Here is a 115,343-nt window from a genome sequence, read left to right on the forward strand (position 1 = left end):
ACGGGGTCATAGGCGCCGGTGCGCCGGTCACTATTGGGTCAGAGATTTCAGTCATTTTCCTTTTTCCTATTTCTGGTGACGAATACGCGGGTTAACCACGCCGTACAGCACGTCCACCAGCAGGTTCACCAGAATAATCAGGATCGCCACCAATAACACACCACCCTGAACTACTGGATAATCCCGTCGTTGCAACGCCTCAATCAACCAGCGCCCCATGCCCGGCCAGGAGAAAATCGTCTCGGTGAGGATGGCGCCAGCCAGCAGGGTGCCGACCTGCAGCCCAATCACCGTTATCACCGGTAGCAGCGCATTGCGCAATGCGTGCACAATAATGACACGCATCCGGCTAAGACCTTTGGCACGGGCGGTACGGATATAATCCTCACTCAGCACTTCGAGCATTGCCGAACGGGTCATACGCACTATCACCGCCAATGGAATGGTACCCAGCACGATGGCCGGCAGAATAATATGCATCACCGCATCTTTGAAATCGCCCGGCTGGCCCCAAATCAGGGTATCGATCAACATAAAGCCAGTCAGCGGCTTGGACATATCAAGGAAGAGGGTATCGCCTACCCGCCCTGCCACCGGCGTAAGGTTGAAGTGCACCGATACCAACATAATGAGCATCATGCCCCACCAGAAAATCGGCATTGAATAGCCCGCCAGGGAGATGCTTACCGCCGCATGATCAAACAACGAACCGCGCTTAACCGCCGCCAGAACCCCGGCGGGGATACCCACCAGCACGGCGAAAATCATGGCGCAAACGCCCAGTTCAAGCGTGGCTTTGAATCGTGGCACAAACTCTTGCCAGACCGGCAGGTGACTGCTAAGCGATACGCCCAGATCACCGTGCAAGATATTGATAACATAGGTAATATATTGCTGGAATAAGGATTTATCCAGACCTAATTGCGCCATCATCTGCGCATGACGTTCAGCAGACATTCCGCGCTCGCCGGCCATGATCAATATCGGGTCACCCGGGATCATATGGACAAACGCAAACGTCAGCAAAGTAATACCAATAAACGTCGGGATAACGAGTCCCAAACGTCGGAGTATGAACTGCCACATATTCCGAACTCTCTGTTTCTGTAAAAAGTTGACCCGGGCGCATAACGCGACCGGGTTATCAAAGCTCACATCTTCAGGAATCCCCCTGCGGCCTCGCTGGCGCGACACCTTCCCCGGTGCGGTACCGGGGAACATTCCTGCTTCCTCTCATGGGTGGAGGAAGCTCCCTAATAGGGTTAATGGGGGGTTACTTGACCATTAGTCTAAAGATACGTTCTCGAAATGATGTTTACCCAACGGATCGACCACATAGCCTTTGACTTCTTTACGCACTGGCTCGAATACCGTGGAATGGGCAATGATCAGCGCTGGCGCCTGGTCATGCATCACCACCTGAGCCTGTTTATACAGCTCGACGCGTTTTGCATGATCGGACGTGCTGCGCGCCGGTTGAATCAGGTCTTCAAACGGTTTATAGCACCATCTTGAGTAGTTGGAACCGTCTTTAGCCGCATCGCAGCTAAACAGCGTGGCGAAGAAGTTATCCGGATCCCCATTGTCCCCGGTCCAGCCCATCATAACCGTTTGGTCTTCACCGGCTTTGGCACGTTTGAGATACTCACCCCATTCGTAACTGACAATCTTAGCCTTCACGCCGATTTTAGCCCAATCGGCCTGAATCATTTCGGCCATACGCCGTGCGTTGGGGTTGTACGGACGCTGTACCGGCATAGCCCATAAATCGATGGAGAAACCATCCGGCATGCCAGCTTCTTTCAGCAATTCCTTGGCCTTGGCGGGATCGTAAGGATAATCCTGTACTGCGTTGTTATAACTCCACATGGTCGGCGGAATCAGGTTCTTAGCCGGTTGACCAGCCCCCTGATACACTGCCGCGATGATGGCAGGTTTATTAACTGCAGTGATTAACGCCTGGCGAACCTTCAGGTTATCCAGAGGTTTTTTCTCTACGTTAAACGCCAGGTAACCCACGTTTAGACCAGGCTGCTCCATCAGATTGATGTCTTTGTCCTGCTTCATGCGCGCGATATCAGCCGGGTTGGGATACGGCATGATCTGGCATTCATTTTTCTGCAGCTTGGCGTAACGTACCGAGGCGTCGGGGGTAATGGAGAACACCAGGCGGTCGATTTTCGGTTTGGCGCCCCAGTAGTTATCAAACGCCTTGTACAGGATGCGGGAGTCTTTCTGATACTGCACCAATTGGAATGGACCGGTGCCGATGGGATTAAGATCGATTTTTTCCGGCGTGCCGGCTTTTTGCATCTGATCAGCGTACTGCGCGGACATGATAGAGGCAAAATCCATGGCCAAATCGGCCAGGAACGGCGACTCTTCCCGGGTCAAATGAAAACGTACGGTATAATCGTCGACTTTTTCAACACTGCTGATCAAATCGCCCATACCCATGCCATCAAAGTATTCGTAGTTGCCACCGGATACCTTATGGTAAGGATTATTAACGTCTTTCTGCCGCATAATGGAGAAGATCACATCGTCGGCGTTAAAATTGCGAGTCGGTTTAAAATCTTTATTTTCCTGCCACTTCACTTCTTTGCGCAGATGGAAAGTATAGGTTTTACCGTCAGCGCTAATTTCCCATTTGTCCGCCAGGCTCGGAATCACTTCCGTGGTGCCCAGTTTAAAATCGACCAAACGGTTATAGATCGGCACAGAACTTGCGTCAAAAGTGGTACCCGAGGTAAACAACTGAGGATTAAATCCTTCAGGCGAGCCCTCAGAACAATATACCAGAGTTTTTGCCTGAACGCTGGCCGCCACGGCTAAGGCCGCCAGGCTAAGGCCGACCTTCAGTATCCCTGATTTGGTCAAGGAAATTGTCATCGTTATGCTCCATTGTATGATGTGATGTTGTGTGTTGTACGGCCAGACGCTGTTTTTTTAATTGCTGCGGCCTGTGCAGTCTGCCTTGCGGCATCGGTATTAACGAAGGGAAAATCTGCCGGAGCGCATAGTGAAAAGCGTCAACCGACGAGTTGAATGAGCAGACCCATTCAAACAATCCTTTGCCCCTCTGACTCCCGAGGCTCCCAATTTGGCAACAGTTTGCCAATACGTCAATATAACCTGTGAGGATTTACAAATTTTGTGAGGCAAGGCAAATGCGCACGATCAACAGGTGTTAAGGGATAAAAGTAGCACAACACATGGTCGTTTGGCTAAAAGAATGAAGTATTTCACTCAATAAAAAAAATTTAATAGTCATACATTCTATTTAAAAACAAAAAATATTTATTTCTGAATGGTGAATATATGACCTGTTGTTTCGTAATTGTTCCAGAATCGCAGCGGAAAATGCTGCTATTTATTTGAGTCGCTGCCCATATCGACAGCTTACCACCTCGATTTGCCAAACTATATGCGTAATATAAATAAACGTTATGACCACCCATAAGAAAATCATGGGATCCCCTGCTGAGAAGCGAGGAAGAAACAATATATTTCTCTGATTCAACAAATTATTTTTACCACGCCGCCGCCGTCGGGTTGAAGCAAAATACCGAGATTATCTAAGAATATATATCTCTGCCCCTTAGTCGCTTTTGCGTTGCCGGAACATTGTGTTATTAGATTTACTCACCACATCGCCTAATACATCAAATAAAATCCAAATCCTATGAATACGCTTTATTATTCTTCATCAGATCAATGGCAGTGATGACACCGCGGCCAGCACAACGTAAACCTGGCTTCGGATCGTCTGATTTGGCTCAGCTAATGCCGCAAATCCGGCTTGATAGCCTCAGCGCGCTGGCCGACTTAGTCCCTAAATGTACGTTGATAAAAACAATAGTTACTGCAGATAGTTATTAAGGTGTAGTCCAACAACCGCCAAGCATTGATCAGCATCAAACGAGACTTATTCATGAGTATGGTATTGCTATGCTCTCTTAGCAACACCATAAGGCATCACTATGCTCTATCTTTCCGAAACCGATATAGATTCGTTACTGCTTGATGATATTCGTGGCGGCGATCTGACCACCCGTGCGCTGGGTATCGGCGCGAGTGCCGGCATGATGACCTTTAGTCTGCGGCGACCAGGCATCATCAGCGGTCTGGACGCCGCCGCCCGAGTGCTACAACGTCTCGACCTGCAGGTGCTTAAAACCGGGACCGACGGGGTGTCAGCCTCCGGGCAAGAGGTGATATTAACCGCCCATGGAACAGCCGAAAGACTGCATCAAGGCTGGAAAGTGGCCCAAAATCTATTGGAGTGGTGCAGCGGAGTGGCCCAGGCGACTCATGCATTGGTCACACTAGCACAAGCCATAAATCCACAGATACAAATTGCCTGCACCCGTAAAAATATTCCCGGGACCAAGGACCTGGCGTTAAGCGCAGTGATCGACGGCGGCGGCACCGTGCATCGCTGTGGCACGGCGGAAACGGTATTGCTCTTCGCTAACCATCGTCATTTCTGTACCGATCCCGGTGACTGGCGTGCGCATGTGCTGACCCTGCGGCACGCAGCGCCAGAGCGGTTTATCATGGTGGAGGCGGACAACGAACTTGAGGCGATGGACGCGATGCGTGCTGGCTCGGATGGGGTTCAATTAGATAAATTCAGTCCTGACGCCGTGCGCCGAATGATGGCATTTGCCCTATCCGACGCACCGCATTGTCGACTGGCCGCGGCTGGTGGCATCAATATCGACAATATCGAGCACTACGCCCGCACCGGTATTGAGCTGGTCGTGACCTCATCGCCTTATTATTGCCAGCCGGCTGATATCCAGGTGCGTTTAACCCCGGCGTAGCCGTCCCACATAGGGGTTTATAGCGCACGGTAGCGCTTGGCGGCAAGTTCCTCGCCCACGGGCCGCTAACACCCACGACACAGAGGCCTAACCACGGGTTGCCAGCACCCACGACACAGAGTCCTAGCCGCGGGTTGCCAGCACCCACGACACAGAGTCCTAGCCGCGGGTTGCCAGCACGATGCTCGATGCCTTGACCAGGGCGGTCACGGCGTTACCGACCTGCAGGCCCAGACCAGTAACGCTTTCTTTGGTAATGACCGAGACCAGGGTCAGCGCCGGGTCGATTTCTACCGTGACTTCGCTGTTTATCGCTCCGGTGACAATCGTTTTGATCGTACCGTTAAACTGATTGCGCGCCGAAAAACGCAATCCGCTATCGGCCGCCGTGAGGATCACCCAAGGGGCTTTAATAAAGGCAATAGCTTCACCGCCCTGGTGCAAATTCAGGTTTTCCACACTGCTGTGGGTTACGGTGGCGATCAGTGCATGGCCGTTGGACAGGGTCATCTCGATTTCATCGTTAACTGCGCCGGTTTTAATGGCGCTAACGGTACCGGTAAGCTGGTTTCTGGCTGAGGTGAGCATAATATTCTCCGTTGGGTTTACAAAATCAGTCACCGGTGCCATTAGGCAGGCGGCGCCGAGGTGATGTCCGGTCAATCATCACTAACGTGGTGTTAAATCGAACGATTTACCTCACCTAGTTGAAAAACAAACGACAAATTAATGCAATTCCCATACCAATGGCCAATCAGCCGACAACCTATTAAACGATTGGGCAGGATCTTGCATCCGTATCCAGCAGGTGAAATTCACACGGCGGTCACATCAATCGTTAAAAAACCGTACTATTTTACAAGATTGTAACCTGGTTACCGGAGATTATAGGGCCTCAAGCGGGAATACGAATGAACTTCTTTTGTCGATTGAATAAAGGTCATATCCATGAATCATATTGTTTACGTTATCGACGACGATGATTCCGTGAGACGCTCTATGGTCCGACTCCTTGAGTCCGCCGGTTATGCGGTGGTGGAATTTGCCTCGGCGGAAGCGTTCCTTACCCACTCATTAAGCCAACTGCCCGGTTGCCTGGTGCTGGATATGAACCTGCCGATGGCCGATGGGTTTCACGTCCTCGACGCCTTGGAAAAAAGCGGCCGGCAATTGCCGATTATCTTTATCACGGGTTTTGCGACGATTCCCATGTCGGTAAAAGCGATGAAAGCCGGAGCCCATGAATTTCTGGCCAAGCCGGTGGCGCCGGAAGATTTGCTTAGCGCCGTAAGTGAGGGTTTACTCAAGGCGAAAAAAAATCAGCTTTTTGCCAACGAGCAATCGGATCTGACGCTACGCCACCAACGTCTGACGCCACGGGAACGTGAGGTGCTGGGGCTGGCGATCGGCGGCCTGCTTAACAAACAAATCGCCAGGGCCTTGGGCGTCAGTGAAATAACAGCTAAAGTGCATAAGCGGCGGGTTATGGAGAAAATGCAAACCCGTTCGTTGGCGGATCTGGTCAGGGCGGCGGAGCGGCTGCATATCGTTAAATCACAAAGCCGCTAATCGCCTATTCCCGGGTCCTTCCGGTAAACAAATTCCATCGCCAAGGAAATCAAGCATGACAGCCATCGAACGACCCGATGACGGGCAACGCGCAAGTCTTAAAGCCGTTTCAGCCTCCTTGCGTAAACTGCATAAATCCCTGATCGATCTGGAAACTCAACGTTTTGGTCCGGTAGGTAACCCGTTTGAACACTTGCAATTGGTCGCCACCCATGGGCAATTTGCCTGGATCCGGCTACTGTCGGAGCTCCTGGTGGAGCTGGATGAACGGTTGGATGAGGACGACGACATGGGCCACGACACGCTCCCCGCCTACCGCAAGGTCATCGAAAATTTGCTGGCACCGGGCCAGGAAAATCAAACCGATTTTTCCAACAAATATCGGGCCGCACTGCAAGAGTCAACCGAGGTGGCCATCGCCCATGGGGCGCTGCGTCATCTGCTCTCCTCACTGCCCGGCACCCCCATTACCAAAGGTTAGCCAGCCTGGGCGACGGCAGACTTCACAGGCTTTGTGATTTTTCAGTGGCGTACTGCCGTTGCCAATTGCCGGGGGGTACGCCGGTTAACGCCTTGAACACCTTGGAGAAATGACTTTGATCGGTAAAACCGCATTCCAGAGCGATTTGCGTCAGTGTGTGTTGTTGTCGCACCAGCAGTTCCCGAGCGTGGTTGATACGCATATTTTGCAGCCAGGTATAGGCAGACATGCCGGTGGTATGCTTAAAATAACGGGCAAAATGTGCCCGTGATAACCCGCACTCCTGGGCAATCTGCGCCAGGGAAACCCCTAGGGATAGATTTGCCAGCATAAATTCCTTGGCGCGCTTTTCCTGCCAGGGGGCCAGCCGTCCCGTTTGGCGCGGCAGCGCCCGTGGCCCCTGGCCATAGGTGGCGGTGATATGGGCATACAGACCCAGGGAAATATGCTCCAGGAGAAAACGCGGTGACTCGAGGGGGTGATCCATTAAACCGACCAATGCCTGTGCCAGGTGAAAAATCACCGGGTCGGTAGCGCCGGGCGCGCAATCAAAGTGATCGATGCGTTGTTGCCCGGTGTCATAGGTAAACTCATCCAAGGCCTGGCGGGTCAGTAAAAAACGAACGTTATCAAACGCACTAAGATGCTGGCAGCGCCACTCATAGGCCAAATGCGTGATCGCCACGGCTTGCTTAACGTGACCGCCGGCATGCATCAGACGACCGTCGCGCCAGAGCTTATGGGACGCAAAGTCTCTGAGTTGGACGATAATGGAAAAAACGTCCCCGGAAGGGATGGCGATAACCGGTGCCAATTCCCTGGGGAAACGTTCAAACTGCCGGCTTACCATCAGACGCGCCGCGTCCGTCGTTAGCGTCAGCCGATTGGCGTTTATCGGTTCGATATGAAATCCATCCCCTTGGCTATGAATACCCCGGCTGGCTAGGGCAATCATCATGATTACGATTAGTTATTATAATAATAATCAGTATTAGCATATTCATTAAAAAAAAATTAGGGCGCTTTTTCTGAAAATGTCGGCAATACAAAAGAAAAATGGCTGCCGTAAGGTTCTCGCCGCGCCGCGGCTATTTTGCCCTGATGGCTGTCAATAATGGTATGGCTGATCGCCAGTCCCATGCCCATACCCTGTTGCTTGGTGGTGTAAAACGGCTCAAACAACCGGTCTATCATGGTCTGACAAATACCGATGCCGGTATCCCATACGCCGAACACCACTTTACCCGGCTCGGGATTAGCGGAGGTGAGCGTTAATAGCCGCGGGCGCTGCTCCACCTCGGCCATGGCGTCCATGGCATTGATCACAAGATTCAACAACACCTGTTGGATTTGTATCTTATCGCCATACACCCGTGGTTCGCAGGCCTCAAGATGGCACGCCACAACGATTCGCCGTCGTTCTAATTCACTGCGCGACAACGCGATAATATGGTGGGCGGTATAATGCAAATCAACCTGGCTGAAGGTGGGAGCCTCATTCCTGGTCAAGGCCTGCAGGCTGCGGATGATTTCCCCGGCCCGTCGTCCCTCGGTAACAATATCCTCCAATCCCGAACGCACGTTATCCCATTGTGGCGTATCGCGATTTAACCACCGCAGACTGGCGCCAGCATTGGAAACAATAGACATCAACGGCTGGTTAATTTCATGCGCAATGGAGGCGGTAAGTTGTCCGACGGTTGTCGCCCGCGTGACCCGCGCCAGGTCGGCCTGAGCGGCCCGCACGGCGTCTTCAGCCTCCCTTCTGGCGGTGATATCGGTGACGGTGCCAAAATATTCCATGACCCCCTCTGGGGAGGGTACCGGCTCGCCGATCCCAGCCACATAACGGACGCTAGCATCTGCCCTGACGATCCGATACTCGGCTTGCATGGACCGGCCATAACGCACTGCCGTATCAATAACGGCGAGGATCCTTTGGCGATCATCTGGATGGATAAACAGTATGCAATCATCAAACGTGATAACCCTCGGTGTGGGGTCCAAACCAAAAATTCTGGCATACTCGGCTGATATTTCAATATTTTTATGTTTTAACTTCCACCGCCAGCTACCGGTATGGCTGATTTTCTCGCCCAACATCAGCGAGGCCTGGCTGGCGCGTAGCTCGCTCTCCACCCGGCGGCGTTGCAGGTTTTCTTCTAATAGCTCGGCATACAGAGTGGCGGTTTCGAGGGAGACGGCCGCCTGGGCCACGAGCAGGGCAATCACCCGTGAGTGCTCAGCGGTAAATGCATCCGGCATTAATCGATTTTCCAAGTATAAGACGCCCACCAGTCTGGCTTGTTTAAACATCGGCATACATATCGCCGCCGCGCCGGAGGCAACCAGATAGGCATCTTTACTGAACGGATTAAACTCACCCGGCGTACCAAGGCGGATTTCCTGACCGGTACGTATCACCGCACTCAGTACCGATAACGGCAGATCGGTCTCATTTGGCAAGGCTTTTTGCAACCGAACCGTCACGCCGTTTGGCGTGGTATCGGCACTCGCTTCGATAACCGGCACGTGATCTACCAAACGAATCAATAAACCACGCTGAGCGCCTGCATGTTCGAGTGTCATTGTCATAAGCGTATGGATCAGACGATCAAGGTTGATCTCCTCAGATAACGCCCTGGAAGCCTTAATGACGGTTTCCAACTCCCTAACCTCATTGTGGGTTATGGCGTTAGGCACCACAGGGTGCCGACTGTCGGCAACGGCCTGAATCGATCCTGGCTTCAGGCCCGCGCCGGTCATACCCCGCTGTACCGACAAGAACGCCATGCCTTGCTGGTCCAATGGCGCAAGAACGATCGACGTCACCCGTGGTGAACGCTGTTTAAGCATCGCCAATAGTGGTGTAAAAACACAATTGGACGAAGGTTGTGGATCGCGATAGGCAGCCACCATCAACAAGGGTAATCCGATCGGCTGACTCATCAAGTAGACCAATAACCGCATGCTCGCCGGGTCGATCAAATGCATGTCGTCGATAAGCAGTACCAAGGGACGATCGGGGGTGGCAAACGCCTTAACGAGGCTCAATATCGACTGGTTAAAGCGGGCCTGTGCATCTATGGCAGGGATATCGAAAAAAGGATTTTTTTGCTCCATCAACAATGCCAACTCCGGCACCAGGTTAATGGCCAACCCCGCGTAAGCGCTCAAGGATGACGCGATACGCATCCGCCATTCATTGACCTGTGCTTCAGGCAACCCCAGTACCTGCAAAACTAATGAGCGGAACGCTTGCGATAACGCAGCAAAGGGCAATTCCCGCCGGGAGGAGGTTATTCTACCCACAGCAAAACTGGCCGATTTTGGCCGCAGGGCGCTTAAGACGTTGGCAATCAACATTGATTTACCGCTGTCCGCTGGCCCGCAGATAGTGACCAGAACGGGCATGCTACCGGCGTTAACCTCGTCAAACGCGGCAACGACGCGTCGAACGTCAACGGCGCCGGTTGACATCGCGCGGGAAAACGCCAAATTGGGCGGCGTATCATGCAGTCCTGGCACAAAATCCATGATGTTGTGATGTTTACCCCACGACGCCAGGCACCGTTTTAGATCCGCGCCAACGCCCGCGACGGTTTGATAGCGCTCTTGCGGCGATTTCGCCAATAACTTAAGCAGGATTCGGGACAGCATGGGAGGCGTATCCGATTGGACCTGATGGGGTGGGCAAGGTGCACAGGCAATATGTTGATGTACCCATTCCGGCCACCCGCCGTCGCCGTCTATGGCAAACGGCAGACGTCCAGTCAACAGCTCATAGAAAACCACGCCCAGACTATAGAGATCGCTGCGCGCATCAACATCGCCTTGAGTACGTCCGGTATGTTCTGGGGACATATAGGCCGGTGCGATCCCGCAAACCGAGATATTGACGCCCTGGCGTATCGGGGACGTCTCGCCGGCCAGGCCAAACCCGCCCAATTTGCACCGGCCGTCAGGTTGGATAAACAACGCGGTCGGCTTAAGATTGCCATGACATATCCCTAGGGCATGCAGAGACTTAAGCGTTGCACAGATACTCAGCGCCAGGGTTAAAAATCCCTGAATATCTCCCGGCGACGGCCGGTGCGGCGGCAAAGGGAAAAAAAAGTCAAAATCATCGTAAATCAGCGCCTGCTGCCCCTGGATGCAGGTCAGGGCGATCGGCGTAACCGCCCACGCATCGCCCAGTTGCCCGCGTAGGGAAAATTCATGCTCTAACTGGATATCGGCCTGGACTGCCACGTCCGGGGTGGCGGGCGACGCGACCAACAAAGAGGTTTTATGCGGATGCTGGTAAAGATCCAAGGCAAGAATACCCTCCTCGGCTAACCGTTCAATTCGATAGTCGGACGCACCGGCGGTCAATTGCGCGATAACATCAACGATGTCCCTAGGCATGGCTAGATTCATGACGGCTCCCCACCCTTGGCAACGATGAGACGGATGCATTCCAATAAGGTATCCACGTCGATGGGTTTACGCAAGAACGCCACTGCGCCTTCGTCGATCGCCCGTGCGCGCATCCGTTCGTCACCATGGCCAGAGATTAAGATGACCGGCAGCGGCGGGTGCGCGTTGACCAGCCGTGCAAGCAATTCAAAACCGTTGATCCCCGCAAGTTTGACATCCAGAATAATGGCGTCGGCGCTATAGGCCGCGTTATATTTCAGAAAGTCTTCCGCCGAGGCAAAACGTATGACCTCATAGCCGACGGACCGCAGCAAATTACTCAGTCCGTTTCTCACGGCATCATCGTCGTCAATAATAGCAATCAGCCGTTGCACCGTCATATTGGCTTACTCCCCCATCCATCAAACCCAGGGTACCTAATAGTCGGGCGGTTGCTTAGCCCGGTGGCGTATCCGACGGTGTGGTCGGCGTTTTAGCCGGCGGCGTACCGCTGATTTTGGGAATGCACTCGGTACGGAACCACTTCATGGATAAGGGCTGGCGGTTTAACGCGCGACGGCATACTGGCACCACCTGCTCACCCACCAGCATGCCCAATAGCCCGAGCAATGCCACCATCGGTGGTGCAGGAGATCGTACCTGCAGTAAGCCATAAACGATGCCGGCCAGAATACCGGCAATCAGGGACACGACGAATGCTTTCATCTTACCTCCAAGCGGGCTATCTCGCGGCTAGAACCAGTGGCTGACCACCAGCACCGACAGCTTTTCGCCCAACAACATCCCCAACAACCCCACCAGGGCCACGGCGGGTGGCGCGGGGGAGCGCAGGTTAAATAACGCGTAGAGTAAACCGATTAATACACCCATGCTCATTGAGACGACATACGCATTCATGAAGACTCCACGGGTAAAATGCACCCTGAACGACGCGCGGTGATGATCAACACACGCATTTATTTGGCAGGCACCGGCGGCAGCGTGCGGTGCTCGTTTTGGGTACGCTGCGCGGCTTTATGCACCATGGTATAGGCGTAATCGACGCCCATACCGTATGCGCCGGAATGCTGTTTGACGATGGACATGACGGCATCGTAAGTCTCTTTGCGTGCCCAGTCCCGTTGCCATTCCAGCATAACCTGCTGCCAGGTCACCGGGATAACCCCCGCCTGGATCATGCGCTGCATGGCATAGTCATGTGCTTCTTTGGAAGTGCCGCCCGATGCGTCGGCCACCATATAAATCTCGTATTGACCTTCAGCCATCGCGCACAGGGCAAAACTATTGTTGCACACCTCAGTCCATAGACCCGATACCACCACTTTTTTCCTGCCCGCCGCCGCCAAACCATCACGCACTTTTTGATCATCCCATGAGTTCATGGATGAACGCTCAAGGATGTCATGCGTCGGAAAAACATCTAATAGCTCGGGATACGTGGGACCGGAAAAGCTGGTGGTTTCCACCGTGGTAATCAAGGTAGGGATGCCGAATACCTTCGCGGCTTTCGCCAGCGCCACCACATTGTTTTTTAACACTTGGCGATCTATTGACTGCACGCCAAACGCCATTTGTGGCTGTTGATCAATGAAAATCATTTGACAGTTAGTCGGGGTCAGGACCTCTAGTTTCGAATCAATCATAATAATATCCGTTGCAGGTGAGAACGTTAGGTTGATGACAACCACCACCCGGCACACAACATGTTTAGATTGTGTCTCGCCATTGATCGTGGCGGAACACCGCGTAATGTTGAATGCCGCCCTTCGATTTCTCTTTGCATAGTAGAAGCTCACCTCAGCCTAAACCATTATCTCTTTGTATAACTAGACGCCATTCCGGTCAGCCGCCCATAATCAAAACGTCACCACTGTGTCATCGCCAGCCTAGCGGCAAGGTGTTTCATCCGTTTTCCACAGTTCGGCCCGGCCCCCAATGTTCGCCATGGCGCCGGCACGACAAAATGCGTCCCCATCCGCCAGGAGGTTTTATGGTTTCGCCCGATATGACAGAATTAATGGCAGAATCAACAGCAGATCTCATCCTGATCAACGGTAAATTTCATACTCTGGATCGGCAAAATCCCTTAGTTAACGCGGTCGCTATCGGCAACGGCAGATTTTTAGCCGTTGGCAACGAGGCCGATGTCATGAGACATCGACGGGAACAGACCACCGTCATTGATTTGATGGGGCGTACCGTCATCCCCGGTCTGAACGACTCCCACCTCCATCTGATCAGGGGCGGCCTAAACTACAATCTTGAATTACGCTGGGAAGGTGTGCCATCGTTGGCTGATGCGTTAGCCATGTTGAAACAGCAGGCAGATCGTACACCTCATCCGCAGTGGGTCAGGGTGGTTGGTGGGTGGACCGAGTTTCAATTCGCCGAACGGCGCATGCCGAGTCTCGATGAACTCAATGCAGCGGCGCCCGATACACCGGTGTTTGTACTGCATCTTTACGATCGTGCGCTGCTTAATCGGGCCGCGTTACAGGCCGTGGGTTATGGCAAAGAGACCCCCAACCCTCCCGGTGGGGAGATCCAGCGCGACCAGGCAGGCAACCCCACCGGTATGCTGATTGCCAAACCGAATGCCATGATTCTTTATGCCACCCTAGCCAAGGGCCCGGCGCTGCCGCTGGAGTATCAGGTCAATTCCACTCGGCAATTTATGCGTGAACTCAATCGGTTGGGTGTGACCAGTGCCATTGACGCCGGTGGCGGATTCCAAAATTATCCAGAAGATTATCAGGTGGTCGATCAATTAGCGCGCGAGGGTCAGTTGACGGTGCGGATTGCTTATAATCTGTTTACTCAGCGCAAGGGTGAGGAACTGGAGGATTTTCAACGCTGGACCGCGTTGGTCAAGCCCGGCCAGGGGGATGATTTTTACCATCATAACGGCGCGGGAGAAATGCTGGTGTTTTCTGCTGCCGACTTTGAAGATTTTCTGGAGCCGAGGCCGGATTTGGCGCCAGGGATGGAAGATGAACTTGAAGCGGTGGTTAGGCATTTGTTGAGCCAACGCTGGCCATTTCGTTTGCACGCCACCTATAACGAATCCATTAGCCGCATGCTCGATGTGTTTGAAAAAGTGAACCGGGACATCCCATTTGACGGTTTGCACTGGTTATTTGACCACGCGGAAACCATCACCGAAAAAAATATTGAACGAGTACGTGCGCTAGGTGGGGGCATTGCCATACAACATCGCATGGCATTCCAAGGAGAATATTTTGTTGATCGTTACGGCGCGTTAGCGGCATCCCACACCCCACCGGTAGCGCGCATGTTGGAGATGGGCGTACCGGTGGGTGGCGGTACCGATGCCACCCGCGTGGCCAGTTATAATCCGTGGACCGCACTTTATTGGCTGGTGTCAGGTAAAACGGTTGGCGGTTTGAGGCTTTATGAAGGCGTGGATCGCCTGTCGCGAGAGACAGCCCTTGAGTTATGGACCGCTGGCAGCGCCTGGTTTTCCAATGAACAGGATAAAAAAGGACGCATCAAGGCCGGGCAGTTCGCCGACCTGGTCGTGTTAAGCACCGATTATTTTTCCATTGCCGAAGAGGATATCAAGGCCATTGAATCCATCATGACCGTGGTCGGCGGCAAGGTGGTCTATGCCGACGGTGAATTTTCCTCACACGGCCCAGCATCGATTCCAGTGTTACCAGACTGGTCGCCCGTGATCCTGGTTCCGGGCCACCATCGACAATTGACCGGGGTCAATGCCGGTAAATTACCACATAGCTGTATCGGCCCCTGCGGTGTACATGGACACGCTCATGACCAGGCGCGGGGTTCCTCGGTTCCGGTCTCTCATCACGCCGGTTTTTGGGGAGCGCTGGGCTGCAGCTGCTTTGCGTTCTAACCGATGAAAAGACAACCTTGGTTATATACCGCACCACGCATCGATCTGGGGCTATTATTTTTGCGTTTGGCCGGGAGTTTTATGCTGTTGTATGTTCACGGCATACCGAAAATCCTGCATTACGCCAATCAGCTGGCACAAATTGAAGACCCGTTTGGCCTGGGGCGTTCATTGAGCCTATGGGCCGCCATTTTCGCAGAAGTGCTCTGCCCGATAGCGATTGTGCTGGGCGTGGCTACACGGTTAGCCTGTTTGCCGATCATCGCGGTGTTGCTTATCGCCATGTTGGCGGTACATCCCGACTGGTCGGTGGCGGAAGGGCAGTTTGGCTGGCTGCTGCTGATTATTTTTATTACTATCAGCCTATGCGGCGCGGGCCGGTGGGGCCTGCTTCCCTCGGGAACAAAGGAAACACCATGACCCAAACGCCTAAACCCGGAGCCAACCATCAGTTAGTCGTGGAACCGACCGCCTCGCTAGCCGAGGCGTCGTCGCCGTGGAGTCCTCTGCGCCAGAGCATATTCCGCATGTTGTGGATCGCAACCGTAGCATCCAATATCGGCTCATGGATGAGCGATGTTGGCACCAGTTGGATGATGTTGACCCTAAATTCCGATCCCTTGATGGTGGCGATGGTACAAGCCGCCAGCAGCCTGCCCATGTTCCTGTTCGCCTTGCCGTCCGGCGTCATGGCCGATATTGTGGACCGCCGTAAATACTTGCTGTTTTCCCAAGTCTGGGTATTTGTGGTCGCCGCCGGGCTCGCATTTTTGGCCGTGACAGACCATGTCACGCCGCATGTGCTGCTGGCCGCCGCCTTTTTATTAAGTACCGGTGCCGCCATGAGCTCACCGCCGTTTCAGGCGGTGGTGCCGGACCTGGTAGCAAAATCCGAGCTGGCCCCCGCCATCGCGCTGAACTCTCTGGGCATTAATATCAGTCGCGCCATCGGACCCGCGCTGGGGGGATTGATTTTATCCTTTAGCGGCCCGGCCACCGTGTTTTTACTTAACGCCCTATCGGTGCTGGGGGTGACATGGGTGCTGTTTCGCTGGCAGTCGGCGCCGAATATACAACGCCTGCCACCGGAACACTTCTTTTCCGCCGTGCGCGTTGGACTGCGTTACGTGTATTCCGCGCCGGTTTTAAGGACCGTGTTAATCAGGGCCATGGCGTTTTTTTTGTTCGGCAGCGCCGGTTGGGCGTTGTTGCCGCTGGTGGCGCGACGGGAACTGGGGTTGGGGCCAGGGGGATACGGTGCGCTGTTGGCCTCCATCGGCATCGGTGCAGTGTGCGGGGCAATCCTGCTACCGTCGATGCGCCGCAAGTTCACCGCCGACAGCCTGACGGTGCTGGCTAGCCTGCTGTTTGCCTTGACCTTGTTGGCATTGGCATTTATCCGTCATTTTTGGCTGCTGGCCGGGATAGAATTTTTTACCGGTTTTGCCTGGATTGCCATACTGTCTACGCTTAACGTCGGCGCCCAACGCAGTGCGGCGCGTTGGGTTAAAGCCCGTGCTCTTGCGGTCTATCTGACGGTGTTTTTCGGCTCAATGACCGCCGGCAGCGCAATCTGGGGCCAACTGGCGTCTAAGGTGAATATTCAAACCTCTCTGCTGGTGGCCGCCATCGGGATGATCTTGGCCAGCACGACCGCCCTGCGTTGGAAGTTGAGTCACGATCCGCAACTGAACCTTGATGCCACGGAACATCCACCAGCGCCGCAAACGGGTCTGCCGCACGATCGTGGACCGGTTATGATAAGCGTTGAGTACCACATCGATCCCGTGAACGCACGGCCGTTCGTGGTTGCGCTGCAAGAAATGCGACGCGTTCGCCGGCGCGGCGGCGCACTGACCTGGGCGGTTTACGAAGATGTGCAATCGCCCGGTAAGTTTGTCGAGGTATTTGTGGTGGGTTCATGGCTTGAACATTTAAGACAACATGAGCGCCACACCGTTAACGATCAACTGATCCAAAGCCGGGTAAGGGCATTTCAACTTGGTGAACAACCGCCGCAAGTGCGCCACCTGGTGGCGCCGGATGAATCCAGCTACGCTGGGGATTCATCACAATTCGGGTGATTTTTGCGAAAAAACACCGCGCTAACGTTGTTGATAGCGCGCGTGACCCAGCCATAGCAATCCCTTGAATCTAACGCACCACCATCGAATCCAGCGCCAAACTCGAATTTAACATTAACGTCGTGCGGCGTCCGCCATGTGTGGGCTGATGTCGCAAACGCAGTGTCGCCGAGGGTTTCTCATTGAATAACAATTGATAATCGGTGGCGAACTGGCTTAAATGCCAGAATCCCCAGGACATGGCGGCGTCAGTGACGTTATGGCAGCGAGAAAAAGGACTAATGAGTTCGCGATGCACCGCGTTAAGCCGGATCATTTTCAACCAGGAATTGGGACCGACACCCACGACATCGCAAAAAGCGGTCTGTAAGGTTCGGCGACTGACGTACAGTTCGCGACACAAATCAAGCACCGTCACCGGCTCCGAGGTTCGGTCAAGCACGTATTCTCGCGCACCGTTCACCAACCGCCGATAGCCCATTCGCCTACCTGGCGTTTGGGACGGTAGCGGATGCGCACTTTCCAACAGCGTCAACAGCGCCATCAGCAGGTGGTGATTGAGGGCTTTGCCGGCATTGCCGCGCTGTATTCGTTGTGGATCGGCACACCCATACCAGAGTACCTGGTGGACTAAAGCGCATAATGCCGCTTTTTTGTGTGGTTCCACTATCAATGCCGACTGCTGACTCAATAACCGAAAGATCTGTTCCTGATCCACCAGCATATCGGTATCCTGAAACAACGTGTCATGGGAAATCACCATGCCCAGAATCGCGTATTCGTCAGGCGTATTCAGTTCAAATTCCTCACCGCCGGCACTCACGGCGAGGCAGTTTTCTTCTATGGGTTGCGATCCGATAAATCCTACGGCACCTGGGGTGGCGGGAATCCCTAACCAAAAAGACTCCGGCTTCACCATACAGGACTGTCGTAACGCCAGGCTGGTGTATTCACGACATAATTGAATACCGTCAAAAAGGATCTCGGTCAATTCCCCCTGAAAATGCCCAGGATGAATTTGATCGTAAAGCTGCTGCCAAGCCGTAATCGCGCAGGATTGCGCATAAACATCTTGGGTGAAATAGTGGTGTATATTTTCATCTTCTTCACGCAGCAACATTTTTTTTACCTCCTGGGGGGTAAATCATGATATCAAGACGATGCACGCTGAGGACGTTTTTGTTGGTCATTAAATGACCGCGCAATGACAGTCCTAACGAGATACAACACCAGATTGTGGCCATCCATAGACGATGGGGCGTAATACCGCACTTTATAACATATGCCGCCACGTTGACTTGATCTCGATGATATTCATCATCATCACCACGTCGTGATCGCCTGAACACCCTCAATGATGACGGGTTACGCTGACCGTCCATTGATCACACATCGAGCATGACCAAGGCGGTCAACGTTTGCCCCATTACACGATTCGGAACATACCCACCATGACACAACGACGCAGGCGGACAAATGTGCGCGCAGAGGTTACCCCTTCGCCAGTCGGCGTCGAGATGGTCATTGATGTCCAGCCTTCACCGCCCAACCCAAGCCCCGCGATACAAGGACCATTCTTTACAAAGATGCTGGTATCAACCGCATTTGCCATTTGATTCATATTGTTAATATTGGTGGAGTGCAGCGCGGCAGTATGATGACGGCCACCTTCGAGCTTCACCGCCAGCTCAATGGCCTCAGCCACGTTATTGACCCGCACCACCGCCAATACCGGCATCATCATCTCGGTAACGGCAAACGGATGTGCAGCATCGGTTTCGGCGAGTAGCAAGCGGGTTTGTTCGTCAACCTTCAGACCGATGGTCGCTGCAATTTTCGCCGCATCACGACCAACCCAGTCGCGGCTGACGGTTCCTTTGCCGGTGTCATCAATATCAGACAGCAGCACGGGCAACAATTGCCGGACTTGCTCATCATCGAGTAACACGGCCTGTGCGAGTTGCATTTCCGCCAACAACTCATCGGCAACGCTATCAACCACAATTAGCACTTTTTCATCGGCGCAGATGATGTTGTTATCAAAAGACGCGCCCCGTACGATGGCGCGAGCCGCCGCCCAGATATTTGCCGTTTCATCCACGACGACCGGCGGATTGCCCGACCCTGCCGCGATAAGTCGTTTATCGGTGTGCTTACGCGCCGCTTCCACCACTGCCTCACCGCCGGTGACCACTAACAGACCAATGCCGGGATACTTAAACAGGCGTTGCGCCGTTTCAATGTCGGGGTTCTCTACGGTAACCAGTAGATTATCCGGCCCACCGACCGCCAAAATGGCATTGTTTAACAGGCTGATAGTGTGCTGCGAAACTTTTTTCGCGGACGGATGCGGCGCGAAAACCACGCTATTGCCAGCGGCAATCATACTGATGGCATTATTGATAATAGTCGCCGCCGGATTGGTGGAAGGCGTGACCGAGGCGACTACGCCCCAAGGCGCGTTTTCAATCAGCGTCAGTCCATTGTCACCGGTCAGCACTTCCGCCGACAGGCATTCCATGCCCGGTGTCCCGCGTGCTTGCGACACATTCTTGGCGTATTTGTCGGCGACGCGGCCCATGCCCGTTTCGGCAACCGCCATCTCCGCCAACACCTGCGCATACCGTTCCCCAGCCTGGCGGATAGCCTCGATCACTCGCTGACGCAGCGCGACACTGTTAAGCAGCTTTTGTGCTTGCTTGGCGGCAGCCACCGCCTCGTCGAGCGTGGCGAACACGCCGGCTTGCATCATATTTACTGCCTGTACTGCCTGTTCGGGTATAAGCTGTTTCATCGTCACTGTCCTCATATGGCATGATAAAAACCGGGCAAGGCCAACAACTACCAAAGGCAGGGTTAGCCTGCTGGTTATTTGGAAAGGGGGGAACGGATTTACAACGTTTCGACTAGGCCTACGCATCCTGCTTACCCAGACAAGTTTTAAATAATATGCTTGGTTTCCATTTCATTACCCCCTCGTCTCACAGACCATTCTGACAATGAGCAGTAAAAGGCAATAACAAATTTCGGCAACATGAATAAAAGGGTGAAAGAGATCACTTAAATAATGACGATTGATACTTTATTAATGCAGACAGGGCTTTTACTTTTTCATAACAATTTAATTACCAATATAGCTTCATCAGTAATAGTTTCGGATAAATCACCGTGCCATCAGGTTCAGCCACACTCGCGCTAGGTGATTGTTGTTATTTATGGGGTATTTCACAGAGCGGCCCAATGGGCGCTCTGTGAAATTTGTTAACAAGAATCAGAAATATTTATTTACCATAATAACTTTGCTGATAAAGGTTTTTGATATTTTCTACACTCGTATGACCAGGATTGGTTACCGTACAAGGATCGGCCAACGCGTTTTCACTCATTCGTTCCAGTACCGTATTAAATGTTTTCTCCTCAATAACGACTTCCCGACAGTCCTTTAGGGTCAAGGGAATATCCAACCGCCGGTTAAGGTCTTTGATCGCGTCTATCAGATCTTTGATTCTCAGCGTTCTTTCCAATAAGCGATATTTATCGGTAGATAAGCGATTATATTGAATAATATAAGGCAGCATAATCGCATTGGCTAATCCGTGGGTAATATCGAACTCACCGCCGATTTTATGCGCCATGGAATGTACTAGGCCTAGCGACGCATTGGTGAAGGCAATGCCGGCCAGCGCTGAGGCGTTATGCATATTATAGCGGGCAATAAGATTATCCGGTTGCAAATAGGCGGTTTCAAGATTGTCGAACACCAACCGGATGGCTTCTATGGCATAAGGGTCAGTAAACGACGTCGCTGCGGTGGAAGCATAGGCTTCCAGCGCATGGGTCAACACATCCATACCGGTATTAGCGGTAATACTCGGCGGCATTTTCGCTGGAATACGCGGGTCGAGGATCGCGATATCCGGCACCATATCCGCCGCGACTATGGGGTATTTAATATGGTTCTTGGTATCGGTGATAACCGAAAATGAGGTAATTTCAGAGCCACTGCCGCTGGTAGAGGGAATAGCCACAAAACGGGCCTTAGTGCGCAACGGCGGCATTGAGCCTACGGGGATAATATCTTCGAAACTCAAGTGCGGATGCTCATAAAAACACCACATCACTTTGGCCGCGTCCAGTGCCGATCCGCCGCCGATGGCCACAATCCAGTCAGGTTGGAAGGCCAGCATCGCTTCAGCGCCGTTGCGTACGGTTTCAACCGAGGGATTCGGCTCAACATTATCAATAATAATGCATTCAAAATTTGCTTGTTTTAACAGGTCCTCGGCACGTTTTAAAAATCCCAAACGTTTCATCGAACTTCCGCCGGTCACCAGCGCAGCTCTTTTACCGACTAATTGCGATAAATGATCTAACGCATTTTCCCCATAAACAATATTACGGGGCAAGGAAAAAGTGGAGATTGTCATGATAAATCCTTAAGTATAAAAGTAATCGAAAAAGGTTATCCACATTCTCCCACCGGTCCGTATTCAGCATTAATAATGCTAGAGTCATAAACGCAATCTCCACACTGTCTGCTTGTCAGGGTTTTCTCTCGAACGCGACAAACAAGGCTTGGCCCTTGATATAGGAGTTGCCAATGTACTCAAATCGATAATATACGCCCGGCAGGTTTCTTGGCATAAACAGTCTGTGCCGTCGCAAAAAACTTATGAGGTCTTATTTTCATACCTCGGGACAACACAGAATAAATAACATTTTTATATTCGTTGCGGCTTAAATAATTTGAGCCGCAGAAACATCCATACACCCGTCACGTGAAGTTGCACGAGTATCTTCATTTTGCGCTGCCTGAATAGCCGTCAGGGCAATGGTATAAACAATGTCGTCCACTAAAGCGCCACGCGATAAATCATTCACTGGTCGGCGAATGCCCTGCAGCATCGGCCCAATAGACACTAAATCCGCTGAGCGCTGCACCGCTTTATAGGTTGTATTGCCGGTATTCAAATCCGGAAAGATAAAGACCGTCGCTTTCCCTGCTACCGGTGAATTCGGTGCTTTGGACCGGGCCACATCGGCCATGATGGCGGCATCGTATTGCAGCGGACCGTCGACCAGCAAATCAGTCCGTTTTTCCTGGACCAGACAAGTGGCTTCGCGCACCTTATCCACGTCGCTGCCGATGCCTGAGGTGCCGGTAGAGTAGGATATCATCGCCACCCGGGGTTCAATGCCAAACGCCATTGCTGAATCTGCGGACTGGATAGCGATTTCCGCCAACTGTTCGGCGCTCGGATCCGGATTGATAGCGCAGTCGCCATACACCAAAACCTGGTCCGGCAGCAGCATAAAAAATACCGATGAGACCAGCGAACATCCTGGCGCGGTTTTGATCAGCTGGAGTGCCGGGCGAAGCGTATTGGCAGTAGTATGCACAGCGCCGGAGACCAGGCCGTCAACCGTTTCCTCCGCCAACATTAATGTTGCCAGCATCACATTATCTTGTAACTGCTCCCGCGCCACGACCTCGGTCATGCCTTTGTTTTTACGCAACGCCACCAACGGTGCCACGTACTTTTCACGTTCCAAGACCGGATCGATAATGTCGATACCTTTGCCCAGCGCCACCCCTTGTGCAGCGGCAATACGCTTGATTTCAATTGGATTACCCAACAGCACGCACCGTGCGATGCCGCGTTCAGCACATATGGCCGCCGCTTTCACCGTACGTGGTTCCTCGCCTTCGGGCAGCACGATACGTTTACCGGCCTGCCGGGCCCGTTCAGTCAACTGGTAACGAAACGCCGGCGGCGACAGGCGGCGCGAACGTTCGGAACTGGCGGTCAATGAACCGATCCAACGGGTGTCGATATAATCGGCAATGTAGTTCTGTATTTGTTCCACTCGCTGATGATCGTCCTGCGGGACGGCCAGACTAAAACGTTGCAGGTCAAGAGACGTCTGCCACGTCTGGGTGTCTACCATAAACACCGGCAGCCCGGTTTGTAAGGCGCGCTCGCACAGTGCGGCAACACAGGGCTTGATGTCCTTACCGCCGGTCAGCAAGATGGCGCCGATCTCGACCCCGCTCATTGCCGCAAGGCTGACGGCAATCAGCACATCAGGGCGATCGGACGAGGTGACCAGCAATGAACCGGGGAGAAAGTGTTTTAATAGCTGCGGAAGATTCGCCGCGCAGAAAGTGATTGAGGTGATCCGACGCGTTCGTATCTCACCTTGGTTGATAATGCGAGCGTTCAGGTGCCGGGCCATGTCGATAGCGCGCGTTGCGATCAGTCCAACATTCCAGGGTATGCGCCCCAGTATCGGCAGTGGGCTATCAACCCACTGTGCAATACCACTGATATGGGTTGTGTTGTTTAGGTCTATTCTATCAAACAGTTCTGACAAATCAGGGCGTATGCGACCCTGCTCGTCAACCGGCGCGTTCAGTTTGTTAATGATAACACCGATGATATTGTTGTTCTTGCCGCCGCCAAAACCCGCGCGCGCCAATTCAATACGCTCTTTTAAGTGCACCGGCACGTCGTCGCCCAGCGATAAGACAAAAACGATTTCCGCGTTCAGAGCCTTCGCGATCTGAGCATTCAACGCGTGAGCAAACTGATGATGACGCGTCGAGGCTAACCCTTCCACTAGCACCACTTGCGCGCCTTGGGTCTGGGCATAAAAACCAGCAACAATCTCTTCGAGTAGCCGATCCTGCTGATCGGTGCCAAGTAGTGCCTCGACATGACTGATAGTGAGCGGCGTCGCGCTGAGCAGACCGGTGTCGGCAGGAAGATCGTCGTGCGTCGGGTCTGAGCCTGGCGGTTGAGCAATGGGTTTATAGATGCTCAGGCGCACGCCTTGACGTTCGATGGCGCGAATCACCCCCAGGCTGACACTCGTCAACCCGACGCTTGGGCCGGTAGGGACTAACATTATGGTACGAGACACAATTAAACCCCTTTTCAGATCACTCCAGAGTCAACAGCCATCCTCAACCGACGCCATGACCTTGCCTAACAGATTTAGGCGGGTGGTTGCACGTGCCACCACCCGTCATTCATAAAGCCGGTTTACAGGTACTTGAGGATGGCCTCCACGCTGGCTTTGGCGTCGCCGAACAGCATTTGTGTGTTCTCTTTAAAAAACAGCGGATTTTGTACTCCGGCATAACCGGTACTCATCGAGCGCTTAAAGACAATCACGTTCTGTGCTTTCCATACTTCCAATACCGGCATACCGGCAATCGGGCTGTGCGGATCTTCCTGGGCTGCCGGGTTTACCGTGTCGTTCGCCCCGATAACCAACACCGTGTCGGTATCAGTGAAATCGTCATTGATTTCATCCAATTCCAGCACAATATCGTAGGGGACCTTGGCTTCCGCCAGCAGCACGTTCATGTGCCCGGGCAAGCGTCCGGCCACCGGATGGATTCCGAAGCGGACTTTCACACCGCGTTCCCGTAATCGTTTGGTCATATCCGCTACCGGATATTGGGCCTGCGCCACTGCCATGCCATAGCCGGGGGTGATGATCACCGACGTGGAATTTTTCAGCAGCTCCGCCGTTTCCTCGGCGCTCACTTCGCGATGTTCTCCGGTTTCCTCCGCGGTGCTCGAGGCGCTACCGTCAGAACCGAACCCTCCCGCAATCACGCTGATAAACGAGCGGTTCATGGCTTTACACATGATGTAGGAGAGAATGGCACCGGATGAACCGACCAGCGCGCCGGTCACAATCAACAGATCGTTATTGAGCATAAAACCCGCCGCCGCCGCTGCCCAGCCCGAGTAGGAATTGAGCATGGAGATCACCACCGGCATATCCGCCCCGCCGATGGAGGCCACCAGATGCCAGCCAAACGCCAGCGCAATCAGGGTCATCACCAGCAATGCCAAGAGCTGCGGTCCCATCATCGAGATACCCGCCGGCAGGGTAACCATCTCCGGTTTGATAAAGACGCATAACAACAGCAAAGACAGCAGCAGCGCCAGCACATTCAACTTGTGCCGTTGCCGCAAGATCAGCGGCTTAGACGAAAAAATGCCGCGCAATTTGCCGAAGGCCACGATCGAGCCGGTAAAGGTTATCGCACCGATAAAGATACCGAGAAACACTTCGGTCAGATGAATATTGACCATCACCGCGTCAACATTGGCCTCATGGTAGAGAAAACTGTTATACCCCACCAACACCGCCGCCAAACCGACAAAGCTGTGCAACATGGCCACCAGCTCAGGCATACCGGTCATTTCAACCTTTTTGGCCAAATAGACGCCAATCATGCCGCCGATCGCCATCGCCGCGACGATGCGGGCAATTGTCCCCGTGTCGGCACCCAATCCGGCCACTGTAGCCAGCAAGGCTAGCGCCATGCCGCTAATACCTAAAAAATTTCCTCGCAAAGAGGTCGCGTGTTGCGACAGTCCCGCCAGGCTGAAGATAAACAAGATGGCCGCCACGATATAAGCTGCGGTGACCAATCCCTCCGAAATGTGGACCATGATTTTCCCTTAGCCTTTACGGAACATTTTCAGCATGCGCTGAGTAACGGTGAACCCACCGAAAATATTGATGCTGGCAACCAGCACCGCGATAAACGACAGTGAACCGACCCAACCGCCTTGCCCAATCTGCAACAGCGCACCCACCACGATAATGCCTGAAATGGCATTGGTGACCGACATCAAGGGTGTATGTAGCGCATGACTCACATTCCACACCACATAGTTACCCACCACGCACGCCAGTGCGAACACGGTAAAGTGCGATAGGAACGCTTGCGGCGCCACATTGGCGAGTCGGCCAAATAGCACCACCAATACCAGCAGCAACACATATTTTTTCCAGGGGGCATTCGGCTTGGCTGGCACCTTGGCGATCGGGGCCGGTTGAGCCTGGACCGGCTTCGCCGAGACCTTGATAGCCGGCGCTGGCCAGGTCACCTCGCCGAGTTTCACCACCGTCACACCCCGGATCACCGCATCATCAAAATCGATAATGATCTCGCCGTCTTTCGCTTTACACAGCAGCTTGAGCAAATTAAGCAAATTGGTACCGTAGAGCTGGGAAGACTGCGTTGGTAACCGACTGGGCAAATCGGTATAACCGATGATGCGCACACCGTTAGACGTCACCGTGATCTGGTCTGCTACCGTAAGTTCGCAGTTGCCCCCGTTCTGGGCCGCCAAATCGACAATCACACTGCCCGGCTTCATCGAAGCAACCATCTCTGCAGTGATCAGGCGTGGCGCCGGTTTGCCCGGGATCAACGCCGTGGTCACGATAATGTCCACCTCTTTTGCCTGAGCGGCAAACAGTGCCATCTCGGCCTGGATAAACGCGGGGGACATCACCTTGGCATAACCGTCGCCACTACCGGCCTCTTCGTCAAGATGCAGTTCGAGGAACTCGGCACCCATGCTTTGTACCTGTTCTTTGACTTCCGGACGCGTATCAAAAGCACGGACAATCGCCCCCAGGCTACCGGCGGCGCCAATGGCCGCCAGCCCCGCCACACCGGCACCGATAATCACCACTTTCGCCGGCGGGACTTTACCCGCAGCGGTGATCTGTCCGGTAAAAAAGCGGCCGAATTCATGGGCCGCTTCGATAATGGCGCGATAACCGGCAATATTGGCCATTGAACTCAACGCATCCATTGACTGGGCGCGTGAAATACGCGGCACCGAGTCCATTGCCATGACGTTGATCTGACGCGCGGCCAGTTTTTTTAATAAGTCAGGATGTTGTGCGGGCCAAATAAAACAGATAAGCGTGCTGCCGGCGCGCATCAGCGCTATTTCATCGTCACTTGGCGCATTCACCGCCAGGACCACATCTGCCAACCAGACCTCAAGACCGTCCACCACGGCCGCGCCGGCTGCCCGATAGGCCGCATCATCAAAACTCGCTTTTTGCCCGGCGTCTTGTTCGATGATCACGGAAAAACCAAGCGTCAACAGCTGTTCTACTGTTTTAGGTGTTGCTGCAACGCGTGCCTCATTCGTTAATCGTTCTTTCGGTATCCCAATATTCATATCCATCCTCATCGCCAAATAAAACGCTTTCCCTCAAAAAATAATATGTCTTGTACTGCTAACCGCCCCGCTTAATGTGGATAAAGAACACACGACTGAAACAGACAACACGGAATAAATTGATGGCTCAGAAGCTGATCGGTACCGTCGCGCGAGCCATTTTGGCGACGAGTGGCAAAAGGGAATAACAAATTTCGGCAGGAAGAATAAAAAATTGAAATAGATCACGTAAATAGCAAAAATATTAACGATATTTAGGGGGAATAGAGAGCAGATAACAAAAAAAAGCAGCAGGTCATGATAACCGGCTGCTTTTTTTATACTTCTAAAAGGCCTTGTCTGGACAACGATGAACAAGACTTTTGGGGAATGTGGTCGGTGAGAGAGGATTTGAACCTCCGACCCATACGTCCCGAACGTATTGCGCTACCAGGCTGCGCCACTCACCGAATGCGGGCGCATCTTACTGCGACCCTCTTTTTGCGTCAATCCCTTTTTAAGGAAAAAATCCATGACGGCAAGATAGTGATCATCGTTAGGTCAATATATTACAACGCCAGTGAGGTTACCGGTTTACAACACCCGTTATTCGCCTCAAAAATTATAGCGTTATCAATACTGATCATTGAACGTCGATAAAAAACCGCCATCAGCACGCGGCTAATGGCGGTGTTGTCCAGATTTTTTACCGGCGCCCCTTGAGATGGCACCAGTTTAATGAACCAAATTAACTAATAACATTAAGTTTAACATCAATGTTATTGCGGGTCGCATTAGAATAAGGGCAGACCACATGGGCCTTTTTCACTAACTCTTCCGCTACACCACGATCCATGCCGGCTAAATGGATATCCAGCTGCACTTCAATCGCAAACCCGGTGGGCACCGCGCCGATACCCACGGTACCTTCAATAAAGGCATCAGCCGGTAGCTTGACTTTTTCCTGAGAGGCCACGTGTTTTAGCGCACCCAGGAAACATGCAGAGTAACCGGCAGCAAACAGCTGTTCTGGATTGGTGAACTCCCCACCCGGGCCACCCATCTCTTTCGGTATGCCCAGTTTGACATCCAGTACGCCGTCGGATGAAGTTGCGCGTCCATCACGTCCGCCGGTAGCCTTGGCCTTCGCACGATAAACTACTTTTTCAATAGACATATCTCTTTCCCTCTTACGTTATTGGATGTGATTTACTTTATGGGCAGGTTTATAACCCACGATTAAATCGCCCGCAATCTATAAATACAGACTCAGTTAAGTATAGACCATCAATAGCACCACCTGGTCTTCAGGCAACCAAGGCACCATCGACTATGGCGTCCAGGTTGCCCTGGTCAGTTAGTGCTGTGCCAGTTGGGCGCGCAGTGTTTCTAACTGATGTTTCATATCGTTAAGCCGAGGTGCACCACAACCGGTAGCACACAATATTTCACCGGGGACAGTTTGTGCGGTTTCACGCAGTGCCCATCCACGTTCAGTCAGGCGGATAATCACTTGCCGCTCATCCACCGCAGAACGATACCGCCCCAACAGACCGGCAATTTCCAAACGTTTAAGCAATGGCGTCAAGGTGGCGGAATCGAGAAATAGCTGATCGCCAATCTCGGAAACCATCACTTCGTCCCGTTCCCACAGCACCAGCATCACCAAATACTGCGGGTAGGTCAGGTTCAGCTTGGCCAATACTTTACGATACACTTTGTTCAGCGCCAGATTTGCCGAGTAAAGGGCAAAACAGAATTGCTGATCCAGCATCAAATTCGTATCCATCGGCGGTTGACCATCAAAAGAGTGTCGATGGAGTAATTATAAATAGCGCACTATATAATAGCAAATTATTTTTTTTGGCAGTAAGTTCACTACTGATGCCCTGGCCCTTAGGTCAGATTATTTTGCTACATATTAAAGGAGAAGTTCATGCAACGAAATTTCATCAAAATGATATTATCATCACACTAATGATTAACCCTCTACCTTACTCACACGCAAAAATCCCTATGGAAGCCTGGAAGCTAAATATTGCCTCAGTCTGGTTAGGCTGCTTTTTTACCGGACTGGCCATGAGCCAGATTTTACCTTTTTTGCCACTCTATGTGGAACAATTGGGTGTTCATAGCCATGAAGCACTCAGTATCTGGTCAGGCCTGGTGTTTAGCGCCACCTTCCTGGTATCCGCAGTCGTCGCTCCGTTATGGGGCAGCCTGGCGGATCGCAAAGGACGCAAGCTCATGCTGCTGCGCGCCTCTTTAGGCATGGCGGTGGTGATCGCCTTGCAAGGATTTGCCAGTAATGTCTATCAGCTGTTTCTGCTGCGCGCGTTGATGGGGCTCACGTCAGGTTACATTCCCAATGCCATGGCGTTAGTGGCTTCGCAGGTCCCACGCGACAAAAGCGGCTGGGCCCTGGGTACATTATCCACCGGACAGGTTTCGGGTGTCATTGTCGGCCCCCTGATGGGGGGTTTTATGGCCGATCATCTTGGACTGCGGGTGGTGTTCCTGGTGACCTCAGGGCTGATGTTCACCAGCTTTCTCGTCACCTTATTCCTGATTAAAGAACGGGTGGTCAAAGTTAACAAAGCCGATCAGCTAAAAGGACGGGAGATCTTTCACTCGCTCCCTTACCCTGGGCTGATCTTCAGTTTATTTATCACCACCATGATGATCCAGCTAACCAATAGCTCCATTAGCCCGATCCTGACGCTGTTCATCAAGGATATTTCCAGTGATACCGGCAACCTGGCCTTTATCAGCGGCATCATTGCCGCAGTACCCGGCGTGTCGGCGTTGATTGCCGCCCCTCGACTGGGCAAGCTTGGCGATCGCATCGGTACCTCGCGCATCCTGATGACGGCCATGGTATGCAGTATTGTGCTGTTCTGTTTTATGGCCTGGGTTAAAACACCTTTTCAATTGGGTGTACTGCGTTTTCTGTTAGGTTTTACCGACGGCGCACTTATGCCGGCGGTGCAAACACTGTTAGTGAAATATTCGAGCAATCGGGTTACCGGACGGATCTTCGGTTATAACCAATCATTTATGTATATGGGTAACGTGGTAGGGCCGCTTATAGGCTCCAGCGTATCGGCGGTGCTGGGGTTTCGCTGGGTGTTTATATTCACGGCCGTCATGATATTAATCAATACCCTACAGCTCTGGTTAGGGGTGCGTAAACTGCCGGTCAGAAGCGATTAAATCCACGGAAACCGGCCGCCCATTTGCACCGCAATAATGCCGACACAGATAGCAACGAAACACAAAAACACCAATAAAAGCCGGGTCATTACTCACTCCTTTTCATCATCAGCTAATAAGTCGGGCTGTTTTGTAAACCCATGTGAAAAGACCGGCTGGTCTGCCGGTCCCGTCGGGTTTGCTAAAATAATAATCTACTATTAATAAACTATTTAAAAACGCGGAAACGTTCTTCGTCAGAGATGAAGGTTTTTTCGCCAGCCAGCTGTTCAATCGAGCCAAACGGCATCTGCGCCCGCAGTTTCCAACTGGCAGGTAAATGCCAGCTGTTTTTGACTTCATCGTCGATCAGCGGATTGTAATGCTGCAAGGTCGCGCCAATATTTTCCTGCGCCAGGGCGGTCCAAACGGCGAACTGGGCGATGCCGGTGGAATGTTCCGACCAGACTGGGAAATTATCAGCGTAGGCGGCGAATTGCTTTTGCAATGCATCAATGACCTGGGTGTCTTCAAAAAACAATACCGTCCCTACACCCGCAGCAAACGACGCCAGTTTGGTTTCGGTGGCGCCAAAAGCAGCCTCCGGCACAATTTTCCTCAGCGTCTCTTGGGTGATATTCCACAATTTTTGATGCTGATGCCCAAAAAGCACCACAACCCGAGAGCTTTGAGAATTGAAAGAGGAGGGGCTATATTTCACCGCCTCCTTTACCAGCGCGGCAATCTGGTCTTCCGACTGAGCGACATTTTTGCCGATGGCGTAAATCGACCGGCGACCTTTGACTACATCCAGAAAAGCGTTGCTCATGTGGCGACTCCTGTTGGAATGAATTAACAACACACGAAAAATGTCTTTTTTTTGATTTCGACGGTTAGCTTATGCTCTCTTGGGGGGGTCTGTAAATCACTCTCACCATTGTTAAGATTAACGATGATGAAGCCTGTCCACCAGCTGATCTCTGGTTCAGTTGGGCAGTCAATCCAGGCCTAAGCTAAACCGGGGAAAAGAGGTCGTGGTGCTGGTGCCTGCGGCCAGGGATAGTGGGCGGTTCAATTCAGGCTTTGGTTTTTGGTGGTTGTCATTCATTAAAAACATCAAGAAGCGAAACACTGCCTTTGGTATTCTCTATTTTTTTACAAAAACTAAAAATATCATAACCGGTTGATCTGATATGGTGTCGGAATGGATATTTTAACTTTTTATGATAGGTTTCTTGTTGTGGTGCCCCACGACCAAAGACTATTTCAATATAAGCATGTAAAAAAGGCATTTCTATCATATTCTTATTAAAAAAACCTGATATTTTTCTTTAAAAAAAACCACTAACGCCTCCAACAGAAAAAATTGACCATTGGCCATGAGACCGATAATGTCGACCCGGCATTCTGTGGTATACCCTTGGTGATATTATACTGTTCTTGCTGAACACCCTGTTTTGGGTTCCCCATTGACCTTGTAATGTAATACATTGAATTATCAATGTTCTGTTGAGCATAGTTCACTGGGTTGTTGGATGCCTGTTGAATGTATTTTACTGACTTATTATTTTTTTGGGTGGCTATGGTGTGTTGGTTCAGTCTGTTTATGAACTTCTGATTGTATATAATAATTATCAATTCCTACGGAATTCAAATAGGGATGAGAAGCAGGCACAAAACACTTCCGTGTTTATAATAATTATTTACCATTAATAGGGTATATATAATAAAAACATAAACAATTAATCATTCGTTAGCACGATACTTTATATTACTGTGGTAAACCATTCAAAGAGTTATTTACTCTATTATTGTTGTATAAAGTATGAATGGATTTCATGATGGCATTGGCATCTCTACATAATAACCATGAACTATTGAGTATACCATCATCATGATGATATTTATTTTTTGCCATTGATACATCATTTAATGATCTGCTACGACGAGGTCGGCATCGGTTAAGGCGTTAAGCCACGTGGTACCGAGTCAGTTGTTTAAAATTCAATCAAACAAACACCACCGACTGAGCCATACTTAGTCAGGCCAATGTGGTTGCTCCCAGCAACTTGGGGAGAGACGATTATGGCGGATTTTGCTTAACGAAGGAGACCTTTATGCAAGAGATCGGCGCAAATGGCCAAGTAGATTACGTAGAATTTAACGTCCGCGATATTGATCGGGCAAAAAAATTCTATGGCGACGTGTTTGAGTGGGCATTTACGGATTATGGCCCCACCTATACGGAGTTTTACGACGGGCGCATCACCGGAGGCTTTTCGTCCACCGAGGCGATAACGCCTGCTGGCGGGCCCTTGGTTATCTTCTATAGCAGTGATTTATCCGAACTGCAGAAAAAGCTCGAAGCCGCCGGGGCGGAAATTGTTAAACCTATCTTCGCGTTTCCGGGAGGACAACGGCTGCATTTCAAGGATCTGGACGGTTATGTCCTAGGGGCATGGACCGAAGACTAACCCCCTTACGTCAACATAACGGGTAATGGACTTACCCGCTTTAACCGCCCTGGATGCGGGAAACATCATCGACTTTACACTGGTCCCGAAATCCCTATATGATGTCCTGATATGTCCTGTTAATTAACCTATGCCTTTGTCATGATAGGGTCATTCTTTACTCATGGAGTCCTAAAATGGCACATAGCGCGTTATTAATCATTGATGTCCAACTGTCATTTCTGCACCGTCCTTTTTGGTCGTCATCCGATATGCCGGCATTTGAACAGGCGCTGACTGCATTGATTGAAGGATGCCAGCGCCAGGACGTCGCACTGGTGGATATATTGCATGACAATGGTGATGAGGGGGTGTTTGGGCTTCAATCGGGCTTGGTGAAACGTATGCCGTTTCTGACCCATACTCCGCAGGTGACCTTCATTAAGCATGTGCATAATGCCCTCACTGAGTCCGGACTGCACGAATGGCTCCACGCCAGGGAAATTAACCATCTGATTATCGCCGGCATACGCACCGAACAATGTTGCGAAACCACCGCCAGGGTCGCCAGCGATCTGGGCTACCGGGTGACGTTTGTGACCGCCGCGACACTCACCTTTGCCATGACTCATGCCGGGCGTACGCTCAGCGCAGCCGATCTTAAGCACCATACCGAAACCGTCCTGATCGACAGGTTTGCCGCTATCCGCACCGTCGAGCAGTGTCTTGCCGAGATAACCCACAGCGCCGTGAGCGGTTAAATGCGCATAACGCCAAAGATTGTTTAGCGCCAGCGCCTCGTGATGGATAGCGCAAGATGTCTTGCTTAGCTGGCACCGGGTGAGGTGATATATTTCAGGAGTAAGCGCGATGCGCGACGTCTATTTTTTGGTTTTGCCCTATGTTATGTCGCTTGATCTGACAGGTCCAGCTGAGGTGCTGGCTCTGTCAGGCGCCTTCAGACTTCATTATTGCGGCCCGCAAGAGGAAGTGCCCACCTCAACCGGCATGACCATCAGCCAGATCGGGCCGTTACCCGAAGAACTGCCGCCGGGGAGTATCGTGGTCATCCCGGGTGTCATTGATTCCAGACACCAATTCGACCTGGCACCGGCGCTGGCAGCGCAGGCGTGGTTATCCCGGCATCGTCAGGCCATTCATGACCAGACATGGATGTTGGTGTGCGTGTGTTCTGGCGCGCTACTGGCCGCACGGGCCGGATTGTTGGACGGCTATCGCTGCACCTCACATCACGATGTGCTGGCGCGCTTGCGTGAACAAGCTCCCGCCGCGCAGGTGAAAGAAAACCGGATCTTTGTCGAAGATCGGGGGATCTACACCAGCGCCGGAATTACCGCCGGTATCGATTTGGCGCTGTATTTAGTCGGCCAGTGGGTGGGGGCCCAACAGGCCATGTCGGTTGCCAGGGAAATGGTGGTCTATTTCCGGCGCGGCGGCGACGATGCCCAGCTTTCGCCCTGGTTATGCCATCGTAATCACCTGCACCCGGCGGTACACCGTGCGCAGGATATATTATCCCGAGAACCGGAAGCAGAGTGGCATTTAGCGCAACTGGCCAGCCAGGTGTTTATGAGCAGCCGCCACCTTACCCGCTTGTTCCGTGAGCATTTAGGAATAAGTGTCAGGGAATACCATGAACAACTGCGCTTGGCGGTGGCACAACAACGCCTGCAACAGGGATTGGGCATCGAGAAATCCGCCCTGGCCGCCGGGTTTTCCTCCAGTCGCCAGTTACGCCGAGCGCAACAGCGCAAACAAACCCAGGCGGGATAGCAACACCGCCATGGCTATCAGCTTACCCACCGACGGTGGTCGATTTTGCGCAGTCCCATAGCCAACAGTAGGCTAAGTGCCAGCGTCACCACAAAAATGTACAGAATATCCATGGCCGGATACGCTTTTTCATCTAGATCATGGGTACGAATGAAATGGATGATAAAAGCGTGGAAACCATAAATTGCCAGTGAATAGCGGGAAATCAGACGCAAACAGGGATATGAACGATGGCAACAGGCCTGTTTGAAAAACACAAACAATGCCACTGCACCGACAAAGACCAGCGGCCCACAATAAAGATAATAGGTATCAGCAAAATCACCATTGATTATCAGCTGTTTTTTTGTCCCTATCGCGACTAACGCCACGCTAATAATAAAAACCGCCGCGGCAATGACCGGGATTTTTCGCCCCTGGAAAGTGAGCAGACCAATGGCGCGGCCGAAAGCTGCATAAAGAACATAATAGAAAGTATCACCACCAATAAATAGGTTTATTGGCAATAGCATGACATTTCCCCAATGAAGCGTCACCGTATTGGGATTGGCAAGCACCGCCAGCAGTAAAATGGTAACCGCGATATAACCAGCAGATACGGCCCTGATCTGTATTAAGGGTGACAGGAAATAAATGACTATTACCGCATAAAAAAACCAGAGGTGGTAGAAGACCGGTTTCTGCAATACGCTATCTAATGCGCTCGTTGCACTCATCGGCGTTAATAATGCCATATATAACAACGCCACCAAGCTGTAAAACAGCAGACAAAGCCCCACACGCAGTAAATGTCTTTTACTCGCCGGCCGGTCGCCAAAAAACAAAAAACCCGAAATCATAAAAAACAGCGGCACAGCGACCCTGGAGGCTGAATTCAACACGTTGGCCAACAACCAGTTATATTCGCCCACCGCCAAGCCGTGGGTAACATAAAAGGTAGTGGTGTGAATCATTATCACCATCATGCAGGCCAGGCCGCGCAGGTTATCAATCCAATGTATTCTTATATCCAGATTCTCGTGCGTCATCCCATTCCCCGATGGCAATCCTAGGCTTTCTCCTCTGTATCTTAAAAGTAGGCCATCTAAGCGAAAAGCGGGAGACAAAGAGAGAATGAATTATCGAAATGTGTTAATTAGGATCCTTAGGGTTGCGTAAGGATGGTTGCACATTGACCACGTTGCGTTATGCAATGGGCGATAGGGACCCCGCTGTCCCCATCATGGCGACGCACGCACCCCATGGCGAGAGGTCAGAATTCAATAACACCCTTAATGAGATCGCGATTATTGATAACATCCCGTTCATACACCTGTGCCAGTTGGTCAAAGGTAAACCGGTGGGTCAGCATCATTTTCGCCGCTATTTTCCCCTGAGCCATTAAACGTCCTACCTTGGTAAAATCCTCTGGGGTGGCATTGCGACTCCCCATCAGGGTGGTCTCTTTTTTATGGAATTCAGTATCCGAAAACTGTACATCCCCTTTAAACAAGCCGACAAAAACAATACTGCCACCATGACGGATTAAATTAACCGTATTATTCATCGCCCGCGCGTTGCCGGTCGCATCGATTACCTTGGCGGCCAGCATGCCAGAAAATTGTTTACGTAGTTGCGTCTCAAAATCGTCATCTGACGGGTCTAACGCTACAATGCCCAGTTCCCGCTCAACGTGCGCCCGGCGTTGCGCGCTGGTGTCTGCCATCACCACCCGAGCACCGTCTGCTACCCCAATCGCCGCCGCGCCCAAGCCAATCGGCCCCGCACCGACCACCAGTAGATGATCCTTGGCCTTGATGTCTGCACGGCGCACCGCATGGGCGCTGATGGCAAAGGGTTCGATCAGGGCAGCGGCTACCGGGTCAACATCGTCAACCACCAGCAAGTTGTCCACGGGTACGGATAAATATTGGCAAAAACCGCCGTCTTGATGCACACCAATGACCGAAATTTTTTCGCAGCAATTAGTCCGGCCGCTCCGGCAAGCATTACAACGCTGACAAGCAACATAGGGAATAACCGCCACTCGTTGTCCGGCATGCAAATGAAAAACTTTATTGCCGACGCCTACAATTTCACCACATATTTCGTGCCCTAAAATTCTCGGATAGCTGAAAAAGGGTTGATTACCGGACCAGGCATGGATGTCGGTACCGCAAATCCCAACACATTTGATTTTAATCAGCGCTTCATTAGCCGCCGGAATCGGTTGAATACGCTGCCGATAGACAAGTTTCGTCGGTTCTTCGCAAACCAAGGTCATCATGGTGGTCATAACTTACTCCTTTTGTAATGTAGGGAGCCGTTATTCTCTAAAATCCTTTATCTTGACGGGTTCGCGTATTCTATTTGTGATAAAGGCCCGACAATTCAGATTTAAATTGGGTTTTAATAAATAAAAACCCGGAGGGCCAATGAGCAGAACACAGAATCTTCGTCAGAATGTAATCAATCAAGTGATCGACAGCATTGCCCGTGGACATATAAGCTCACCGTTGCCATCACAGGCAGCGTTGGCGGAAATGTATAACATAAGCCGAACCACCGTGCGTCATACCCTTAATCATTTACATCGGCGCGGGGTATTGGAAAAAGTGGGTGATTATTACAGCGTTGTCCGCACGCCATTGCTTGATGATGGATTTGATTGCATCAGCAGGCCACAGGATGAACAGAACGCCATATTTGAGGCGGCGTTTTATCATATGATAAATCAGCGTCAGCTCAGGGCGGGGGACACTTTCTCCGAACTACAACTGGCCCGATCGGCCAACGTGAGCCCAGTGGTGGTGCGCGAGTTCCTACTGCGGTTTTGTCGCTATAATCTGATTGAAAATATTCGACGTGGCCAGTGGAGGATGAAAAAATTTGACCAGGACTATGCCGAGAAGCTATTTGAATTGCGGGAAATGCTGGAAACACATGCGCTAAATCGCTTTTTAAATCTGCCTCGCGACGACGGGCGTTGGATGAAAATAAAAGAACTGCTCGACCGCCATCGACATTTGCGCGATACCATTGCCGGTAACTACCGTATGTTTTCCCAGCTCGATCGAGACTTTCATGCGCTACTGCTTTCAGCAGCCAACAACCCATTTTTCGATCAGTCACTGGAAGTCATATCAGTGATTTTTCATTTTCATTATCAATGGGATGAAAGCGATCTTAAACATCGTAACCTGGTGGCTATCGAAGAGCATCTGGCTATACTCAGTGCCCTAATTTGCCGTAACGATTTAAATGCCACCCGGGAGCTGCGCCACCATTTGGATACTGCCAAGCAATCCATGATCCGGTCAATAAACCAGTACAGTGAATAAATGGTGGAACCGTAACGGCCCAAATTACATTTTTATCGATAAAAAACCGATATAAAAAACCATTTAAACCCGATTAAGTACAGCAAACCATTGGCTATAGCACGATTCTATGACAAATCTCTGCCGGTTTGGATTGCTCCGTTTTAACCTCGTCGTCAGCCAGTGATTTTACGCATGGCTGGGGCCGGCGCCCAGAATGTATTTCGCCGGCCCCATTATCGTCTGGCTATATCTGATATTCCCGCCGCACTGAACGACTTACATCAAACTGCGAGATAGGTAAGTTTTATCCATGTGACCGGTTATCTAATAACGACGTTATAACGATGCGATACCCAGGAGTAGCAAATGGAAAAAAGTAACATCGCGTTTAACCCCGGAGTGGATCGGGAAAAACCAACCGCCCCTATTATCGCCATACCCGCTGGTGGTATTCCTTTACGTTCGGCAAGAATAAAAAATATTCAGACCACTGCAATGTTTTTATTATTTATGGCCGCGGTAATTAATTTTCTTGATCGTAGTTCATTGTCGGTGGCTAACCTAACCATCCGCCAGGATTTGGGATTAAATGCCACCGAAATAGGCATGCTGCTTTCGGCATTTTCCCTAGCGTATGGCCTGGCTCAATTACCTTGCGGCCCGCTACTCGATCGCAAAGGCCCACGCATCATGTTGGGGCTTGGCATGTTTATCTGGTCAGTGTTTCAGGCTAGCGCCGGTCTGATCCACACGTTTAGCCAATTTATTCTGGTACGCATCGGGCTTGGCATTGGCGAGGCGCCGATGAATCCCTGCGGCGTAAAAGTGATTAACGACTGGTTTAATATCAAAGATCGCGGCTTACCCATGGGTATTTTTAACGCCGCATCAACCATTGGCTTGGCGATCAGCCCACCCATTTTAGCCATGATGATGTTAACCATCGGCTGGCGCGGGATGTTTATCACCATCGGATTAATGGGCATTGTCTTATCCATCGGCTGGTATGTTTTGTATCGCAATAAAACCAGTTTTTCACTGAGCCAAGAGGAGCAGATCTACCTGAGTGCCGGCAGCGTCAGCGCCCGTGCAGAGCCTATGAGCTTTCGCGAATGGCGTGGTTTGTTTAAGAACCGCACCATGTGGGGCATGATGCTAGGATTCAGCGGGATTAACTATACTGCGTGGCTCTACCTCGCTTGGTTGCCCGGCTACCTGCAAAGTACCTATCATCTCAACCTGACGAATACCGGTCTGTTTTCGTCTATCCCCTTTTTGTTTGGCGCAGCAGGCATGCTGTCAAACGGCTTCGTTACCGATTATCTGGTGCGACGTGGTATGGCGCCGCTAAAAAGCCGTAAGCTTTGTATTGTCGCCGGCATGTTGTTATCCGCCGCGTTCACTTCCGTCGTGGCGCGGGCAGATACTACCGGCAGTGCAGTGGTATTGATCGGCATGGCGTTATTCTGCATCCATTTCGCTGGTACCTCCTGCTGGGGCTTAATCCACGTGGGGGTCACTTCCCGCATGACGGCATCGGTGGGCAGCATCCAAAATTTCGCCAGTTTTGTTTTTGCCTCCTTTGCTCCGGTGGTAACCGGTTGGATCGTCGATACCACCCATTCGTTTAATTTGGCACTGACGATTTGCTCTTGTGTCACCTTGTTAGGTGCTCTGTCCTATATCTTTATCGTTCGCGACCCAATTACCGACAGCAGCCGTTAATCACATATCAAAAGAAAGCCGGCTGATTAAACAGCCGGCGCTGATACCCGTTATCTTTCACGTGTCGGGTGTATTGGCCTTAAACGCCCGGTTAAAACAGCCCCAGTGGCTGGTCGGAGTAACTTACCAGCAGACATTTCGTCTGTTGGTAATGTTCCAGCATCATTTTATGGGTTTCGCGGCCGATTCCGGATTGTTTATAACCGCCAAAAGCAGCGTGGGCGGGATAAGCATGGTAACAGTTGGTCCAGACGCGCCCAGCCTGGATGCCCCGACCCATTTTGTAGGCTACATTGCCGTCGCGGCTCCATACGCCGGCACCCAGCCCGTAGTCCGTATCGTTTGCCAAGGCCAACGCGTCGTCCATGTCCTTAAAGGTGGTAACCGACAACACCGGTCCAAAGATTTCCTCCTGGAATACCCGCATATTGTTCTTACCCAACAGAATGGTCGGTTCAAGGTAATAACCTTCAGACAGTTGCCCTTCCAATAGCTTGCGCCGGCCGCCGGTTAAGACCTCTGCCCCCTCTTTTTTACCGATATCGATATAATTAAGGATGGTATCCATTTGGCCCGCGGAAACCTGTGCGCCAAGCTGGGTGCGGGCATCGAGGGGATTACCGCTGCGGATAGCCTCAACCCGCTTAATCGCCCGTTCCATAAACCGTTCATAAATCGATTCCTGCACCAGCGCCCGGCTCGGGCAGGTGCAGACTTCACCTTGGTTAAACGCAAACAGGGCAAAACCTTCCAACGCCTTATCAAAAAAAGCGTCTTCTTTTTCCATTACGTCGGCAAAAAAGATATTGGGTGATTTACCGCCCAGTTCCAACGTGACCGGAATCAGGTTTTGCGTGGCGTATCCCATAATTTGCCTGCCGACTTCCGTCGAGCCGGTAAAGGCCACTTTTGCCACCCGTTTGGACGTCGCCAAATATTCGCCGATTTCACCCCCGGCGCCGTTTACCACGTTAATCACGCCGGGCGGCAGCAGATCTTGTATCAGTTCCATTAACACCAAAATCGACAAAGGCGTGAGTTTGGCAGGTTTCAATACAATACAGTTACCCGCAGCCAGGGCCGGTGCCATTTTCCAGCAGGCCATCAACAGCGGGAAATTCCACGGAATAATCTGTGCCACCACGCCCAACGGCTCATGGAAATGATAAGCCACGGTGTCAGCGTCGATTTCACTGATGCCCCCTTCCTGTGCCCGCATGCAGGAAGCGAAATAGCGGAAATGGTCAATGGCCAAAGGAACATCGGCGCCGCTGGTTTCGCGGATGGGTTTGCCGTTATCCCAGGTTTCCACTGCGGCCAGCAGCTCAAGATTTTGCTCCATGCGATCGGCAACACGCAGCAGCAACGTCGAACGGGTTTGTACCGACATGGCTGCCCACTGCGCCTTTGCTTTATGGGCGGCATCCAGCGCCAGATCGACATCTCCACTACTGGAGCTGGCGATTTCGCACATCGGTTGGCCGGTTACCGGCGTAAGGTTAACGAAATATTCGCCTTTTACCGGCGCGACCCATTCCCCGCCGATAAAATTGTTATAACGCGGTTTAAGTTCGAGTGGGTAACCATACTCACCGGGTATCAGCCGGTTTTGGGACGGATTGTGGATCATGGTTTCTCCTTGACGCTTGTACTGTTACCGGTGCTGTGCCGTTGCATAGTGATCCTGCCAGCGAAAACAGCGAGCTGCATAGAACGACAGGGAACAAAACCGAGCGACAGCACAGTTACAACGAGCCAAGGCCTCATACAGCCGTTGTCCGGTTTGGTCACATGCCATTAACATTAGCCCCAGCGGCAGGCCCAGAACAGGCCTGCGGGAAAGGAATTTGAACTATTAGATAAGCTTCACACTTTATTGCCAGTAACGTTCAAGTTACATCTCATCGCCATACAATACCGCCGAGACCGGTGGTGTGGTGCGGGCAAAACTCTCACGAGCAAATAGGCGTTCTACCAGTGCGACCAATACCGGTCGATCCACGCACCAATTGGGCATGATGCGCCGATAATTAATGACGCCCACCGCGCAGGCCACCGCAATATCAGCCAGACTCAACGCAGGCGTATTTAACCAGAACCCTTCGCCGGCGTATCGTTCAAGCGCATCCAGGCCGCGACGGATTTTTTCCCGTTGGCGTAGCAGGACCTGCGCATTTTGCCCCTCGGGACTGCGCTGGCACTCGCGCACAATGGCCATCGCCGCGTCCGTCACGCCATCCGCCAGGGCTTCAATCTGCCGGACCCGCAGCGCCTCGAAAGGCTCCACCGGCAGGAGTGCCAGCTGCGGGTAAGCCAATTCCAGATAGTGGGCAATAATCGGTGAATCGAAATAATTTTCACCCTGGGAAGTGATCAATACCGGCACCTTACCTAACGGATTGACCGCCACCACATGGACATCATCAGCCCATGGGCTGGCGTTAACCAAGTCAAAAGCAATACCCTTCTCTAGCAATATCACTGATATTTTACGCACATAAGGGCTGGTATAACTGCCTAACAATTTCATCGGTTCACCTCGGTTTGCTGTCATCCACCGTTCAAGGTCAACAACTTACCAGCCATGTCCCCGGTTTATTGGAAGACCAGAGTATCGAGTATCGTTTTCACCAGGGCATCATGCTCAGCACGCGTCGCGGCGGGTGAAAGGACTTGCACCGTAATGACATTATCGCGGTAGGGCGTAATCAATAATGTACCGATAATGGCGTTACCCTTCATCACCTGTTCGCAATCCATGCGCAGAATTTTATGACCGCCGGCTATCACCGTACTCTGTGCGGTTTTTTTGACTGACGTAAACTGGGTTTTCAAGCCGGATAAGGCACCTTGTGCCATTTTGTTGAACGCCCGCTCACTGGTGTCGTTAGCATGACCTTTCAAGGTAGGCACGGTACTGATCCCAACCACTTGCGATTGCCCGGGATGGGTAAATAGCTGCACCGCCACACCGATATCCCGGGCGGTTTTATTCGCTGGCGTTTGGTCTATAAAATCCGCTGGCAACGTTAGTGTGAGGTTACCATCAAGCAGCGCGACGCCAGTTCCGTTCGAGGATGTCACAACCGGGGCGGCGGATACGGTGGTGACGCTCAGTATTGCCCCGCCCACCACCAGGCATGCCAAGGCCATTGCCACTATCATATTCATGAAACGCATGATCGACGTATCCTTATATCCATAGCCAGACGTGCTTTTAGCATAGTCGCATTTTACGCGCCGCGGCGAAACCTATAGGCATTTTGCTCATGCGCGCCATGGAGTAGACTAGATGGCATTGGACTAAGCCCCTCAATAGCGAGAAAACCACGTGAACAAACCTTTTCTCCCCCTGGATACCGACCCGACCGCGCTGGTTGGTGTATCACAGCTTGCGGTACACCAACGTGGACAGCTAGGCCGTGAGGAGCAAGATTGGGTGGCCGATGAAGTACCGGTTGCGTTGGTCTATAACGGCATTTCCCATGTGGTGATGATGGCCTCGCCCAAAGAGTTGGAGCAGTTCGCACTGGGTTTCTCTCTGTCGGAGGGGATAATTGTGTCGCCACGAGAAATCTACGGTATGGACGTGGTGCCGGCGTGCAATGGCCTGGAGGTGCATATTGAGCTCTCCAGCCGTCGCTTTATGGCGTTAAAGGAGCACAAACGCGCCATGGCCGGGCGCACCGGTTGTGGCGTTTGCGGCGTGGAGCAGTTGGAGGAAATAGGCAAACCCATCGCGCCGCTGCCATTTACCCAAACCTGGTCGCTTGAATATCTGGACTCTGCGTTGTCGCAGTTAAAAAGTGTGCAGCCTATCGGCAGATTGACCGGTTGTACTCACGCTGCCGCCTGGATCTCCCCCCAGGGTGAATTGACCCTGGGCTGCGAGGATGTGGGACGCCATGTGGCATTGGATAAACTGCTTGGCTATCGCGCACGTGCCGGTGTCATGGCCGGAGCGGCATTAGTGTCCAGCCGAGCCAGCTATGAAATGGTGCAAAAATCCGCCATGTGTGGCGTGGAAATCCTATTTGCCGTGTCGGCGGCTACCGCCTTGGCGGTTGAGGTGGCAGCGCGTTGCCGCTTGACCTTGGTAGGGTTTAGCAAACCAGGCCGCGCCACTGTTTATACCCATCCGGAACGGATTGTGGATAGCCAAACGTAAATATGTTGCTTAAAAGGAACTGATAAACGTTTTCATAAACGTTTAATTAACTATAATGATCGTATTGCTTACGTGGCGCTAACATCGCTTAGGTACCCAATAGCCTTCAAATTGCAGGAAATCGGCGACACAGCGAATCCCAGACGCTGACTTAACTCAGTGACTGGGGTGAGTGAGGACCAAGGAAGGGCCACGTATTGCCAACACACCTGCAGCTTGAAGTATGACGGGTATAGCGCCGCCCACCTAAATGGAGATGATGATTATGAGTTACACTCTGCCTTCTTTGCCTTACGCTTATGATGCCCTGGAACCCCATTTCGACAAACAAACGATGGAAATCCATCACACCAAGCACCATCAAGCCTATGTCAACAATGCCAACGCCGCACTTGAAGGCCTAACGGAATTTGCTAATTTGCCAGTGGATGAACTGATCAAAAAACTGGATCAGGTACCGGCAGACAAAAAAACTGCACTACGTAACAACGCCGGCGGTCATGCCAACCACAGCCTGTTTTGGAAAGGACTGAAACTAGGCACCACGCTGACTGGCGAGCTGAAAGCAGCCATTGAGCGCGATCTGGGTTCCGTTGATGCATTTAAGGAAGCGTTCGAAAAAGCCGCCGCCACCCGTTTCGGTTCTGGTTGGGCCTGGCTGGTGTTAAAAGACGGCAAATTGGCGGTAGTCTCTACGGCCAATCAGGACAGCCCGCTGATGGGTGAAGCCATTTCCGGCACTTCCGGCTACCCGATTCTGGGCCTGGACGTTTGGGAACACGCCTATTACCTGAAATATCAGAATCGCCGCCCTGACTACATCAAAGCCTTCTGGAACGTCGTCAACTGGGACGAAGCGGCTAAACGTTTTACCGAAGCAAAATAGTCTGCACTGAGTAAACGTCCCCTCGCAGTTAAGGGGATCAGTATGATGACTTACCAAGACCTGGCCAATGGCCGGGTCTTTTTTTAACCAAAATCATCGCAGAAAAACATTTGCCTACCCGGTGTTATTCCCTGACAAACGGCTAGCAAATACTGATGTTTAAATGCGTTCCACAGGCGATAGCGTAACGTTCAAGCGTTGCAATACTGGCGCGGGCCGCATTACGCTCAAGTTTGCTGACGGCCGGCTGGGAAATCCCCATTCTTTCGGCTACCTGGGTACTGTTTAGCCCAGCTTTCGTTCTCATCGCAAGCAAAAGCTCCTGTAATTCTTCCTCTTTTTTTTCGGCCATATAAAGCGCATGGACCTCAGGGTCTGCCAGGGCCTCCGTTTTTAACCTTGAATAAGCAATGCCTTTAACTTTCATCAATCACCTCGTCAAGTCTCTTTAATGCAATAGCAATTTCTGCTTGCGGCGTCCGTGGTTTTTTTTTAATGAACGTCCTTAGAATATAGATGCGCCGACCTTGGGCAAATGCAAAAAAAGTACGCGAAATATCTTTTTTGCCGGCCCTTAACTCGAACAAACCATCCTGGATGATATCAGTATCCGGATAACGCAGATCATTACCTCTTGATTCTAATTTATCCAATGCAGACAGCGCTTTAGCCTTCATGGATTTGTCTAACTGATGGATCTCATGGTAAGCATCCGGGTGAAATATCAGTTCAAACATTGTTCCTCCTTAAACGTGAAGCAATGATAAAACACGCTGAACAATAACTCAATAGTTATATATAACCTTTGGGTTATATATAGCCTTTAGGTTATAAAATTGACGTATTGATACAGCGTTACAAACACGTTATGTCTTGCCACTGCAACATTATCCGTCCGTTCCCCCGGCTCAAAAAAAACAGGCGACACAACCCAGCCAATGGCCGGGTCTTTTTTTTTCAAAGGGACGTTTTTTGGATAAAATAACGGAAAATTACTTGAGCAGCAGTTTGTCGGTGAACGCTTTTTTGGCGCTGATGCGCACCAGGTACTCGGTAGTGGAGAGCACCATAGTGGAGCGCACTATCTGCTGGTAGCGCTGTTGCTGCATCCTGACCAGCGCATCATCCCCCGGCACTCGGGAAAACGACGGTAACGGAGGGAAGGCCGTGACACAATGCAGTTCGCTAAAGGGGCCGAGAATCTCATCATCAGTGAAACGGTACTCGTTAGGATCGTCTTGCAATGCTTCATGCAAGGCCATCAGTAGCTCGGCATCTTCGTATTCCTGACGGCTAATCACCCCCAGAGCATAAACCAGCTTCAGACGTACCGGCAGTTCGCCCAGGGGTCCGGCACCGACCAGCAGCGGTTCCACGGCATACTTCACCGCGTAATCATCTTTGCGAAAAATTTGTAACACCAGGATATCAACCGCCTCGGTTAACAACCTCACTGCCGTGCTCATTAAATCACTAACCGTGGTTCCTGAGTTAAGCTGCTCCAGGACCTGGTTTTCGTACAGTTGTGTATTTTCCGTCATAACCAAACACCATGTAAAATCCGACAGCGAGGCATTCCTCGCCCCCGGCTCTCGATCATTATTGCATGGCGTTATAGAGACTTACCACTTGCTCTACGACTTCACTGTCTTCTTCAAGCCCGGAAACCTGCGCCAGCGCCGCCCGTGGTCCTGATTTGTGCAGCAGCTCCGCCCACTCCCGCGCCTGGGGATCCTGCTCGCTATGATAATGCATGGCGGCAGCAGTACCCTTGGCCAAATTATCGTGACGCAAACCATAGTCCAGTGTGCCGCGCAATGGCTTGATCAACCGATCGCCAGCGCTCAATTTACGCAACGGCTGCCGGCCGACCCGCTCTACGTCATCGTGCAAATAGGGATTTTCAAAACGCTGTAAGATTTTGTTGATATACGCGGCGTGTTTATCCGGTTCAAAACCATAGCGGTTAATCAATACCGCACCACTCTCTTCCATGGCCCCCTTGACCACTTGGCGGATCGCCGGATCCAGGATGGCGTCACGAATGGTTTTGTGGCCGGCATACTGGCCGAGGTAAGCGGTAATCGCATGCCCAGTGTTGAGCGTAAAGAGTTTACGCTCGACGAACGCCATCAGATTATCTGTGAGCTCCATTCCCGCAATCGCTGGTGGCTGGCCCTTGAACTGGGTTTTATCCACAATCCATTCGCTGAACGTCTCAACCGTCACCGCTAGGGGGTCCTGAGTACCGGCTTCGGCCGGGGGTACAATGCGGTCCACCGCCGAGTCGACAAAACCCACGTGCTCTTCGACCCAGGCGTGATACTGTTCAGGCAGAGCCTTGAGCACGTGCTGTTTGAGTTGACTGGTGCCGCGAACCATATTTTCACAAGCAATAATATTGAGCGGGAGCACAGTCCCCGCGTCGTGGCGTTTGATCAGCCCTTGCGCCACAGTACCGGCAATCCGTTCCAGGATCTGCGGCCCTACGGCGGTAGTCACCAGGTCTACGGTGGCAATCAATGCCACCACATCTTGACTGGTGCTGTTTACCGCGCTCACATGGCTGACCGTGTCCACATGAGATTGTTCACCCACCACATGGACCTGATATTCACCCCTGGCGTTCAATGCATCCAGCACCGTTTGGTTCACGTCAGCAAATACCACCTGAACCTTGGCATCGGCCAATAATTTACCGATAAAACCTCGACCGATGTTTCCCGCTCCGAAATGTAATGCTTTCATAATATTAACCTTGGATTTTCCGAGTTAAAAAGGGGCCACTGTAGGCCCCCTCTCACATTTAACCTTTCCATTACCCGTGGCGGCGCCACTGCCGCCCTCTTTTGCACACGTGTTGGCAATGCCGGTTCATTCGAACCGCTTACCTACGCAAGCGATTAATGCACTCGCTGACCGCGCCGTCACGCAACATCCCTTGGCTTAGGCGTTTCTATTACTTTTGAGCAGCGCCAAGACCTCTTCCACCTCGGTGGTGTTAGTCAAACGGGCAATGACCGCCTCGTCGTCCAACGCATTGGTCAGACTGGTGATAACCTGAATATGCTCGTTGTTGCGCGCAGCAATACCGATGACCAGACGGGCAATATCATCCGCCTCGTCACCAAAACGCACGCCGTCAGGGTACTGACAGAATACCACCCCGGTACGCAACACTTTATCCTTGGCCTCAATGGTGCCATGAGGTACCGCAATGGACTCGCCCAAATAGGTGGACGTCAGCCGTTCACGATCCATCATGGCATCGACATATTCCGGCAGCACGTAGCCCCCTTTAACCAGTTGTTCGCCGGCAAAACGAATCGCCTGCTCTTTGTTATCCGCATGCTGGCCGAGGAAGATATTCGCCTCCGTCAGGCGGAACAGATTTTGTTCGCTATCTTCAAAACTGTCATCCAGCGTGGCGATCACCTTTTCCTGGTTGGCCTCATTTTTTTGCACTGCCACCAGACGTGCCACCAGATCGGTATACAGTCCGCTATCCAAAAAATTGGTCAGCGAAATATGTTGAGCCTGAGGCGCATGACGCATGGCGCGCTCAGTCAGATCGCGATGAGTTATCACCAGATCCACATCTTCGGGCAGGCTATTGATAGCGGTATTGGTCACGCTGATATTGGTTAACCCAGCCTCTTTGACTTTTTTACGCAATACCCCGGCACCCATGGCGCTAGAGCCCATGCCCGCGTCGCAAGCAACGATAATTTTGCGCACTGCGCTCAAATCATTGCCAGCGCCAGCGTTAACCGATGCGGTCAACCCTTTGGACTGAGCCTTCATATCTTTGATGCGACGGGTCGCGTCTTCCAAATCGTCGCCTTCTTTCACTTTCATACTTTTCAGCAATATAGAGGCCACTACAAATGATACGGCAAACGCCGCGACAACCGCTGCGATATTGGCAAAATAGCTGCCTTTTGGCGTCATCGCCAACACCGCCAAGATCGAACCTGGAGAGGCCGGAGATACCAGGCCGCCATGCAGTACGCTCAGTGTAAACACGCCGGTCATGCCACCCAGGATAACCGCAAGCAACAAACGCGGGTTCATCAGCACATAAGGGAAATAGATTTCGTGGATACCACCCAAGAAGTGGATGATAGCTGCGCCGCCAGCGGACTGTTTAGCATTGCCGCGACCAAAAAACATATAGGCCATCAGTACGCCCATACCTGGACCCGGATTGGCTTCAATCAGGAAGAAAATTGACTTGCCGGTTTCGGTAGCCTGCTGAATGCCCAACGGCGAGAAGATACCGTGGTTGATGGCGTTATTGAGGAACAGGATTTTCGCCGGTTCAACAAAGATTGATGCCAACGGCAGCAAATCGTGGCGTACCATCATATTGACGCCCAATGCCAGGGCATGCGAGAGGATTTCAACCAGCGGTCCGATAGCCAGGAATGCCACGATAGCTAGCAGCATGCCGATGATACCGGCAGAGAAATTGTTAACCAACATCTCGAAGCCGCTTTTGATTTTGCCGTCGACCATCCGATCAAAACGCTTGATTGCCCAGCCGCCCAGCGGACCCGCCATCATGGCGCCCATGAACATAGGGATATCAGCCCCGGCAATGACACCCATGGTAGTGATTGCGCCGACTACGCCGCCGCGTTCACCGCCAGCCAGTCGCCCGCCGGTGTAACCGATCAGTAACGGCAGCAGGTAGGTTATCATTGGGCCGACTAATTTAGCCAAGGTGGCATTCGGCGCCCACCCGGTCGGTATAAACAGCGCGGTGATGATCCCCCAGGCAATAAAGGCGCCGATATTCGGCATCACCATATTACTGAGGAAACGGCCAAAATTTTGTACTTTGACCTTGATATCCGAAGAAGACATAAACAAACACCCCTATTGATACGCGCCGGATCATAAGGGCGCGTGAAAATTGTTGCGACAGTGTTGCACAATCTGTCGGTGGTTCTATTAACAGCGCGACTCTACCACGACCCGATGACGAAGCGTACCTAGCGGTAAAAATGTGACAGAAATCACGCCATACCCCCCTGATATGGCCCTATATAGGTGATATTCATCACAAATATTTTATGTAAATAAAGCACAAGCCGTTTTTTTAGCCACTTCTGGATGAAAAAATGTGATGTACATCACTTATCGTGGTTGTGTATTTGTTTTATAAATGTGATTTACATCACAAATTATTTGCGGACTGACGCTCATTACCCCCTACAAGCCTGACTGCACAAGGCTCGGCCTTCAAAAAACCAAAGATGAGTAACAGGGTCTGTAAGAAATTTACCATTCATCCGGCGATCGTCTGGACGTAAAGGAGGGGTATGCGCGCAGGCTGTGACAAAAGCGTTAACGGCCGGTGATGACAGCGATGTCATTGAGCGCCTCAACGTAGTGGGGCAATGCGGGGAGCTGCCCCATTGCCGGTTAATTTACGCAATGGGACAACGGACGCCTGGCGTGTCCTCAGGCTAGGTTATGACAACGGCACCAGCGTTAGCGAAGGCGTGGCCTAGTGTACGCCAGCGGCGGCCTGGGCCTGTACTAACTGTTGCTGCTGGGTTTGTAAACCCGCCATCAGCTCATTGTACTGAGTCGCCTGCAACCGAGTGGGAAACGCGATGGAGTTGGCGCCGTAGGTGACTTGAGCACCTTGCATATTCAGAAAATTACCCACTTGAACCAACGTTTCGGATAACGTTGCGGCACTGGTCACCACCGGTGTCACATTCTGGGCTGGCTGGGTAACCAGCTTGGTATAGACCTGGGCATACAACGCTTTCAAATCATCAGGCTGCTTAAGCGCGACACGGGCATCATCAGCCTGTTTTTGCAAACGCTCAATTTGTGGCCCCAGCAGATTCAATGCACCTGCTGCTTGCTGTAAATCGCCCCGATGGGAAAGATAATCCTGCGGCACCCTGATCTGGTTAATTTGATCGAGTACCGGCATAAGGCTGGCGTTAACAGCCTGCGTATATTGTTGGGTGAACGTCAGCAAGACTTGATAATCGCTGACATAGGTACCGAATTTTTTCTTTTGATCCTCACTGAGGGTCGGCAAGCGTTCACCACCAGGCAGTATCGTGGTTTGCAGGAACTGCATAAACGCCTTACGTTGATCCGGTTCTTTATCGCCGCAGGCGGTAAGTTGCACCGCCAACAGTAGTAGTACTGGCATCATCAGCACATAGCGGTAATGCGCCAGTCTGTCCCTTAACATCATGACCAATACTCCCGTAAAATCATGTCTCTATTACATTGCATGGATGCCCGTGTGGGCACCCTGATGCGGATATGCTGCTAAGCCTATGCCCGTTATACCCAGGTTGCAGGTGCGTCGGCCTTCCTGCAACGCGAATTATTTAAGGTATATCCCCGTCATACTTCACGCTGCAGGTTCGTTGGCTTACCTCGCTCACCCCAGTCACTTACTAGAGTAAGCTCTTGGGGATTCACTGCGTCGCCGCCTTCCTGCAACGCGAATTATTTAAGGTATAGTCTCATTTCAAGCTTACAGCGGCGTCAAACGTCGCTTACAGCCGATGACTCGTCCGATCGGGCCACGCCAAGCGGCGGCGTTATGTTTCCACCACGCCGCGCCAACGCAACTATTGCAGCAACGAGATATCGGCAACCCGTAGGAACAGTTTTTGCAGCTGATCCAACAGGGTTAAACGGTTGATACGCACGGCATCATCGTCGGCCATCACCATGACCTGATCGAAAAACGCATCTACCGGCTCGCGTAGCGCCGCCAATTCTACCAACGCGTCCTGGTAGCGACCTTCGTCAAACAGCGGCTGCAGTTTATCGCGCAATACCGTCAGGTAGGTGGCTAACTGGATCTCGGCCACTTCCTTGAGTGTAGCCGCTTGTACGTCCTGGTTGAGCTTATCCGTAGCTTTAGCCAAAATATTCGATACCCGCTTATTGGCAGCGGCCAATGAGGCGGCGGCGTCCAGGGTACGGAAATAGCTCACCGCCTTCACCCTGGCGTCAAAATCCGCCGGGCGGGTAGGACGTCGCGCCAGCACCGCCTGGATGGTATCGACACTATGGCCCTCTTCCTGGTACCACGCGCGGAAACGGCCGAGCATAAAGTCGATCACATCATCCACCGCGCGCAAATTGCTCAGCTTTTCACCATACAACCGCACGGCTTGCACCGTCAGGGTTTGCAGATCCAGCGGCAACCGCTGCTCGACGATAATGCGCAGCACGCCCAGAGCTGCGCGACGCAGGGCAAATGGGTCCTTGTCGCCCTTCGGGTGTTGGCCGATGCCAAAAATGCCAGCCAGAGTATCCATTTTCTCGGCGATGGCTACAGCGCAGGAGACCAATGTGGACGGCAGCGCATCACCGGAAAATCGCGGCTGATACTGCTCTTTCAACGCCAGCGCCACTGCTTCGGGTTCGCCGTCGTGGCGGGCATAATGCATGCCCATCACCCCTTGGGTGTCGGTAAATTCAACCACCATATTGGTGACCAAATCACACTTGCTCAACAGGCCGGCACGGGCGGCTTGTTCAGCATCGGCACCCATCTGCTCGGCAATCCAGCCGGACAGCGATTCGATACGGTCGCTCTTATCGCGCAAGCTGCCCAATTGCTGTTGAAACAGTACGCTATCGAGACGCGGCAAACGATCCGCCAGCCGCACTTTGAGATCGGTGTTAAAGAAAAATTCGGCGTCCGCCAAGCGTGGCCGTACCACTTTTTCATTACCGGATATCACCTGCTGCGGATCTTTTGATTCGATATTGGCGACAAAGATAAAATGCGGTAACAACTGCCCCTGGCGGTCATAGACCGGGAAATATTTCTGATCACCTTTCATGGTATACACCAGCGCCTCAGGGGGCACAGCGAGAAATTTTTCCTCGAATTTCGCCGTGAGCACCACCGGCCATTCCACCAGCGAGGTCACTTCCTCCAGCAGGCTATCGGTCAAATCGGCAATGCCGCCGATCTCCCTGGCCGCCGCTTCAGCGTCACGCTTGATTTGCGCCTTGCGCAGATCATAATCGGCCATCACTTTACCGCGTTCAAGCAGCAGGGCAGGATATTGATCAGCGTTATCCAACGTCAGTTCCGCCTCGCCCATGAAACGATGTCCGCGCAGTATACGGGCGGAGTCGATCCCCAGTACCCGGCCCGGAATCAGCTCGTCGCCCAGCAGCATGGTCACTGTGTGCACCGGGCGGATAAACTGGGTATCGTTTTCCCCCCAGCGCATCATTTTCGGCACGGGTAGCTTAGCCAGGACAAGGTTCACCATATCGGCCAGCAGTTCTTGGGCACGGCGACCCTTCACTGTCGCCCGGTACAGCAACCATTCCCCTTTATCGGTGATGGTACGCTCAGCCTGCTCGACGGCGATGCCGCAACCGCGCGCCCAGCCTTGCGCCGCTTTGGTGGGCTGACCATTGGCATCGAAGGCCTGCGTTATGGCAGGGCCGCGTTTTTCAACTTCCCTGTCAGCCTGGGATGCACTCAGATCAGCGACTTTTAGCGCCAGGCGACGGGGAGAAGCGAACCATTTGATCTCACCATGGGGAAGATTAGCGCTATCAAGTTCAGCGCCGAATAACGTGGCAAAGGATTGCGCCAGGTGGCGGAGTGCCTTCGGCGGCAACTCTTCCGTACCGATCTCCACCAAAAAAGTATGTTGCGTCATGAGCCGGCCTCTTATTTCTCGTTCTTCTTGCACATCGGAAAACCCAAGGCTTCGCGCGAAGCGTAATAAGCCTCAGCAACGGCTTTGGTCAAGGTGCGAATGCGCAGGATATAACGCTGCCGTTCGGTAACTGATATGGCCTTGCGGGCATCCAGCAGATTAAAACTATGCGCCGCTTTCAAAATACGCTCATAGGCGGGCAGCGGCAGCGGATGCTCAAGCGCCAACAGCATCTGCGCTTCTTTTTCGTACTGATCAAAACAGACGAACAAGAAATCGACGTCGGCATACTCGAAGTTGTAGGTGGACTGTTCCACTTCATTTTGATGGAACACATCGCCATAGGTGGTTTTACCCAGCGGGCCGTCGCTCCAGGTCAGGTCATAGACACTGTCCACGCCCTGCAAATACATGGCCAGACGCTCCAGTCCATAGGTGATCTCACCGGTAACCGGACGACATTCAAGGCCACCCACTTGCTGGAAATAAGTGAATTGTGTCACTTCCATGCCGTTGAGCCACACTTCCCATCCGAGTCCCCAGGCGCCAAGCGTCGGATTTTCCCAGTTGTCCTCAACAAAACGGATATCATTAATGGTCGGATCCAGACCCACTTCTTTGAGCGACCCGAGATAAAGTTCCTGGATATTATCCGGTGACGGCTTGATGATGACCTGGAATTGATAATAGTGCTGCAGCCGGTTGGGGTTTTCACCGTAACGGCCGTCAGTGGGGCGGCGCGACGGCTGGACATACGCCGCGGCGATAGGTTCGGGACCGAGCGCTCGCAAGCAGGTCATAGGATGGGACGTACCCGCGCCGACTTCCATATCCAACGGTTGGATAATAGTACAGCCTTGACGCGCCCAGTAGTCCTGTAAGGTCAGGATCAAGCCCTGAAAGGTCTTGGGGTCAAACTTTTGCATGTTGAATTCGCACGCGATAAAAGTGGGTTTATTAAGAATGCGCCAGTATACCCTCTGGCGTTAAGATATACAGCCCAATTAAGGAGCTAAAGCGATGATTCGGCCGTTTCAATCCGACGACATACCTGAGCTGCTGGCGCTTTGGCTGGAAAGCACCACCCTTGCCCATCCGTTTATCCGGGCAGATTACTGGTTGGAAAGCCTGCCCCTGGTGCGGGACGAGTATCTGCCGCAATCCCTCAGTTGGGTGGATGAGCGTGATGGCGAAATGACGGGATTTATCAGTATCCTAATGGGGCAATTTATCGGCGCAGTATTCGTCGCGCCACGCTATTATCACCAGGGTATCGGGCAGGGGCTCTTGGCGCAGGCCAAACAGCGCTTTACGGTTTTGGCCTTGGAGGTCTATCAATTAAACCACCGCGCGCGCCATTTTTATTGGCATCAGGACTTTCGGCAAATCGGCAAAAATTTCAACGCCGAAACCGGCCATACTTTATTGACGCTGCAATGGCGCCGCCATTAACAGTTGTCGTTGTTAACACCAGGAGAAAAACGCCGTGAATCAATCAAAGGGAGCCAACGCCTCGGGACGCGCCACCATCAGCGATGTGGCCAAAGCCGCCAACAGCGGTAAAACCAGCGTTTCGCGCTATTTGAACGGCGAGCTCAACGTGCTATCAGATGATCTCCGCCAACGTATTGAAACCGCCATCGTGCAACTGAATTATCGGCCAAGCCAAATGGCCCGCAGTCTGAAAGGCGGGCAAACCCGGCTGATTGGGCTGATTGGGCTGATTATCGCCGATATCACCAATCCCTATTCGGTGGACGTTATGCGCGGCATCGAAGCGGCCTGCCGCCAGCGGGGTTTTACGCTGCTGGTGTGCAATACTAATAACGAAGTCAATCAAGAACGTCATTATCTGCAGTTGCTCAATGGCTATCAGGTAGAGGGGATTGTGGTGAATGCGGTGGGTATGCACGAGGACGCACTGGCGATGCTGCAGCAATCCTCTTTGCCAATGGTGCTAATCGATCGCAAGATCCCGGATTTTTCCTGCGATATGGTCGGACTGGATAATCATCAGGCGGCCACCATCGCCACGGAGCATCTGATTGAACAAGGCTTCGAAGCCATCATGTTTCTTAGCGAACCCCTGGGCACCGTTAATACGCGTATCGAGCGGCTTTTGGCGTTTCGCGCCTGTCTGGCGGCCCATCCGGAGCGGGTGGCGGAAGTCGCGGAAAGCGCCCTGGACGATATCACGACCCTGGATACCATCATCAAGGATTTCAATCGTCGCCACCGGGGCATGCGTAAAGCCATCCTGTCGGCCAACGGCGCGCTGACACTGCAAATTGCCCGCACCTTGCGACGCCAGGGTTTGCATTGGGGCAGCGATATCGGGCTGCTGGGTTTTGATGAACTGGAATGGGCCGAACTGGCGGGCGTGGGTATCACCACGTTTAAACAGCCAACCTACCAAATTGGCCACGCCGCGCTGGAGCAATTACTCAAGCGGATTCAGGGCGTCAATGAGCCGGTATGCGAGCAGGCCTTTAGTGGCGAGTTGATCGTCCGGGGCTCGACGACCCGTTAGCTGCCCGATTAAATGGACCTACTGTGGCAGTGATGAACCGCAACTCAGTGGGGATCTCGTCGCATAAGCAGCGCGTCATGAAACACCCCATCAATACATAACGCGCGACGATCCGTTGCCCACGGTGTAAACCCGACTGAACGGTAAAGACGTTGTGCCGACGGGTTGGTTGCCACGACTGAGAGCTTCACGATCATGCCGGCCCCGGCTTCCAGCAATGCCGCCCGGAGCAGGGCCAGGGAAAGACCGGTTCCCCTCATGTCAGCACGGACATACATCCCCCAGAGAGTGGCCACATGGCACAGCTTTGGGGCAGTATTAACACTGATGCCAATGATGCCCTGTAGCCTATTTTGCCGGTCAACGCCGCCAAAAACGGCATTCGATTGCAAACGCTCGGCGAAAAATTCTTGTGGTTTCTGGCTTTCATCGGCAAAAGACGCGCCAAAGGCATCAGGGTGGAGCCTGAGCGCTTCGAGTCTTATTTCCCGAAAGTCGTCAACATCACTGCCGCGAATACGCCGTACCGCAAATGTATTCATTTCCTGCTCCTAGCATCAGTAACACAAGACGTTTTATTTGATAAAATAAAGGGCGGTATTCACCATAACACCCAGGTTGTGAAGTGAAAATTAAAATGGTAAATATACTCTTGTCCTGATTCCAGAAAAAAAATAAAGTCATAAAAATGAGAAAGATAAAAGAATGGCGTCACGATCATTATGTGATCAGTACCGATAATTCAACGTTAGATATCCCGGCAATACATCACGCCCTGACCCGCTCAACGTGGGCCGCAGGCATTGATGAAGATACGGTGCGTGAATCCATAAAAAACAGCCTCAACTTTGGCGTCTTTGACAATGGGGTGCAGATAGGATTTGCCCGGTTTATCACTGATTATGCCACTTTTGCCTATCTGTGTGATGTTTACATTCTTGAAGAATATCAGGGCAAGGGCCTCGGTGGATGGCTAATTCGTTGCTGCCAGGAGCACCCAGTGACCACAACGCTACGTAGAATGATGCTGTTTACCACCACAGCGCCATGGCTCTACCAAAAATTGGGTTACCAGCCTATCAACAAACCTAATTATGCCTGGGCGATAACACGCCCGGACATTTACCAGACGCCAAAAAAATAATAATTTTAATGCTCAACCTTGAGACGACCCCCATGGCAGCTCCACCACCTACGTTTCCATAGCACCTATCATCGAGGTGCGGTTGGGTAGCTCATTTCAGCATATCGCAAAATGTTCCCCAAAGATGTCATGACAGTATTTCTCAGTTATCTGCACGCGTGATCAAACGCCACCTCTGGGTGATTTTATCCTCAATATCCTAACAATCCCCTTCTTATTGGCAAAAACCGCGCTTTAGCATTTTTACGTGTATGCATTAATTAGTGACGTCGATCATAAATCTGACATAACAAGCTGTTCAATGGAACCGGTACCATTTACCGTTAAGCCATCCCTCGGGAAAACCCGGCCAAGGAGTCAAAACATGAAACATGCCGTCTTTGTGGTCACCGCCGCGTATGGCAAAAACAACGTAGTCGCCTTGGGCGGGCAGCGCAAGCTGTTGCCGATTATCGCGTTATCCGGCGCCGATGGGGTGGAAATTCGCCGTGAACTGTTAACACAGACCGACCTGCAGTCCTTGCCGGAACTGGCACGTGCCATCGCGTCTCATGGTCTACGCTGCTTTTACTCCGCGCCGCAAGCGCTGTTCGCTACAGGCGGCGCGTCAAACCCCTTGCTCCCCCAGCTATTCGCCGAAGCGGAGCAACTGGGTGCCGAACGTCTAAAACTCTCGTTAGGCCACTTTACCACCAGCGTCGGCACTGAGGCTCTGGCCGCGTTCCTGCATACGCAAAACGTGAAGCTGTTGGTGGAAAACGATCAAACGGCGTGCGGCACACTCGCACCACTACAGGCCTTTTTTAACCGAGCTACTGCCGACAGGTTGCCGGTAAGCATGACCTTCGATATGGGTAACTGGCATTGGGTAGGACAACCGCCCCTTGCCGCCGCTGATGCCTTGGCAGCAGTGGTTAACTATATCCATGTCAAGGTTGCCGCCAGATCCGGCAACGATTGGCAAGCTGTGCCGCCGGAGCCGAGTGACCCAAGCTGGCGCCAACTGCTGGAACACCTGCCGGACAACGTCCCTCGCGGGATCGAATTTCCGCTAGCGGGAAAGGATCTGGTGGCCGAGACACGACGTTTCGTGGCTTTGCTTCAATAGAATTGACCTGCCGGGAACGCGCCTACCGGTATAACCCTACTCTGCTTTCATTAAATGGTACCGATTCCATATAAATAAAAAGCACCTTGGCGCCCCAAAGACCTATTCAATCAAGGACTACCCATGAGCATCGCGAAATTAGCACCAAAGCGCTGGTGGTATATTATGCCGATTATATTTATCAGCTACAGTCTGGCCTATCTCGACCGAGCCAACTTTAGCTTCGCCTCGGCGGCCGGCATCAATACCGATTTGGGCATTACCAAAGGGATCTCCTCACTGCTGGGCGCCCTGTTCTTTCTTGGTTATTTCTTTTTTCAAATCCCCGGCGCGGTCTATGCTGAACGGCGCAGTGTCAGAACCCTGATCTTCTGGTGCCTGGTATTATGGGGTGTATTTGCGTCGTTAACCGGCATTGTCAGTAATATCCCGATGTTGATGGCTATCCGCTTTGCCCTGGGCGTAGTAGAGGCGGCGGTAATGCCGGCACTGCTGATTTATATCAGTAACTGGTTCACCAAGGCGGAACGCTCTCGGGCCAATACCTTTCTGATCCTGGGCAATCCGGTGACGGTGCTGTGGATGTCGGTGGTCTCGGGGTATTTGATTAACGCCTTCGGCTGGCGCGAAATGTTTATTTTCGAGGGCATCCCGGCGGTGATTTGGGCGTTTTGCTGGTGGGTATTGGTAAACGACAAACCCGCCCAGGCAAAATGGCTTTCCGAAGATGAAAAACAGGCGTTGCAGCAGCAATTGGCCAAGGAACAAGAAGGTATCAAGGCGGTACATAATTACGCCGAGGCTTTCCGTTCACGCAACGTCATAATCCTTTGCATGCAGTATTTCGCTTGGAGTATTGGGGTTTACGGCTTTGTATTGTGGTTGCCATCCATCCTGCGTAACGGCATGGAAATGGGCATGGTGCAGGCGGGATGGTTATCGGCGGTACCTTATCTGGCGGCGACCATTGCCATGGTAGTCGTATCCTGGGCATCGGATAAGCTGCAAAATCGTAAAATCTTCGTCTGGCCGTTATTATTGATCGGCGCACTGGCGTTTATTGGTTCCTATTTACTGGGCGCGCATCATTTCTGGGGGTCTTATGCCTTGCTGGTGATCGCCGGCGCGGCAATGTACGCGCCTTACGGCCCTTTCTTCGCCATCGTGCCGGAAATGCTGCCGCGTAATGTCGCTGGCGGGGCCATGGCACTGATTAATAGCATGGGCGCTCTGGGTTCATTTGTCGGATCCTGGGTCGTGGGTTATCTCAATGGTGCGACTGGCTCGCCTTCGGCTTCGTATGTATTTATGGCCGTAGCCTTGTTGGTTGCAGTGTGGCTGACATTGATCGTCAAGCCGGCACAACATGCACAGCCCATTAAGGCATGAGAACACGCGGGGTCCTGCTGTCGTTAATGAGCAAAAATGTTATGCTGCCGGTTATCGTTTATGCGTGATAGCCGAACAACGGAGATGATGATGAAACCTGCTGTGGTATTGTACAAGTCTTTATCGGACGACCTGCGTCAGCGCCTGAACGCGTTTTTTGACGTCACCGAAATCCCAGGACTGGACGAGGAAAATGTCAAAAAGTACGCTTCGGTCTTGCAAAAAGCGCACGGTATTATCGGTTCTGGCGGCAAGTTTGACCAAAAAATGCTTGATAGGCTGCCGCAGCTAAAGGTGGCGTCGACCATTTCAGCCGGTTATGACAAATATGATGTCGACGCGCTGAATGCCCGCGGTATTTTACTGATGCATACCCCAAGCGCCCTGACCGACACCGTGGCCGATCTGCTGATGGGCCTGGTACTGGCCACCGCGCGTCGCCTGCCAGAATTGGCACAACGCACCAGGGTGGGCGAATGGCGCGACAACGTCTGCGCCGACTGGTTTGGCAGCGATGTGCACCATAAAACCCTGGGTGTGGTTGGCATGGGACGCATTGGCATGGCGTTAGCCCAGCGGGCGCACTTGGGCTTCTCCATGCCCATCTTATATAATGCACGCCATCAGCACAGCGAAGCGGAACAGCGCTTTAACGCTACATACTGCGATCTGGATTCCCTGATGGCCAAGGCCGATTTTGTCTGTATCATCCTGCCGCTGACCGACCAGACCCATCATCTCATTAACCGCGAACGACTGGCCAACATGAAACCCAGTGCTATTTTGATCAACGCCGGTCGCGGCCCGGTAGTGGATGAAGTTGCGTTGATTGAGGCGCTGGAAAATCACACTATCAGCGCCGCTGGCCTGGACGTATTTGAACAAGAGCCGCTGGCGACGGATTCACCCTTGCTACAACTGCCCAACGTGGTGGCGCTGCCGCATATCGGTTCCGCCACGCACGAAACCCGCTATGCCATGGACGCGACCGCCGTGGACAATCTGATAGCCGCGTTCAACGGGCAGGTTCAGGAAAATTGTGTTAATCCCCAGGTGGCGAATTCATCCGGCGCCGGCGGGGAGTTTTAGGCACGATCCCGCATTTTCCATGCGCACTGCTCATGGAAAACGGTGGGACATCACCTAACTTCCCCTGACAATATTGAGTCCTTCCTCCGGTACCGGTGCGACAAAATAGCGGGTGAGCAGATCGAACTCCTCATCGCTGGTATTGTAAGGATGCAGGCCGGCAGCATTTCTGGCCTGCAGCCGCTGCTTACAAACCACATCAGGCAGATCAAGAAAATGCAGCACATGCCCAACACCGGCCAGTTCCGCCATCTGCAGTCCCCAGGCCCGAATGGCTGGGGTATTGAGCGGAAAATCCAGCACCACCGAGAGTCCGTGGCGTAAAATCTCCACTACGTGTTCCTCCAGCAGATTGCGGATGCGTTCCGAACAGCGAATATAGTCCGGGATCTGCGCGATCTGATTGGGATACAGTACCGAAAGCCAACGATCTTCCACGATCAGTAAACCTGCCCCATTTTCACTGAGTTTTTGCGCCAAGGTGGATTTACCTGCACCGATTTTACCGCTTATCATATGCAACTGAGGCGCGGGCAAATTCAATGATGGGTGGCTCGAATAGTCGGTCATTTTGTCCTCCAGAACCAAAAAATACGTTTTGCCGTTATCAAGGGCTATGCTTTACTTCGGTATGAGATAAAATGGAAACAGGCGATATTTAAAGGAACACTAATGACCTTAAGTCATACTCATATTAAACTCAGCAGCTATGTCCTGATGCTGTTGTTTATCGCTATTATCATCCCACTACATTTATTCCCCTGCTTTGTTGCAGGTTTCCTGGCCTATGAAATCATTTTTGCCCTGACGCCTTTTTTTGAGAGGTTCATCGGCGGTCGGGCACGTTGGGTGGTGGTCAGTATCATCGCCGCCGTCGTGGTTGTCGTTTTAACGCTAGGCGTGGTGAGTCTGGTCAGTTTTTTAACCGCAAATATTCAAAAAGGCATAGACTTAACCGCAGAGTCCAACCGTCTTTTCTCCGGGTTAAAAAATCGTATTCCCATCGAACTGCCCGCTTTTTTGCCGGAAAGCGCCGAGGGGCTGAAAAATCAAATTTTCGCTCTGGTGGAGACCAACCTCATTACCATCCGCAATATGGGCCGCAGTTTCCTGCATGGTTTTATCACCATTTTGATCGGTTTGATTATCGGCGCCATCATTTCCCTGAATAAACCTACCGGCCGCACCACTTACTTTCGGGAGCAATTGCAGCAACGGGTACAAAATTTATCCAACGCTTTTCGCAATATCGTGTTTGCGCAAATAAAAATTTCGTCGGTTAATACGATATTAACATCTATTTTACTCTTGGTCGTCTTTCCCTTATTTAAGATACATCTACCGCTTTCCAAAACGCTAGTGGTCGCTACCTTTATTTTTGGATTATTACCGATTATTGGTAACTTGATATCAAATTTTCTCATGATTATCTCGGCGTTATCCGTTTCGCTGCCGATTGCCGGGGTAGTGTTGGCTTACCTGGTGCTGATCCATAAGCTGGAATATTTCCTTAATGCCGAAATTGTCGGCCACCGGATCCAGGCAAAATCATGGGAATTGTTATTGGCTATGCTGGTTTTTGAGTCGGCCTTTGGGTTAGAGGGTTTAGTCGCAGCACCTATCTATTATGCCTATCTTAAAACCGAACTGCGCAGCCTGGATTTGATTTAAGACGAGACAGTTATTGAGGTTTTGGTTGCCTGATACGGCCAATGCGCTAAGGTATGCTACGTCTTTGGTCTACATCACCTCAATGGGCACTGTATAGGCACTATGACTTTCTCGCTGTTCGGCAAAAAATTTACCCGCCATTCCGGCATCAGCCAGTTAATGGACGATATGAACGACGGCCTGCGTTCTCCTGACGCCATTATGCTCGGTGGCGGCAACCCTGCCGCCATCCCGGCGATGGACCGCTATTTTCAGACCTTATGCCAATCCATGCTGGAACAAGGCTCCCTTTGCGAAGCGCTGTGTAATTATGACGGTCCACAGGGGAAAGACGCGTTGCTCAACGCCCTGGCGGATTTATTACGCCAGGAGCTCGGCTGGCCAATTTCGGCAAAAAATATCGCCGTGACCAACGGCAGCCAAAGCGCTTTTTTTTATCTGTTCAACCTGTTTGCCGGACGGGGTGCCGACGGTCGGCTGCGTCGGGTGTTATTCCCGCTGGCGCCGGAATACCTGGGTTATGCCGACGCGGGACTGGAAGAGAATATGTTTGTCTCAACCAAGCCCACCATCGCCCATTTGCCGGAAGGTCAGTTTAAATATCATGTGGATTTCGACCACTTAAGCGTGGGTGACGATATTGGGCTAATTTGTGTCTCCAGGCCCACTAACCCCACCGGCAATGTGTTAACCGATCTGGAGTTGCGACGCCTGGACACCCTGGCCCGCCAGCACCAGGTGCCTTTATTGATCGACAATGCCTACGGCTTGCCTTTCCCTGGCATCATTTTCAGCCAGGCCACGCCGCTATGGAATCCGAATATTATCTTGTGCATGAGCCTGTCTAAACTGGGTTTACCGGGGGCGCGTTGTGGCATTGTAATAGCCAATGAGGCGGTGATTAGCGCAATGGGCAACATGAACGGTATCATCAGCCTGGCACCGGGGGGAATGGGTCCGGCGCTAGCGAGCGAGATGATTCGGCGTGGCGATCTGATCCGATTGTCGCAAACCGTGATAAAGCCCTTTTACCAGCAACGCGTGGCACAGACCATTGCCACACTGCGCCGTTATTTACCACCGGAGCGGTGCCTGATACATAAACCGGAAGGGGCCATTTTTCTCTGGTTATGGTTCCAGAATCTGCCAATCACCACCGAGATGCTTTATCAACGACTCAAGCAGCGTGGTGTCTTGATGGTACCGGGCCACTATTTCTTTCCCGGACTGGAGGTCGATTGGCCGCACGCCCAGCAATGCATGCGCATGAACTACGTCCCCGATGCCGATAAAATCGAACGCGGCATCGCGATCCTGGCGCAAGAAGTAGAACGGGCACATCGAGAGAAGGTCGGTTAGCGCACCGGGCCAAGCAATAAAAAAACAGCCCGTAGCCTAGGGCTGCGAGCTGTTTTTATTGACAGGTACCTGACGGGGACAACGTGATGCGAAGTTAACTCACGTCGTCCCCTAGGTTCAAGTCCGCGCCGCGTGGTGCGCGGTCTGAGCCCGGTGTATCACCGGGCATATGAGCAAAGACGCCTGTTATTGCACATCAACCGGCGCGGCATCGCTCTGGTGTTGCAGAACCTGAGGATTGGTACTGCCGGCGATAGCAATAGAACGCGGCTGCATTGACTCAGGAACATGGCGTTCCAGATCAATATACAATAAACCGTTGACGAATTCCGCCTGCGCTACCGACATATGTTCCGCCAGAGTAAAACTCAGGGAGAACGCCTTACACACCAAGCCCTGGTGCAAATATTCCACCTGCCGCTCAGGCAAGGTCGGTTTGCCCGAGATACCCAAGCGCGGCCCTTCCACTTCGATATTCAATTCTTCTTGCTTAAACCCGGCCAGCGCCAGAGTAATACGATAATGGTTATCATCACTCTTTTCAATATTGTACGGCGGGAAGCTAAAGTCGTCCAAATTGCCCTGCATGTTGCTGGCTAATTTGTCAAAACCGATCCACTGGCGAAGCAGCGGAGTGAGATCGGAGGTGAGATTGTAGTTACGCATGAATTTGACTCCTTCTATGAAGCGAGATAAACAACCCAACCCAAGGTTGGGTCAGCCCCCGATTACGGCGGGCCTACCGTCAAAGCCGGTTTATTTGATTTCAATACGGCGTGGTTTTAGCGTTTCCGGGACCACCCGTTGCAAGTCAATATAAAGCAGGCCATTTTCCAAATTGGCGCCTATAATTTGAATGTGCTCGGCCAGTTGGAATTTGCGTTCGAAATTACGCTCAGCAATACCCTGATATAAATAATTGCGCTCAGTGGATTCTTGCGGATGGGCGCCTTTCACCGTCAATAAATTATCATGGGCGGTTATTTCCAACTCATGTTCGGCAAATCCGGCGACCGCAATCGCAATGCGGTATTGATTTTCATTTACCAATTCAACGTTATACGGGGGGTAGCCGCCGTTACTCTGGTTTTGTCCGGCTTCCAATAAATTAACCAGCCGATCAAAACCAATGGCGGAGCGGTATAGGGGTGCTAAATCAAAATTACGCATTAAAAGCCTCCAACGTTCAGCGAGGTGACATACGACCTTCCGGATGGACAGGTCAGTGACCCGAATACCCTTTCGGCATATTCTTCTTTGGTCACAGTATTAACATGGTGGCACCACTGCTTTTTTCAAGCTGGAATAAGAAAAAAATATCCTTCGGTGAGCAAAAATTGCAAGTCGCGGGCGTAAGATCCATTACACTGATAGCATCTGAATGGGGGTCATTAGGCTTGAACATAATTCACAATATCCCGCGCTCCCCCGTTGGCGGCTGGATGAGGGATCTGCAACAACCCTCGGTCATGGGCAAGACACAATCGAGAGTTATAATAATCAGTATATCTGCCCCTTTGGAACTAAAACAGCAACCATCATGGATGCGGTATAACTATGTTAATAATGACATGTAAGAATGCCTTAAAAATAGCGTTACCCCTTTTAGCTGCGGGTTATGCACTGATGGGTGCAACTGGATGTTCAAGCATAATGACCCATACCGGACCAAATCAGGGTTATTACCCCGGCACCCGCGCGAGTTTGAATATGCTGGAAGATAAGGAGACCCGTTGGAGCATGATACCGCTGGCAGCGATAGACTTACCCTTCTCTGCGGTATTGGATACGGTATTGCTACCCTATGACTATCTACGCAAAAACAGCGATAAAAGCCGCGAATCTCCTCGTGAGCGTATGCTGCATGGTACCCACTTGCCTACTGACACGCTGGCCAAATAAGACGGATGGCAGCAGCCAGATAACGCTGGATCAGGCTGTTCCTGCCCGCGTCCCGCATCAGGCCGACGCCACAGCGCGAGCTTGAGCAATGGCTCGCGCTGTGGCCCTGCCGCTTTTGCATTTGGTGGGCGTATCGGCTAAGACGATTTTCCCGCCGATACGCGCCGGTCTCACAATTCACAATCTCGGTTTAATAAGGAGCCACCGGCGTTAGCAGCGGTTGGCCGGCCATAAATGCAGCAATATTATCAAATACCAAATCGGACATAGCGCGCCGGGTGGCATGGGTGGCACTGGACATGTGTGGGGTGATCACCACGTTGGGGCGATTAAACAGCGCGGCGGGTACTCGAGGTTCGTCGCTAAAGACATCCAGTCCAGCACCGCCGATAATGCCGTGGTCCACGGCCGCGATCAGGTCCGCTTCATCGACCACTGTACCGCGGGCGATATTGATTAATATGCCTTCACTGCCCAGTGCAGCCATGACCGGAGCGTTCACCAGCGAACGGGTTTTTTCACCACCGTTCACACAAACCATTAGAAAATCGCTGGCCGCAGCCAGTTCAACAATCGACGGATAAAACGCCCATGGGCTTGCGGGTAGTTGCCTATAATCGTTATAAGCAATAGTCATGTTAAACGCGGCAGCACGTTGGGCAATAGCTTGGCCGATACGACCCATGCCAAGAATACCTAATCGTCCGCCGGAGACTTTTTTCGTCCAAGGATAGCCGCCGCTCAGCCAGCCGCCTTGCTCGATAAACCGTTGCGCGCCGACAAGCTGGCGCGACGTCGCCAGCAGCAACCCCATCGCCATATCCGCCACATCCTCGGTCAAGACCTCCGGGGTATTGCAGATTTGAATACCACGCCGCTGTGCGGCCATCACATCGATGCCGTCATAACCGACGCCAAAATCGGCGATGAGGGATAATTGAGGGAACTGAGCCAGAAATACCTCGCTCACCACCGACTCCCCATTCACCACCAAGACCTGAGCCTCGGCCGCTAAGCGTCTGCGCTCATCTGCAGTAGCCCTCTGGTAATCCACCATATGGAACTGTTGTTCAAGCCGCTGGGTCAAGGTATCGGGTAACATAGCTGCTTTAATAATGTTATAGCACATACTGTTCACCTAAATGCTTGGATGGGAATTAGTTTGATGCCGGGGAAACGGAACCCGTGCCCGACGCCGGCGTATTGGTTCTGCCGACAAAAATGCCGATGATGCCGCCAAGAATCAGTGCGATGGCGATAATCAACAACCCGTAATGATAGCTATTGGTCAAATCCTTGATTTTTCCTAGCAACGGCGGTAGACCCAGGCCAGCGAAGTTGGCGATGGCGTTGATAAACGCAATCGAAGCCGCCGCCGCCACGCCGGTCAGTTTCTCGGTGGTGACCGCCCAGAAAATTGGCGTCAGTGCAAAGTTAAAGCCCACCGTCAAGACCAGCAGAATATAGGCCAGCCATAGGTTTGCGGTATAAATCGAGACGGACAGCAGCACACCAGAGATGATCAGCGGCACCCCTAAATGCAACGCCCGCTCCTTGGTTTTATCGGAATGACGTCCGTTCAGGTACATAAACAGACAGGCAAAAACAAAGGGGATCGCCGCTAATACGCTGATAACAAAATTACTCTTATCCGCCACCATGCTTTTGATAATCAGCGGCAGGAACAGGGTGATGCCAATCGAGCAGAACGCCTGCAGAAACCACACTAGGCTTAATAACCACACCACACGATTTTTTAGCGCGCTGCTCCAAGAATGATTTTTATTCATTAATGCGCCGGCATTATCCGCCGCCAGGGTGGTGGTCAGCCAATTTTTTTGTTCGGCGCTCAGCCACGGGGCTTTAGCTGGGGTATCGGAAAGATAAAACAACACCAATATCCCCATCACTACCGCCGGCACACCTTCGATAAAGAACAGCCAGCGCCAACCTTCAACGCCCCCCAGACCATGCAGGCCTAGCAAGCTACCGGAAACCGGCAATCCGATAATCGACGCCAGGACCGAACCCATATAGAAAAACGACATGGCCCGGGCGCGGTTGCTTTTGGGAAACCAACAAGAAATATAATAAATAATACCTGGAGCAAAACCCGCCTCCGCCATGCCAAGCAGGAAACGCATCACGTAAAGTTGATGAGGCGTATGGATAAACCCCATACCGGTACTGACCAAACCCCAGGTAATCATAATGCGCGCAATCCATAGCTTAGCACCGACTTTGGTCATTAATATATTACTGGGCACTTCAAATAAAATGTAGGAAATATAAAACATCCCTACACCTAAGCCATACATACTGGTGGTCAATCCCAAATCAGCATTCATTTGCAACGCCGCCACCGAAATATTCGTTTTATCAAGGTTGGAAATAAAATAGCAAAGAATAATAAAAGGAATTATTTTTAAATTTAATTTACTCAGGGTAGAGGTACTTAAATCGATATTCATATCATCACCTTTGAACCATACTCAATAGGATTTCCCCTATTAAATATGGTGAAGTCATGCAGAAGAGTACTGCCGATTGGGCTGGCCCCCGCTACTTACTGACAACGGAAAAATGCGGGATACAGCTTTAATGGCTTTACTGTCGGGTATCGGTTATCCAACCGCAATATTTACCACTCCGCCACAGCCCCGTCGGGATATCGCCAGACCGGGTTACGCCAGTTACCGGCGTTTTTGCTGCGCTCAATGACTAATTCTTCATTGATTTCCACACCTAGGCCCGGTTTATTTAATGGATAAAAATATCCATCGGTCATTTTAAAGTCGTCTTTATTAATGACATAATCCAATAGCTCCGCACCTTGGTTATAATGAATACCCATACTTTGCTCTTGTAATACCGCATTATAGGAAACAAAATCCACCGCCAGGCATGATGCCAGGGCAATGGGACCGAGCGGGCAATGGGGCGCCAGCGTCACATCATAGGCCTCCGCCATGGAAGCAATTTTCAAACACTCGGTTATGCCGCCCGCATGGGACAGATCTGGCTGAGCGATGGCCAGACCGCCGGCGGCCAACACGCGTTTAAAATCGAAACGCGAGAACATGCGCTCGCCGGCGGCAATAGGAATCGAGGTGAGCGCCGCCAGGCGCGGGTAATATTCCGCCTGCTCCGCCAGCACCGGTTCTTCAATAAACAGCGGCCGGTAGGGCTCCAGTTCTTTAATCAGTAACTTAGCCATGGGTGCATTCACCCGGCCATGAAAATCCAGGCCGAATTCAATGTCAGAACCCATCGCTTCACGCACCTGCGCGGCCACGGCCACCGCCGCGTCCACTTTGCGCGAGTTATCGAGCAATCCCATCTCTTCGCAACCATTGAGCTTAAAAGTATCAAACCCGATTTGCGTCAACTTTTTCATGCCGTCAATCACATCGGCTGGCCGGTCACCGCCCACCCAGCTATAGGCTTTAATCCGATCGCGTACCAGACCACCCAACAGTTGGTACACCGGCACACCCAGTGCCTTACCTTTAATATCCCACAATGCCTGGTCGATGCCGGCAATGGCGCTCATCAAAATAGGGCCGCCGCGGTAAAACCCTGCGCGATATAAGGTCTGCCAAATATCGTTAATGCGTGCCGGGTCCTGGCCAATAACATAATCCGCCAGCTCGTGCACCGCAGCCTCCACGCTTTGGGCGCGACCTTCAATAACCGGCTCTCCCCAGCCAACGATGCCCTCGTCAGTCTCGATCTTCAAAAACATCCAGCGAGGTGGCAGCCGGTAGGTGGTAAATTTAGTGACTTTCATCAGGTCTGTTCCTTTTAAGCCGGTTTAACACTCTCTTACTGTGGCGAAACACAGTCATACCATGTCGCAAATTGTAGCACCAATATTTAATATTGTACTACAATGTAGATCACACTTTACACAATCCCCCCGCTAACGCCGAGTGCGGTCATATGAGCACAATGTAAAGTGAACACATTTGGATTCAGGTAGTAGTTCATCTTCTGTTAAAACAAATTCTTCATCATTTTTATGAAAATCTTACATTTTATCGAGCATCATACCTTTTGCTTGAAATATGAACTCATTATAATCATCCTATGGCAACGACAAAGAAAAACTCACCGTTGGATTATTGATGAAACAGCCATTAACCCGGGTCGAAGAACTAACGAAGATGCCACCACCGGCAACAGCGGGACAACTTTGTATAAAGTCTCATTATGTAAGCCCCGATACCAAAAATGCAGATGTCATTAATTTATTTTCAACATACCATGCTGTTTTTCTTCTTCCAGTTGTTGAAGATGAACGCCCGATAGGAATGATTAATCGTAGTTTTTTTTTCACTCAAATCTCCCGTAATTTTTATCGGGATATTTATGAGAAAAAAAGCTGCACCACCTTTATGGATAAAAACCCTCTCATTATTGATTGCAACTGTTCGATCCAGAATGCCTCGTCTAAATTTATTGAGTACTTCGACAAGTTCCTTGAAGGTGGTTTCATTATCACCAACAATACCAAGTACATGGGGATTGGCTATGTTATTGATTTTATAAAATACATCTCAGATTTAAATGCAGAAATGAATCAAAAACTTGAGGCAGTGGTCAAGGAACTGGACTTTAAAGCAAACCATGACGACCTTACCGGCGTGTATAATAGAGCTGCATTTATCTCCAAATTTAACGAGTTACGGTCTACATCCGCCGGTACATTAGTGCTTTTCGATATCGATGACTTCAAAAGCATCAATGACACATTCGGTCATCCAATGGGCGATGCGGTTATAAAAGAAATCATCACAATGATTAAAAAAATTCTTCCTGACAATTCGATCATAGGAAGATTTGGTGGGGATGAATTTGGTTTTTTGATTGAAGAACTCGAAGAGCGTCATATCAGGTACATCATTCAAAAAATTATGTATAACTTTCACACCACTCCACTCACCTGTATCCCAGAGCGTTTTATCACTATTAGTGTTGGCATTATGATTTCTGCTGTTGATGTTAATTTTGAAAATATTTATCACATTACTGACACGGCTTTATATCATGCGAAGAAACAAGGGCGCAACAGAGTCATACTGGCAGAAATCATAAACGGATCTGAAAACGTTAATTATAAAGAGTTTCTCTTTTTTTAATGGTCTGAAAATTTTACCGGCTGAAAAGATAAAAAATGGTCACGCGTCTTAAATAAATTTATGTTGACGTGTATTTAACATTTTAGATTATTTTTTAGGCCCCACAAAAAAATAACACCATTCATTATTTCCTGATCTCTGTTGAAAATAGGGAAATGACGCCCTTGCTATCGTTCAATAATAGTTTGATTCAGCCTGGTTCATTTCCCCGTGCCAGAGTGTCTATATCAGACGGGCCAGTAACTGCCTTAGACCGCCCAATAAGGGTGACACTGATGCTTGGGCTATTTAGCCTGCATCGCGGTCCGATAGGCCAGGACAAACGCTGCCGCCTGCTGCTGGGTACGACTTACCGGCTGTCCGGCACGATAAAGATCGCCGCCTAAACCGGCACCGATACACCCCGCCTGCAAATAAAGATGTAAATTTTCCGGTGTAATGCCGCCAACGGCAAATACCGGGATTTCCGGCGGCAATACCGCTTTTAACGCTTTGATATAATCCGGCCCAAAAGACACCGAAGGGAAAATTTTCAGCGCCTGTGCACCGGCGTCGAGGGCGTTAAACGCCTCGGTGGCAGTGGCGCAGCCAGGACAAGCCATCATGCCGTAACCCACCGCACGGCGGATAACCTCGGGCTGGATATTGGGGGTAACCAGTAATTTTCCCCCCAGGGTGTGCAGTTGGTCCACCTGCTGCGGCTTGAGTACCGTGCCACCGCCAATTAATGCACGCGAACCATAGCGTTGCACCGTTTTGCCAATGCTCTCGTACCAGTCGGGTGAGTTAAGCGGAATTTCTACCGCATCAAATCCTGCGGCCAGCAATACGTCCACATGCTCCAGTACAACATCGGGAGTAATCCCCCTCAGGATGGCGATTAGGGGAAGTTTATCTTGCCAATTCATTTACGATGCTCCTTATACCGGCCTGGAAAGACGCATCACCATCCAGTAACCGGTCGTGTAGACCGACATAATCCAATGCCAGTCGATAGCGAGCCGCCAGCGACGGATTTCCGATAACCGTAACGGTTTCGCCATCGCCAATACTCCAGCCACGCTGCATTTGTGCTACTTCGTTACCGATCAGTAGTCCGGACAACCATTCACCCACCGCGCTTTTATCCAATTGGCCCAGCACATGCGCGGCGCGCGTTTCAAACAAGCTGCGCAAGATATGGCTTTCCTTAAAGCCTTGTTCCATACCTTGCCGAAATACGTCGGGATTCGGCAACTGCTCGCTAAGCCCAACCCCTACCAAGGATTGTTTCATCAATAAATGGTGCAGTTCCCCGGTCATAATGGTGCGGAAATCGTCAATGATGCCGTGGTTGATGCGCACCCATTTGCTGTGGGTGCCGGGCATCAGATACAAGGATGCGGGCTGGGACTGATATGCTCCCAGCAATTGCGTCTCTTCGCCGCGCATTACGTTGCAATTATCATCGCTGATAATGCTGATACCGGGGATAATCCAGGCCGTCAGCGGTGCAGCCTGCTCCACGCGGGTAAGCCGGCCAGCCAGGTCGGTTAGCCGGGTCGGGCATGGCAAATAAGGCACATTCATCCAGCCGGCGTTACTGCCTACCATGCCGGCCATGATCACCGGTACGTCATGCTGTTGCCATGGTGCCACCACTTCACGGAACACCTGTTGCGCCGTGCGTCCATTGAGCCGGGTAACGCCAGCTTCCGATTGACGTGTATCAAGGAGCTCACCGTTCAGATACAGCCAGGCACGTAAATTTGTCGATCCCCAATCTATGGCGATATAACCCTTGCTCATGTAATGTCCTTCAACCGTTTGGTGGAGCTGGCAATCATGGTGATTGCCGCCTGCTCGGCCGTCTCGCTATCCTGATGTCTAATAGCATCGTATAAATTCTGGTGTTCTTGCAGCGTGCGAGGCATATTGCCCTCATCCGCCATATAGGTGCGCTCAAATACCGCCCGTTGCAGCGAACTTATCGCCACCCCCAGTTGTTGCAGTACCGGGTTATGAACCGCGCTTAATACCGCCTGGTGATAACGGATATCCGCCTCGTTAAAGGCATCACGATCGTGGCTATTGGCAATCATCTCGTTAAGCGCCGTCTCGATCACCGCCAGTTCACTGGACGTTGCCCGCTCAGCCGCCCAGCGCGCGATCGTGGGCTCCACCAGATGACGTACCTCAGTCAGCGAGGCAATCAGCCTGGGGTCGTAATCCATCGCCAAAACCCATTGCAATACATCAGTATCCAGATAATTCCACTTGTTGCGCGCGCTGACGAACGCACCGCGATAGCGAATAATCTCGATTAAATTCTTGGCCATCAGAGCACGAAGCACTTCACGGATAATATTGCGCGAGGTGTCAAACTCCTCACACAGATCCGCTTCCGAGGGCAATCCAGTACCGGGTATATATTTACCGCTAACGATCTGTTGTCCCATCTCATGAATGATGCGATCGGTCTTGCTGAGTGCCTGACGGTCCATAACATTTCCCAAAAGTGATAAAAATAACGCCACTTTATCATTTTATGGATTTATGTCGCCGCGTTGCTGCACAATTTATTACAAAGTGGTAGTAATCTAGGATTTATTGTAGCACTAATATTTTATATTGTACTACAATCTGGATCACATTTTAGACAATGACATTGCCGTAAACATCGATTCAGCGTCTGTCGTTTCGCCAATAAAAACTGCGGTGATCACAGCAAAAAAATAGGGCGTCAGGGGGAATGGATAGAGGAAGGCGGCGCGCGGCGGCGATAACACCATTCACCGGCTCAATTGCCCTTGCCGGGCCACGGTCCTGACGGTCTCACCGTGCATTTTACCGGGACGAGCAGAGATTCTTATTAACCGGTGCGTTGCCGATCCTCTCGAAGGATCAGCAGAGCCACATACGTTGCCGGGTAGTCAATACCCCAGTGGCTTAGCTATTTATCGCCGTCGAACAAGCGGTCATAGACATGCTGCAGATGCCGTTCCATGCAGCTTCTGGCGCGTGGGGCGTCACCTTCAAGAATCGCTTGGGCAATATCATGGTGGTCGCGGTTCAACACGCGCGGGAAATCGCTGTCGGCGTAGTGGCTTTCCAAGCGGACAAAACGCGAACTTTTCCGCTTATTCCACAAGTATTCCATCATATCGCGCAGCACATCGTTACCGGTCATTTCGCTAATCAACAGATGAAAACGTTTATCCTCGCGCAGGAACTGCTCATCATTGACATGCAGTTGGGTCAAATCGTCGGTGACTTGCCGTAATTCTGTGCGCTGCGCATCGGAACCGTTACGGGCAGCCAGCTCAGCCATGGTCGCCTCATAAATCTGCCGTGCCTTTATCAGCGATTTAAGACTAAACTCCTCGTCACTCAGGGCTTGACTGACGCTAGGCAGCGGATCGGCGACAAACACACCGTTGCCGGTACGGATTTCGACCCAGCCGGTAATTTCCAACGCAATCAGCGCCTCACGTATCGACGATCGGCTCACACCCAACTGTTTGGCCAGATCCCGCTCGGACGGAATCATTTCCCCCGGGCTAAACTGACCGGTATTAATACAGTTAATCAGCACATTTGAGATTTGCCGATACAGGCGTTCAACTTTAAGCGTAGGTAGCTCCATTATCCCCTCCTGCGTAAACCCGAAAGCGCCATAACGACCCGATAGATGTCGAATTGCAGGCAAGCGGCAATTGATGAATCCGCAGCCCGCTGAGCGATTCGGGTGAATGAGCGTCGCCAACATACCTGCTACACTATACCTTAAATATGTCCAGTGGCTGGAAGACGGCGACGCAGCTTAACACAGCAGCGAGAGCGGCAAAAAAATTTAATTGCCACGCCGCTGCTATGGTCACGACAATAATGAGATGTAGATCACAGAAACTCGACAAGGTTTAAGGAATAGTTCACTGGTCCAGTGGTCAGGCCACCAGACCTATAATTATTCACATTCTAACCAGCGCCAATCCGGCGATCTGGCGTGTGATTTTGGGCTTTAAAGGAGTGAATTATGGAACACACATGGCGCTGGTATGGCCCCAACGATCCGGTATCATTGGACGATGCACGTCAGGCTGGAGCCACCGGCATTGTTACGGCCCTGCACCATATCCCCAACGGTGAAGTCTGGACCGTGGAAGAGATTAAAAAACGCCAGGCCATCCTGGCGGAAAAAGGGCTGGTATGGTCGGTCGTGGAAAGCGTGCCGGTACATGAATCCATTAAAACCCAAACCGGTGACTACCGTAAGTATATTGCCAACTATCAGCAGTCACTGCGCAATCTGGGCGCCTGCGGTATTGATACCGTATGCTATAACTTTATGCCGATCCTGGACTGGACCCGTACCGACCTGCAATACCTGATGCCCGATGGTTCCAGAGCATTGCGCTTTGATCATATCGCCTTCGCTGCCTTTGAACTGCACATCCTCAAGCGCCCCGGCGCCGAACAGGATTACAATGCCGACGAGCAGCGCCAGGCGGCAGAATATTACGCGGCCATGAGCCAAGAACAGATTGATACACTCACCGCCAATATCATCGCCGGTCTGCCGGGAGCCGAAGAAGGCTATACCCTGGAGCAGTTCCTGGTACAGTTGGCACAGTACGACGGTATAGATAAAACCAAACTGCGCGAGCATATGGCAGAGTTTCTTAAAGCCGTGGTGCCGGTAGCGCAGGAAGCAGGCATTGTGATGGCGGTCCACCCGGACGATCCACCGCGGCCCATCCTTGGCCTGCCGCGTATCGTTTCCACCAGCGACGATATGCAGTGGTTAAAACAGACCGTCGACAGTATCAATAACGGCTTTTGCATGTGCACCGGTTCCTTCGGGGTTCGCGCCGATAACGACTTGGTGAAAATGGCCGAAACCTTTGCCGATCGCATTCACTTTGTACACTTACGTGCCACCAGCCGGGAGCAGAATCCCAAGAGCTTTCACGAGGCCGATCATCTTGACGGCGACGTGGATATGATTGGCGTGGTCAAAGCCATCCTGGCCGAGGAACACCGTCGTCATAAGCTGGGCATCACCCGCGAGATCCCCATGCGTCCGGATCACGGCCACCAAATGCTGGATGATTTGAAGAAAAAAACCAATCCCGGTTATTCCGCCATCGGTCGCCTACGTGGATTGGCGGAAGTGCGTGGCGTCGAACGTGCTATTAAGCAGATCTTTTTTAACGATTAACGCCGCAGCGATAATACAGCCCGTTCTCACCATGAGGGCGGGAAAATCTGCCACCCTCGTCCCACCACACGATGCGCCCGATCACCAGAAAAGCAGCCCGGCAGGGAGTACTATCGCTAACTCGCCGTCCCGCTAACTAGGCTGTGGCCGCATCCAGCACCAGCGTTTGGATTGCCACAGCGACACCGTCTTCCATATTGGTTTTGGTGACAAACTGGCTGGCCGCCTTGATTTCATCGGTGGCATTCCCCATGGCAACGCCGGTACCCGCGTAATGAATCATCGCCAGATCGTTGGCCTGGTCGCCGATGGCCATCACTTGGTCCGCCGTCAGATGCAAATGTTCCGCCAGCGCTTTTACTCCCGCCCCTTTATTGGCCTGGTTGCTTAACAACTCCAGATAATACTCGGCGCTTTTCATTATGGTATAGCGTTCAAAGGCCTCAGGCGGAATTCGATTTATCGCCTGTTGCAATATTTCCGGTTCGTCAATCATCATGACCTTGGGAAACCGCAATGTGGTATCCATTTCATCCACTCGGCGAAATTTAAACGGCATACCGGTTAGATAGGCTTCATTCACCGTATAAGGGCTAATATCACGATTAGCGGTATACAGGGTGTGGAAATCCAACGCATGAAAATGAACATTTAGCTGACGCGACAACCCTTCCAAATACAGATAATCGTTAAAATCCAGCGTGGCTTCACTAACCGTATCGCCATTAACCGCCCGCTGAACCAGGGCGCCGTTATTGGTGATGCAGTACTCTGCGTCTTCGTGCAGGTCCAACTCCAGCAGATAACGCTCAATGCCGATATATGGCCGACCGGTAGCCAACACCACATACACGCCTTGCTTGCGCGCGCAGGCGATAGCCTGTTTGACGGCAGGCGTAATCTCATGTTTATGATTTAACAGTGTCCCATCCATGTCTATTGCAATCAGTTTTATTGCCATCAGATCCCCTTAGAGTAAACCGCCATGGACGAGACCAGCGTGACGCCACAAAGGCAACGTCGGCTAATCCGCCCAATAATTACGTTAACTGTGTTAATAGTAACGCAAATCACCAAGGGGAAAAGCAGAGTTTGCAGGAAATCGCTGGCTTAGCGACCATAAAAAAAGCAGCGATTGCCGCTGCTTTTTTATGTTTTATCCCCAATATCCCCAACACAACAGGTGTTGGGACAACGTCAAATCAAATATCGATATTGGCTGCTTTCAACGCATTCTCTTCGATAAAGGCGCGCCGAGGTTCCACCGCATCGCCCATGAGTGTGGTGAACAATAAATCGGCAGCGATGGCGTCTTTAACCGTAACGCGCAGCATGCGGCGACTTTCCGGATCCATGGTGGTTTCCCACAACTGGTCCGGGTTCATTTCACCCAAACCTTTGTAACGCTGAACAGCCAGACCGCGTCGTGATTCTTTTACCAGCCAATCCAAAGCCTGTTCGAAGGTAGTAACGGCCAAACGGCGCTCGCCACGTTCGACATAAGCGTCTGCTTCAACCAGATCGCGCAGTTTTTCACCCAGCGTACACAGTTTGCGGTATTCACCGCCATGGAAAAACTCAAAGTCCAGCACATAGTCGGTATCGACGCCATGGGTACGGATGCGCAATACCGCCTCAAACAGCTGACGCTCACGATTTTCGCGTACTTCAAAGCTATAGCTGCTGCCGTGCTTTTCATTGTTATTGAGATCTGTCACCAACGCAGCGATCCAGGTCGTTACGCTCTCCTGCTTGGCCAAATCCGCTTCGGTCAACGTTGGCTGGTAAATTAAGTGGTTAAGCAGCGCACGTGGATAGCGGCGCTCCATTCGACCGATCATTTTCTGCACCGTATAATGTTCGGCCACCAGGCTTTCTAGGTGTGCGCCGGCCAGTGCCGGGGCATGCTCGTTGGTATGCAGCGCCGCACCATCCATCGCCAAAGAAATCTGGTATTGGTCCATGGCGTCATCATCTTTGATGTACTGCTCCTGCTTGCCTTTTTTGACCTTATACAGCGGTGGCTGGGCAATAAACACGTGGCCGCGCTCAATAATTTCCGGCATCTGACGGTAGAAAAACGTCAGCAGCAGCGTACGGATGTGGGCACCATCGACGTCGGCATCGGTCATGATGATGATGTTGTGATAACGCAATTTTTCTGGGTTATATTCATCCCGGCCGATGCCACAGCCCAGCGCGGTGATAAGCGTGGCCACCTCCTGCGAGGAGAGCATTTTATCAAAGCGCGCTTTTTCGACGTTGAGGATTTTACCCTTTAGCGGCAAAATCGCCTGGTTTTTACGGTTACGCCCCTGTTTGGCCGAACCGCCGGCAGAGTCCCCTTCCACCAGGTAGAGTTCAGACAAAGCCGGATCGCGCTCTTGGCAGTCGGCCAGTTTGCCCGGTAAGCCCGCCAGATCCAACGCACCTTTGCGCCGGGTCATTTCCCGCGCTTTACGCGCTGCCTCACGGGCGCGCGCGGCATCGATAATCTTGCCCACCACGATTTTGGCGTCGGTGGGGTTTTCCAGCAAATAGGCCACCAAACGTTCGTTCATCTGCGTTTCAACGGCAGTTTTCACTTCCGAGGACACCAGTTTGTCCTTGGTCTGCGAAGAGAACTTCGGATCCGGTACTTTTACCGAAACCACAGCAATCAACCCTTCGCGGGCATCATCACCGGTAGCGCTCACCTTGGCTTTTTTACTGTAACCCTCTTTTTCCATATAAGAGTTCAGGGTACGGGTCATCGAGGCGCGGAAACCCACCAGATGGGTACCGCCGTCCCGCTGTGGAATATTATTGGTAAAACAATAAATATTTTCCTGAAAACCATCGTTCCATTGCAGTGCAATTTCCACACCGATACCGTCTTTTTCGGTGGAAAAGTAAAATACATTGGGATGGATCGGCGTTTTATTTTTACTCAGGTATTCCACAAAGGCTTTAATGCCGCCTTGGTAATGGAAAAGATCTTCTTTGTCACTACGCTTATCCTTCAGGCGAATAGCGACGCCGGAATTCAGGAAGGACAATTCACGCAGGCGTTTCGCCAGGATTTCATACTGAAATTCCAGGTTGTTGGTAAAGGTGTCGAAGCTCGGCCAAAAGCGAATGGTGGTACCGGTCAGTTCGGTTTCGCCGACGACGGACAGCGGCGCTTGTGGCACACCACGGATATAGGTCTGCTCATGCACTTTGCCCTCACGCCTGACCACCATCTCCAGCTTTTCCGACAGGGCGTTGACAACAGAAATCCCCACACCATGCAGACCGCCCGACACCTTATAGGAGTTGTCATCGAATTTGCCGCCGGCATGCAGCACGGTCATGATGACTTCTGCTGCGGAAACACCTTCTTCTTCGTGGATGCCGGTGGGAATGCCGCGCCCGTCATCCTGTACTGATACGGAGTTGTCCTCGTGGATAGTCACCACGATTTCTTTACAATGGCCAGCGAGTGCTTCGTCAATAGAGTTATCTACAACCTCGAATACCATATGGTGCAAACCGGTGCCGTCATCAGTATCACCGATATACATCCCTGGGCGTTTACGCACCGCGTCCAGTCCTTTGAGTACTTTGATACTTGAGGAGTCATAAGAATTCGACATCAACGTTTCTCGCTCATTTTAAACTTCGGATTGAATACTTATTTTACCTTGTTCCACCAGGAACATCCTGCCCTTTTCATCCGTAATATCACGGATTTGTTCAGCGCTCAGTGCGCTGACAAACACCTGGGCCCGGGTAGCCTTCAGGCGCTCCGCCAGTAACCGGCGCCGGCCGGTATCGAGCTCAGAGGCGAAGTCATCTATCAAATAGAGACACCGCCGCCCGCTCTGGCGGGTAAGGAACTCACCCTGCGCCAGGCGCAAGGCGCACATCAATAATTTAAGTTGGCCGCGCGACAGAATATCCTCCACGGGCACACCTTCGGCACGGATGCGAAAATCCGCCTTATGCGGGCCAGACGCAGTATAAGTCAACGCACGATCGCGCTCAAATTGCCGCTCCAAATGCCCGCCATAGTCGCTGTCACGATCCCAACCGCGTTGAAAACTGAACTCCAAGTCGAACTCCGGTAAAAACTGGGCACAAGTGGCGGTGATATCCACCGCAATTGCCTCGCTATACTCGGCTCGCCACTGGCTGATTTTATCAGCCAGTGGAATTAATTCTTGATCCCAGACCCGTAACTGCGCATAGCGGCTAACCTGGCGCAGCGCCGCATTACGTTGTTTAAGCACACGTTTAAGATTGCTCCAGGCGCTAAAGAAACCCGGTTCGTTATGGAAACACCCCCAATCCAGAAAGGCGCGCCGATATTTCGGGCCGCCGTTAAGCAGGGTAAAACCCTCTGGCGTGATCAACTGCATAGGCAACAGTTGGGCAAGTTCGGCCACCTTATGACCATCGCTGCCGTCAATACGCACCCGACTGTCGCCTTGACGACTTTTGCTTAATCCCACCAGGCTTTGCCGATCCCCTTCCGCCATGCCGTCTATACGCCCGTGCAGTGTAAATTCCGGCTGCTCGTGGCGAATAACCCGCCCGATCTGCAAACTGCGGAACGCCCGTCCATGGCCAAGGGTGTATATGGCCTCCAACACGCTGGTTTTACCGCTACCGTTGGCACCCACCAGAAAATTGAAGTCTGCGGCCAATGCAAGATCGGCGGACTCGATATTACGAAAATCACGAATAAGCAGGCGGGATAAGGCCATTGATCTAGAGACGCATTGGCATTACAACATAAGCCGCCGCTTGGCTGGCACAGTCTTCGATCTGCACACTGGATACACCATCGGTCAACAGTAAACGGACATTTTCACTTTTCAGCGCATTCAACACATCGAGCACATAACTGACGTTGAAGCCAATTTCCATTTCAGTTCCCTGATAGGTGACATCCAGGATCTCTTCCGCTTCTTCCTGCTCGGGATTATTGGCAGTAATCTTCAGCTGATCGGTGCTGAGATATAGCCGCACGCCGCGAAATTTCTCATTGGAGAGAATGGCGGCCCGGGCAAAAGCCTGCTTGAGCACATCGCAGCCCGCTTCCAATGTCTTGTCAGGGTTTTTCGGCAATACGCGCCGATAATCGGGGAAACGGCCGTCGACCAGCTTGGAAGTAAAAATATAGTCCCCGACGCTGGCGCGAATGTTGTTGGTGCCAATCTGCAGTTTTAATGGCGTTTCGCCGCCGTCGAGCATCCTGACCAGTTCCATGACGCCTTTACGCGGCACGATCACTGAATGGGAAGGCAACGGTTGACCCACTGGCATGGAACATACCGCCAACCGGTGTCCGTCGGTGGCCACCGTACGCAACTCCTCACCCTCGGTCTCGAACAGCATGCCGTTAAGATAGTAGCGTACGTCTTGATGAGCCATGGAAAACTGAGTCGACTCAATCAATCGTTTCAGCGTAGCCTGCGGCAGGGTAAATTCAACATCGCTTTGCCAATCGTCCAGATTGGGAAAATCACTCGCCGGCAGCGTCGATAATGAGAAACGGCTACGCCCCGAGCGAATCAGCATCCGATCGCCCTCTAAAATCACGGTAATTTCGGCACCATCCGGCAAACCGCGACAGATATCGAAAAATTTTCGAGCAGGCACGGTAGTCGCTCCCGGCTCGTGGGGCTGTGATAGCGCGACCTTCGCCACCATCTCCATCTCCAGATCGGTGCCGGTCAACGATAGACTATCCTGCGTCACCTGTAACAATAAGTTACCCAGGATCGGTAGGGTAGGACGCCCGCCTAGGGGGCTGCTCACCTGCTGCAGTGGTTTAAGCAGATGCTCTCTTTCAACAATAAATTTCATAAGTTAGGAAGATAATGTTCTGATTAAGTTGGAGTAATCTTCTTTGATATCGTGGCTTTCTTCACGCAACTGCTCAATTTTACGGCAGGCGTGCAGCACCGTCGTATGGTCACGTCCGCCGAACGCATCGCCAATTTCCGGCAGGCTGTGATTGGTCAGCTCTTTCGATAACGCCATCGCCATCTGCCTTGGCCGCGCCACGGAGCGGGAACGTCTCTTCGACAGCAGGTCGGCTATCTTGATTTTATAATATTCCGCCACAGTTTTCTGGATATTATCGATAGTGACCAGTTTTTCCTGCAGGGCCAACAGATCGCGCAACGCTTCGCGAACAAAATCAATGGTAATAGCCCGTCCGGTGAAATTGGCGTTGGCGATCACCCGGTTCAGCGCGCCTTCCAGCTCGCGAACGTTCGATCGCAAACGCTTGGCGATAAAAAATGCCACTTCCCCCGGCAAACGAATATCGTTCTCGTCGGCTTTTTTCATCAGGATCGCCACCCGGGTTTCCAGCTCCGGCGGTTCGATCGCCACCGTCAGGCCCCAGCCAAAACGCGATTTGAGGCGATCCTCAACCCCATTGATCTCTTTAGGGTAACGATCGGAGGTCAGGATAATTTGTTGATTACCTTCAAGCAACGCGTTGAAGGTATGGAAAAACTCTTCCTGTGATCGCTCTTTATTGGCGAAAAACTGGATATCATCGATCAACAGTGCGTCTACAGAACGATAATAGCGCTTGAACTCCTCAATGGCATTGTTCTGCAGCGCCTTGACCATATCCTGCACGAAACGCTCGGAATGCATATACACCACCCGGGCATTGGCCTTGCGCGCCATAATGCCGTTGCCCACCGCCTGCAGCAAATGGGTTTTACCCAGCCCGGTGCCGCCGTATAAAAACAGCGGATTGTAGGCCCCACCCGGGTTATCCGCCACCTGACGCGCCGCCGCGCGCGCCAGCTGGTTGGATTTACCTTCGACAAAATTATCGAAATTGTGCTTCGGGTTCAGGTTCGAGCGGTAGGAGAGCTCGGGCTGTACCGGTGAACTGTCCCAACTTGGCCGCGCCGGCCTGGGACGGGCCGCCTGCACCGGCGCCTCGTTCGGGTGGCTGGCCTGCTGTTGCACCGCTGCCACCACCGCCAGCGGAGGTTTACTGCCTACCTCAAAACGCAGCAAAGGCGCGTCAGCACCACAAAAATCATTTAATAAACCATTGATATTATTCAGGTATTTGTCGCGAACCCAGTCAAGCACAAACCGATTTGGGGCATACAACGCCAGAGTGTCTTCACTCAGTTCCGCCTGAAGAGGGCGTATCCACATACTGAATTCTGTGGCAGGTAACTCATCCTGTAATCGAGCAAGACATTGCTGCCAAAGCGAAAGTGACACGGCGGACTCCAATCGAACAAGATCAACAAACAAAAGAAAAGAAACAAAACTGTATGATTCAGGATCATCTTTTTGACACACATTACCGCGATGACAATGTGCGAACCGCCTTTAACGGTCTACCGCAACGAAACCCAAGGGGATCGATCAGGGACTGCGGATCATAACGCAAAGCACGCCGGAGATCTTCCACTTCTACACAGTTTTGATCCTTTTTATCCACAGGCAGTTTAACTGGGCAATGAGTGTAGCTGATTCTCTATCGGTTGGATAAAAGGTAAGTCTTATAATCAGTAAAATTAAGTATAATCCGATTTTTCACGCGTAATCCTGTCAAGGGATCCTAATAATAATGCAGATGATCCCGGCAGATCCTTGCGCTTTGCCGCGGAACCCGTATAATTCTCAGCCCTACACGTGACGCCTGTTTTCCTTGTCTGTTCTTCAGATGCTGATTCCGGGACGGACACGGGTACCCAGGTGGGTAAAACGTGATGAGAATTGACTCAGGACTGTACAATTATTACAATCCCCGCCTCTCTATCCTTTGATGCGATTGAGGCGTCGGTCTTTTTCACGCCGAGTAGCCAAACGCGTTTACTGTGAAGTCACATATTTGTTAGGTATAAATCGCTATGAAACGCACTTTCCAACCGTCCGTATTGAAACGTAACCGTACCCACGGTTTCCGCACTCGTATGGCAACGAAGAATGGTCGTCTGGTTTTGGCACGTCGTCGTGCTAAAGGCCGTACACGTCTGTCCGTATCTTCAAAGTAATAAAGCTAACCCCCGGTGGTTAAGCTAGCTTTTCCCAGGGAGTTACGGTTGTTAACTCCCAATCATTTTACTTTCGTCTTCCAGCAGCCACAACGGGCCGGCACGCCACACATCACCATCCTTGGCCGCCTGAATATGTTGGGGCATCCCCGCGTCGGTCTAACGGTCGCCAAAAAACATGTCAAAAGAGCCCATGAACGCAACCGGATCAAGCGCCTAACGCGTGAAAGCTTCCGGCTGCATCAGCATGATCTCCCTGCCATGGATTTTATTGTGATCGCCAAGAAAGGCGTAGCGGATTTGGATAACCACGCGTTGACGGAAGCGTTGGAAAAATTATGGCGCCGCCATTGTCGCCAGTCTCCAGCTTGTTAATCGGGTTGATACGCGGGTATCAACTGCTTATCAGCCCGTTGCTGGGGCCTCATTGCCGGTTCCATCCAAGTTGCTCGCAGTACGGTATTGAGGCGTTACGCCGGTTTGGAATATTAAAAGGCAGTTGGTTGACATTGAAACGCGTACTAAAATGCCATCCTTTGAACCCAGGTGGCGATGACCCCGTGCCGCCGAAAACCAACGATAACAGAGAACACTAACGATGGATTCGCAACGTAATCTTCTTGTCATCGCTCTGCTGTTCGTGTCGTTCATGATTTGGCAGACCTGGCAGACGGATCATAATCCGCAGCCGGCGACTGTCCAGACGACGCAACAAACAGCAAGCGCAGCAACCGGTGATGCAGTAAATCAGGGAATACCCGCTAGCGGGCAAGGACAACTGATCAAAGTGAAAACCGACGTATTGTCGCTTTCCATTAATACCCGTGGCGGCGATGTTGACCAGGCGCACCTGTTGACCTATCCCGACAAATTGGGTTCCGATCAACCGTTCCATTTGCTGGAAACGTCCCCCGATTTTGTTTATCAAGCGCAAAGCGGCTTGACCGGCAAAAACGGCCCGGATAACCCAGCCAACGGCGAACGCCCGCTCTACAATATCAACCAAGACACTTACGTATTGGCGGATAACCAGGATGAGCTGCGCGTTCCTCTGACCTATACCGCCCCGGACGGCGTGGTCTACACCAAGACCTTCGTCATGAAACGTGGCGATTACGCGGTAAGAGTGGAATACGACGTTCACAACACCAGCGCCATGCCCCTTGAGCTGGCGCTGTTTGGTCAGTTGAAGCAATCCGTCGAGTTACCAAAACATCGCGATACCGGCAGCAGCAATTTTGCCCTGCATACCTATCGTGGTGCGGCGTATTCATCCAGCGACAACAAATATAAGAAATACAGCTTCAGCGATATCAAGGATGAAACGCTAAATGTCACGACCCAGGGTGGTTGGATTGCGATGCTGCAACAGTACTTTGCTACCGCCTGGGTTCCGGGCACGCAAGGCGCCAACCATTTTTTCACCACCCATATGGATAACGGCCAGGATGCAGTGGGTTTCAAATCCGCGCCAGTAACCGTTGCGCCGGGTGCCAACAGTAAGCTGAACGCCACACTGTGGGTCGGCCCAGAAATCCAGGACAAGATGGCGGCAGTTGCCCCACATCTTGATTTAACCGTGGATTATGGCTGGTTATGGTTTATCAGCCAACCGCTGTTCAAGCTGCTGAAATTTATCCACAGCTTTATCGGTAACTGGGGTTTCTCGATTATCGTTATCACCTTTATCGTTCGTGGCATCATGTATCCGCTGACCAAAGCGCAATACACGTCCATGGCGAAGATGCGTATGTTGCAGCCGAAACTGGCGGCGATGCGTGAAAAAATCGGCGACGACAAACAGCGTATGAGCCAGGAAATGATGGCGCTGTACAAGTCAGAGAAAGTCAATCCGCTGGGTGGCTGTTTGCCGCTAGTGGTGCAGATGCCGATCTTCCTGGCATTGTACTATATGCTGATGGGCTCCATCGAGCTGCGGGGCGCACCGTTCATCTTATGGATCCAGGACCTTTCTGCCCAGGACCCGTATTACATTCTGCCGATTCTGATGGGCATCACGATGTTCTTCATTCAGAAGATGTCGCCGACTACCGTTGCCGACCCGATGCAGCAGAAAGTGATGACATTTATGCCGGTGATTTTCACCGTGTTCTTCCTGTGGTTCCCGTCAGGGTTGGTACTGTATTATATCGTCAGCAACCTGGTGACCATTATCCAGCAGCAGTTGATTTATCGCGGGCTGGAAAAACGTGGATTGCATAGCCGCGACAAAAAGAAATAACCGCGGGCATACCCAATAATAGCGTTCACGTTGCAGACAGGCGGTCATTTGACCGCCTTGTTTTTTTTAGTACATCCAGACCGAAGTTAAGAGAGGATCCCATGAGCCAAATGGATACCATCGTAGCCCAAGCCACCCCGCCAGGACGGGGCGGTGTCGGCATTCTGCGCGTTTCCGGCCACCTGGCTTGCGAGGTTGCACGCCAGGTGTTGGGCAAATTGCCACGGGCACGCTATGCCGATTACCTCCCGTTTCGTGATCGGGACGGTGCTACCCTTGATCAAGGCATTGCGCTGTTTTTCCCCGGGCCGAATTCCTTTACTGGCGAGGACGTGCTGGAACTGCAGGGTCACGGTGGTCCGGTGATATTGGACATGCTGCTTAAACGCATCCTGGGGCTGCCAGGGCTGCGTATCGCCCGCCCGGGGGAGTTCTCCGAACGGGCCTTTCTTAATGACAAGATGGATCTGGCCCAGGCTGAAGCCATCGCCGATTTAATCGACGCCAGCTCTGAGCAAGCGGCCCGTTCAGCGGTTAACTCCCTGCAAGGGGTATTCTCCCAGCGTATTCATCATTTAGTGGAAGCACTCACTACTCTGCGAATCTATGTGGAAGCGGCGATAGATTTTCCCGATGAAGAAATCGACTTTTTGTCGGACGGTAAAATCGAAGGGCAGCTTAACCGCGTGATGGGCGAACTGCGTGAGGTACGCGCCGAAGCCCATCAGGGCAGTCTGCTGCGCGAGGGCATGAAGGTAGTGATCGCCGGTCGCCCTAACGCCGGTAAATCCAGTCTGCTCAACGCCCTGGCCGGCCGCGAAGCCGCCATTGTCACCGCCATTGCCGGCACCACCCGCGACGTATTACGCGAGCATATCCTGCTCAACGGCATGCCGCTGCATATTATCGACACGGCCGGTTTGCGCGAAGCCGGTGACGAAGTGGAACGCATCGGCATCGAACGGGCCTGGCAGGAAATCGAGCAGGCAGACCATGTTTTGCTGATGGTGGACGGCACCCAAAGCGCGGTCAATGACCCGGACGCCCTGTGGCCGGAGCTGATTGCCCATCTACCGCCGACGCTGCCGCTGACGGTGATCCGCAACAAAGCCGACCTGACCGGCGAAACCCCAGGCATCAAGGAAGTAAGTGGCCACTCACTTATTACCCTATCCGCCCAGTCTGGCAACGGCATCGACCTGTTGCGCAATCATCTACAGCAAAGTATCGGGTTTGCCGGCAGTCTAGAGGGGGGGTTCCTGGCCCGCCGCCGCCATCTGCAGGCACTGGATGTTGCCGCTGAACACCTGGAACAAGGTAAAGAACAGTTAGTGAGCGCTTACGCGGGCGAACTACTGGCGGAAGAACTGCGCCTATCCCAACAGGCGCTGAGCGAAATCACCGGCGAATTCACCTCCGACGACCTCCTGGGCAGGATATTTTCCAGTTTTTGTATCGGGAAATGAGTCTGAAGGAAACACCCCCCTTCGGCGCATTCCAGCCAAGCGATTTTTACTCATTCAATCCATTAATTAACGGGCTTAGCGCATCAAGCAGGGCGGCAGGCGTAGCGGGAGCTCCGTTTTCAACCTGGGAAATCTGAAACTCGGCAATTTCCACGCCGATGATGCCATTTTCTGCAATAACCTGGCAGGCATGGTAAAAATCATCTAATGACAATCCTCCTGGAACCCCATATTCCGTAGGAACGATACCGGGTTCAAATACATCACAATCCAGATGGACATAAACCGACCGGCCCCGCGATGGAAAAACCACCAAGATAGCCCGTCACAGAGGTGTCCGGGGTATTCAGATCTGCATGGGCATCGAACCAGACTATGCAGGCATCGGGGTGATGGCGGGCAACAACCGGTAATGTTGCCAAAGATGCCGCGCAGCGGCTGGATGCGGTAAACGGCTTAATATTTTCTGCGAAAAGATGGTTGAGCCGATCGGATAAGGCAGTCAATGACGGCCTGGCGGCTTCCAGCGCCTCCCGCCAGCCGCGGCCAATCACCGCACTCGGTGCGCCGATAATCTCAGGTGTTAAGCCTAGCCTTTTCGCCATCAGCTTGCCTATCGCCATAGCGCCGGGCCGAGCCAGATCGTTACGATCGCCTACTGTCCCTTGAAATACTGTTATCTGCATCTGGTTGGTCATAGGATTCTTCATTGGTAAGCAATGGTACGCCGTCGTCTTCTTGTACAACTTATCATGCCATCTGGGTGTTGTGAAAATCCTCCTTTATTTCCCCCACTGTTATTCTGACCGAGCCTCCTCTCCCCACCTATTTCACAGACATTGCCAGTGTTATGGTTCATCAAAACCGGTCAGCAGCTATCCACCACGTTCAGCATATTCAACTGGTCGTCTTTTTCAAACCGTCGGCCCCATTAACCGGGATGACCCGCGGCGAAACTGATAGCTGCAAAGAATAAGCCGCGTACTCAATACGCGCCTGAGTTTCGTGAGCAAGCGTTGGGCTGGATTAACGCAACAAGTGCAACACGCACCCGGTATAAACTTCTATCGGCGTCAGTCCGCCAATAAACGTTCAGGGCATCATATTCAGCCGTAACTCCATGTCTCGAATACCCTGCTCTTTCAGACCACCTAACGCCATCTGTTTGGGCCACTTACGCCGCAACAAACCGTTGGTATTCTCATACTTTCCTCGCGGCCAACGAGGGCCTGTACCAGATTTTATGCTGCACGCTTTTTTATACGGATGTAACGCCATTCGAAGCCTGGTTAGTGAACTCCTCCCCCTGGTAAATATCTGTGAGTAAAATACTCAGTACGAAATTCGTAGTATCCGTATATTCTGATACCTACGATTATCGTAGTTATGAAAACAATGCCAAACTACCATGACGTTTTTTGCCAAAGACTTAAACAAGCCCGCGTTGCAAAAGGGTTATCACAAAAAAAACTCGGTATTGCCGCCGGGATCGACGAGTTTGTCGCCAGCACGCGCATTAACCGTTACGAAAAAGGCGTACATGAGGCCAGCACTGAAACAGCACAGCGGTTAGCGGATGTGCTAGGGGTGCCATTAGCTTATGTTTATACTGCCGACAACGCGTTAGCCGAAATGATGCTGGTGTTTATGACGCTCTCAGTTGAGCAAAGATCGTCAGTTGTGTTGATAATGAAAAACCAACTTGCTCAACGCAACTAAGGGTGTGTCTCCATGGTCCTTTCCCTTTACAACGTCAACATTTGCCGTTACCAGACATAAACACGCTGCCAAACAAACCTTGCCGCTGGAGATAGAACATGACTAGGGCTAACGCAAGCAATAAGCTCGGCGCGCCTGATCTAGGATAGCGAGCGGTTCGCGGCAATGCGAAAGATAGAGCATTCCCTTTCAAGGAAACACTATCTCACCGCCCACAAAATATTCGCTCAGTTATTGCTCTATCGCTACGGACAAGGTAATCTGGTAAAAGGTAACACCTTATACCCCATATGAGGCCTGCATCATGTCAACATCAAGCACCACACTCAAAATCGACGATAGGCTCAAAGCGCGTGTCAAAAAACTGGCGGATTCACGCGATCGCAGCCCACACTATCTGATGATTGCCGCTATCACACAATATATTGAACACGAAGAGGCACGCGAGAGTTTTAAGCAGGAAGCCATCGACTCCTGGCGTGAATATCAGGAAACCGGCCTGCATCTGACCGGTGATGAAGTCAAAACCTGGCTGCGTGGCTGGGGAACAGAAGCGGAAACGGATATTCCTGCATGCCACAAGTAATCATCACACAACGGGCTGCAATCGGGTTAACGCGCTGTCGTGAGTTCCTGACCAGCAAAAATCCGCTGGCGGCCATCAGGGCGGGTCAGGTTCTCGAAGCGCATTTTGCGCAACTGGAAAACAACCCGGAAATGGGCCGCCCTTTTACTGAGCTGCCGGTATTACGGGAATTGATGATTGAATTCGGCGATTCCGGCTATGTGGCGTTGTACCGCTACGAGAAAATAGAAGCCCGTATTTATATGCTGGCCTTTCGCCACCAGAAAGAAGCAGGGTATTAACCCGCGAGAAATCAAAGTGTTATAAGCAATTCCCGTTTTGTGTCCAAAATTGTGCCCACCGCACAAAAACACGACAATAAATACAATTGTAAATCAACCGGATATCCACGTTTTCCAGCTTCTGTATCGGATTGGGTAAATAGGCTCGTTTACGATTCTGTGTAGATACCTATGCCCTGAAGTACGGGGTTTACGGCGTATCTGATAATGGTGTTAACCTATCCCACAGAGTCCGTCAGATCATCGAGTTCTGTGCGACTTAAACGCGTAGCACGCTCCACCATGGCGCGACCCAGACCTAGCGCCAGCATATTGCGGGCAATGTCTCTACGTCCTTCTTGCAGTCCTTCTTGCAGTCCTTCTTGGCGTCCTTCTTTCCGTCCTTCTCGCAATCCAATGCTACGTCCCTTTTGTTCCAACTGCTCGGCGATGGTCATAATTTCCTCCTTATAGCCGGTCGTCTTTTGCCCCAGATTACGGAAAAATGCCTCCGAGTCAAGGGTATTTGCCTCCTGCGCTAGGTAGTGCAACAGGCATGACACCTGCTCTTTATTCGGTTGGGTTAACTCCAGCAAAAAGGCAATATCCTGCAACCGTACGTTGATATCCCGCTCGCGGATATGCTTTTGCACGTACTCCAGCAACGCCACCTTGCGGTGGGTTTTAATCTCTTCGTCTGGGATCACCGTAAGATCGACCAGAGGAAACGCCTGCGAGTACAACGCCTGCGCCTCAGTAGGATCGGCAAAGAAGTCTAGCCAGCGGGTACTGTAAGGATAAGGGCTTTGGCGACCATGGTAAAACAGCAGTGGAATGACCAACGGCATTTGCTTATTACCCTGATCAATATGCAGTTGCATGGCGTCCATACTGTAGCGCATCAGACGAAACGCCATGTGTTCATCCGCACTGGACTGGTGCTCAATCAGGCAATAGATATAACCCGGTCCCGACGTGGTAAGCAGGCGATAAAGGATATCGCAGCGTCGGTTACGCATATCGCTGGTGACAAAACTGCCGTCGGTGACAGCCAGCGTGCTCAGGTCGCATTGTTCCCGCAACGCCGGCGGCAGATGTATTTCAAGAAAATCGGTGACAACGCTGATATCGCTGAAAAATTTCTTGAACAACAGATCATGAGGTGTAGGAGATGTTTTCATTGGCGCACTGTAATAGTGTTAACCTCTACCGAGGTTAAACATCATCCGGGCCAACTGCGGTGCATAAGAATCTTTCGAGGCGTTTCACAAATTAATGAAACGCGACTGTCGTTCTGTTTCATTTATTCAGCGATCAAGCCAAGGGCGCGGCGTTCTGGCATTATGCGCCGACCGAGCTTAACATCGGCTTATTCATGACATTCCTCCCGGTATGCATGGCTCAGGCCATATATACATTGCTGTTAAAGAGTTCCTGCGATTAGTTGATTTATCTGCGTGCGCTTACTTCTATCCACGACCATTAGAGCTCAGCCCGGGCTACTTGGGCCGCCCTGTTACTGAGCTGCCGGTATTACGAGAGCTAATGATTGAATTCGGCGATTCCGGCTATGTACCGTTGTACCGCTACGAGAAGATGCTATTGTCTGCAATGACTTGCCAGGTATGGTAAAGATAATAAAGCTATGCCTCTACCGATACACTGGCATTTACAAAAAATATGGGACAGGCCCGATTAAAGCAGTTTTTTATGTTTGTCTATTTCAAGATAGCGTTAACAATGCCGCTAAACACCGCCCCGGTAGCAAAGGCATGTTCTGTCGTTGTTTCTTCATTTCGGATATCAGCAAAGCGCGTGAGCGCATTTTCTCTGGAAGACGCTTCAATTTCTTCAAACTGTTTTTTAAACCCTGATGCTGTCAGGCGTATTGCCTCGGCGTCGTCAGCCTTATCCAGAGCAATCACCTCGTCACCTTTTACGAAAAAGCAGAAGTATGGCATTTGTTTCCCCTTACTGATGTTATGATTTTAAAGGGTAGCGATACTCAAATCCTCTTGGCTTTCATAAGTCGCTATCCGGATCCACCCGTTTACCACCTTCTGGCAATGCTACAGGCATCAAACATGGTTATGCAAAGACCTTTAGCCTATCCCCGCATTAATGATCTGATATAGGCTGACCAAAGGGTTATCCATCACCCAGCACACGGTGTGCCATGAAGAAATATAACCAAACAACACGACAAATACCACAACCCTTATCCACCCGATGGGTTTAGCCCTGACCCGGAAAGCTAGCGCTTCATCATAGGTGGTCTGCTTTTTTTTCCCTAACCTGATCAACTGATAAAACATCCGGTAAAAGTTAACCAACGGCAACCCTAGCGCAAAACCTGAAAACCAAAGATAAAAATTACGGTTTAAATAACTCAAAAATCTCAGTGGCGCTGGCGTCACATGTTCGACGTATAAGCCCAACAAATATTTTCCTGGTGTATTACCAAAAACGCGGTAAATGATGGCATCAAAAATAAATGTTATCGGCAAAAAAAACAATGGAAAAAAAGGATTTTTCTCTGGGGTAAAGAACCACTCCATCCAAACAATGGCGTATTTTTCAAACAGCGTTTCCAGCAGGAAGACTAAGAAATACATTTCTATCGACGTATCAAAAACCCGACCAAATGAACGTTTCCATCTGCCGGCCAGAGGGTGGGCGGTAGCATTATTTTGCCCAGAGGGGTCGCCTGGGTCTGCTAAAAATAGTGATATTGGCCTGAGTTCAGGTAGGTCGTTCATTTCTGACCAGGACTCCATCCCCTCCTTTCGAAATAATGTGCTTGTGGTAATATACACTTTTATAAATAGATCACTGGCATCATTTTTGCTGACAGGTCTTTTTTCTACTGGTTCAACGGAATACCACCACTTATCCATATGATTACCCTTTCCTTATGAGAAAATATGTTGCAGTAGCCAATCTCCATATTAATGATCGTCTAAAAAGTATTTTTAGTGTAGCCGTAAAAGGCTGAATAATTCAAGACTTGGAAATGGAACATAACAAAAATACGCAACTATATGTAATATAATATTATTATCAAAGAGAATATTAATTCTATTAAATCAGCCATCTGTCGATACCTTTTTCAATAGCATCGACAGTATTTCATCCCGGGATTGGCTATTTGCGCTTATCCCGATAAGGCAGATCGCTGCGACTCAGACCGATATCCTGCAATTGCGCATCACTGAGTGACATCAGCGACCTGCGGCTGCGGTTTTTCCATCGCCAGTTTTGGTAATTACCATATAATCGACGCCACCATGTTACGCTAGCCTCATCGTCATAATTGGCCTGAGTTTCCGGTATATTGGCGTAATCACGCCCGGTCTGTGGTGTGTTTTTCATAGGTATTGCCCCCTTAGAAACCGATGACAACAGCATGAATGTTTAGGGCCATTCAGAAAAGATTCACCCTGTTAATGGTTTGTCATAGACAGAGGGTGCCACCATGACACATGGTGTTATTTGTAATGGCAATCTGTACCCTTTTATGGGCAATATTAGGGCACCGTAGGTTAGGTAAATACTCGAATATGGACATGACTCGCTACCAATACCTGGCTTCAGTCATCAGTCAGCGTATTGAACAAGGCTTATATCCCGTCGGCGCTCGCCTGCCGTCAATCCGTGTGCTCAGTAAAGAGCATGGGGTAAGCATTACCACCGTGCAGCAGGCTTATCGGACTCTTGAAGAACAGCAGTGGGTTGAGGCTAGGGCCAAATCTGGCTACTTTGTCGCTCATCGCAAAATTCGTCCCGATCTGCCCGCCTGTTGTAATGCCACCCAATGCTCGCTAACCATTCCGCAGTGGGAACGGGTACTTGATATGGTCGATCCGGTAAACGCCGCAGAGATAGCCCTTGGTTTTGCCGCACCCGATATGACCAATAACAGCTTGCTGCCGTTAACCCGGTCATTAAGTCGTCTTAGTCAGCGGTTATACCCGCGCACATTCGGTGACGAGGATATCCGGGGTTGTGTTGAGCTGCGCGAGCAAATCGCTCGGCTGTTAATTGACAGTGGTAGCCATATGGATGCCAGTCATATCCTGATCACCGATGGATGCCGTGAAGCGCTGTCCATTGCCGTGCGCTGTGTCTGCAAACCAGGGGACGTTGTGGCGGTGGAAAAACCGAGTTTCCATGCCGGGATTCAACTACTGCACGGGCTGGGCATGAACCTGCTGGAGATCCCCACCAACCCGGTGACCGGCATTAGCGTCGAAGCGCTAGAGTTGGCGCTAGAACAGTGGCCGATAAAAGCCATTTTGGTCACGCCCACCGGCAACAACCCTTTGGGCTTCAATATGCCACTAGAGCGCAGGCACGCACTATTGCGGCTGGCTCAGGAACACGATGTGGCCATTATCGAAGACGACACCTACGGCGAGCTATCCTATCCCTACCCCCGGCCCGCCACCTTAACGTCAATGGATGATACCGGCAACGTGCTGTTATGCAGTTCGTTTTCCAAAACGCTGGCCCCCGGACTGCGGGTGGGCTGGATTGTGCCTGGCAGTTATATGAACCGGGCAGTCCATATGAAATATACCAGCTCCGGCCCTACCGCCGGCCTGGCGCAGTTGGCCATCGTCGATTTTATCAAGCAAGGGCACTACCTCAAACATGTTCGCCGCATGCGCAGTCAGTACCAGCATAACCGTGACCTGATAACCGGCTGGGTGACAGATTATTTTCCCTGCGGCACCCGCATCAGCCGCCCACAGGGAGGGTTTTTATTATGGGTAGAATTGGATAAGCGCATTGATACCCAATGGTTGAACCAAAAATTGTCGGAACAGCACATTTCCATCGCCATCGGGGCGGTATTCACCGCCGCCGGTAACTATGACAACTGCCTGCGGATAAATTACGCCTGGCAGCTCACCGATGAGATAAAACATGCCATACGGCAAATCGGGACCGCCGTTCAGCAACGGTTAGACGGGCACGTGTCGGTGTCTTAATGCGGCACGACCCGACAGCCGGTTTTTGTCCGCACCAACACCCGGATTAACCTGCGGCGGTGCGCAGCCACTCCACCACCAATGGCGATAGACGCCCTTGTAACGCCGCCCGTTCCGACTGGAATAGCGTCGCCACAAAAAATGGATGATCGGTCAGCTCCACTGCCCGCACATCCCCGGCCTGGTCATGGGACGTAATGCGCAAGTTGTTGCCTTCCAGCGCCGCGATAAAATCAGGATTTACGCCAAAACTACAGTGATACCCTTCATCGGATTTAAGCTGGTTATAGGCCAGCGCAATGCGCGAGTCCGGCGTAAAAAACACCTCGCCATGCTGTTCAATAAGCGAACAGCTTAATGGCGTAATGACCATGCGCCCCGCCTGGTCGGTTTCAGCATGGGCGGCATCGTGCCAGCCAAGCACATTGCGGGCATATTCAATGACCGCATATTGAAAACCGCCACAGGAACCGAGAAATGGCACCCGGTTCTCCCGCACCCAGCGAAGGGTAGCAAAGACCCCGGCATCATTTTGGTAAGGGCTGCCCGGTACCAGCCAAACGGCATCGCTGTGTTTGATCGCGGCAAGTTCGCCGAGTTCAGTTGTGGGGATCCAGTGACAGTCTACTGTGAGGTTAAGGTGAGCGGCGGCGAGTTCGATGGCAGAAGGAATGGCCTGATGCGCGACGGCGTCGGCACGATAATCACCGACCAGGGCTAAACGAAGTGCAGTCAACATGATAATATCCTGTGCTGGTAAAACAGGATATTACTGAAAATAATCAAACAAAGCTACCCGGTGATAACCCCCACAGGCCGGATAACATTTTAGCCAAACCGGCCAAAAACCCACCAAACACCCGCACTTAGCGCAGAATGTTTTGATCTGCCAGACAAATATTGCGGGTCTTTTTAGCCATTGCAATAATGCTGGTGTATAAAACCAACACGTCCGCCATGTGATGGACAGCAAGGTATTGTCAGGAGCAGGTGATGAAACGTATTGAGCGAATTTATAATTGGATGTCTGATAGTACGCAAGCAATGAGCTGGGCTGACCTTACCCGGCAGGGTGGTTTTACCACTCAGGTCATCGCTGCACAGTTGGATATTCTGCGCAATAACGTCAGTTTCGAATTAAACAATCTGCTGCGCCTGCAACAAATCATCAAAATCAAGGGCCGTCCGGTAGGCTATTTGCCACTATCCGCCGTCGAACGTGCATTGGGCATCACCCTGCCCGCCGGCCGTATGGAATACGACACAATGGATGAACTGGCTGGGCTTGCGCCACCGACGCTTGCATTGTTGCCGGCGGTCGCGTCAGCGCCGCGGAACCACGGTGCGAGCGATCCGTTCAGCGCATTGATCGGCGCAACAGGCAGCCTTAAAAATCAGGTGGATCAGGCGAAAGCCGCCGTGCTTTACCCACCTTTTGGCCTGCATACCCTGATAACCGGTCAAACCGGCGTTGGCAAAAGTTTGTTCGTCTCGGTGATGTTTAGTTTTGCCCGTCATGCCGGGCGTTTCGAGCCAGAGGCGCCTTTTATTATCTTTAATTGCGCCGATTATGCCACTAACCCGCAATTGTTAATGGCGCATATATTTGGCTACGTCAAAGGGGCATTTACCGGTGCCGACAGTGATCGTGACGGGCTGATAAAAAAAGCCAACGGCGGCATGCTGTTTCTTGATGAGATCCATCGTTTACCGCCGGAAGGGCAGGAAATGGTGTTTTATTTTATGGATACCGGCAATTATTGCCGGCTGGGTGAGACGGAGCGTAAACAAACAGCCCGGGTGCTTTTAGCCGGCGCAACCACCGAAGATCCAGAATCTTCACTGCTTAAAACCTTTGTTCGCCGCATCCCGATCATTATCCATATTCCCACCTTTGGCGAGCGAACCGCGAATGAAAAAATCGAGCTATTGGTATTTTTGCTGACCAAAGAAGCACATCGGATCCAAAAACCCATCAAAATTGATGCCGAAGCGATAAAGGCACTGATCGGCAATACCGCTTTTGGCAATATTGGCCAAATGAAATCGAATGTTCAGTTGGTGTGTGCCAACGGTTTTCTTCACAGCATTGATAATGAACTCATTACCATCACCTTTCGCGATTTGCCCGGGGAAATCAAGGACGGTTTTTTTCATCTGAGCGGTCGCCGCGGTGAAATGCAGGAAATTACCGATCGGCTTGAGGAGGTGTTAGTTGTTCGTCCTGAAGGTGAGGCGCCGTTAGTGTCCACTGACGATCAATATGAACCTTCCTTTAACCTGTACAGTATTATCGAAGGTAAAGTGGCCTTCATGCAGGAACGAGGACTGTCTCATGAAGAGATTGTTCGTTTTATTACGCTGGATATTAATATCCATCTCAATAGCTTTTACATAAAATTTCAGAATAATGTCAGATTGCGGGATAATATATTAAAATTAGTCAGCAAGGATATTCTTGCCTTCGCGCAACAGATCAAAACACTCACCGAACGGGGCCTTAACCAACCGCTGACTGAGCGATTTCTATTGGCATTCAGTCTGCATTTGACCTCTTTTCTGGAGCGTGTGAGAAACCATTTTCCCGTGTCCTACCCAAAAATAGAAACGACCCTTGATGGGCGGAAAAACGAACATCGTATTGCCCTGGAAATAAAGCACCATATCGAAACCACGTTTAACGTGACTGTACCGGATATTGAGGTAACGTATCTGACCTTGTTGATTGGTTCGTTGCTGACCGATCCACAAGTCGAAAGAGTCGCGGTGTTGGTGGCGATGCACGGGAGCAGTTCCGCGAGCTCAATGGCCAATGTGGCGTTGAAACTGTTAGGGGAAGGCATTATCGACAGTATCGATATGCCTCTTGATCTCAGTCCCAAAGTGGTGCTGGACCAAATGCGCCAGCGCATCAAGGCCCTTGATTGCGGCAAAGGGGTTTTGTTATTGGTCGACATGGGATCGTTGGTGGGATTTGGCGACATTATTATGCAGGAAACCGGCATTCCAGTGCGCACCCTGAGTATGGTGTCCACACCCACGGTGATTGAGGCGGTGCGTAAATCTGCCGTGATGAATATGGAATTGGATGATATTTATTATTCCTTATGCGACTTCAAAGGCTATGGACTTTATCAGAAAACCGGCCAGCAACAGGACACCTCGGTCTTATATCAAAAGACCCACGCCATTTTAAGCGTCTGCTCCACTGGACTGGGTACTGCTCAAAAACTGGGCAAGTTTGTGGGCGGCATGCTGCAAACCATGGGGCGGGACGATATTAAGGTTATTTCGATGTCCTTAAGTGAGGCTCATGAGCAAAAAGAAGACATTTTAAAACGCTATGCATTAATCATGACGCTAGGTATCGCCGATCCTAAAATGGGCGTGCCCTTCCTGCCGTTGGAGGCGCTATTTTCCAGTGATGGGGAGACCCAGTTTACCCAATTAGTGCAGCATAGCCGGTTACCACTGACGGTGGCCAAACCGCATGCCATGGTGCGCAAGATCAGTGAAGAAAGCATGACCGAATTTCTTACCTACCTCAACCCCAAAAAAATCATTGATCTGGTGCTGGAATTTATCAGCGATTTGGAAATGTTGGAAGGACAGTTGTTCGACAATGGTATGAAAATAAGCCTTAGCGTCCATGTCGGCTCGGCGCTAGAACGGATGGTGCAAAACAATGGCTTACGCTATGAACGCAACCTAGATGATGCCGAACAACAAAAAATCGAGCGTTACGTCGGGATAGCACAGCGTTTTGAGAAAAAACTCGATATCACCCTCGATCGCCATGAGCTTAGCCATATTATGGACATGGTCAACGCGCTGTTAAAAAGATCTCATGAGTTGATTGATGATTTATTGTGATGCAGATCTAATTTAAATTAAAAGTTGTTTTTATTTTTATTGATAATATGATTCACATCTCATTATTATCCATGATATGCACTATGTATCAGAGTGTATTAGTGAGGGTTTTTATTTAATACACTCAACTCCATTCGAATAAACACTTCCTCATCAAGCGTATTAAATTTCCTTTATAGTGTATTGACCCGCCTCACCCATGGCCGAAACACAGTGCCATAACCGCGCCAGACACCCATCGAACTTTTAATACACAATTATGGCACACTCATTGCAATTAATTAAAGCATCTCTTCAGTCATAATCAAAAGGATGTTTACGCGATGAATACGGCCTTTATCATTGCTACACACGGTGACGCGGCCGAACCGCTATTGAATACGGCACAAATGATTGTCGGACCGCAAAAAAACGTCTGTGCAGTTTCTTTTTTTCCTGGTGAGAACGTCAACAATCTGATTAGCAAATTTGAGGCGAAGTTGCCTGAATTGATTCTGGAAGATGGTGTGCTGTTTCTGGTGGATATGTATGCGGGCAGTCCATTTAATGCAGCCAGCTTGTTAGCCATTAATAAACCAAACTGGGACGTGGTGACCGGTGTGAACATTCCTATGTTGGTCAATCTGTTCATGGAGCGTGATGACATTACCGATTATAACCAGCTGGTTGAAACAGCAATTAACATGGCAAAGGAGGGGGTGAAGTCTCTGAAATTGACATTAAAGAATAATAATAAACCAGAAGAGGAACTGTAAATGCAAATCTTATTAGCCAGGATCGACGACCGGTTTATTCACGGGCAGGTAGTGACCCGCTGGGTTAAAGAATTCCCGGCGGATCGACTTATTGTCGTATCTGATGCGGTAGCCGCAGATGAGTTACGTAAATCGCTGCTGATTTCAGTGGCACCATCCAATATGACCGCCAGTGTCGTATCGGTGGAGAAGATGATTAAAGCCTACCATAGCCCACGTTATGACGGCGTCAGCGCGTTTTTGTTATTTGAAAACCCCCGCGATGTCCTACGCCTGGTAGAAGGCGGCGTCAAGATAGTCAGTGTTAATGTCGGTGGTATGCGTTTTGAAAATGATCGCGAGCAAATAACCAAATCGGTAAGCGTAAATAAAAATGATATTGCTGCTTTCAAAATATTGCAATCGCTGGGAGTAAAACAGGAATTACGGCAATTACCCTCAGATACCCCTGTTGATTTCATGACAAAATTAAAATAATCGAGACCATTATGACTACCTTACAGATAGTATTATTGTTGATTGTCGCGGCTATTACCGGCATGGGCAGCGTGCTCGACGAGGGGCAGACCCACCGGCCGCTGGTAGCCTGTACCTTGGTTGGCTGGATCCTGGGCGATATGACCACCGGGATAATTCTGGGCGGCACGCTGGAAATGATGGCCCTGGGGTGGATGAATGTCGGACTGGCGATGGCACCGGATACGGCAATGGCCTCGGTAATTTCGACCATTCTGGTGATCAATACCCACCAAAGTGTGGGTGAGGGCATTGCTATTGCGGTCGCCCTGGCCGCCGCCGGGCAGGCATTGACGATATTTGTCCGTACCTTGACCGTATTTCTGATCCACCGCGCCGACGCCTACGCCGATAAAGGCAATATCCGTGGTATTGAAATCATGCATATTACGGCGCTGTGTTTTCAGGCGCTGCGCGTCATGATCCCGACCTGTTTAGTGATTATGCTGAGCGTCGATTCCGTTGAAGCCATCCTCAGCAGTATTCCTCATGTGGTTACCCATGGGTTGCAAATTGGCGGCGGCATCATCGTCGTGGTCGGTTACGCCATGGTAATTAATATGATGAGCGTAAAATATCTGATGCCGTTTTTCTTCGCCGGTTTTTTAATTGCCGCTTTTACCAATTTTAATTTGGTCGGGCTCGGTGGTCTTGGCTTGGTGGGTGCGCTGTTGTATATGCAACTGAATCCGAAATATCAGGCCAAACCTAATGCTGCGCCTCTTCCCGCCGCAAACGGCACTACCTCATTCCAAAACGACGAAGACGATCTCGACGCTTAACCAAGGATATCAATGATGACTACCCACCAGACTGGCCTAGGGGAAAAAAAACTCACCAAAGGCGATATCGTGAATATGTTTATACGCTCGAATTTCCTGTTAGGGTCATTCAACTTTGAACGTGTGCAGGCGTTGGGTTACTGCTTTATTATGCTGCCGGCCATCAAGCGCCTTTATGCACCCGGCCCTGAAAGAAATGAAGCGCTTAAACGCCATTTAGAATGGTTTAATACTCAACCCTTTTGTTCGGCACCTATTCTTGGCGTGACCGGCGCGATGGAAGAGGAAAAAGCCAATGGCGCCAATATTGAGGGCAACAGTATAAGTGGTGTTAAAGTCGGCTTAATGGGGCCATTTGCTGGCGTCGGCGACCCGATTTTTTGGGGGACGCTTCGCCCAGTACTGGCGGCTCTGGGCGCGTCGCTGGCACTGAATGGCAGTGTCATGGGACCCCTATTTTTCTTTCTGGCCTTTAATGCCATTCGTCTGCCGGTAAAATATTTCGGCCTCAAATACGGTTATGAGAAAGGACGGGAAATACTGGCCGATTTGGGTGGTAACCGCATTCAGAAGTTGACCGAGTCGGCCTCTATCCTGGGTTTGTTCATTATGGGCGCACTGGTTTGTAAATGGACCACAATCAACGTGCCCATCGTGATTTCACGTATTACCGGGACCGATGGCCACGTGGTGACCACCACCGTTCAAGGTATCTTGAATGAATTGCTACCGGGCATGCTGCCGCTGTTATTGACCTTATTGGTCTGTCGGCTGCTGCGTAAAAAAATCAATCCGCTGCTGATGATAATCGTCATTTTTATTATCGGTATATTCGGTGCTTGGGCTGGCTTCCTGGCCTGATATGCGTAGGAAAAAGCCCCAGATGGGGCTTTTCCTTTCGTCAGCCACTGTTTGACACGACCAAACCTGTGCACAATACCGTCTATTTGCGGTGTGCCTCGAAACCTGACCGCCCTGGTGCAATGTCAGGGCGCAGCGTCAACTCGGGAATAACGTACTCACCGGTATTCTGTCGTCTAAAAGGGATTGGCGCCGTATTTGCCAGATTATCGAGGCGTTGCCCCAGTAGGTCGCACACCTCGGTATAGCGTTCCGAGTCAATACGACTGGTGTGATAAATCACCATTGGCGGTAAGACGTCAAAACCAGGGTAGTACAGAATCCCATGCTGAATCGGAAACAAAATATCGTTAATTGGGCCATTAATGCCGCGCGGGCTGTAATGTGACTCCCATCCCCCAGTGGTGACGACAAGCATCGCCCGTTTGCCGGCCATGGCGCCCTCACCGTAACGATCGCCCCAATGCGTGTCGGAATGCTCTCCCACGCCATAAGCTAAACCACAGGCGTATACCCGTTCTACCCAGCCCTTAAGGATGGCCGGCATAGAGAACCACCACAAGGGGAATTGCAGTATTACCGCATCTGCCCATCGCAGTTTTTCCTGTTCACGGGCAATATCCTGGCTCTGCGTGCCCTGCTCGAACGCACGTCTGGAATCCAGCGAGGGATCAAAACGCTGACCGGCTAGTCGGTCCACCACACTGTCGTCGGCATCCAACGCGGCCTTCCATTGCATGGCATACAAATCGGACACCTGGACACTATGCCCGGCATCTTCCAGGCGTTTGACCGCAAAATTCAACAGCGAACCGTTCAATGAGCGGGGTTCGGGATGGGCATAAACGATAAGCACGTTCATCATAATCCTCCATCAAGGGAAAGACGCAGAATAGGTCGGGTTAAGATATAGTGGAAATGAATTTTTACTATTCCAGGTATTGTTATGAACAATTTCAGAGGGCTGGATCTTAATCTACTCATCACGCTCAATATGTTGCTGGCGGAACATAATGTTACCCGTGCGGCACAACGGCTCAATCTATCGCAACCGTCGGTAAGCGTCCAACTGGGCAAACTGAGGAATATCCTCGACGACCCACTACTGCTCCCTGGGCCGCGAGGGATGCGACCCACCGCCCGTGCCGATGAACTGCGTGAACCATTACGCATGGCCTTGGACGTTCTGGCACACGCGCTGTCACCCACCAGTGTGTTTAATCCAGCACAGGCCAGCAATACCTGGCGCGTGGCCGCGTCGGACTACGGCGAATCAACCATCCTGCTGCCGGCGTTGAATGGGATGCGGGCGGCAGCGCCTCGTACCCGGCTGGCTGTATTTGAATTGACACCGGCGTCGATCGCCAAACAAATGGAGCAAGGCGAGATTGACCTGGCCTTCCATACCAGCGATAACAAAACGTCCAACCTGCGCCGCCGGATACTGTTTACCGAACGCTATGTCCTGGTTGGCCGCGCAGGTCATCCGCACTTGAAAAACAACCTGACAATTGCTCAATTTTGCAAACTCGAACAGGTGATCGTATCACCGGATGGCGGCGGTTTTAACAGCATTACCGATAAGATACTGGCGGACATGGGATTATCCCGCCGGGTAGTGCTTTGTGTACCGCACTTCCTGTATATGCGTTCGGTGTTGGTAAGCACCGATCTGGTGGGTTTATTGCCCTCACGTCTGGTGCGCGATACCGACGGGTTACAAATGATAGCGCCACCGATTGACGTGCCGGGTTTCGAGATGGTGATGTTATGGCATGAACGCTCCCATCGCGACCCGGCACACCGGTGGCTGCGCGGGCAGATCGCCGATGCGGTGTGATTGGTCGGCAGCGGGTCGTCCCCGCGCGCGTACAAATAGGTTTTGAACATCAGTCCGGGAAACCCATCCAACCGAGCCCCGTTATCGGCGATACGCCGTTCGATAATCGACATCGCGTAATCCTCTGGCAGGGTGAAGCTGTATTGCATAGCAATCATAGCGCCTCCAGGGTAAAAACCGTGCCGTTGCCAAAACACCAGTCCTCTGGGGAGGTAAACTGCATCACTATCATAATATCGTCCGGCGATATACCCAACGCTGCGACCAGGCGGTCGGTGAGTATCCGGTAAAAATTACGTTTTTGATCGCCATCGCGCGGTTTACCGGCAGTGATGTGAAAGAGCAAATAGTCGGCAGAACGTCGGCCGGTCAGGTAATGCGGATCATAGATCAGATGCATTGAAGCCAGAGCCTCAATGACCTGGAAACGATCGGCCGGTGGTACGGCAAACTCATCCACCAGGGCCTGATGCAGGATATCCGAGATACGGTGCAACTCATCGTCCCACCGACCCTGGCGGAAGATAATTCGGGTAAATGGCATCATTGCTCCCCTTCTGACAGACAACCAAGGGCCGACACTGCCGCCGGCCAACCGGCGTAAAAAGCCAGGTGGGTGATAAGCTCAACCACCTGGTCGTGACGCACGCCGTTACGCTCGGCGAACGCCACGTGCCAGGGGATCTGCTGAGTGCGCTCCAGCGCCACAAGAGCCGCAAGGGTGATCAGGCTGCGATCTCGTGGACTCAATTGCGGCCGACACCAGATATCTTCAAACAACACGTCTTTGGTCAATTGCGCCAGTTTGGGGGCAATGGCGGCCAAGGTATCGCGATTTAACGGTTGGGACATGGCAAAACTCCAGTGACAGAGGGGTCGGTGTTGATTATTAAATGATGCTATGATTAAGAAAATCGAAATATTTGGTATCGTTCATCCTGAAAAGCGAGACAATTATGCATAACCGAACCATTGCCCTGGACACCGAGGCGTTACGTAGCTTTGTGGCGGGGATAGAATTGGGCAATTTCGCGCTGGCCGCGCTGCGCCTGAACCGGTCTGCCTCAGCGGTGAGCGCCCAATTAAAAAAGCTGGAGCAACAGTGCGGTACCGCATTGGTACGAAAAAACGGCCGGCATCTCTGTTTGACCGATAGTGGCGAAATATTGCTAAGCTACGCCCGTCGGCTGCTGGCGGTTAACGATGAGGCCGTGATGGCGGTACGTGGCAGTGTATTGGCGGGAGAAGTGCGTTTTGGCATGCAGGAAGATTTTGGTGAGACGCTGCTGCCGGCCATTCTCGGCCAGTTCTCCCGCGACCATCCCAACCTGCAGATCACCGCCCGCATTGATCGCAACCAGGCGTTGCTTGCGGCTATCGATTGTGGACAACTGGATCTGGCCCTAAGCTGGCTGGATACCCAGTCTATGCCGGGCGCTCGCCCTTTAGCCCAGCTACCGCTGCAGTGGATATCACACCCACAGTTGGCTATCGCGACTTATCTGGAAAAAGGTCAGCCCTTGCCACTGGTGATGTTTGATGCCCCCTGTCTGATGCGCTCCCAGGCGATCACCACCCTTGACGCTGCGGGTATTTCCTGGCGTGTCGCCTTTGTCAGCCATAGCCTGAGCGGGATTTGGGCGGCGGTAAGCGCCGGACTGGGTGTTACGGTGCGCTCAAAGATGGGCCGGCCGACAGAGCTTATCGCCAATGCACACCCCACTCTGCCCGCCCTACCTACCCTAGGCATCACCTTGCTGCAAAGTCCAAGTAAACACTCCCCGGCCACGATGCACCTGCAGCGGCTATTGAACAACGCGGTGCAAGCGTGGGTTTGAACCAGATTTATTTAACAAAACCCAACGTCACTATTGATTATCTCATGTCACTGACTTAGCCTTAAGATTAATACCAACCATAAACCCCTATCTATTTAAAAAAGCATTTGTCGTTGCGCTAGATCACTTTATGGTATTTATATTCAGCTTGACAATTATATATATAATATTAGTATTGACCTAATTGTTGATTTATTTTTCAGAAAGCCTGAATGGCCTATTGGCAGTAAATACATAAAGCCGAATTACTGAAAAGAGGAAAAAGAATGTCAACTTATTATTTCTTACCAACACGAAATGTATTTGGAGAAGGTAGTTCACAAGAAGCCGGTGAATTAGCCAAGACTTTAAAAGTAAAAAAAATAATGATCGTCACCGATAAATTCCTTGCCCATAACGGTATGGCCGATAAAATTTCTGATATTTACAAAAAAGCAGGAATTGATGTTCATATTTTCGGTGGTGCAGAGCCAAACCCTACAGATAGAAATGTTGCGGATGGAATTAAAGCCTATAAAGAAAATGGTTGCAATGCTATTGTTTCCCTTGGCGGCGGTTCTTCACATGACTGTGCTAAAGGCATTGGTCTCATTGCAGCGAATGGCGGTAATATAAAGGATTTTGAAGGTGTTGATAAATCCAATAATGACATGATTCCATTAATGGCTATTAATACCACTGCGGGTACTGCATCTGAAATTACCCGGTTCTGTATCATCACCGATACCGAACGAAAAGTTAAGATGGCCATTGTCGATTGGCGAGTAACGCCACAAATTTCTATCAATGATCCAGAACTCATGGTAGGGATGCCACCCGCTCTTACTGCAGCAACGGGTATGGATGCATTGACGCATGCTATTGAAGCTTATGTTTCAACGATGGCCAATCCGCTTACTGATACTGCCGCATTAAAAGCAATCACCATGATCACTCAATATTTGCCTAAAGCAGTGGCTAATGGCGAATATATGAAAGCCAGAGACAATATGGCTTATGCCCAATATTTGGCAGGCATTGCATTTAACAATGCATCTTTAGGTTATGTACACGCAATGGCTCACCAACTCGGCGGTTTTTATAACTTACCGCACGGGGTCTGTAATGCTATTTTACTCCCTTATGTTGAGTCATTTAACCTGATGAGTAACCTAAATCGCTTTAGAGACATTGTTGAAGCAATGGGTGAAAATATAACCGGCCTTTCTACCGATGATGCTGCAGTTAAAGCCATTAAGGCGATCGAACGCTTGAGCAAACAGGTTGGTATTCCTCGTAATTTGAAGATCCTGGGTGTGAAACCTGAGGATTTTGCCATTATGGCTGAAAATGCCCAAAAAGATGTATGTCATCTGACCAATCCCCGTAAAGCAACAAAAGAAGAGATTATTGAGTTATATAGAAAAGCGTATGAAGGTGAACCCGCTATCTGATGTAACCTATAGCGTGTGTTTATTCATAAGGCATATTCGATATTTATCATTTAACCGTTGAATATGCCTATAAGTCTGTAGTGATCCTCATTTCTAATGGGGATCACCGTTTAACGAACAAAACCAGTACGTCATCAGCATTGAGTTCAAGACCAGTCTAGTGATTATTTTATGCCGGTGCATTTAATAAAAATAATATTTTACCATATGCAAAAAATGTATAAAACACACTACTATTTTAAACGCTCACTAGCAATATTATAAACATCACTACGCTCTCTTTTCCCTACCGCTACTACCGAAATAATTAACTCATCGTCAATAACCTGATAAACCGGCGCTTGATCATCAAGGCCATCGCATCGAGCATACGTTCATAAAACTCAGCAGGTATGCAATAAAAAGCCGGCTGATTCCGGTTAAGGGTAGCAACCGGAAAACCCGCCCCATCATTTTAGGGGTGCAGAAGCGATCCAAATTCTGCGGATTCTTTATTTAGCGCTATGGTGGCCGGGGCCAGGCTACTGAACCGTGCTTGAAGATCGCTCATGGGTGCAAAATACCCCATGCTCATGGCGGCTAACTGGTTACCGGTGTCAGTATCCACGGCTTCAATTTCAACCGCTGCGCCCCCCCGGTCCAGCGGCGCGGCTATCAGTGCAACGCTAAGCACGTTCAGGGCGGGAGAGACCGTGGCAATATCCGTTATGGCCGCCCGAATTTCAACCGACCGGCCACTATGGGTCGCAGGCAGACGATTGATTTCCTGCTGCAGGCCGGTTTTCAGTGCGCTAAGCAGCATAGCCCGCTCTTCGGCCGATAACCGGTTGGAACCGGTTACCCGCCATTCAACCGCGGTGATAACGGTATGTGCGGGATCCAGCGCATAGGGAGTGCGCAACATACGCATACTGCCATCGGTAGCAGGAACCAGGTGATCATAGGATCCAAGAAATCCGCTGGTTTTAGTTGCCATATGGGTGCTACACGCCGATAAGAGTAACGCCGCTACGCTCAAAACTGACCATGTCCACTGCCGCTGATACCGATAACTCATTAGATTACAACCTTGAACGATCGCCACCCTAGCGCAGCGTTATGGACCGGCGGCCCGCAATCCTTTCAAGCTATCACTCGTCGTTCGAGAAAGCGACACCTATTAATATGTGTGATCGGTGACCAATTATCAGGCAAATACGTGACGTCATTCACACATTGTCCATTGGGTTCACCTGTTTCCTTGAAAGCCTTCACAAAATGCGGACAAACCGTTGGAAACCGGTTTCCTTATTCTATCCAATAGTGGCGAAACCCACTATTCATTCAGACGGTAAAAATGAAAACTATCATGTTGTGTTGTTCCGCTGGGATGTCCACCAGCATGTTGGTAAAAAAAATGCAGGCCGAGGCGGAAAAACGCGGCCTGGAGGTTAACATCGATGCGTATGGCGTGAGTGAGTTTGATGAGCAGTTCCCACGCTACCAAGTGGTACTGCTGGGGCCGCAGGTGAAATATATGTTGGAATCCCTGGCGGAGAAAACCGCGGAGCGGGGCATTCCAGTGGCGGCTATCGATATGATGGACTACGGCATGCAGCGCGGCGATAAGGTGCTGGATTTTGCGCTCTCACTGATCAAATAACTCACTACAGGACGACACCATGAGTACCCTATACGAAGCTATGGTCGACGTTATCGAGCGTCACATTACCCCTATGGCCGGCCGCGTCGGTCAGCAAAAACATATTATCGCCATCCGCGACGGTTTTCTTGCCGCGCTGCCTTTTATGATTATCGGTTCGTTTATGCTGGTATTTATTTTTCCACCGTTCGACCCTGACACTCATTGGCGTTTCGCCCGCAGCTGGCTGGATTTTTCCGTGCGCTACCGTGATCAACTGATGCTGCCATTTAATCTCAGCATGGGCGTCATGACCTTTTTTATTTCGGTCGGCATCGGTGCCAGCCTGGGAAAACACTACAAGCTCGACCCCATAATGTCCGGCCTGCTGGCGTTTATGGCGTTTTTGCTGGTAGCCGCTCCCTATCATGATAAACAAATTTCAGTTGCCTATTTTTCCGGTCAGGGAATTTTCACCGCGATCATCGCAGCCATCTATTCCAGCGAAATGTATGCCTGGCTTAAACACCACAATATTACCATTCGCCTGCCAAAAGAGGTGCCTACCGGGGTGGCCCGTTCGTTTGAAATTCTGATCCCGGTCGTGGTCATCGTCGCCACCCTGCATCCACTGAACCTGTTGGTGGAACACTTTACCGGCATGATTATCCCTGAAGCCATCATGCAGCTGCTTGCGCCGTTGGTTTCCGCATCGGATTCATTGCCAGCCATGCTGCTGTCGGTTCTGATTTGCCAAATTCTCTGGTTTGCCGGTATCCATGGTGCATTGATAGTCACCGGCATCATGAACCCGTTCTGGATGACCAACCTGGCGCTAAACCAAAGCGCTCTGGCCGCCGGTGCGCCGCTACCTCATATCTACCTGCAGGGATTTTGGGATCACTATCTACTGATAGGCGGCGTCGGATCCACCCTACCGCTGGCTTTCCTGTTACTGCTAAGCCGGTCGGTGCATTTGCGTACCATCGGTCGCATGGGGGTCGTGCCCAGCTTTTTTAATATCAACGAACCCATTTTATTTGGCACACCGATCATCATGAATCCGGTGATGTTCCTGCCATTTATCTTTGTGCCGATGATCAACGCCACCTTTGCCTGGACTGCCACCAAACTGGGTTGGGTCTCGCAAGTTGTGCAGCTTACTCCCTGGACAACCCCGGCACCGATCGGCGCGTCATGGGCCGCCAACTGGACCTTGAGTCCGGTTATTATGTGTGTGTTCTGTATGGTGATGTCGGCTCTGATGTACTACCCCTTCCTCAAAGCCTACGAACGGACCTTGTTAAAAAAACAAGATGAAAACCAAGAAGCTGAAGCTCAGGTAGCGCTGAATTCCTAAAAGAAACTAAGGAGACATTTTTATGCAGTATTTATTTCCGAAAGATTTCTGGTGGGGCAGCGCCAGTTCAGCCCCGCAAACCGAAGGAGAATCTCTCGGTGCTGGCAAAAGCCCCAATGTTTGGGACCATTGGTTCGAACTGCAGCCGGAACGCTTTTTCCAAGGGGTGGGGCCGGAAAATACCTCGACGTTTTATCACCATTGGCGCGAGGATATTGCCCTACTGAAACAGACTGGCCATAATAGTTTTCGCACGTCGCTGTCTTGGGCGCGCCTGATACCCGATGGGCAAGGCCCCTGCAATCCGCAGGCGGTAGCATTTTACAACCAGGTCATTGACGAACTGCTGGCTCAGGGTATCACTCCTTTTATTAACCTGTTCCACTTCGATATGCCGATGGCCATGCAAGCGCAGGGGGGGTTTGAAAACCGGCGCGTCGTCGAGGCCTATGCCGATTACGCCGCGCTCTGCTTTGAGCTGTTTGGCGATCGGGTCAAGCACTGGTTCACCTTTAATGAACCCATAGTGCCGGTTGAAGGCGGGTATCTGTACGATTTCCATTACCCCAACGTGGTGGATTTCAAACGCGCGGCTACCGTGGCCTATCACACCATGCTGGCCCATGCCATGGCAGTGCAACGTTTCCGTCAGTCCGACTGCGACGGCGACATTGGTATCATTCTTAATCTGACCCCGTCTTATCCGCGCTCCCAAAATCCGGCGGACGTGGCGGCGGCCAATCATGCCGATTTGTTGTTTAACCGCAGCTTCCTTGATCCAGCACTGCGCGGCACCTATCCAGATGAGTTGGTCGCGTTGCTCGGGCAATATGACCAATTACCGACCTGCCTGCCCGGCGATCGGCAACTGTTGGCCAGCGGCATTGTGGATTTACTGGGCATTAATTACTACCAGCCACGCCGGGTACAGTGTCGCGCCAACCAGGTCAATCCCGCTGCGCCCTTTATGCCTGAATGGCTATTTGATCACTATCAGATGCCCGGTCGTAAAATGAATCCGTGGCGCGGTTGGGAAATTTATGAGCGCGGCATCTACGATATCTTGACCAATTTGCGGGAAAATTATAACAATCCACGTTGTTATATTTCCGAAAATGGCATGGGCGTGGAAGACGAGCTTCGCTTCCTACAGGATGGTCGCATTGAGGATAACTATCGAATTGATTTTGTAAGAGAACACCTGGTATGGGTTCATCGGGCACTGGCACAAGGCAGCCGCTGCCTGGGGTATCATATGTGGACCTTTATTGATAACTGGTCCTGGAGCAACGCCTATAAAAACCGTTACGGTCTGGTACAGCTTGATTTAGCCACTCAGCAGCGCACGGTGAAAAAAAGCGGTCTATGGCTGGCGGACGTTGCACGTCAGCATGGTTTCACCACTGAGGACAAATAATGGACAGCGAAACAACCATCATGACCATCCTGGTGAATGCCGGGGAAGCGCGAAGTCAATGCATGACCGCGCTACAATGCGCGCGCAATGGCGACTTTGTCCGAGCAGGGGAACTTTTGGCGGACTCGGATAATTTTATTAAGGCGGCTCATCGCATCCAGACCCAATTGATCGGCGAAGACCAAGGTGAAGGGCGGGTGCCCATGACACTTATCATGGTGCACGCGCAAGATCATTTAATGAACGCCATCTTGGCGCGCGAATTAATTAATGAGATGGTTATACTTTATCAACGGCAGCAACAATAGTAGGCATATGGCGACGATCAATGATGTTTCCCGTTTGGCGCGGGTATCCAAAGCCACCGTATCGCGCGTAATCAGTGGTAGTCGTGGCGTGCGGGAGGAAAGTCGCCAGGCGGTGCTAAAAGCCGCCAGTGCGTTGAACTACCAGCCAAACCTGATAGCGCAATCCTTGAATGCCCAATCCACCGGGTGTGTGGGGGTCATCTGTGCGATGGAATCCATGCAGCACGCGGTGGATTACCTTCCCGCGTTGGAAAAACAGTTTCGTCTCTATAACAAGCACTTGCTGTTGCGTTTCGCCGACGATGCCGCCGGCGTCACCAGCGCCAGCGTCTCGTTGGGAAGAGGATTGTGTGATGCACTGTTAGTGATTGGCGCACGCTTCGCGTTGCCGCCGCTGGAAGGTAGTGTGGTGTTAATCGACTGCCTGGACACACCGGGGGAGCATAGCATCAGCTTCGACCACGCTTTTGCTGCCGAAACCGCCTGCCAATACCTGATAAGTCATGGCCGCCGTCGATTGGCCTTGCTCAACTATGCTGACGGCGACACCGCCGAACAGGTATTGCAAGGCTACCGCCGTGGCCTTGAATACCATTTGGTTCCTTATGACCGCCAACTGGTGTCTTCCCGCGATCAATCGCTTAGAGTGGCGCTACAAACTTTAATAAATAAAGGGTCTAATTTCAACGGGTTAGTCGTTATGAATCAAACCGACGCGCAGGAAGCCATTTCAGTGCTGCACGCCTATCGCCGGACCGTACCGGATTCCTTATCCATTATCAGCCTGGACGGTACCACACCGTTGCCTGGTTCCCTACAGCCACTACCGGCCATTGAGTATCCCCTGGAAAAACTGGCGGAAAAGGCCCTGGAGATGATTACCGGCAGTCTCAACAACGGCGGAGTACCGCTGGTGATCCGCGGTGATTTAGTCGCAGGCTGACCCCGAATACGCGATGTCACGCTTGTGCCATGAGCCGAATAGTCATATTATTCGGCTCATGGTATGAGCCGAATAATATGACTATTCGGCTCACTAATGAAACTGAGGTGGCCATGGAACCTGATTGGATATGGCAACAGCCTGATTGGCCGTCATTTTACTGGAATGACGAGGAAATAAACCGCCAACTACGCGCAGTACGTCTATTGTTAGGCGTTTTGATCGGTAAAACCTCCGCCATCCACGAAACAGCCGATCTCAGATTCAGTTTAGACAATATGCTAGCCAATATTCTTGCCTCTTCTGCTATTGAAGATGAGCGATTGAATGCACAATCGGTACGTTCCTCTTTGGCCAAACGGTTAGGTATTGGCGAGGATAAACCCTACCCAATAACCGATCGCTCGGAGGGGGTGGCTGAAATGATGTTCGACGCCGTCACTGAACTGCAACGACCATTAACTCTGGAACGCTTATTAAAGTGGCACGTCAGCTTATTCCCCAAAAACCCACTCTCAATATATGCTATTCAGGTTGGGAAACTGCGCACTGACGAACTGATGCAAGTGGTTTCCGGGCGTATAGACCGGCCTATAATTCATTTTGTTGCGCCGCCTCAAGATATTCTTGAGCACGAGCTTAGGCATTTTTTGGTATGGTTCAATCAATACCAGACGGATGCCAATCGTCAACTAGACCCCTTACTGCGTGCTGCAATCAGCCATTTTTGGTTTATAACATTACATCCATTTGACGATGGAAATGGACGTATTACCCGCGCTTTAACAGATTTGGCCTTGGCACAAGCTGATAATCAATCGGTAAGGCTGTATGCCATGTCTATGTCGATCTTGGCGCGTCGACAGGAGTATTATCAAATTCTGGAGCAATGCCAACGGGGTACCATGGATATCACGCCCTGGTTGGGATGGTTCCTGGATACGTTAAAGGCCACACTAGAACATGCGTTGGCAACAGTTAATCAAACCCTGAAAAAAACGCGCTTCTGGCAGCGTTTTCAACATACCAACTTATCAATGGAACAAAAAAACGTCTTAAACCGCCTGTTGGACGGTGGGGTAAAAGGGTTTATATCTGGTATAAACGCCACCCAATATCAAAAGGTCGCAAAAGTCAGTAAAGCCACAGCAACTCGCCATTTAACGGATCTGCTGGCCAAGGGATGTCTGGAAAAATTGCCCGGTGGCGGCCGTAGTACCCGTTATCAAATTGCCGCACTACCACTTTCCCATGAGAGGGAGGATTAAAGGTAAATCGCCTCTCTTATTAAATGAATCGTACCCCGATTTCAAAGTAATATTTACATAATCTTCTTGATTGATTTAAGATGCCCGCGCTTCTGCCGATAGTACAATCATCTGATAAATTACAGGGAAAAGTAGCAACAATGAAATCGATTAAACCCCTTTTAATGGCTTTTATCTGCACACTGGCATTGGCCGGTTGCGGCTCTCGTACCGCCCGCATCGTTAACGTGGATACCCCCTTGGCAGTACATTATTCGGCTGACCACGTTAAGCAGGCCATTTTGCAGGCCGGCATGGCGCGCCAATGGGTCATGACACCGGTGCAACCGGGCGTGATCAACGGCAGCCTTAAGGCTCGGGATCATCAAGCGAATATCCAAATAACCTACAGCCCCGACAGCTATAGTATCCATTATGTTTCCAGTAAAAACTTGCTGGCTGACACCAAGGGCAATATACATCGCAATTATAACCATTGGATCGCCAATCTGAATAAGGACATTCAGATCCGTTTGATCAATACCGCAAACTGAATATACCTTGCTGCGTGAAAGATAACGGGGATAAACATTCCGTTCCACCCGACGTCAATCTGTTTGGTAACGCGATCGCATCCTTGCGTTGTAAATCAATGCAAGGGTGGTGGCAGAAGTGAGACTATGCTAGATAAGGGGCCTTGACGCCTTTTTACGCCGGTATTGTACGGTGTCGATACGAGTGGATGTGCAGTTTTCTGTCGGAGTGGTTAAGTGGTTATATGAATATCGCGTTAAATATCCTTGATTGGCAAGCGTCGGCGCCCGGACTTTCCACCCATGATCACTGGAGGAAGTGGAGCCTGATCGCGCCGGCTATTTCTGCTGACGCGCCGCTGCCGAATTGCCCTAATTTGCCGATGATGACCGCCCGCCGCCTAAGCGCGGGTAGTCGTTTGGCGGTGGATAACGGTCTGGCACTGCTCCGGCGCCACCAGCCCGAGGCGGTGGTTTTTACCAGCCGTCACGGCGAACTGGAGCGAAATCAACGGATACTTGACGCTCTTGCCCAACAGCATCCCCTCTCACCCACCGATTTTACCATGTCGGTGCATAATGCTGCCGTTGGCAGCCTGACCATCGTGGGCAACGCGCCGCTGGTCTCAACGTCACTTTCTGCGGGGGAGGACAGTTTCCAGCAAGGTCTGGTCGAAGCACTGGTGTTGATAAAAAGTGGCTATCAGCGTGTTTTGCTGGTGGACTTCGATAATCACATCCCTGCGTTT

The 115,343-nt window shown here is 51.3% G+C and carries 107 protein-coding genes, 1 tRNA gene and 6 pseudogenes (2 of these 114 only partly in view); 49 read left to right on the forward strand and 65 right to left on the reverse strand.

The window, feature by feature from the left end:
• The 4 genes and pseudogenes from dppC to nifH all read right to left on the reverse strand — a co-directional run.
• Nucleotides 1–55, reverse strand: partial view of a dipeptide ABC transporter permease DppC gene (gene dppC, locus SJI19_RS05010; RefSeq protein WP_323477176.1) — the start only. 848 nt of this gene lie to the left of the window's left edge; 55 of the gene's 903 nt are visible here — the first part of the coding sequence; it begins with the start codon at nt 53–55; its stop codon lies off the left edge, out of view.
• Nucleotides 56–66: 11 nt separating this feature from the next.
• Nucleotides 67–1,086 carry a dipeptide ABC transporter permease DppB gene (dppB, locus tag SJI19_RS05015; RefSeq protein WP_323477177.1) on the reverse strand — a complete coding sequence of 340 codons (1,020 nt, stop codon included), beginning with the start codon at nt 1,084–1,086 and terminating at the stop codon, nt 67–69.
• Between the two features lie 198 nt (nt 1,087–1,284).
• The gene (dppA, locus tag SJI19_RS05020) at nt 1,285–2,892 is read right to left on the reverse strand and encodes a dipeptide ABC transporter periplasmic-binding protein DppA (protein WP_323477178.1); all 1,608 of its coding nucleotides are present in this window, start codon (nt 2,890–2,892) and stop codon (nt 1,285–1,287) included.
• A gap of 754 nt (nt 2,893–3,646) precedes the next feature.
• Nucleotides 3,647–3,776 (reverse strand): annotated as a pseudogene (nifH, locus tag SJI19_RS05025) (nitrogenase reductase); the annotation flags it as partial.
• A gap of 207 nt (nt 3,777–3,983) precedes the next feature.
• On the opposite strand from nifH, the gene modD reads away from it, so the two are divergent.
• Nucleotides 3,984–4,829: a ModD protein gene (gene modD, locus SJI19_RS05030; protein WP_323477179.1), complete on the forward strand. Its 846-nt coding sequence runs from the start codon at nt 3,984–3,986 to the stop codon at nt 4,827–4,829.
• A gap of 159 nt (nt 4,830–4,988) precedes the next feature.
• On the opposite strand, the gene SJI19_RS05035 is transcribed toward modD, so the two are convergent.
• Complete coding sequence (locus SJI19_RS05035; RefSeq protein WP_323477180.1) at nt 4,989–5,417, reverse strand: TOBE domain-containing protein; 429 nt, start codon at nt 5,415–5,417, stop codon at nt 4,989–4,991.
• 360 nt (nt 5,418–5,777) lie between these two features.
• Between SJI19_RS05035 and SJI19_RS05040 the strand changes: the two genes are divergently transcribed.
• Both SJI19_RS05040 and SJI19_RS05045 read left to right on the forward strand, forming a co-directional pair.
• Nucleotides 5,778–6,398, forward strand: a complete 621-nt coding sequence (locus tag SJI19_RS05040; RefSeq protein ID WP_323477181.1) for a response regulator transcription factor — start codon at nt 5,778–5,780, stop codon at nt 6,396–6,398.
• A gap of 55 nt (nt 6,399–6,453) precedes the next feature.
• Complete coding sequence (locus SJI19_RS05045) at nt 6,454–6,879, forward strand: hypothetical protein (RefSeq protein ID WP_323477182.1); 426 nt, start codon at nt 6,454–6,456, stop codon at nt 6,877–6,879.
• Between the two features lie 22 nt (nt 6,880–6,901).
• Here SJI19_RS05045 and SJI19_RS05050 read toward each other — a convergent pair whose 3' ends face one another.
• The 7 genes and pseudogenes from SJI19_RS05050 to SJI19_RS05080 all read right to left on the reverse strand — a co-directional run bounded on the left by SJI19_RS05050 (nt 6,902) and on the right by SJI19_RS05080 (nt 12,941).
• Complete coding sequence (locus tag SJI19_RS05050; protein WP_323477183.1) at nt 6,902–7,837, reverse strand: helix-turn-helix domain-containing protein; 936 nt, start codon at nt 7,835–7,837, stop codon at nt 6,902–6,904.
• Between the two features lie 56 nt (nt 7,838–7,893).
• A pseudogene (locus tag SJI19_RS05055) lies at nt 7,894–9,564 on the reverse strand (ATP-binding protein); the annotation flags it as partial.
• 243 nt (nt 9,565–9,807) lie between these two features.
• Nucleotides 9,808–11,337 (reverse strand): annotated as a pseudogene (locus SJI19_RS05060) (serine/threonine protein kinase); the annotation flags it as partial.
• Complete coding sequence (locus tag SJI19_RS05065; protein ID WP_323477184.1) at nt 11,295–11,678, reverse strand: response regulator transcription factor; 384 nt, start codon at nt 11,676–11,678, stop codon at nt 11,295–11,297. The pseudogene SJI19_RS05060 and the gene SJI19_RS05065, both read right to left, overlap by 43 nt.
• A gap of 55 nt (nt 11,679–11,733) precedes the next feature.
• Nucleotides 11,734–12,003: a DUF1427 family protein gene (locus SJI19_RS05070; RefSeq protein WP_323477185.1), complete on the reverse strand. Its 270-nt coding sequence runs from the start codon at nt 12,001–12,003 to the stop codon at nt 11,734–11,736.
• Between the two features lie 27 nt (nt 12,004–12,030).
• A complete protein-coding gene (locus SJI19_RS05075) occupies nt 12,031–12,195 on the reverse strand; it encodes a DUF1427 family protein (RefSeq protein WP_323477186.1) in 165 nt (54 codons plus the stop codon).
• Between the two features lie 59 nt (nt 12,196–12,254).
• Complete coding sequence (locus tag SJI19_RS05080; RefSeq protein WP_323477187.1) at nt 12,255–12,941, reverse strand: hydrolase; 687 nt, start codon at nt 12,939–12,941, stop codon at nt 12,255–12,257.
• Between the two features lie 347 nt (nt 12,942–13,288).
• Here SJI19_RS05080 and SJI19_RS05085 point away from each other — a divergent pair, with 347 nt between their 5' ends.
• From SJI19_RS05085 to SJI19_RS05095, 3 genes are read left to right on the forward strand one after another with little or no spacing between them, the layout of a single operon-like run.
• Entirely contained in the window at nt 13,289–15,175 is a 1,887-nt protein-coding gene (locus SJI19_RS05085) for an amidohydrolase (RefSeq protein WP_323477188.1), read from the forward strand.
• A 3-nt stretch (nt 15,176–15,178) separates the two neighbouring features.
• Nucleotides 15,179–15,595 (forward strand): DoxX family protein, encoded by a 417-nt coding sequence (locus SJI19_RS05090; RefSeq protein ID WP_323477189.1) that lies wholly within the window; start codon nt 15,179–15,181, stop codon nt 15,593–15,595.
• The gene (locus SJI19_RS05095) at nt 15,592–17,259 is read left to right on the forward strand and encodes an MFS transporter (protein ID WP_323477190.1); all 1,668 of its coding nucleotides are present in this window, start codon (nt 15,592–15,594) and stop codon (nt 17,257–17,259) included. Before SJI19_RS05090 ends, SJI19_RS05095 begins: the two co-directional genes overlap by 4 nt.
• A gap of 70 nt (nt 17,260–17,329) precedes the next feature.
• Here SJI19_RS05095 and eutR read toward each other — a convergent pair whose 3' ends face one another.
• The 9 genes from eutR to SJI19_RS05140 form a co-directional block, all read right to left on the reverse strand.
• The gene (gene eutR, locus SJI19_RS05100; protein ID WP_323477191.1) at nt 17,330–18,379 is read right to left on the reverse strand and encodes an HTH-type transcriptional regulator EutR; all 1,050 of its coding nucleotides are present in this window, start codon (nt 18,377–18,379) and stop codon (nt 17,330–17,332) included.
• A gap of 306 nt (nt 18,380–18,685) precedes the next feature.
• Nucleotides 18,686–20,068, reverse strand: a complete 1,383-nt coding sequence (locus SJI19_RS05105) for an aldehyde dehydrogenase family protein (RefSeq protein WP_323477192.1) — start codon at nt 20,066–20,068, stop codon at nt 18,686–18,688.
• A 472-nt stretch (nt 20,069–20,540) separates the two neighbouring features.
• Nucleotides 20,541–21,686, reverse strand: a complete 1,146-nt coding sequence (locus SJI19_RS05110; RefSeq protein ID WP_323477193.1) for an iron-containing alcohol dehydrogenase — start codon at nt 21,684–21,686, stop codon at nt 20,541–20,543.
• 310 nt (nt 21,687–21,996) lie between these two features.
• Nucleotides 21,997–24,183, reverse strand: coding sequence for a phosphate acetyltransferase (gene pta / locus SJI19_RS05115; protein ID WP_323477194.1), 2,187 nt, complete (start codon nt 24,181–24,183; stop codon nt 21,997–21,999).
• A 122-nt stretch (nt 24,184–24,305) separates the two neighbouring features.
• Entirely contained in the window at nt 24,306–25,727 is a 1,422-nt protein-coding gene (pntB, locus tag SJI19_RS05120) for a Re/Si-specific NAD(P)(+) transhydrogenase subunit beta (RefSeq protein WP_323477316.1), read from the reverse strand.
• 18 nt (nt 25,728–25,745) lie between these two features.
• Nucleotides 25,746–27,272: a Re/Si-specific NAD(P)(+) transhydrogenase subunit alpha gene (gene pntA / locus SJI19_RS05125; RefSeq protein WP_323477195.1), complete on the reverse strand. Its 1,527-nt coding sequence runs from the start codon at nt 27,270–27,272 to the stop codon at nt 25,746–25,748.
• Nucleotides 27,273–27,644: 372 nt separating this feature from the next.
• Nucleotides 27,645–27,721 (reverse strand) — tRNA-Pro (locus SJI19_RS05130).
• A 278-nt stretch (nt 27,722–27,999) separates the two neighbouring features.
• Entirely contained in the window at nt 28,000–28,428 is a 429-nt protein-coding gene (locus SJI19_RS05135; RefSeq protein ID WP_323477196.1) for an organic hydroperoxide resistance protein, read from the reverse strand.
• 180 nt (nt 28,429–28,608) lie between these two features.
• On the reverse strand, nt 28,609–29,040 hold the full coding sequence (locus SJI19_RS05140; protein ID WP_323477197.1) for a MarR family transcriptional regulator: 432 nt from the start codon (nt 29,038–29,040) through the stop codon (nt 28,609–28,611).
• Nucleotides 29,041–29,267: 227 nt separating this feature from the next.
• Between SJI19_RS05140 and SJI19_RS05145 the strand changes: the two genes are divergently transcribed.
• Complete coding sequence (locus SJI19_RS05145) at nt 29,268–30,464, forward strand: multidrug efflux MFS transporter (RefSeq protein ID WP_323477198.1); 1,197 nt, start codon at nt 29,268–29,270, stop codon at nt 30,462–30,464.
• 208 nt (nt 30,465–30,672) lie between these two features.
• Here SJI19_RS05145 and SJI19_RS05150 read toward each other — a convergent pair whose 3' ends face one another.
• Together SJI19_RS05150 and SJI19_RS05155 are read right to left on the reverse strand one after the other, a co-directional pair.
• A complete protein-coding gene (locus SJI19_RS05150) occupies nt 30,673–31,272 on the reverse strand; it encodes a nitroreductase family protein (protein WP_323477199.1) in 600 nt (199 codons plus the stop codon).
• A 271-nt stretch (nt 31,273–31,543) separates the two neighbouring features.
• Nucleotides 31,544–31,744, reverse strand: coding sequence for a hypothetical protein (locus tag SJI19_RS05155; protein WP_323477200.1), 201 nt, complete (start codon nt 31,742–31,744; stop codon nt 31,544–31,546).
• An 816-nt stretch (nt 31,745–32,560) separates the two neighbouring features.
• Between SJI19_RS05155 and SJI19_RS05160 the strand changes: the two genes are divergently transcribed.
• The 3 genes from SJI19_RS05160 (at nt 32,561) to SJI19_RS05170 (ending at nt 34,690) form a co-directional block, all read left to right on the forward strand.
• A complete protein-coding gene (locus SJI19_RS05160; RefSeq protein ID WP_323477201.1) occupies nt 32,561–32,917 on the forward strand; it encodes a VOC family protein in 357 nt (118 codons plus the stop codon).
• 176 nt (nt 32,918–33,093) lie between these two features.
• Complete coding sequence (locus tag SJI19_RS05165; RefSeq protein WP_323477202.1) at nt 33,094–33,657, forward strand: isochorismatase family protein; 564 nt, start codon at nt 33,094–33,096, stop codon at nt 33,655–33,657.
• A 109-nt stretch (nt 33,658–33,766) separates the two neighbouring features.
• A complete protein-coding gene (locus SJI19_RS05170) occupies nt 33,767–34,690 on the forward strand; it encodes a GlxA family transcriptional regulator (RefSeq protein WP_323477203.1) in 924 nt (307 codons plus the stop codon).
• Between the two features lie 17 nt (nt 34,691–34,707).
• Here the strand turns inward: SJI19_RS05170 and SJI19_RS05175 are convergent, their stop codons facing one another.
• Nucleotides 34,708–35,703 carry an acyltransferase gene (locus SJI19_RS05175; RefSeq protein WP_323477317.1) on the reverse strand — a complete coding sequence of 332 codons (996 nt, stop codon included), beginning with the start codon at nt 35,701–35,703 and terminating at the stop codon, nt 34,708–34,710.
• Between the two features lie 239 nt (nt 35,704–35,942).
• The gene (locus SJI19_RS05180) at nt 35,943–36,965 is read right to left on the reverse strand and encodes a zinc-binding alcohol dehydrogenase family protein (RefSeq protein ID WP_323477204.1); all 1,023 of its coding nucleotides are present in this window, start codon (nt 36,963–36,965) and stop codon (nt 35,943–35,945) included.
• A 139-nt stretch (nt 36,966–37,104) separates the two neighbouring features.
• On the opposite strand from SJI19_RS05180, the gene SJI19_RS05185 reads away from it, so the two are divergent.
• Both SJI19_RS05185 and SJI19_RS05190 read left to right on the forward strand, forming a co-directional pair.
• A complete protein-coding gene (locus SJI19_RS05185) occupies nt 37,105–38,010 on the forward strand; it encodes a GntR family transcriptional regulator (protein WP_323477205.1) in 906 nt (301 codons plus the stop codon).
• A gap of 477 nt (nt 38,011–38,487) precedes the next feature.
• Nucleotides 38,488–39,717 (forward strand): MFS transporter, encoded by a 1,230-nt coding sequence (locus SJI19_RS05190; RefSeq protein WP_416347510.1) that lies wholly within the window; start codon nt 38,488–38,490, stop codon nt 39,715–39,717.
• Between the two features lie 91 nt (nt 39,718–39,808).
• Here SJI19_RS05190 and SJI19_RS05195 read toward each other — a convergent pair whose 3' ends face one another.
• The 3 genes from SJI19_RS05195 to SJI19_RS05205 all read right to left on the reverse strand — a co-directional run bounded on the left by SJI19_RS05195 (nt 39,809) and on the right by SJI19_RS05205 (nt 42,897).
• A complete protein-coding gene (locus SJI19_RS05195; protein WP_323477207.1) occupies nt 39,809–41,347 on the reverse strand; it encodes an aldehyde dehydrogenase family protein in 1,539 nt (512 codons plus the stop codon).
• Between the two features lie 264 nt (nt 41,348–41,611).
• On the reverse strand, nt 41,612–42,247 hold the full coding sequence (locus tag SJI19_RS05200) for a glutathione S-transferase (protein WP_323477208.1): 636 nt from the start codon (nt 42,245–42,247) through the stop codon (nt 41,612–41,614).
• Nucleotides 42,248–42,312: 65 nt separating this feature from the next.
• Nucleotides 42,313–42,897: a hypothetical protein gene (locus tag SJI19_RS05205; RefSeq protein ID WP_323477209.1), complete on the reverse strand. Its 585-nt coding sequence runs from the start codon at nt 42,895–42,897 to the stop codon at nt 42,313–42,315.
• Nucleotides 42,898–43,048: 151 nt separating this feature from the next.
• Between SJI19_RS05205 and fdhD the strand changes: the two genes are divergently transcribed.
• Together fdhD and sodA are read left to right on the forward strand one after the other, a co-directional pair.
• A complete protein-coding gene (fdhD, locus tag SJI19_RS05210; RefSeq protein ID WP_416347504.1) occupies nt 43,049–43,885 on the forward strand; it encodes a formate dehydrogenase accessory sulfurtransferase FdhD in 837 nt (278 codons plus the stop codon).
• A gap of 265 nt (nt 43,886–44,150) precedes the next feature.
• Nucleotides 44,151–44,771, forward strand: coding sequence for a superoxide dismutase [Mn] (gene sodA, locus SJI19_RS05215; RefSeq protein ID WP_323477210.1), 621 nt, complete (start codon nt 44,151–44,153; stop codon nt 44,769–44,771).
• A 142-nt stretch (nt 44,772–44,913) separates the two neighbouring features.
• Here sodA and SJI19_RS05220 read toward each other — a convergent pair whose 3' ends face one another.
• The 8 genes from SJI19_RS05220 to glyQ form a co-directional block, all read right to left on the reverse strand.
• On the reverse strand, nt 44,914–45,198 hold the full coding sequence (locus tag SJI19_RS05220) for a helix-turn-helix transcriptional regulator (protein ID WP_323477211.1): 285 nt from the start codon (nt 45,196–45,198) through the stop codon (nt 44,914–44,916).
• A complete protein-coding gene (locus SJI19_RS05225; protein WP_323477212.1) occupies nt 45,188–45,508 on the reverse strand; it encodes a type II toxin-antitoxin system RelE/ParE family toxin in 321 nt (106 codons plus the stop codon). Before SJI19_RS05225 ends, SJI19_RS05220 begins: the two co-directional genes overlap by 11 nt.
• Nucleotides 45,509–45,763: 255 nt before the next feature.
• The gene (locus SJI19_RS05230) at nt 45,764–46,312 is read right to left on the reverse strand and encodes an MltR family transcriptional regulator (RefSeq protein WP_323477213.1); all 549 of its coding nucleotides are present in this window, start codon (nt 46,310–46,312) and stop codon (nt 45,764–45,766) included.
• Between the two features lie 58 nt (nt 46,313–46,370).
• On the reverse strand, nt 46,371–47,519 hold the full coding sequence (locus tag SJI19_RS05235) for a mannitol-1-phosphate 5-dehydrogenase (protein ID WP_323477214.1): 1,149 nt from the start codon (nt 47,517–47,519) through the stop codon (nt 46,371–46,373).
• A 198-nt stretch (nt 47,520–47,717) separates the two neighbouring features.
• Entirely contained in the window at nt 47,718–49,640 is a 1,923-nt protein-coding gene (locus SJI19_RS05240) for a PTS mannitol transporter subunit IICBA (RefSeq protein WP_323477215.1), read from the reverse strand.
• A gap of 646 nt (nt 49,641–50,286) precedes the next feature.
• Nucleotides 50,287–50,997, reverse strand: coding sequence for a DUF3053 domain-containing protein (locus SJI19_RS05245; RefSeq protein WP_416347511.1), 711 nt, complete (start codon nt 50,995–50,997; stop codon nt 50,287–50,289).
• Between the two features lie 388 nt (nt 50,998–51,385).
• Nucleotides 51,386–53,455 carry a glycine--tRNA ligase subunit beta gene (glyS, locus tag SJI19_RS05250; protein ID WP_323477217.1) on the reverse strand — a complete coding sequence of 690 codons (2,070 nt, stop codon included), beginning with the start codon at nt 53,453–53,455 and terminating at the stop codon, nt 51,386–51,388.
• Between the two features lie 11 nt (nt 53,456–53,466).
• On the reverse strand, nt 53,467–54,381 hold the full coding sequence (gene glyQ / locus SJI19_RS05255; protein ID WP_323477218.1) for a glycine--tRNA ligase subunit alpha: 915 nt from the start codon (nt 54,379–54,381) through the stop codon (nt 53,467–53,469).
• Between the two features lie 94 nt (nt 54,382–54,475).
• Here glyQ and SJI19_RS05260 point away from each other — a divergent pair, with 94 nt between their 5' ends.
• Nucleotides 54,476–54,907: an N-acetyltransferase gene (locus tag SJI19_RS05260; protein WP_323477219.1), complete on the forward strand. Its 432-nt coding sequence runs from the start codon at nt 54,476–54,478 to the stop codon at nt 54,905–54,907.
• Nucleotides 54,908–54,941: 34 nt separating this feature from the next.
• Nucleotides 54,942–55,985 carry a LacI family DNA-binding transcriptional regulator gene (locus SJI19_RS05265; RefSeq protein ID WP_323477220.1) on the forward strand — a complete coding sequence of 348 codons (1,044 nt, stop codon included), beginning with the start codon at nt 54,942–54,944 and terminating at the stop codon, nt 55,983–55,985.
• 44 nt (nt 55,986–56,029) lie between these two features.
• Here the strand turns inward: SJI19_RS05265 and SJI19_RS05270 are convergent, their stop codons facing one another.
• Nucleotides 56,030–56,527 carry a GNAT family protein gene (locus SJI19_RS05270; RefSeq protein WP_323477221.1) on the reverse strand — a complete coding sequence of 166 codons (498 nt, stop codon included), beginning with the start codon at nt 56,525–56,527 and terminating at the stop codon, nt 56,030–56,032.
• A 146-nt stretch (nt 56,528–56,673) separates the two neighbouring features.
• On the opposite strand from SJI19_RS05270, the gene SJI19_RS05275 reads away from it, so the two are divergent.
• The 4 genes from SJI19_RS05275 (at nt 56,674) to ghrB (ending at nt 60,715) form a co-directional block, all read left to right on the forward strand.
• Nucleotides 56,674–57,129 (forward strand): GNAT family N-acetyltransferase, encoded by a 456-nt coding sequence (locus SJI19_RS05275; RefSeq protein WP_323477222.1) that lies wholly within the window; start codon nt 56,674–56,676, stop codon nt 57,127–57,129.
• A 364-nt stretch (nt 57,130–57,493) separates the two neighbouring features.
• Complete coding sequence (locus SJI19_RS05280; RefSeq protein ID WP_323477223.1) at nt 57,494–58,237, forward strand: sugar phosphate isomerase/epimerase; 744 nt, start codon at nt 57,494–57,496, stop codon at nt 58,235–58,237.
• A gap of 123 nt (nt 58,238–58,360) precedes the next feature.
• Nucleotides 58,361–59,626: an MFS transporter gene (locus SJI19_RS05285; protein ID WP_323477224.1), complete on the forward strand. Its 1,266-nt coding sequence runs from the start codon at nt 58,361–58,363 to the stop codon at nt 59,624–59,626.
• 90 nt (nt 59,627–59,716) lie between these two features.
• Nucleotides 59,717–60,715, forward strand: coding sequence for a glyoxylate/hydroxypyruvate reductase GhrB (ghrB, locus tag SJI19_RS05290; RefSeq protein WP_323477319.1), 999 nt, complete (start codon nt 59,717–59,719; stop codon nt 60,713–60,715).
• 54 nt (nt 60,716–60,769) lie between these two features.
• On the opposite strand, the gene SJI19_RS05295 is transcribed toward ghrB, so the two are convergent.
• Nucleotides 60,770–61,285, reverse strand: coding sequence for an ATP-binding protein (locus SJI19_RS05295; RefSeq protein WP_323477225.1), 516 nt, complete (start codon nt 61,283–61,285; stop codon nt 60,770–60,772).
• Between the two features lie 102 nt (nt 61,286–61,387).
• Here SJI19_RS05295 and SJI19_RS05300 point away from each other — a divergent pair, with 102 nt between their 5' ends.
• Nucleotides 61,388–62,386: an AI-2E family transporter gene (locus tag SJI19_RS05300; RefSeq protein ID WP_323477226.1), complete on the forward strand. Its 999-nt coding sequence runs from the start codon at nt 61,388–61,390 to the stop codon at nt 62,384–62,386.
• Nucleotides 62,387–62,488: 102 nt separating this feature from the next.
• Nucleotides 62,489–63,745 (forward strand): valine--pyruvate transaminase, encoded by a 1,257-nt coding sequence (locus SJI19_RS05305; RefSeq protein WP_323477227.1) that lies wholly within the window; start codon nt 62,489–62,491, stop codon nt 63,743–63,745.
• 186 nt (nt 63,746–63,931) lie between these two features.
• On the opposite strand, the gene ibpB is transcribed toward SJI19_RS05305, so the two are convergent.
• Nucleotides 63,932–64,411 (reverse strand): small heat shock chaperone IbpB, encoded by a 480-nt coding sequence (gene ibpB, locus SJI19_RS05310; protein ID WP_323477228.1) that lies wholly within the window; start codon nt 64,409–64,411, stop codon nt 63,932–63,934.
• A gap of 90 nt (nt 64,412–64,501) precedes the next feature.
• Complete coding sequence (ibpA, locus tag SJI19_RS05315; protein ID WP_323477229.1) at nt 64,502–64,915, reverse strand: small heat shock chaperone IbpA; 414 nt, start codon at nt 64,913–64,915, stop codon at nt 64,502–64,504.
• A 396-nt stretch (nt 64,916–65,311) separates the two neighbouring features.
• Between ibpA and SJI19_RS05320 the strand changes: the two genes are divergently transcribed.
• Nucleotides 65,312–65,647 (forward strand): YceK/YidQ family lipoprotein, encoded by a 336-nt coding sequence (locus tag SJI19_RS05320; protein ID WP_323477320.1) that lies wholly within the window; start codon nt 65,312–65,314, stop codon nt 65,645–65,647.
• A 190-nt stretch (nt 65,648–65,837) separates the two neighbouring features.
• Here the strand turns inward: SJI19_RS05320 and SJI19_RS05325 are convergent, their stop codons facing one another.
• The 3 genes from SJI19_RS05325 to dgoD all read right to left on the reverse strand — a co-directional run bounded on the left by SJI19_RS05325 (nt 65,838) and on the right by dgoD (nt 69,437).
• Nucleotides 65,838–66,776: a 2-hydroxyacid dehydrogenase gene (locus SJI19_RS05325; RefSeq protein ID WP_323477230.1), complete on the reverse strand. Its 939-nt coding sequence runs from the start codon at nt 66,774–66,776 to the stop codon at nt 65,838–65,840.
• 28 nt (nt 66,777–66,804) lie between these two features.
• Nucleotides 66,805–68,118, reverse strand: a complete 1,314-nt coding sequence (locus SJI19_RS05330; protein WP_323477231.1) for an MFS transporter — start codon at nt 68,116–68,118, stop codon at nt 66,805–66,807.
• A gap of 170 nt (nt 68,119–68,288) precedes the next feature.
• The gene (gene dgoD, locus SJI19_RS05335) at nt 68,289–69,437 is read right to left on the reverse strand and encodes a galactonate dehydratase (RefSeq protein ID WP_323477232.1); all 1,149 of its coding nucleotides are present in this window, start codon (nt 69,435–69,437) and stop codon (nt 68,289–68,291) included.
• 337 nt (nt 69,438–69,774) lie between these two features.
• On the opposite strand from dgoD, the gene SJI19_RS05340 reads away from it, so the two are divergent.
• Nucleotides 69,775–70,788, forward strand: coding sequence for a GGDEF domain-containing protein (locus SJI19_RS05340; RefSeq protein WP_323477233.1), 1,014 nt, complete (start codon nt 69,775–69,777; stop codon nt 70,786–70,788).
• Nucleotides 70,789–71,072: 284 nt separating this feature from the next.
• On the opposite strand, the gene SJI19_RS05345 is transcribed toward SJI19_RS05340, so the two are convergent.
• The 4 genes from SJI19_RS05345 to SJI19_RS05360 all read right to left on the reverse strand — a co-directional run bounded on the left by SJI19_RS05345 (nt 71,073) and on the right by SJI19_RS05360 (nt 74,413).
• Nucleotides 71,073–71,696 (reverse strand): 2-dehydro-3-deoxy-6-phosphogalactonate aldolase, encoded by a 624-nt coding sequence (locus SJI19_RS05345; RefSeq protein ID WP_323477234.1) that lies wholly within the window; start codon nt 71,694–71,696, stop codon nt 71,073–71,075.
• Nucleotides 71,680–72,576, reverse strand: coding sequence for a 2-dehydro-3-deoxygalactonokinase (locus SJI19_RS05350; RefSeq protein ID WP_323477235.1), 897 nt, complete (start codon nt 72,574–72,576; stop codon nt 71,680–71,682). Before SJI19_RS05350 ends, SJI19_RS05345 begins: the two co-directional genes overlap by 17 nt.
• Nucleotides 72,573–73,271 carry a FadR/GntR family transcriptional regulator gene (locus SJI19_RS05355; protein ID WP_323477236.1) on the reverse strand — a complete coding sequence of 233 codons (699 nt, stop codon included), beginning with the start codon at nt 73,269–73,271 and terminating at the stop codon, nt 72,573–72,575. Before SJI19_RS05355 ends, SJI19_RS05350 begins: the two co-directional genes overlap by 4 nt.
• A gap of 449 nt (nt 73,272–73,720) precedes the next feature.
• Complete coding sequence (locus SJI19_RS05360) at nt 73,721–74,413, reverse strand: FadR/GntR family transcriptional regulator (RefSeq protein ID WP_323477237.1); 693 nt, start codon at nt 74,411–74,413, stop codon at nt 73,721–73,723.
• Between the two features lie 390 nt (nt 74,414–74,803).
• On the opposite strand from SJI19_RS05360, the gene uxuA reads away from it, so the two are divergent.
• Nucleotides 74,804–75,988: a mannonate dehydratase gene (gene uxuA, locus SJI19_RS05365; RefSeq protein ID WP_323477238.1), complete on the forward strand. Its 1,185-nt coding sequence runs from the start codon at nt 74,804–74,806 to the stop codon at nt 75,986–75,988.
• 136 nt (nt 75,989–76,124) lie between these two features.
• Here the strand turns inward: uxuA and yidA are convergent, their stop codons facing one another.
• From yidA to dnaA, 5 genes are all read right to left on the reverse strand, one after another.
• Nucleotides 76,125–76,949 (reverse strand): sugar-phosphatase, encoded by an 825-nt coding sequence (yidA, locus tag SJI19_RS05370; RefSeq protein ID WP_323477239.1) that lies wholly within the window; start codon nt 76,947–76,949, stop codon nt 76,125–76,127.
• A gap of 241 nt (nt 76,950–77,190) precedes the next feature.
• Nucleotides 77,191–79,605 carry a DNA topoisomerase (ATP-hydrolyzing) subunit B gene (gene gyrB, locus SJI19_RS05375; protein ID WP_323477240.1) on the reverse strand — a complete coding sequence of 805 codons (2,415 nt, stop codon included), beginning with the start codon at nt 79,603–79,605 and terminating at the stop codon, nt 77,191–77,193.
• 18 nt (nt 79,606–79,623) lie between these two features.
• Entirely contained in the window at nt 79,624–80,718 is a 1,095-nt protein-coding gene (gene recF, locus SJI19_RS05380) for a DNA replication/repair protein RecF (RefSeq protein WP_323477241.1), read from the reverse strand.
• A 4-nt stretch (nt 80,719–80,722) separates the two neighbouring features.
• Complete coding sequence (gene dnaN / locus SJI19_RS05385) at nt 80,723–81,823, reverse strand: DNA polymerase III subunit beta (protein ID WP_323477242.1); 1,101 nt, start codon at nt 81,821–81,823, stop codon at nt 80,723–80,725.
• Between the two features lie 3 nt (nt 81,824–81,826).
• Nucleotides 81,827–83,221: a chromosomal replication initiator protein DnaA gene (gene dnaA, locus SJI19_RS05390; protein WP_323477243.1), complete on the reverse strand. Its 1,395-nt coding sequence runs from the start codon at nt 83,219–83,221 to the stop codon at nt 81,827–81,829.
• A 635-nt stretch (nt 83,222–83,856) separates the two neighbouring features.
• Here dnaA and rpmH point away from each other — a divergent pair.
• From rpmH to mnmE, 5 genes are all read left to right on the forward strand, one after another.
• Nucleotides 83,857–84,000 (forward strand): 50S ribosomal protein L34, encoded by a 144-nt coding sequence (rpmH, locus tag SJI19_RS05395; RefSeq protein ID WP_162368595.1) that lies wholly within the window; start codon nt 83,857–83,859, stop codon nt 83,998–84,000.
• 15 nt (nt 84,001–84,015) lie between these two features.
• Nucleotides 84,016–84,375, forward strand: a complete 360-nt coding sequence (rnpA, locus tag SJI19_RS05400; protein WP_323477244.1) for a ribonuclease P protein component — start codon at nt 84,016–84,018, stop codon at nt 84,373–84,375.
• Nucleotides 84,339–84,596, forward strand: a complete 258-nt coding sequence (gene yidD, locus SJI19_RS05405) for a membrane protein insertion efficiency factor YidD (RefSeq protein WP_323477245.1) — start codon at nt 84,339–84,341, stop codon at nt 84,594–84,596. Before rnpA ends, yidD begins: the two co-directional genes overlap by 37 nt.
• A gap of 2 nt (nt 84,597–84,598) precedes the next feature.
• Nucleotides 84,599–86,242, forward strand: a complete 1,644-nt coding sequence (yidC, locus tag SJI19_RS05410; RefSeq protein ID WP_323477246.1) for a membrane protein insertase YidC — start codon at nt 84,599–84,601, stop codon at nt 86,240–86,242.
• Between the two features lie 101 nt (nt 86,243–86,343).
• The gene (gene mnmE, locus SJI19_RS05415; RefSeq protein WP_323477247.1) at nt 86,344–87,708 is read left to right on the forward strand and encodes a tRNA uridine-5-carboxymethylaminomethyl(34) synthesis GTPase MnmE; all 1,365 of its coding nucleotides are present in this window, start codon (nt 86,344–86,346) and stop codon (nt 87,706–87,708) included.
• A gap of 46 nt (nt 87,709–87,754) precedes the next feature.
• On the opposite strand, the gene SJI19_RS05420 is transcribed toward mnmE, so the two are convergent.
• Nucleotides 87,755–88,021 carry an arginase family protein gene (locus SJI19_RS05420; RefSeq protein ID WP_323477248.1) on the reverse strand — a complete coding sequence of 89 codons (267 nt, stop codon included), beginning with the start codon at nt 88,019–88,021 and terminating at the stop codon, nt 87,755–87,757.
• Nucleotides 87,972–88,406, reverse strand: a complete 435-nt coding sequence (locus SJI19_RS05425) for an arginase family protein (RefSeq protein ID WP_323477249.1) — start codon at nt 88,404–88,406, stop codon at nt 87,972–87,974. The genes SJI19_RS05420 and SJI19_RS05425 overlap by 50 nt, the downstream gene beginning before the upstream one ends.
• A 688-nt stretch (nt 88,407–89,094) precedes the next feature.
• Here SJI19_RS05425 and SJI19_RS05430 point away from each other — a divergent pair.
• From SJI19_RS05430 to SJI19_RS05440, 3 genes are all read left to right on the forward strand, one after another.
• On the forward strand, nt 89,095–89,427 hold the full coding sequence (locus SJI19_RS05430; RefSeq protein WP_323477250.1) for a helix-turn-helix transcriptional regulator: 333 nt from the start codon (nt 89,095–89,097) through the stop codon (nt 89,425–89,427).
• Nucleotides 89,428–89,731: 304 nt separating this feature from the next.
• Complete coding sequence (locus SJI19_RS05435; RefSeq protein ID WP_323477251.1) at nt 89,732–90,013, forward strand: CopG family ribbon-helix-helix protein; 282 nt, start codon at nt 89,732–89,734, stop codon at nt 90,011–90,013.
• The gene (locus SJI19_RS05440; RefSeq protein WP_323477252.1) at nt 90,001–90,294 is read left to right on the forward strand and encodes a type II toxin-antitoxin system RelE/ParE family toxin; all 294 of its coding nucleotides are present in this window, start codon (nt 90,001–90,003) and stop codon (nt 90,292–90,294) included. Before SJI19_RS05435 ends, SJI19_RS05440 begins: the two co-directional genes overlap by 13 nt.
• Before the next feature lie 218 nt (nt 90,295–90,512).
• On the opposite strand, the gene SJI19_RS05445 is transcribed toward SJI19_RS05440, so the two are convergent.
• The 4 genes from SJI19_RS05445 to SJI19_RS05460 form a co-directional block, all read right to left on the reverse strand.
• Nucleotides 90,513–91,454 carry an Rpn family recombination-promoting nuclease/putative transposase gene (locus tag SJI19_RS05445; protein WP_323477253.1) on the reverse strand — a complete coding sequence of 314 codons (942 nt, stop codon included), beginning with the start codon at nt 91,452–91,454 and terminating at the stop codon, nt 90,513–90,515.
• A gap of 537 nt (nt 91,455–91,991) precedes the next feature.
• Nucleotides 91,992–92,198 (reverse strand): hypothetical protein, encoded by a 207-nt coding sequence (locus tag SJI19_RS05450; RefSeq protein WP_323477254.1) that lies wholly within the window; start codon nt 92,196–92,198, stop codon nt 91,992–91,994.
• Between the two features lie 177 nt (nt 92,199–92,375).
• Nucleotides 92,376–93,170, reverse strand: coding sequence for an RDD family protein (locus SJI19_RS05455; protein ID WP_323477255.1), 795 nt, complete (start codon nt 93,168–93,170; stop codon nt 92,376–92,378).
• Nucleotides 93,171–93,417: 247 nt separating this feature from the next.
• The gene (locus SJI19_RS05460; RefSeq protein WP_323477256.1) at nt 93,418–93,645 is read right to left on the reverse strand and encodes a DUF1127 domain-containing protein; all 228 of its coding nucleotides are present in this window, start codon (nt 93,643–93,645) and stop codon (nt 93,418–93,420) included.
• Between the two features lie 194 nt (nt 93,646–93,839).
• Here SJI19_RS05460 and SJI19_RS05465 point away from each other — a divergent pair, with 194 nt between their 5' ends.
• A complete protein-coding gene (locus tag SJI19_RS05465) occupies nt 93,840–95,267 on the forward strand; it encodes a PLP-dependent aminotransferase family protein (protein ID WP_323477321.1) in 1,428 nt (475 codons plus the stop codon).
• Nucleotides 95,268–95,313: 46 nt separating this feature from the next.
• Here the strand turns inward: SJI19_RS05465 and SJI19_RS05470 are convergent, their stop codons facing one another.
• Nucleotides 95,314–96,006, reverse strand: coding sequence for a CTP synthase (locus SJI19_RS05470; RefSeq protein ID WP_323477257.1), 693 nt, complete (start codon nt 96,004–96,006; stop codon nt 95,314–95,316).
• Between the two features lie 254 nt (nt 96,007–96,260).
• Between SJI19_RS05470 and SJI19_RS05475 the strand changes: the two genes are divergently transcribed.
• The 4 genes and pseudogenes from SJI19_RS05475 (at nt 96,261) to SJI19_RS05490 (ending at nt 102,054) form a co-directional block, all read left to right on the forward strand.
• Entirely contained in the window at nt 96,261–99,140 is a 2,880-nt protein-coding gene (locus SJI19_RS05475; protein WP_323477258.1) for a sigma-54-dependent transcriptional regulator, read from the forward strand.
• 323 nt (nt 99,141–99,463) lie between these two features.
• A pseudogene (locus SJI19_RS05480) lies at nt 99,464–100,372 on the forward strand (mannose/fructose/sorbose PTS transporter subunit IIB).
• 11 nt (nt 100,373–100,383) lie between these two features.
• On the forward strand, nt 100,384–101,193 hold the full coding sequence (locus SJI19_RS05485; protein ID WP_323477259.1) for a PTS mannose/fructose/sorbose transporter subunit IIC: 810 nt from the start codon (nt 100,384–100,386) through the stop codon (nt 101,191–101,193).
• Between the two features lie 12 nt (nt 101,194–101,205).
• On the forward strand, nt 101,206–102,054 hold the full coding sequence (locus SJI19_RS05490) for a mannose/fructose/sorbose PTS transporter subunit IID (protein WP_323477260.1): 849 nt from the start codon (nt 101,206–101,208) through the stop codon (nt 102,052–102,054).
• 82 nt (nt 102,055–102,136) lie between these two features.
• Here the strand turns inward: SJI19_RS05490 and SJI19_RS05495 are convergent, their stop codons facing one another.
• On the reverse strand, nt 102,137–102,916 hold the full coding sequence (locus SJI19_RS05495; RefSeq protein WP_323477322.1) for an NAD(P)H-dependent oxidoreductase: 780 nt from the start codon (nt 102,914–102,916) through the stop codon (nt 102,137–102,139).
• 84 nt (nt 102,917–103,000) lie between these two features.
• Here SJI19_RS05495 and SJI19_RS05500 point away from each other — a divergent pair, with 84 nt between their 5' ends.
• Complete coding sequence (locus tag SJI19_RS05500) at nt 103,001–103,894, forward strand: LysR family transcriptional regulator (RefSeq protein ID WP_323477261.1); 894 nt, start codon at nt 103,001–103,003, stop codon at nt 103,892–103,894.
• Between the two features lie 11 nt (nt 103,895–103,905).
• Here SJI19_RS05500 and SJI19_RS05505 read toward each other — a convergent pair.
• The 3 genes and pseudogenes from SJI19_RS05505 to SJI19_RS05515 all read right to left on the reverse strand — a co-directional run.
• Nucleotides 103,906–104,052: pseudogene (locus SJI19_RS05505) on the reverse strand (DUF4865 family protein); the annotation flags it as partial.
• On the reverse strand, nt 104,049–104,441 hold the full coding sequence (locus tag SJI19_RS05510; RefSeq protein ID WP_416347506.1) for a tautomerase family protein: 393 nt from the start codon (nt 104,439–104,441) through the stop codon (nt 104,049–104,051). The gene SJI19_RS05510 and the pseudogene SJI19_RS05505, both read right to left, overlap by 4 nt.
• On the reverse strand, nt 104,438–104,746 hold the full coding sequence (locus tag SJI19_RS05515) for a carboxymuconolactone decarboxylase family protein (protein WP_323477262.1): 309 nt from the start codon (nt 104,744–104,746) through the stop codon (nt 104,438–104,440). The genes SJI19_RS05510 and SJI19_RS05515 overlap by 4 nt, the downstream gene beginning before the upstream one ends.
• 104 nt (nt 104,747–104,850) lie before the next feature.
• Between SJI19_RS05515 and SJI19_RS05520 the strand changes: the two genes are divergently transcribed.
• Together SJI19_RS05520 and SJI19_RS05525 are read left to right on the forward strand one after the other, a co-directional pair.
• Complete coding sequence (locus SJI19_RS05520; protein WP_323477263.1) at nt 104,851–105,732, forward strand: LysR substrate-binding domain-containing protein; 882 nt, start codon at nt 104,851–104,853, stop codon at nt 105,730–105,732.
• Nucleotides 105,733–105,998: 266 nt separating this feature from the next.
• Nucleotides 105,999–107,165 carry an iron-containing alcohol dehydrogenase gene (locus SJI19_RS05525; RefSeq protein ID WP_323477264.1) on the forward strand — a complete coding sequence of 389 codons (1,167 nt, stop codon included), beginning with the start codon at nt 105,999–106,001 and terminating at the stop codon, nt 107,163–107,165.
• 233 nt (nt 107,166–107,398) lie between these two features.
• Here the strand turns inward: SJI19_RS05525 and SJI19_RS05530 are convergent.
• Together SJI19_RS05530 and SJI19_RS05540 are read right to left on the reverse strand one after the other, a co-directional pair.
• Nucleotides 107,399–107,500, reverse strand: a pseudogene (locus SJI19_RS05530) (type II toxin-antitoxin system mRNA interferase toxin, RelE/StbE family); the annotation flags it as partial.
• A 119-nt stretch (nt 107,501–107,619) separates the two neighbouring features.
• Nucleotides 107,620–108,141 carry a DUF3313 family protein gene (locus SJI19_RS05540; RefSeq protein ID WP_323477265.1) on the reverse strand — a complete coding sequence of 174 codons (522 nt, stop codon included), beginning with the start codon at nt 108,139–108,141 and terminating at the stop codon, nt 107,620–107,622.
• A 360-nt stretch (nt 108,142–108,501) separates the two neighbouring features.
• Here SJI19_RS05540 and SJI19_RS05545 point away from each other — a divergent pair, with 360 nt between their 5' ends.
• The 8 genes from SJI19_RS05545 to SJI19_RS05580 all read left to right on the forward strand — a co-directional run.
• Nucleotides 108,502–108,807, forward strand: a complete 306-nt coding sequence (locus SJI19_RS05545; protein ID WP_323477266.1) for a PTS sugar transporter subunit IIB — start codon at nt 108,502–108,504, stop codon at nt 108,805–108,807.
• Between the two features lie 19 nt (nt 108,808–108,826).
• Entirely contained in the window at nt 108,827–110,146 is a 1,320-nt protein-coding gene (locus tag SJI19_RS05550; RefSeq protein WP_323477267.1) for a PTS sugar transporter subunit IIC, read from the forward strand.
• A gap of 22 nt (nt 110,147–110,168) precedes the next feature.
• The gene (locus SJI19_RS05555) at nt 110,169–111,563 is read left to right on the forward strand and encodes a glycoside hydrolase family 1 protein (protein WP_323477268.1); all 1,395 of its coding nucleotides are present in this window, start codon (nt 110,169–110,171) and stop codon (nt 111,561–111,563) included.
• Entirely contained in the window at nt 111,563–111,871 is a 309-nt protein-coding gene (locus tag SJI19_RS05560; RefSeq protein WP_323477269.1) for a PTS lactose/cellobiose transporter subunit IIA, read from the forward strand. The genes SJI19_RS05555 and SJI19_RS05560 overlap by 1 nt, the downstream gene beginning before the upstream one ends.
• 7 nt (nt 111,872–111,878) lie before the next feature.
• Nucleotides 111,879–112,814 carry a LacI family DNA-binding transcriptional regulator gene (locus SJI19_RS05565; protein ID WP_323477270.1) on the forward strand — a complete coding sequence of 312 codons (936 nt, stop codon included), beginning with the start codon at nt 111,879–111,881 and terminating at the stop codon, nt 112,812–112,814.
• Nucleotides 112,815–112,927: 113 nt separating this feature from the next.
• Entirely contained in the window at nt 112,928–114,082 is a 1,155-nt protein-coding gene (locus tag SJI19_RS05570; protein ID WP_323477324.1) for a Fic family protein, read from the forward strand.
• A gap of 140 nt (nt 114,083–114,222) precedes the next feature.
• Entirely contained in the window at nt 114,223–114,615 is a 393-nt protein-coding gene (locus SJI19_RS05575; RefSeq protein ID WP_323477271.1) for a hypothetical protein, read from the forward strand.
• 224 nt (nt 114,616–114,839) lie between these two features.
• Nucleotides 114,840–115,343, forward strand: partial view of a beta-ketoacyl synthase chain length factor gene (locus tag SJI19_RS05580; RefSeq protein WP_323477272.1) — the 5' portion only. The gene runs 222 nt beyond the window's last position; the window shows 504 of its 726 coding nt (coding positions 1–504); its start codon is at nt 114,840–114,842; its stop codon lies beyond the right edge, outside the window.

It is taken from the genome of Acerihabitans sp. TG2, assembly GCF_035013185.1.
Lineage (GTDB): Bacteria > Pseudomonadota > Gammaproteobacteria > Enterobacterales > Enterobacteriaceae > Acerihabitans.

Coding starts and splice junctions, on each gene's coding strand:
- dppB (WP_323477177.1), bottom strand. CDS start 1,086: ATGTGGCAGTTCATACTCCGACGTTTGGGACTCGTTATCCCGACGTTT.
- dppA (WP_323477178.1), bottom strand. CDS start 2,892: ATGACAATTTCCTTGACCAAATCAGGGATACTGAAGGTCGGCCTTAGC.
- modD (WP_323477179.1), top strand. CDS start 3,984: ATGCTCTATCTTTCCGAAACCGATATAGATTCGTTACTGCTTGATGAT.
- SJI19_RS05035 (WP_323477180.1), bottom strand. CDS start 5,417: ATGCTCACCTCAGCCAGAAACCAGCTTACCGGTACCGTTAGCGCCATT.
- SJI19_RS05040 (WP_323477181.1), top strand. CDS start 5,778: ATGAATCATATTGTTTACGTTATCGACGACGATGATTCCGTGAGACGC.
- SJI19_RS05045 (WP_323477182.1), top strand. CDS start 6,454: ATGACAGCCATCGAACGACCCGATGACGGGCAACGCGCAAGTCTTAAA.
- SJI19_RS05050 (WP_323477183.1), bottom strand. CDS start 7,837: ATGATGATTGCCCTAGCCAGCCGGGGTATTCATAGCCAAGGGGATGGA.
- SJI19_RS05065 (WP_323477184.1), bottom strand. CDS start 11,678: ATGACGGTGCAACGGCTGATTGCTATTATTGACGACGATGATGCCGTG.
- SJI19_RS05070 (WP_323477185.1), bottom strand. CDS start 12,003: ATGAAAGCATTCGTCGTGTCCCTGATTGCCGGTATTCTGGCCGGCATC.
- SJI19_RS05075 (WP_323477186.1), bottom strand. CDS start 12,195: ATGAATGCGTATGTCGTCTCAATGAGCATGGGTGTATTAATCGGTTTA.
- SJI19_RS05080 (WP_323477187.1), bottom strand. CDS start 12,941: ATGATTGATTCGAAACTAGAGGTCCTGACCCCGACTAACTGTCAAATG.
- SJI19_RS05085 (WP_323477188.1), top strand. CDS start 13,289: ATGGTTTCGCCCGATATGACAGAATTAATGGCAGAATCAACAGCAGAT.
- SJI19_RS05090 (WP_323477189.1), top strand. CDS start 15,179: ATGAAAAGACAACCTTGGTTATATACCGCACCACGCATCGATCTGGGG.
- SJI19_RS05095 (WP_323477190.1), top strand. CDS start 15,592: ATGACCCAAACGCCTAAACCCGGAGCCAACCATCAGTTAGTCGTGGAA.
- eutR (WP_323477191.1), bottom strand. CDS start 18,379: ATGTTGCTGCGTGAAGAAGATGAAAATATACACCACTATTTCACCCAA.
- SJI19_RS05105 (WP_323477192.1), bottom strand. CDS start 20,068: ATGAGGACAGTGACGATGAAACAGCTTATACCCGAACAGGCAGTACAG.
- SJI19_RS05110 (WP_323477193.1), bottom strand. CDS start 21,686: ATGACAATCTCCACTTTTTCCTTGCCCCGTAATATTGTTTATGGGGAA.
- pntA (WP_323477195.1), bottom strand. CDS start 27,272: ATGAATATTGGGATACCGAAAGAACGATTAACGAATGAGGCACGCGTT.
- SJI19_RS05135 (WP_323477196.1), bottom strand. CDS start 28,428: ATGTCTATTGAAAAAGTAGTTTATCGTGCGAAGGCCAAGGCTACCGGC.
- SJI19_RS05140 (WP_323477197.1), bottom strand. CDS start 29,040: ATGGATACGAATTTGATGCTGGATCAGCAATTCTGTTTTGCCCTTTAC.
- SJI19_RS05145 (WP_323477198.1), top strand. CDS start 29,268: ATGGAAGCCTGGAAGCTAAATATTGCCTCAGTCTGGTTAGGCTGCTTT.
- SJI19_RS05150 (WP_323477199.1), bottom strand. CDS start 31,272: ATGAGCAACGCTTTTCTGGATGTAGTCAAAGGTCGCCGGTCGATTTAC.
- SJI19_RS05155 (WP_323477200.1), bottom strand. CDS start 31,744: ATGATAGAAATGCCTTTTTTACATGCTTATATTGAAATAGTCTTTGGT.
- SJI19_RS05160 (WP_323477201.1), top strand. CDS start 32,561: ATGCAAGAGATCGGCGCAAATGGCCAAGTAGATTACGTAGAATTTAAC.
- SJI19_RS05165 (WP_323477202.1), top strand. CDS start 33,094: ATGGCACATAGCGCGTTATTAATCATTGATGTCCAACTGTCATTTCTG.
- SJI19_RS05170 (WP_323477203.1), top strand. CDS start 33,767: ATGCGCGACGTCTATTTTTTGGTTTTGCCCTATGTTATGTCGCTTGAT.
- SJI19_RS05180 (WP_323477204.1), bottom strand. CDS start 36,965: ATGACCACCATGATGACCTTGGTTTGCGAAGAACCGACGAAACTTGTC.
- SJI19_RS05185 (WP_323477205.1), top strand. CDS start 37,105: ATGAGCAGAACACAGAATCTTCGTCAGAATGTAATCAATCAAGTGATC.
- SJI19_RS05190 (WP_416347510.1), top strand. CDS start 38,488: ATGTTTTTATTATTTATGGCCGCGGTAATTAATTTTCTTGATCGTAGT.
- SJI19_RS05195 (WP_323477207.1), bottom strand. CDS start 41,347: ATGATCCACAATCCGTCCCAAAACCGGCTGATACCCGGTGAGTATGGT.
- SJI19_RS05200 (WP_323477208.1), bottom strand. CDS start 42,247: ATGAAATTGTTAGGCAGTTATACCAGCCCTTATGTGCGTAAAATATCA.
- SJI19_RS05205 (WP_323477209.1), bottom strand. CDS start 42,897: ATGCGTTTCATGAATATGATAGTGGCAATGGCCTTGGCATGCCTGGTG.
- sodA (WP_323477210.1), top strand. CDS start 44,151: ATGAGTTACACTCTGCCTTCTTTGCCTTACGCTTATGATGCCCTGGAA.
- SJI19_RS05220 (WP_323477211.1), bottom strand. CDS start 45,198: ATGAAAGTTAAAGGCATTGCTTATTCAAGGTTAAAAACGGAGGCCCTG.
- SJI19_RS05225 (WP_323477212.1), bottom strand. CDS start 45,508: ATGTTTGAACTGATATTTCACCCGGATGCTTACCATGAGATCCATCAG.
- SJI19_RS05230 (WP_323477213.1), bottom strand. CDS start 46,312: ATGACGGAAAATACACAACTGTACGAAAACCAGGTCCTGGAGCAGCTT.
- SJI19_RS05235 (WP_323477214.1), bottom strand. CDS start 47,519: ATGAAAGCATTACATTTCGGAGCGGGAAACATCGGTCGAGGTTTTATC.
- SJI19_RS05240 (WP_323477215.1), bottom strand. CDS start 49,640: ATGTCTTCTTCGGATATCAAGGTCAAAGTACAAAATTTTGGCCGTTTC.
- SJI19_RS05245 (WP_416347511.1), bottom strand. CDS start 50,997: ATGTTAAGGGACAGACTGGCGCATTACCGCTATGTGCTGATGATGCCA.
- glyS (WP_323477217.1), bottom strand. CDS start 53,455: ATGACGCAACATACTTTTTTGGTGGAGATCGGTACGGAAGAGTTGCCG.
- glyQ (WP_323477218.1), bottom strand. CDS start 54,381: ATGCAAAAGTTTGACCCCAAGACCTTTCAGGGCTTGATCCTGACCTTA.
- SJI19_RS05260 (WP_323477219.1), top strand. CDS start 54,476: ATGATTCGGCCGTTTCAATCCGACGACATACCTGAGCTGCTGGCGCTT.
- SJI19_RS05270 (WP_323477221.1), bottom strand. CDS start 56,527: ATGAATACATTTGCGGTACGGCGTATTCGCGGCAGTGATGTTGACGAC.
- SJI19_RS05275 (WP_323477222.1), top strand. CDS start 56,674: ATGAGAAAGATAAAAGAATGGCGTCACGATCATTATGTGATCAGTACC.
- SJI19_RS05280 (WP_323477223.1), top strand. CDS start 57,494: ATGAAACATGCCGTCTTTGTGGTCACCGCCGCGTATGGCAAAAACAAC.
- SJI19_RS05285 (WP_323477224.1), top strand. CDS start 58,361: ATGAGCATCGCGAAATTAGCACCAAAGCGCTGGTGGTATATTATGCCG.
- ghrB (WP_323477319.1), top strand. CDS start 59,717: ATGAAACCTGCTGTGGTATTGTACAAGTCTTTATCGGACGACCTGCGT.
- SJI19_RS05295 (WP_323477225.1), bottom strand. CDS start 61,285: ATGACCGACTATTCGAGCCACCCATCATTGAATTTGCCCGCGCCTCAG.
- SJI19_RS05300 (WP_323477226.1), top strand. CDS start 61,388: ATGACCTTAAGTCATACTCATATTAAACTCAGCAGCTATGTCCTGATG.
- SJI19_RS05305 (WP_323477227.1), top strand. CDS start 62,489: ATGACTTTCTCGCTGTTCGGCAAAAAATTTACCCGCCATTCCGGCATC.
- ibpB (WP_323477228.1), bottom strand. CDS start 64,411: ATGCGTAACTACAATCTCACCTCCGATCTCACTCCGCTGCTTCGCCAG.
- ibpA (WP_323477229.1), bottom strand. CDS start 64,915: ATGCGTAATTTTGATTTAGCACCCCTATACCGCTCCGCCATTGGTTTT.
- SJI19_RS05320 (WP_323477320.1), top strand. CDS start 65,312: ATGACATGTAAGAATGCCTTAAAAATAGCGTTACCCCTTTTAGCTGCG.
- SJI19_RS05325 (WP_323477230.1), bottom strand. CDS start 66,776: ATGTGCTATAACATTATTAAAGCAGCTATGTTACCCGATACCTTGACC.
- SJI19_RS05330 (WP_323477231.1), bottom strand. CDS start 68,118: ATGAATATCGATTTAAGTACCTCTACCCTGAGTAAATTAAATTTAAAA.
- dgoD (WP_323477232.1), bottom strand. CDS start 69,437: ATGAAAGTCACTAAATTTACCACCTACCGGCTGCCACCTCGCTGGATG.
- SJI19_RS05340 (WP_323477233.1), top strand. CDS start 69,775: ATGAAACAGCCATTAACCCGGGTCGAAGAACTAACGAAGATGCCACCA.
- SJI19_RS05345 (WP_323477234.1), bottom strand. CDS start 71,696: ATGAATTGGCAAGATAAACTTCCCCTAATCGCCATCCTGAGGGGGATT.
- SJI19_RS05350 (WP_323477235.1), bottom strand. CDS start 72,576: ATGAGCAAGGGTTATATCGCCATAGATTGGGGATCGACAAATTTACGT.
- SJI19_RS05355 (WP_323477236.1), bottom strand. CDS start 73,271: ATGGACCGTCAGGCACTCAGCAAGACCGATCGCATCATTCATGAGATG.
- SJI19_RS05360 (WP_323477237.1), bottom strand. CDS start 74,413: ATGGAGCTACCTACGCTTAAAGTTGAACGCCTGTATCGGCAAATCTCA.
- uxuA (WP_323477238.1), top strand. CDS start 74,804: ATGGAACACACATGGCGCTGGTATGGCCCCAACGATCCGGTATCATTG.
- yidA (WP_323477239.1), bottom strand. CDS start 76,949: ATGGCAATAAAACTGATTGCAATAGACATGGATGGGACACTGTTAAAT.
- gyrB (WP_323477240.1), bottom strand. CDS start 79,605: ATGTCGAATTCTTATGACTCCTCAAGTATCAAAGTACTCAAAGGACTG.
- recF (WP_323477241.1), bottom strand. CDS start 80,718: ATGGCCTTATCCCGCCTGCTTATTCGTGATTTTCGTAATATCGAGTCC.
- dnaN (WP_323477242.1), bottom strand. CDS start 81,823: ATGAAATTTATTGTTGAAAGAGAGCATCTGCTTAAACCACTGCAGCAG.
- rpmH (WP_162368595.1), top strand. CDS start 83,857: ATGAAACGCACTTTCCAACCGTCCGTATTGAAACGTAACCGTACCCAC.
- yidD (WP_323477245.1), top strand. CDS start 84,339: ATGGCGCCGCCATTGTCGCCAGTCTCCAGCTTGTTAATCGGGTTGATA.
- yidC (WP_323477246.1), top strand. CDS start 84,599: ATGGATTCGCAACGTAATCTTCTTGTCATCGCTCTGCTGTTCGTGTCG.
- mnmE (WP_323477247.1), top strand. CDS start 86,344: ATGAGCCAAATGGATACCATCGTAGCCCAAGCCACCCCGCCAGGACGG.
- SJI19_RS05425 (WP_323477249.1), bottom strand. CDS start 88,406: ATGACCAACCAGATGCAGATAACAGTATTTCAAGGGACAGTAGGCGAT.
- SJI19_RS05430 (WP_323477250.1), top strand. CDS start 89,095: ATGAAAACAATGCCAAACTACCATGACGTTTTTTGCCAAAGACTTAAA.
- SJI19_RS05435 (WP_323477251.1), top strand. CDS start 89,732: ATGTCAACATCAAGCACCACACTCAAAATCGACGATAGGCTCAAAGCG.
- SJI19_RS05440 (WP_323477252.1), top strand. CDS start 90,001: ATGCCACAAGTAATCATCACACAACGGGCTGCAATCGGGTTAACGCGC.
- SJI19_RS05445 (WP_323477253.1), bottom strand. CDS start 91,454: ATGAAAACATCTCCTACACCTCATGATCTGTTGTTCAAGAAATTTTTC.
- SJI19_RS05455 (WP_323477255.1), bottom strand. CDS start 93,170: ATGGATAAGTGGTGGTATTCCGTTGAACCAGTAGAAAAAAGACCTGTC.
- SJI19_RS05460 (WP_323477256.1), bottom strand. CDS start 93,645: ATGAAAAACACACCACAGACCGGGCGTGATTACGCCAATATACCGGAA.
- SJI19_RS05465 (WP_323477321.1), top strand. CDS start 93,840: ATGACTCGCTACCAATACCTGGCTTCAGTCATCAGTCAGCGTATTGAA.
- SJI19_RS05470 (WP_323477257.1), bottom strand. CDS start 96,006: ATGTTGACTGCACTTCGTTTAGCCCTGGTCGGTGATTATCGTGCCGAC.
- SJI19_RS05475 (WP_323477258.1), top strand. CDS start 96,261: ATGAAACGTATTGAGCGAATTTATAATTGGATGTCTGATAGTACGCAA.
- SJI19_RS05485 (WP_323477259.1), top strand. CDS start 100,384: ATGACTACCTTACAGATAGTATTATTGTTGATTGTCGCGGCTATTACC.
- SJI19_RS05490 (WP_323477260.1), top strand. CDS start 101,206: ATGATGACTACCCACCAGACTGGCCTAGGGGAAAAAAAACTCACCAAA.
- SJI19_RS05495 (WP_323477322.1), bottom strand. CDS start 102,916: ATGAACGTGCTTATCGTTTATGCCCATCCCGAACCCCGCTCATTGAAC.
- SJI19_RS05500 (WP_323477261.1), top strand. CDS start 103,001: ATGAACAATTTCAGAGGGCTGGATCTTAATCTACTCATCACGCTCAAT.
- SJI19_RS05510 (WP_416347506.1), bottom strand. CDS start 104,441: ATGATGCCATTTACCCGAATTATCTTCCGCCAGGGTCGGTGGGACGAT.
- SJI19_RS05515 (WP_323477262.1), bottom strand. CDS start 104,746: ATGTCCCAACCGTTAAATCGCGATACCTTGGCCGCCATTGCCCCCAAA.
- SJI19_RS05520 (WP_323477263.1), top strand. CDS start 104,851: ATGCATAACCGAACCATTGCCCTGGACACCGAGGCGTTACGTAGCTTT.
- SJI19_RS05525 (WP_323477264.1), top strand. CDS start 105,999: ATGTCAACTTATTATTTCTTACCAACACGAAATGTATTTGGAGAAGGT.
- SJI19_RS05540 (WP_323477265.1), bottom strand. CDS start 108,141: ATGGCAACTAAAACCAGCGGATTTCTTGGATCCTATGATCACCTGGTT.
- SJI19_RS05545 (WP_323477266.1), top strand. CDS start 108,502: ATGAAAACTATCATGTTGTGTTGTTCCGCTGGGATGTCCACCAGCATG.
- SJI19_RS05550 (WP_323477267.1), top strand. CDS start 108,827: ATGAGTACCCTATACGAAGCTATGGTCGACGTTATCGAGCGTCACATT.
- SJI19_RS05555 (WP_323477268.1), top strand. CDS start 110,169: ATGCAGTATTTATTTCCGAAAGATTTCTGGTGGGGCAGCGCCAGTTCA.
- SJI19_RS05560 (WP_323477269.1), top strand. CDS start 111,563: ATGGACAGCGAAACAACCATCATGACCATCCTGGTGAATGCCGGGGAA.
- SJI19_RS05565 (WP_323477270.1), top strand. CDS start 111,879: ATGGCGACGATCAATGATGTTTCCCGTTTGGCGCGGGTATCCAAAGCC.
- SJI19_RS05570 (WP_323477324.1), top strand. CDS start 112,928: ATGGAACCTGATTGGATATGGCAACAGCCTGATTGGCCGTCATTTTAC.
- SJI19_RS05575 (WP_323477271.1), top strand. CDS start 114,223: ATGAAATCGATTAAACCCCTTTTAATGGCTTTTATCTGCACACTGGCA.